At 57.3% G+C, this 115,343-nt stretch carries 102 protein-coding genes and 3 pseudogenes (1 of these 105 only partly in view); 58 read left to right on the forward strand and 47 right to left on the reverse strand.

What is annotated here, in order from left to right; genetic code table 11:
• Window positions 1-126 precede the first annotated feature (126 nt).
• The 5 genes and pseudogenes from AB7M22_RS12045 to AB7M22_RS12065 all read right to left on the reverse strand — a co-directional run bounded on the left by AB7M22_RS12045 (window position 127) and on the right by AB7M22_RS12065 (window position 3,726).
• Window positions 127-606 carry an Lrp/AsnC family transcriptional regulator gene (locus tag AB7M22_RS12045; protein WP_007900194.1) on the reverse strand — a complete coding sequence of 160 codons (480 nt, stop codon included), beginning with the start codon at window positions 604-606 and terminating at the stop codon, window positions 127-129.
• Between the two features lie 12 nt (window positions 607-618).
• A complete protein-coding gene (locus AB7M22_RS12050) occupies window positions 619-1,380 on the reverse strand; it encodes an ABC transporter ATP-binding protein (RefSeq protein WP_454186451.1) in 762 nt (253 codons plus the stop codon).
• A 56-nt stretch (window positions 1,381-1,436) separates the two neighbouring features.
• Window positions 1,437-2,147, reverse strand: coding sequence for an ABC transporter permease (locus tag AB7M22_RS12055; RefSeq protein ID WP_008008584.1), 711 nt, complete (start codon window positions 2,145-2,147; stop codon window positions 1,437-1,439).
• Window positions 2,144-2,869, reverse strand: a complete 726-nt coding sequence (locus tag AB7M22_RS12060) for an ABC transporter permease (protein WP_008008586.1) — start codon at window positions 2,867-2,869, stop codon at window positions 2,144-2,146. Before AB7M22_RS12060 ends, AB7M22_RS12055 begins: the two co-directional genes overlap by 4 nt.
• Before the next feature lie 76 nt (window positions 2,870-2,945).
• Window positions 2,946-3,726, reverse strand: a pseudogene (locus AB7M22_RS12065) (transporter substrate-binding domain-containing protein).
• A 552-nt stretch (window positions 3,727-4,278) separates the two neighbouring features.
• Between AB7M22_RS12065 and AB7M22_RS12070 the strand changes: the two are divergent.
• Window positions 4,279-5,385, forward strand: a complete 1,107-nt coding sequence (locus AB7M22_RS12070) for an enoyl-CoA hydratase/isomerase family protein (protein WP_454186452.1) — start codon at window positions 4,279-4,281, stop codon at window positions 5,383-5,385.
• A gap of 3 nt (window positions 5,386-5,388) precedes the next feature.
• Window positions 5,389-6,540 (forward strand): acyl-CoA dehydrogenase family protein, encoded by a 1,152-nt coding sequence (locus AB7M22_RS12075; protein WP_454186453.1) that lies wholly within the window; start codon window positions 5,389-5,391, stop codon window positions 6,538-6,540.
• A gap of 123 nt (window positions 6,541-6,663) precedes the next feature.
• On the opposite strand, the gene AB7M22_RS12080 is transcribed toward AB7M22_RS12075, so the two are convergent.
• The 6 genes from AB7M22_RS12080 to AB7M22_RS12105 form a co-directional block, all read right to left on the reverse strand.
• Entirely contained in the window at window positions 6,664-7,437 is a 774-nt protein-coding gene (locus tag AB7M22_RS12080; RefSeq protein WP_052966350.1) for an enoyl-CoA hydratase, read from the reverse strand.
• 14 nt (window positions 7,438-7,451) lie between these two features.
• Window positions 7,452-8,579 carry an acyl-CoA dehydrogenase gene (locus tag AB7M22_RS12085; RefSeq protein ID WP_427624632.1) on the reverse strand — a complete coding sequence of 376 codons (1,128 nt, stop codon included), beginning with the start codon at window positions 8,577-8,579 and terminating at the stop codon, window positions 7,452-7,454.
• Window positions 8,580-8,744: 165 nt separating this feature from the next.
• The gene (locus AB7M22_RS12090; protein WP_454186454.1) at window positions 8,745-9,938 is read right to left on the reverse strand and encodes an acetyl-CoA C-acyltransferase; all 1,194 of its coding nucleotides are present in this window, start codon (window positions 9,936-9,938) and stop codon (window positions 8,745-8,747) included.
• A gap of 12 nt (window positions 9,939-9,950) precedes the next feature.
• Window positions 9,951-10,712 carry an SDR family NAD(P)-dependent oxidoreductase gene (locus tag AB7M22_RS12095; protein ID WP_454186455.1) on the reverse strand — a complete coding sequence of 254 codons (762 nt, stop codon included), beginning with the start codon at window positions 10,710-10,712 and terminating at the stop codon, window positions 9,951-9,953.
• A gap of 16 nt (window positions 10,713-10,728) precedes the next feature.
• A complete protein-coding gene (locus AB7M22_RS12100) occupies window positions 10,729-12,393 on the reverse strand; it encodes an AMP-binding protein (protein ID WP_454186456.1) in 1,665 nt (554 codons plus the stop codon).
• 274 nt (window positions 12,394-12,667) lie between these two features.
• Complete coding sequence (locus AB7M22_RS12105; RefSeq protein ID WP_454186457.1) at window positions 12,668-13,684, reverse strand: AraC family transcriptional regulator; 1,017 nt, start codon at window positions 13,682-13,684, stop codon at window positions 12,668-12,670.
• 157 nt (window positions 13,685-13,841) lie between these two features.
• On the opposite strand from AB7M22_RS12105, the gene AB7M22_RS12110 reads away from it, so the two are divergent.
• The 7 genes from AB7M22_RS12110 to efeO (AB7M22_RS12140) all read left to right on the forward strand — a co-directional run bounded on the left by AB7M22_RS12110 (window position 13,842) and on the right by efeO (AB7M22_RS12140) (window position 22,584).
• Window positions 13,842-15,542, forward strand: a complete 1,701-nt coding sequence (locus AB7M22_RS12110) for a molecular chaperone HscC (protein WP_454188793.1) — start codon at window positions 13,842-13,844, stop codon at window positions 15,540-15,542.
• Window positions 15,533-17,248 carry a hypothetical protein gene (locus AB7M22_RS12115; RefSeq protein WP_454186458.1) on the forward strand — a complete coding sequence of 572 codons (1,716 nt, stop codon included), beginning with the start codon at window positions 15,533-15,535 and terminating at the stop codon, window positions 17,246-17,248. Before AB7M22_RS12110 ends, AB7M22_RS12115 begins: the two co-directional genes overlap by 10 nt.
• Window positions 17,245-18,252, forward strand: a complete 1,008-nt coding sequence (locus tag AB7M22_RS12120; protein WP_454186459.1) for a DUF3829 domain-containing protein — start codon at window positions 17,245-17,247, stop codon at window positions 18,250-18,252. The genes AB7M22_RS12115 and AB7M22_RS12120 overlap by 4 nt, the downstream gene beginning before the upstream one ends.
• A 115-nt stretch (window positions 18,253-18,367) precedes the next feature.
• A complete protein-coding gene (gene efeU / locus AB7M22_RS12125) occupies window positions 18,368-19,207 on the forward strand; it encodes an iron uptake transporter permease EfeU (protein WP_454186460.1) in 840 nt (279 codons plus the stop codon).
• Window positions 19,208-19,215: 8 nt separating this feature from the next.
• Window positions 19,216-20,415, forward strand: a complete 1,200-nt coding sequence (gene efeO / locus AB7M22_RS12130) for an iron uptake system protein EfeO (protein WP_454186461.1) — start codon at window positions 19,216-19,218, stop codon at window positions 20,413-20,415.
• Between the two features lie 18 nt (window positions 20,416-20,433).
• Window positions 20,434-21,732, forward strand: a complete 1,299-nt coding sequence (gene efeB / locus AB7M22_RS12135) for an iron uptake transporter deferrochelatase/peroxidase subunit (protein ID WP_454186462.1) — start codon at window positions 20,434-20,436, stop codon at window positions 21,730-21,732.
• A gap of 27 nt (window positions 21,733-21,759) precedes the next feature.
• Window positions 21,760-22,584 carry an iron uptake system protein EfeO gene (gene efeO, locus AB7M22_RS12140; RefSeq protein WP_454186463.1) on the forward strand — a complete coding sequence of 275 codons (825 nt, stop codon included), beginning with the start codon at window positions 21,760-21,762 and terminating at the stop codon, window positions 22,582-22,584.
• A 134-nt stretch (window positions 22,585-22,718) separates the two neighbouring features.
• Here the strand turns inward: efeO (AB7M22_RS12140) and pssA are convergent, their stop codons facing one another.
• On the reverse strand, window positions 22,719-24,062 hold the full coding sequence (gene pssA, locus AB7M22_RS12145; RefSeq protein WP_454186464.1) for a CDP-diacylglycerol--serine O-phosphatidyltransferase: 1,344 nt from the start codon (window positions 24,060-24,062) through the stop codon (window positions 22,719-22,721).
• A gap of 241 nt (window positions 24,063-24,303) precedes the next feature.
• Here pssA and AB7M22_RS12150 point away from each other — a divergent pair, with 241 nt between their 5' ends.
• Window positions 24,304-24,867, forward strand: a complete 564-nt coding sequence (locus AB7M22_RS12150) for a TetR/AcrR family transcriptional regulator (protein WP_454186465.1) — start codon at window positions 24,304-24,306, stop codon at window positions 24,865-24,867.
• Between the two features lie 56 nt (window positions 24,868-24,923).
• Entirely contained in the window at window positions 24,924-25,400 is a 477-nt protein-coding gene (locus AB7M22_RS12155; protein WP_183681829.1) for a nuclear transport factor 2 family protein, read from the forward strand.
• Window positions 25,401-25,518: 118 nt separating this feature from the next.
• Here AB7M22_RS12155 and sfnG read toward each other — a convergent pair whose 3' ends face one another.
• Window positions 25,519-26,613, reverse strand: coding sequence for a dimethylsulfone monooxygenase SfnG (gene sfnG / locus AB7M22_RS12160; RefSeq protein WP_454186466.1), 1,095 nt, complete (start codon window positions 26,611-26,613; stop codon window positions 25,519-25,521).
• Between the two features lie 346 nt (window positions 26,614-26,959).
• On the opposite strand from sfnG, the gene AB7M22_RS12165 reads away from it, so the two are divergent.
• Both AB7M22_RS12165 and AB7M22_RS12170 read left to right on the forward strand, forming a co-directional pair.
• Complete coding sequence (locus tag AB7M22_RS12165; protein ID WP_454186467.1) at window positions 26,960-28,198, forward strand: acyl-CoA dehydrogenase family protein; 1,239 nt, start codon at window positions 26,960-26,962, stop codon at window positions 28,196-28,198.
• Between the two features lie 223 nt (window positions 28,199-28,421).
• A complete protein-coding gene (locus AB7M22_RS12170; protein WP_454186468.1) occupies window positions 28,422-29,201 on the forward strand; it encodes a TSUP family transporter in 780 nt (259 codons plus the stop codon).
• On the opposite strand, the gene nudC is transcribed toward AB7M22_RS12170, so the two are convergent.
• Window positions 29,169-29,999 carry an NAD(+) diphosphatase gene (gene nudC / locus AB7M22_RS12175; protein WP_454186469.1) on the reverse strand — a complete coding sequence of 277 codons (831 nt, stop codon included), beginning with the start codon at window positions 29,997-29,999 and terminating at the stop codon, window positions 29,169-29,171. The genes AB7M22_RS12170 and nudC overlap by 33 nt on opposite strands.
• A gap of 6 nt (window positions 30,000-30,005) precedes the next feature.
• Window positions 30,006-30,818: a crotonase/enoyl-CoA hydratase family protein gene (locus AB7M22_RS12180; RefSeq protein WP_454186470.1), complete on the reverse strand. Its 813-nt coding sequence runs from the start codon at window positions 30,816-30,818 to the stop codon at window positions 30,006-30,008.
• A gap of 327 nt (window positions 30,819-31,145) precedes the next feature.
• Here AB7M22_RS12180 and pncA point away from each other — a divergent pair, with 327 nt between their 5' ends.
• Window positions 31,146-31,775, forward strand: coding sequence for a bifunctional nicotinamidase/pyrazinamidase (pncA, locus tag AB7M22_RS12185; RefSeq protein ID WP_454186471.1), 630 nt, complete (start codon window positions 31,146-31,148; stop codon window positions 31,773-31,775).
• A 183-nt stretch (window positions 31,776-31,958) separates the two neighbouring features.
• Here the strand turns inward: pncA and AB7M22_RS12190 are convergent, their stop codons facing one another.
• A complete protein-coding gene (locus AB7M22_RS12190) occupies window positions 31,959-33,260 on the reverse strand; it encodes an ATP-binding protein (RefSeq protein ID WP_454186472.1) in 1,302 nt (433 codons plus the stop codon).
• Window positions 33,261-33,264: 4 nt separating this feature from the next.
• Window positions 33,265-33,966 (reverse strand): response regulator transcription factor, encoded by a 702-nt coding sequence (locus tag AB7M22_RS12195; RefSeq protein WP_008012908.1) that lies wholly within the window; start codon window positions 33,964-33,966, stop codon window positions 33,265-33,267.
• Window positions 33,967-34,260: 294 nt separating this feature from the next.
• Here AB7M22_RS12195 and AB7M22_RS12200 point away from each other — a divergent pair, with 294 nt between their 5' ends.
• The 7 genes and pseudogenes from AB7M22_RS12200 to AB7M22_RS12230 all read left to right on the forward strand — a co-directional run bounded on the left by AB7M22_RS12200 (window position 34,261) and on the right by AB7M22_RS12230 (window position 41,126).
• A complete protein-coding gene (locus AB7M22_RS12200; protein ID WP_454186473.1) occupies window positions 34,261-35,418 on the forward strand; it encodes an efflux RND transporter periplasmic adaptor subunit in 1,158 nt (385 codons plus the stop codon).
• 15 nt (window positions 35,419-35,433) lie between these two features.
• Window positions 35,434-38,532, forward strand: coding sequence for a multidrug efflux RND transporter permease subunit (locus AB7M22_RS12205; RefSeq protein WP_454186474.1), 3,099 nt, complete (start codon window positions 35,434-35,436; stop codon window positions 38,530-38,532).
• 172 nt (window positions 38,533-38,704) lie between these two features.
• Window positions 38,705-39,346, forward strand: coding sequence for a DUF1345 domain-containing protein (locus AB7M22_RS12210; protein WP_454186475.1), 642 nt, complete (start codon window positions 38,705-38,707; stop codon window positions 39,344-39,346).
• A 139-nt stretch (window positions 39,347-39,485) separates the two neighbouring features.
• Window positions 39,486-39,629 (forward strand): hypothetical protein, encoded by a 144-nt coding sequence (locus AB7M22_RS12215; RefSeq protein ID WP_454186476.1) that lies wholly within the window; start codon window positions 39,486-39,488, stop codon window positions 39,627-39,629.
• Window positions 39,630-39,681: 52 nt separating this feature from the next.
• Complete coding sequence (locus AB7M22_RS12220; RefSeq protein ID WP_454186477.1) at window positions 39,682-39,972, forward strand: hypothetical protein; 291 nt, start codon at window positions 39,682-39,684, stop codon at window positions 39,970-39,972.
• A 144-nt stretch (window positions 39,973-40,116) separates the two neighbouring features.
• Window positions 40,117-40,353 (forward strand): annotated as a pseudogene (locus AB7M22_RS12225) (hypothetical protein); the annotation flags it as partial.
• Window positions 40,354-40,622: 269 nt separating this feature from the next.
• Window positions 40,623-41,126, forward strand: coding sequence for a hypothetical protein (locus tag AB7M22_RS12230; protein WP_454186478.1), 504 nt, complete (start codon window positions 40,623-40,625; stop codon window positions 41,124-41,126).
• A gap of 72 nt (window positions 41,127-41,198) precedes the next feature.
• Here the strand turns inward: AB7M22_RS12230 and AB7M22_RS12235 are convergent, their stop codons facing one another.
• From AB7M22_RS12235 to AB7M22_RS12245, 3 genes are all read right to left on the reverse strand, one after another.
• Entirely contained in the window at window positions 41,199-43,442 is a 2,244-nt protein-coding gene (locus tag AB7M22_RS12235; RefSeq protein WP_454186479.1) for an autotransporter outer membrane beta-barrel domain-containing protein, read from the reverse strand.
• Between the two features lie 219 nt (window positions 43,443-43,661).
• Complete coding sequence (locus tag AB7M22_RS12240) at window positions 43,662-45,665, reverse strand: hypothetical protein (protein WP_454186480.1); 2,004 nt, start codon at window positions 45,663-45,665, stop codon at window positions 43,662-43,664.
• A 102-nt stretch (window positions 45,666-45,767) separates the two neighbouring features.
• Entirely contained in the window at window positions 45,768-46,610 is an 843-nt protein-coding gene (locus AB7M22_RS12245) for a hypothetical protein (RefSeq protein ID WP_454186481.1), read from the reverse strand.
• 230 nt (window positions 46,611-46,840) lie between these two features.
• On the opposite strand from AB7M22_RS12245, the gene AB7M22_RS12250 reads away from it, so the two are divergent.
• The 5 genes from AB7M22_RS12250 to AB7M22_RS12270 all read left to right on the forward strand — a co-directional run bounded on the left by AB7M22_RS12250 (window position 46,841) and on the right by AB7M22_RS12270 (window position 52,181).
• Window positions 46,841-47,866, forward strand: coding sequence for a LacI family DNA-binding transcriptional regulator (locus AB7M22_RS12250; RefSeq protein WP_454186482.1), 1,026 nt, complete (start codon window positions 46,841-46,843; stop codon window positions 47,864-47,866).
• A gap of 166 nt (window positions 47,867-48,032) precedes the next feature.
• Entirely contained in the window at window positions 48,033-48,815 is a 783-nt protein-coding gene (locus AB7M22_RS12255) for a sugar phosphate isomerase/epimerase family protein (protein WP_454186483.1), read from the forward strand.
• Entirely contained in the window at window positions 48,808-49,794 is a 987-nt protein-coding gene (locus tag AB7M22_RS12260; protein ID WP_454186484.1) for a sugar kinase, read from the forward strand. The genes AB7M22_RS12255 and AB7M22_RS12260 overlap by 8 nt, the downstream gene beginning before the upstream one ends.
• A gap of 101 nt (window positions 49,795-49,895) precedes the next feature.
• Window positions 49,896-51,182, forward strand: a complete 1,287-nt coding sequence (locus tag AB7M22_RS12265; RefSeq protein ID WP_454186485.1) for an MFS transporter — start codon at window positions 49,896-49,898, stop codon at window positions 51,180-51,182.
• A gap of 21 nt (window positions 51,183-51,203) precedes the next feature.
• Window positions 51,204-52,181, forward strand: a complete 978-nt coding sequence (locus AB7M22_RS12270) for a 2-hydroxyacid dehydrogenase (protein ID WP_454186486.1) — start codon at window positions 51,204-51,206, stop codon at window positions 52,179-52,181.
• Between the two features lie 130 nt (window positions 52,182-52,311).
• Here AB7M22_RS12270 and AB7M22_RS12275 read toward each other — a convergent pair whose 3' ends face one another.
• The 4 genes from AB7M22_RS12275 to AB7M22_RS12290 form a co-directional block, all read right to left on the reverse strand.
• The gene (locus AB7M22_RS12275; protein WP_454186487.1) at window positions 52,312-53,499 is read right to left on the reverse strand and encodes a pyridoxal phosphate-dependent aminotransferase; all 1,188 of its coding nucleotides are present in this window, start codon (window positions 53,497-53,499) and stop codon (window positions 52,312-52,314) included.
• A 40-nt stretch (window positions 53,500-53,539) separates the two neighbouring features.
• On the reverse strand, window positions 53,540-55,165 hold the full coding sequence (locus tag AB7M22_RS12280) for a methyl-accepting chemotaxis protein (protein WP_454186488.1): 1,626 nt from the start codon (window positions 55,163-55,165) through the stop codon (window positions 53,540-53,542).
• A gap of 340 nt (window positions 55,166-55,505) precedes the next feature.
• A complete protein-coding gene (locus AB7M22_RS12285) occupies window positions 55,506-56,648 on the reverse strand; it encodes a glycerate kinase (RefSeq protein ID WP_454186489.1) in 1,143 nt (380 codons plus the stop codon).
• 257 nt (window positions 56,649-56,905) lie between these two features.
• On the reverse strand, window positions 56,906-58,027 hold the full coding sequence (locus tag AB7M22_RS12290; protein ID WP_454186490.1) for a sugar diacid recognition domain-containing protein: 1,122 nt from the start codon (window positions 58,025-58,027) through the stop codon (window positions 56,906-56,908).
• A 169-nt stretch (window positions 58,028-58,196) separates the two neighbouring features.
• Between AB7M22_RS12290 and AB7M22_RS12295 the strand changes: the two genes are divergently transcribed.
• From AB7M22_RS12295 to rarD, 3 genes are all read left to right on the forward strand, one after another.
• Window positions 58,197-59,507, forward strand: coding sequence for an MFS transporter (locus AB7M22_RS12295; protein ID WP_454186491.1), 1,311 nt, complete (start codon window positions 58,197-58,199; stop codon window positions 59,505-59,507).
• 350 nt (window positions 59,508-59,857) lie between these two features.
• On the forward strand, window positions 59,858-60,871 hold the full coding sequence (locus AB7M22_RS12300; RefSeq protein ID WP_454186492.1) for an aldo/keto reductase: 1,014 nt from the start codon (window positions 59,858-59,860) through the stop codon (window positions 60,869-60,871).
• Window positions 60,872-61,432: 561 nt separating this feature from the next.
• On the forward strand, window positions 61,433-62,320 hold the full coding sequence (gene rarD / locus AB7M22_RS12305; RefSeq protein WP_454186493.1) for an EamA family transporter RarD: 888 nt from the start codon (window positions 61,433-61,435) through the stop codon (window positions 62,318-62,320).
• A 188-nt stretch (window positions 62,321-62,508) separates the two neighbouring features.
• Here rarD and hppD read toward each other — a convergent pair whose 3' ends face one another.
• Together hppD and AB7M22_RS12315 are read right to left on the reverse strand one after the other, a co-directional pair.
• Window positions 62,509-63,585 (reverse strand): 4-hydroxyphenylpyruvate dioxygenase, encoded by a 1,077-nt coding sequence (gene hppD / locus AB7M22_RS12310; RefSeq protein WP_454186494.1) that lies wholly within the window; start codon window positions 63,583-63,585, stop codon window positions 62,509-62,511.
• Between the two features lie 246 nt (window positions 63,586-63,831).
• A complete protein-coding gene (locus AB7M22_RS12315; RefSeq protein WP_454186495.1) occupies window positions 63,832-64,779 on the reverse strand; it encodes a DMT family transporter in 948 nt (315 codons plus the stop codon).
• Between the two features lie 78 nt (window positions 64,780-64,857).
• On the opposite strand from AB7M22_RS12315, the gene AB7M22_RS12320 reads away from it, so the two are divergent.
• The 3 genes from AB7M22_RS12320 (at window position 64,858) to AB7M22_RS12330 (ending at window position 67,965) form a co-directional block, all read left to right on the forward strand.
• Window positions 64,858-65,730, forward strand: a complete 873-nt coding sequence (locus AB7M22_RS12320; protein WP_454186496.1) for a LysR family transcriptional regulator — start codon at window positions 64,858-64,860, stop codon at window positions 65,728-65,730.
• Between the two features lie 100 nt (window positions 65,731-65,830).
• The gene (locus tag AB7M22_RS12325; protein ID WP_454186497.1) at window positions 65,831-67,366 is read left to right on the forward strand and encodes an EAL domain-containing protein; all 1,536 of its coding nucleotides are present in this window, start codon (window positions 65,831-65,833) and stop codon (window positions 67,364-67,366) included.
• 233 nt (window positions 67,367-67,599) lie between these two features.
• Window positions 67,600-67,965, forward strand: a complete 366-nt coding sequence (locus AB7M22_RS12330) for a histone-like nucleoid-structuring protein, MvaT/MvaU family (RefSeq protein ID WP_007900052.1) — start codon at window positions 67,600-67,602, stop codon at window positions 67,963-67,965.
• Between the two features lie 176 nt (window positions 67,966-68,141).
• Here AB7M22_RS12330 and AB7M22_RS12335 read toward each other — a convergent pair whose 3' ends face one another.
• Window positions 68,142-68,645, reverse strand: coding sequence for a DUF4946 domain-containing protein (locus AB7M22_RS12335; RefSeq protein WP_454188794.1), 504 nt, complete (start codon window positions 68,643-68,645; stop codon window positions 68,142-68,144).
• Window positions 68,646-68,801: 156 nt separating this feature from the next.
• Here AB7M22_RS12335 and gloA point away from each other — a divergent pair, with 156 nt between their 5' ends.
• Window positions 68,802-69,323, forward strand: a complete 522-nt coding sequence (gene gloA, locus AB7M22_RS12340; protein ID WP_454186498.1) for a lactoylglutathione lyase — start codon at window positions 68,802-68,804, stop codon at window positions 69,321-69,323.
• 185 nt (window positions 69,324-69,508) lie between these two features.
• On the opposite strand, the gene ahpF is transcribed toward gloA, so the two are convergent.
• From ahpF to AB7M22_RS12355, 3 genes are all read right to left on the reverse strand, one after another.
• Window positions 69,509-71,071, reverse strand: a complete 1,563-nt coding sequence (gene ahpF, locus AB7M22_RS12345; RefSeq protein ID WP_454186499.1) for an alkyl hydroperoxide reductase subunit F — start codon at window positions 71,069-71,071, stop codon at window positions 69,509-69,511.
• A gap of 125 nt (window positions 71,072-71,196) precedes the next feature.
• Window positions 71,197-71,760 carry an alkyl hydroperoxide reductase subunit C gene (gene ahpC / locus AB7M22_RS12350; protein WP_038983195.1) on the reverse strand — a complete coding sequence of 188 codons (564 nt, stop codon included), beginning with the start codon at window positions 71,758-71,760 and terminating at the stop codon, window positions 71,197-71,199.
• A 138-nt stretch (window positions 71,761-71,898) separates the two neighbouring features.
• Window positions 71,899-72,837 (reverse strand): site-specific integrase, encoded by a 939-nt coding sequence (locus AB7M22_RS12355; protein ID WP_454186500.1) that lies wholly within the window; start codon window positions 72,835-72,837, stop codon window positions 71,899-71,901.
• Window positions 72,838-73,014: 177 nt separating this feature from the next.
• Between AB7M22_RS12355 and AB7M22_RS12360 the strand changes: the two genes are divergently transcribed.
• Window positions 73,015-74,034, forward strand: coding sequence for a DNA-binding protein (locus AB7M22_RS12360; protein WP_454186501.1), 1,020 nt, complete (start codon window positions 73,015-73,017; stop codon window positions 74,032-74,034).
• Here AB7M22_RS12360 and gorA read toward each other — a convergent pair.
• Window positions 74,031-75,389 (reverse strand): glutathione-disulfide reductase, encoded by a 1,359-nt coding sequence (gene gorA / locus AB7M22_RS12365; protein ID WP_454186502.1) that lies wholly within the window; start codon window positions 75,387-75,389, stop codon window positions 74,031-74,033. The genes AB7M22_RS12360 and gorA overlap by 4 nt on opposite strands.
• A 129-nt stretch (window positions 75,390-75,518) precedes the next feature.
• A complete protein-coding gene (galU, locus tag AB7M22_RS12370) occupies window positions 75,519-76,358 on the reverse strand; it encodes a UTP--glucose-1-phosphate uridylyltransferase GalU (protein WP_007900040.1) in 840 nt (279 codons plus the stop codon).
• A gap of 281 nt (window positions 76,359-76,639) precedes the next feature.
• Here galU and AB7M22_RS12375 point away from each other — a divergent pair, with 281 nt between their 5' ends.
• Complete coding sequence (locus tag AB7M22_RS12375; protein ID WP_008012859.1) at window positions 76,640-76,828, forward strand: hypothetical protein; 189 nt, start codon at window positions 76,640-76,642, stop codon at window positions 76,826-76,828.
• Window positions 76,829-76,967: 139 nt separating this feature from the next.
• Window positions 76,968-77,249: a hypothetical protein gene (locus AB7M22_RS12380; protein ID WP_454186503.1), complete on the forward strand. Its 282-nt coding sequence runs from the start codon at window positions 76,968-76,970 to the stop codon at window positions 77,247-77,249.
• 156 nt (window positions 77,250-77,405) lie between these two features.
• Here the strand turns inward: AB7M22_RS12380 and AB7M22_RS12385 are convergent, their stop codons facing one another.
• Window positions 77,406-77,636: a hypothetical protein gene (locus AB7M22_RS12385; RefSeq protein ID WP_007900036.1), complete on the reverse strand. Its 231-nt coding sequence runs from the start codon at window positions 77,634-77,636 to the stop codon at window positions 77,406-77,408.
• Window positions 77,637-77,708: 72 nt separating this feature from the next.
• Window positions 77,709-78,065, reverse strand: a complete 357-nt coding sequence (locus tag AB7M22_RS12390; protein WP_454186504.1) for a hypothetical protein — start codon at window positions 78,063-78,065, stop codon at window positions 77,709-77,711.
• Between the two features lie 212 nt (window positions 78,066-78,277).
• On the opposite strand from AB7M22_RS12390, the gene AB7M22_RS12395 reads away from it, so the two are divergent.
• From AB7M22_RS12395 to ada, 5 genes are all read left to right on the forward strand, one after another.
• Window positions 78,278-78,580 (forward strand): DUF1883 domain-containing protein, encoded by a 303-nt coding sequence (locus AB7M22_RS12395; protein ID WP_007900033.1) that lies wholly within the window; start codon window positions 78,278-78,280, stop codon window positions 78,578-78,580.
• Window positions 78,581-78,608: 28 nt separating this feature from the next.
• Window positions 78,609-78,779: a hypothetical protein gene (locus tag AB7M22_RS12400; RefSeq protein WP_162232616.1), complete on the forward strand. Its 171-nt coding sequence runs from the start codon at window positions 78,609-78,611 to the stop codon at window positions 78,777-78,779.
• Between the two features lie 127 nt (window positions 78,780-78,906).
• Window positions 78,907-79,617 carry a 2OG-Fe(II) oxygenase gene (locus AB7M22_RS12405; protein WP_454186505.1) on the forward strand — a complete coding sequence of 237 codons (711 nt, stop codon included), beginning with the start codon at window positions 78,907-78,909 and terminating at the stop codon, window positions 79,615-79,617.
• Complete coding sequence (gene alkB, locus AB7M22_RS12410; protein WP_454186506.1) at window positions 79,607-80,287, forward strand: DNA oxidative demethylase AlkB; 681 nt, start codon at window positions 79,607-79,609, stop codon at window positions 80,285-80,287. Before AB7M22_RS12405 ends, alkB begins: the two co-directional genes overlap by 11 nt.
• Window positions 80,288-80,374: 87 nt before the next feature.
• Window positions 80,375-81,448 (forward strand): bifunctional DNA-binding transcriptional regulator/O6-methylguanine-DNA methyltransferase Ada, encoded by a 1,074-nt coding sequence (ada, locus tag AB7M22_RS12415; RefSeq protein ID WP_454186507.1) that lies wholly within the window; start codon window positions 80,375-80,377, stop codon window positions 81,446-81,448.
• Here ada and AB7M22_RS12420 read toward each other — a convergent pair.
• Together AB7M22_RS12420 and acuI are read right to left on the reverse strand one after the other, a co-directional pair.
• Complete coding sequence (locus AB7M22_RS12420; RefSeq protein ID WP_454186508.1) at window positions 81,412-81,900, reverse strand: GyrI-like domain-containing protein; 489 nt, start codon at window positions 81,898-81,900, stop codon at window positions 81,412-81,414. The two genes, ada and AB7M22_RS12420, sit on opposite strands and share 37 nt — an antisense overlap.
• 53 nt (window positions 81,901-81,953) lie before the next feature.
• On the reverse strand, window positions 81,954-82,937 hold the full coding sequence (acuI, locus tag AB7M22_RS12425; protein WP_454186509.1) for an acrylyl-CoA reductase (NADPH): 984 nt from the start codon (window positions 82,935-82,937) through the stop codon (window positions 81,954-81,956).
• Window positions 82,938-83,097: 160 nt separating this feature from the next.
• Between acuI and AB7M22_RS12430 the strand changes: the two genes are divergently transcribed.
• From AB7M22_RS12430 to AB7M22_RS12465, 8 genes are all read left to right on the forward strand, one after another.
• Window positions 83,098-84,159, forward strand: a complete 1,062-nt coding sequence (locus AB7M22_RS12430) for an NAD(P)H-dependent flavin oxidoreductase (RefSeq protein WP_454186510.1) — start codon at window positions 83,098-83,100, stop codon at window positions 84,157-84,159.
• Between the two features lie 272 nt (window positions 84,160-84,431).
• The gene (gene modA, locus AB7M22_RS12435) at window positions 84,432-85,190 is read left to right on the forward strand and encodes a molybdate ABC transporter substrate-binding protein (RefSeq protein WP_454186511.1); all 759 of its coding nucleotides are present in this window, start codon (window positions 84,432-84,434) and stop codon (window positions 85,188-85,190) included.
• The gene (modB, locus tag AB7M22_RS12440; RefSeq protein WP_454186512.1) at window positions 85,191-85,871 is read left to right on the forward strand and encodes a molybdate ABC transporter permease subunit; all 681 of its coding nucleotides are present in this window, start codon (window positions 85,191-85,193) and stop codon (window positions 85,869-85,871) included.
• Window positions 85,872-85,874: 3 nt separating this feature from the next.
• Window positions 85,875-86,954 carry a molybdenum ABC transporter ATP-binding protein gene (modC, locus tag AB7M22_RS12445; protein WP_454186513.1) on the forward strand — a complete coding sequence of 360 codons (1,080 nt, stop codon included), beginning with the start codon at window positions 85,875-85,877 and terminating at the stop codon, window positions 86,952-86,954.
• A 75-nt stretch (window positions 86,955-87,029) separates the two neighbouring features.
• Entirely contained in the window at window positions 87,030-88,067 is a 1,038-nt protein-coding gene (locus AB7M22_RS12450; protein WP_454186514.1) for a DNA topoisomerase IB, read from the forward strand.
• 68 nt (window positions 88,068-88,135) lie between these two features.
• On the forward strand, window positions 88,136-88,393 hold the full coding sequence (locus AB7M22_RS12455) for a hypothetical protein (protein ID WP_454186515.1): 258 nt from the start codon (window positions 88,136-88,138) through the stop codon (window positions 88,391-88,393).
• 135 nt (window positions 88,394-88,528) lie between these two features.
• Window positions 88,529-88,759, forward strand: coding sequence for a hypothetical protein (locus AB7M22_RS12460; protein WP_008012835.1), 231 nt, complete (start codon window positions 88,529-88,531; stop codon window positions 88,757-88,759).
• A gap of 305 nt (window positions 88,760-89,064) precedes the next feature.
• Window positions 89,065-89,349 carry a hypothetical protein gene (locus tag AB7M22_RS12465; protein WP_008012834.1) on the forward strand — a complete coding sequence of 95 codons (285 nt, stop codon included), beginning with the start codon at window positions 89,065-89,067 and terminating at the stop codon, window positions 89,347-89,349.
• 24 nt (window positions 89,350-89,373) lie between these two features.
• Here AB7M22_RS12465 and AB7M22_RS12470 read toward each other — a convergent pair whose 3' ends face one another.
• Window positions 89,374-90,039 carry a TetR/AcrR family transcriptional regulator gene (locus AB7M22_RS12470; protein WP_454186516.1) on the reverse strand — a complete coding sequence of 222 codons (666 nt, stop codon included), beginning with the start codon at window positions 90,037-90,039 and terminating at the stop codon, window positions 89,374-89,376.
• 180 nt (window positions 90,040-90,219) lie between these two features.
• Here AB7M22_RS12470 and AB7M22_RS12475 point away from each other — a divergent pair, with 180 nt between their 5' ends.
• Window positions 90,220-91,056, forward strand: a complete 837-nt coding sequence (locus tag AB7M22_RS12475) for an NAD(P)H-binding protein (protein WP_454186517.1) — start codon at window positions 90,220-90,222, stop codon at window positions 91,054-91,056.
• Window positions 91,057-91,462: 406 nt separating this feature from the next.
• Window positions 91,463-91,744: pseudogene (locus AB7M22_RS12480) on the forward strand (integrase); the annotation flags it as partial.
• Window positions 91,745-91,847: 103 nt separating this feature from the next.
• On the opposite strand, the gene AB7M22_RS12485 reads toward AB7M22_RS12480, so the two are convergent.
• From AB7M22_RS12485 to AB7M22_RS12515, 7 genes are all read right to left on the reverse strand, one after another.
• On the reverse strand, window positions 91,848-92,111 hold the full coding sequence (locus AB7M22_RS12485) for a PAAR domain-containing protein (protein WP_454186518.1): 264 nt from the start codon (window positions 92,109-92,111) through the stop codon (window positions 91,848-91,850).
• Window positions 92,112-92,207: 96 nt separating this feature from the next.
• Window positions 92,208-92,549: an immunity protein Imm33 domain-containing protein gene (locus tag AB7M22_RS12490; RefSeq protein WP_454186519.1), complete on the reverse strand. Its 342-nt coding sequence runs from the start codon at window positions 92,547-92,549 to the stop codon at window positions 92,208-92,210.
• Between the two features lie 42 nt (window positions 92,550-92,591).
• On the reverse strand, window positions 92,592-93,074 hold the full coding sequence (locus tag AB7M22_RS12495; protein ID WP_454186520.1) for a DUF4265 domain-containing protein: 483 nt from the start codon (window positions 93,072-93,074) through the stop codon (window positions 92,592-92,594).
• A gap of 240 nt (window positions 93,075-93,314) precedes the next feature.
• Window positions 93,315-93,932: an Imm43 family immunity protein gene (locus tag AB7M22_RS12500; RefSeq protein ID WP_454186521.1), complete on the reverse strand. Its 618-nt coding sequence runs from the start codon at window positions 93,930-93,932 to the stop codon at window positions 93,315-93,317.
• A 17-nt stretch (window positions 93,933-93,949) separates the two neighbouring features.
• Window positions 93,950-98,656, reverse strand: a complete 4,707-nt coding sequence (locus AB7M22_RS12505) for an RHS repeat-associated core domain-containing protein (protein WP_454186522.1) — start codon at window positions 98,654-98,656, stop codon at window positions 93,950-93,952.
• Window positions 98,653-101,559, reverse strand: a complete 2,907-nt coding sequence (locus AB7M22_RS12510; protein WP_454186523.1) for a type VI secretion system Vgr family protein — start codon at window positions 101,557-101,559, stop codon at window positions 98,653-98,655. Before AB7M22_RS12510 ends, AB7M22_RS12505 begins: the two co-directional genes overlap by 4 nt.
• 128 nt (window positions 101,560-101,687) lie before the next feature.
• Window positions 101,688-102,203, reverse strand: a complete 516-nt coding sequence (locus AB7M22_RS12515) for an Hcp family type VI secretion system effector (RefSeq protein ID WP_454186524.1) — start codon at window positions 102,201-102,203, stop codon at window positions 101,688-101,690.
• Window positions 102,204-103,491: 1,288 nt separating this feature from the next.
• On the opposite strand from AB7M22_RS12515, the gene AB7M22_RS12520 reads away from it, so the two are divergent.
• Together AB7M22_RS12520 and AB7M22_RS12525 are read left to right on the forward strand one after the other, a co-directional pair.
• A complete protein-coding gene (locus AB7M22_RS12520) occupies window positions 103,492-103,737 on the forward strand; it encodes a hypothetical protein (RefSeq protein ID WP_454186525.1) in 246 nt (81 codons plus the stop codon).
• Between the two features lie 9 nt (window positions 103,738-103,746).
• Entirely contained in the window at window positions 103,747-104,622 is an 876-nt protein-coding gene (locus AB7M22_RS12525; protein WP_454186526.1) for an aKG-HExxH-type peptide beta-hydroxylase, read from the forward strand.
• 351 nt (window positions 104,623-104,973) lie between these two features.
• Here the strand turns inward: AB7M22_RS12525 and AB7M22_RS12530 are convergent, their stop codons facing one another.
• Complete coding sequence (locus tag AB7M22_RS12530) at window positions 104,974-105,201, reverse strand: DUF6388 family protein (RefSeq protein ID WP_454186527.1); 228 nt, start codon at window positions 105,199-105,201, stop codon at window positions 104,974-104,976.
• A gap of 270 nt (window positions 105,202-105,471) precedes the next feature.
• Between AB7M22_RS12530 and AB7M22_RS12535 the strand changes: the two genes are divergently transcribed.
• Together AB7M22_RS12535 and AB7M22_RS12540 are read left to right on the forward strand one after the other, a co-directional pair.
• Complete coding sequence (locus tag AB7M22_RS12535) at window positions 105,472-106,962, forward strand: c-type cytochrome (RefSeq protein WP_454186528.1); 1,491 nt, start codon at window positions 105,472-105,474, stop codon at window positions 106,960-106,962.
• A 213-nt stretch (window positions 106,963-107,175) separates the two neighbouring features.
• The gene (locus AB7M22_RS12540; RefSeq protein ID WP_454186529.1) at window positions 107,176-108,159 is read left to right on the forward strand and encodes a tyrosinase family protein; all 984 of its coding nucleotides are present in this window, start codon (window positions 107,176-107,178) and stop codon (window positions 108,157-108,159) included.
• Between the two features lie 611 nt (window positions 108,160-108,770).
• Here AB7M22_RS12540 and AB7M22_RS12545 read toward each other — a convergent pair.
• Entirely contained in the window at window positions 108,771-109,604 is an 834-nt protein-coding gene (locus AB7M22_RS12545; RefSeq protein WP_454186530.1) for a TIR domain-containing protein, read from the reverse strand.
• A gap of 721 nt (window positions 109,605-110,325) precedes the next feature.
• On the opposite strand from AB7M22_RS12545, the gene AB7M22_RS12550 reads away from it, so the two are divergent.
• Complete coding sequence (locus AB7M22_RS12550) at window positions 110,326-111,213, forward strand: hypothetical protein (RefSeq protein ID WP_454186531.1); 888 nt, start codon at window positions 110,326-110,328, stop codon at window positions 111,211-111,213.
• A 292-nt stretch (window positions 111,214-111,505) separates the two neighbouring features.
• On the opposite strand, the gene AB7M22_RS12555 is transcribed toward AB7M22_RS12550, so the two are convergent.
• Window positions 111,506-113,296, reverse strand: coding sequence for a reverse transcriptase domain-containing protein (locus AB7M22_RS12555; RefSeq protein ID WP_454186532.1), 1,791 nt, complete (start codon window positions 113,294-113,296; stop codon window positions 111,506-111,508).
• Window positions 113,297-113,733: 437 nt separating this feature from the next.
• Here AB7M22_RS12555 and AB7M22_RS12560 point away from each other — a divergent pair, with 437 nt between their 5' ends.
• Complete coding sequence (locus AB7M22_RS12560; RefSeq protein WP_454186533.1) at window positions 113,734-114,762, forward strand: DUF4238 domain-containing protein; 1,029 nt, start codon at window positions 113,734-113,736, stop codon at window positions 114,760-114,762.
• A gap of 236 nt (window positions 114,763-114,998) precedes the next feature.
• On the forward strand, window positions 114,999-115,343 hold the beginning of the coding sequence (locus AB7M22_RS12565; RefSeq protein ID WP_184744775.1) for a transposase. Its footprint extends 1,029 nt past the window's final position; only the first 345 of its 1,374 coding nucleotides appear in the window; it begins with the start codon at window positions 114,999-115,001; its stop codon lies off the right edge, out of view.

Below are 115,343 nucleotides of genomic sequence, written 5' to 3' on the forward strand. Positions count from 1 at the left end.
ATCGCAGCCTTCGGCAGCTTCTGCGGGGGTGGTGTTCAAACCCAAAAATTGCGGTGAACACAGTCCACGTAGGAGCTGCCGAAGGCTGCGATCTTTTGACCTTTACCTTGATCTTGCGGGTGCCGCCTATTCCATCGTGGTCTTGACCATCGCCAGTTCCGGATGGCTGACCAGTTTGTCGATGTGCAACTCCGGGTCGTCGAACCAGACTTCAGTCAGCACCCGATAATGCTCCATGTCCCGGCAGCGCATGCGCAAACTGTAGTCGAATGCGCCGCTGATCAAGCGGCATTCCAGCACCTGCGGACAACCGCGAACCTTGGCCTCAAAGGCCTTTTGCGCCGCCCGCCCGCTTTGGTTCGACAGCGCAACCAACACCAGCAGCGACAGGCCCGGCGTCAGTTTTTTTTCATCGAGAATGGCCCCGTAGCCACGGATAACCCCGAGCTGTTCGAGCTTGCGCACCCGCTCCAGGCACGGCCTGGGCGTGAGGTGCACGCGCTCGGAAAGCTTTTGATAAGTGATGCGTCCTTCGTGGCGCAGCACTTCGATAATGGCCTGATCAATGCGATCAAGCACAATCGACAGATCGCGGATATCCGCCATGTACGTCTTGCCTCACTTCAAACGACCCGATAGGAATTGCTGTAAACGTTCACTCTTTGGCTGGTCGAGGATGGTTGCATCACCTTGCTCCTCGACCCGCCCCTGATGCAAGAACAACACTTGGCTGGAGACTTGCCGGGCAAAGCCCATTTCGTGGGTCACCATCAACATGGTCCGGCCTTCTTCAGCCAGCGCCTGAATCACCTTCAGCACCTCGCCCACCAGTTCCGGATCGAGCGCCGAGGTCGGCTCGTCGAACAACAGAATCTCCGGTTCCACGGCCAACGCCCGGGCAATCGCCACGCGCTGTTGTTGCCCGCCGGACAGAAACGCCGGGTATTGATCGGCCACCCGTTGCGGCAAACCGACCTTGTCCAGATACGCCCGCGCGCTCTCTTCGGCGGCCTTGCGGCTGACACCCAACACCCGACACGGCGCCAGTATGATGTTTTCCAGTACGGTCAGATGGCTCCACAGATTGAAATGCTGGAACACCATCGCCAGGCGTGTGCGCAAACGCTGCAACTGTGCCGGGTTGGCGACTCGCATACCCCCAGCGCCCGGGCGAGTGATGACGCGCTCACCGTCCAGCACAATGGCGCCCTCGTCCGCCCGCTCCAGAAAATTGATGCAGCGCAGCATGGTGCTTTTACCCGAACCGCTGGCACCGACCATGCTCACCACATCGCCGGCCCGCGCGTTCAACGAGACGCCTTTGAGCACTTCATTGTCACCAAAACGTTTGTACAGATTTTCAACCGTGAGTTTGTACATGCATAAGTCTCCTGCAGTAGCGCCTGCTGCGACGCTGCCCTGGATGAAAAGAGGAATTAGTGCGCCGGCCCAAGGAAGCTCAACCAGCGCTTCTCCGCCAGACGAAACGCGCCGACCAGCCCGAACGACAGCGCGAGGTACAGCAGGCCGGCGATGCCGAAGGCCTGAAAGGTCATGAAGGTCGCGGCATTGGCGTCCCGGGCGACTTTGAGAATGTCGGGAATGGTCGCGGTGAACGCCACCGACGTGGCATGCAACATCAGGATCACTTCGTTGCTGTAATACGGCAGCGCCCGGCGCAACGCCGAAGGCAGGATCAGCCGCAGGTACAGGCGCCAACCGCTCAAGCCATAGGCATGGGCCGCCTCGATCTCACCGTAAGGAATGCTGCGAATCGCCCCGGCGAAGATTTCCACGGTGTAGGCGCAGGTGTTGAGCGTGAACGCCAGCAAGGTGCAATTCATCGCGTCGCGAAAGAACGCTTCGAGCAGCGGTTGCGAGCGAACCACGGCGATGCCGTAGATCCCGCTGTAGCAAATCAGCAACTGGATATACAGCGGCGTGCCACGAAACACATAGGTAAACAGCTGAACCGGCCAACGCAGCAGGCCCCAGCGCGAAGTGCGCATGATCGCCAACGGCAGCGACAGGAAGAACCCCATCACAATGCTCGCCACCAACAGCCACAAGGTCATCGCCAATCCGGTGAGGCTATAACCGTCGCTGAACAGAAAGGGTTTCCAGTATTCGGCAATCAACTCGATCATCGCGCCATCCCCCGTACACCCTGGTTATAACGCCGCTCGAGTACTCGCAGTACGTAGTTCGACGCGCTGGTGATCAGCAGGTACAGCGCCCCCGCCAACAGCAGGAAATCGAGCATGTTGAAGGTGCTTTTACCGGCTTCTTGCGCGACCTTGACCAGGTCCGACAAGCCGATGATCGACACCAGCGCCGTGGCCTTGAGCAATACCAGCCAGTTGTTGCCCAGGCTCGGCAAGGCGAAGCGCATCATTTGCGGGAACACCACGAAACGAAAGCGCTGCCAGCGGTTCAGCCCAAAGCTGGCGGCGGCTTCCTGTTGGCCACGCGGCACGCTCAGGATTGCCCCGCGAAAGGTCTCGGTGAAATACGCGCCGTAGATAAAACCGAGGGTGACGACGCCGGCCACAAACGGATCGATCTCCATGTAAGGCCAGCCCATGGCTTCGGTCAGGCTGCTCAGCCAGCCTTGCAGGCTGTAGAAAATCAACAGCATCAGCACCAGGTCCGGCACCCCACGAATCAGCGTTGTGTAGAAGGTGGCGGGCAGGTTCAACAGTTTCAGCGGCGACAGCTTGGCCGCCGCGCCGAGCAGCCCCAGCGCCATGCTGACCAGCAGCGACAGCGCCGACAATTTGAGGGTGACCCAGGTGCCATGCAGCAACAAAGGGCCATAGCCTTGCAGGGCCGAAAGATCGACCCCGATCAGATTCAGGAAGGAATTCACGCCAGTCACCTGTCTTGAGGCACTCGCTTGCAAGCGCTACGCCTGTTACCAGGACGCAGCGCTTTGGGCGCGAGGATCAGTTGTTGTAGAGGTCCAGATCGCCGAAGTGCTTCTGCTGGATCTGTGCGTAGATGCCCTTTTCATGCAGGGCCTTGATGGCGGCATTGAGCATGCCTTTGAGCTCTTCGTTGTCCTTGCGGATGCCGATGGCGATTTCCGACGGCACCAATGGGTCGCTGATGCCTTCGCTGTTCTGGAAGTCCACCCCTTGCGGCGACGTCAGAAAGCTCATCTGCGCTTGCAGCTTGTCCTGAATTGACGCATCAAGACGCCCGAAAACCAGGTCGGCGTAGACCTGATCCTGGTTCTGATAAGCACGCAGTTTCACCCCGCCCGGCCCCAGTTTGGCCTTGGCATAGGTTTCCTGAATCGTGCCCTGCATGTAACCGATGGTTTTGCCCCGCAGCGATTCGGGCGGTGGGCAACAAGCCGGAATCCTTGCGGGTGACGATGGCGGTCGGCCCGGCATACAGGCGATCGGTGAAGTCGATCTGTTTTTTGCGCGCGTCGGTGACAGTCATCGAGGATTCGATGGCGTCGAACTTGCCCGCCTTCAGGGCCGGGATCAGCCCGTCGAAGTCATTGCTGACCCACACGCATTTCAACTTCAGTTCGGCACAAATCGCATTGCCCAGGTCCACGCCAAACCCCTGCACGCCGCCATCGGCGGTGGTGGATTCAAAAGGCGGGTAACTGGGGTTGACGCCGAATCGCAACTCTTTCCATTCCTTGGCGCTGGCTCCGGTGGAGCAGCACAGCAAAGCCAATGCCGGTAAGGTCAGCCATTTGATGTTCATCTTCTAGAGTCCCGGATTATTTGGATTTATCGCGGCTTGGCGCCTGCGCCGCACCACACTTTTTGACAGGGGCAGAGAGTCGATGCGGTATTCACCGCAGCCGTATTTGTTGTTGTTTTCGACTGGGTCTAATCAGTCGTCGGGGTGCAGTCCGTTCCAGGCTCTTGATCGCAAGTGCTTGAAATGGACCGTCAGAATGCCAATTGCCTGGACGGCACGGGTGTCGTAAGCCCCTGTTCAGACAGCTCAAGTGCGCTGAACGGAGGCCTTTCACAGCCGATTCTGTCGTTGATTACCGGATGGGGATGAAAGATCAAAAGATCGCAGCCTGCGGCAGCTCCTGCGTTGACCGCATCCACCGCGATTTTTCGGTATGAACACCAATCCCGTAGGAGCTGCCGAAGGCTGCGATCTTTTGATTTTACGTTACGGTAAAAATGCAGACGGGACCTGCACATATCCCGGTTGTACATCACAAATTTGCACTGTTACGATCCAGCATCGCTCGCGCGCGAGCGTCCTATAAAGAACAATAAAAGCAGGGAGTTAGTGATGACTGCTCAGGTTTCATCCCCGGCAACACAGTCCATGGATGCCACGCAAAACGAAGTGTTGGCCGAGGTTCGCAATCACATCGGTCACCTGACCCTCAATCGCCCCGCCGGCCTTAACGCCATTACCCTGGACATGGTCCGCAGCCTGCAACAGCAACTCGACGCATGGGCTGCAGATCCGCAGATAAACGCAGTGGTGTTGCGCGGCGCTGGTGAGAAAGCGTTCTGTGCCGGCGGCGATATTCGCTCGCTATATGACAGTTTCAAAAGCGGCGACACCCTGCACGAAGACTTCTTCGTCGAGGAATACGCCCTCGACCTCGCCATCCATCACTATCGCAAACCGGTCCTGGCCTTGATGGACGGCTTTGTGCTGGGCGGTGGCATGGGGCTGGTGCAAGGCGCCGATTTGCGCGTGGTCACCGAGCGCAGCCGTCTGGCGATGCCGGAAGTGGCCATCGGTTATTTCCCGGATGTCGGTGGCAGCCATTTTCTGCCACGCGTTCCCGGTGAACTGGGTATTTACCTCGGTGTCAGCGGCGTGCAAATCCGCGCCGCCGATGCGCTCTATTGCGGCCTGGCCGACTGGTACCTGGAAAGCAACAAGCTGGGCACTCTGGACGAGCAACTCGATCAGCTCCAATGGCACGAAACTCCGTTGAAGGACCTTCAAGGCCTGCTGGCGAAACTCGCCGTGCAACAACTGCCGGCTGCACCATTAGCGGCATTGCGGCCGGCCATCGATCACTTCTTCGCCCTGCCCGATGTGCCGAGTATGGTGGAACAACTGCGTGAAGTGACCGTCGCCGATAGCCACGAGTGGGCCACGGCCACCGCCGACCTGCTGGAAAGCCGTTCACCGCTGGCCATGGGCGTGACCCTGGAAATGCTGCGGCGCGGTCGGCACCTGAGCCTGGAACAGTGCTTCGCCCTCGAACTGCACCTGGATCGCCAGTGGTTCGAACGCGGCGACCTGATCGAAGGCGTGCGCGCCTTGCTGATCGACAAAGACAAGAACCCGCGCTGGAACCCGCCGACTCTGCAGGCGCTGGACGCCGGGCACGTGGCGAGTTTTTTCACCGGGTTCGACCAGAGCGGGAGCTGAGCCATGCACGATATCGAATTGAGTGAAGAGCAAGTGATGATCCGCGACATGGCCCGGGATTTTGCCCGTGGCGAAATCGCCCCCCACGCACAGGCCTGGGAAAAGGCCGGCTGGATCGATGACGGTCTGGTGGCGAAGATGGGTGAACTGGGTCTGCTGGGCATGGTGGTGCCCGAGGAATGGGGCGGCACTTATGTCGACTACGTGGCCTACGCCTTGGCGGTGGAAGAGATTTCCGCTGGTGACGGCGCCACCGGTGCGCTGATGAGCATCCACAACTCCGTGGGCTGCGGGCCGGTGCTCAACTACGGCACCGAAGAACAGAAACAGCAATGGTTGCCAGACCTCGCCAGCGGCCAGGCCATCGGCTGCTTCTGCCTCACCGAACCCCAGGCCGGGTCCGAAGCGCATAACCTGCGCACCCGCGCCGAATTGCGCGACGGCCAGTGGGTGATCAACGGCGCCAAGCAATTCGTCAGCAATGGCAAACGGGCGAAACTGGCGATTGTCTTCGCCGTGACCGATCCGGAGCTGGGCAAGCGCGGCATCTCAGCGTTCCTGGTGCCGACCGAAACCACGGGGTTCATCGTCGACCGCAGTGAACACAAGATGGGCATCCGCGCTTCCGACACCTGCGCCGTCACGCTGAACAATTGCACCGTTCCCGAGGCCAATCTGCTGGGCGAACGCGGCAAAGGCCTGGCCATCGCCCTCTCCAACCTCGAAGGCGGCCGCATTGGCATCGCCGCGCAAGCCTTGGGCATCGCCCGGGCAGCGTTCGAAGCGGCGCTGGCTTATGCGCGGGATAGGGTGCAGTTCGACAAGCCGATCATCGAGCACCAAAGCATCGCCAATATGCTGGCCGACATGCACACCCGTCTGAATGCTGCACGTTTGTTGATCCTGCACGCCGCGCGGTTGCGCAGTGCCGACAAGCCGTGTCTGTCGGAGGCTTCACAGGCCAAGCTGTTTGCATCCGAGATGGCCGAGAAGGTCTGCTCGTCGGCGATACAGATTCATGGCGGGTATGGGTATCTGGAAGATTACCCGGTGGAGCGCTACTACCGGGATGCGCGGATCACGCAGATTTATGAAGGGTCGAGCGAGATACAGCGGATGGTGATTGCCCGGGAGTTGAAAAATTATCTGGTGTGACCTTTAAAAGCATCGCGGGCAAGCCCGCTCCCACAGGTTTCTCGAGCGTATACAAAATTTGTGAACGCCGGAAACCACTGTGGGAGCGGGCTTGCCCGCGATGACGTCCGCGAGGACGCCGCATTACTTGCCGACGAACTCTGCCTCACGCTTGGCAATAAACGCCGCCATCCCTTCCTTCTGATCCTGCGTCGCAAACGCTGCATGGAACACCCGGCGTTCAAAACGCACGCCTTCCGACAGGCTGACTTCAAAGGCGCGGTTGACGCTTTCCTTGATCATCATCGCAATCGGCAGCGACTTCTTGGCAATCAGCGCCGCGACTTTCAGCGCTTCTTCCAATAGCTCATCCGCCGGCACGATCCGCGCAACGATGCCGCAACGCTCTGCTTCCACCGCATCGATCAAACGCCCGCTCAGGCACATTTCCATGGCCTTGGCCTTGCCCACCGCGCGAGTCAGGCGCTGGGTGCCGCCCATGCCCGGCAGCACACCTAGGTTGATTTCCGGCTGACCGAATTTGGCGTTGTCGCCCGCCAGAATGAAGTCGCACATCAACGCCAGTTCACAACCACCGCCCAAGGCGAAACCGTTGACCGCGGCGATGATCGGCTTGCGGCGGTTGGCCACGCGATCACTGTCGCTGAATAGGTCATCGAGGTAGATCTGCGGGTAGGTCAGCTCGGCCATTTCCTTGATATCGGCGCCTGCGGCGAAGGCTTTTTTCGAGCCGGTCAGCACGATGCAACCGATGTTCGAATCAGCTTCCAGGCCATCGAGGGCGTGGTTCAGTTCGCTGACAATTTGCGCATTCAACGCGTTCAAGGCTTGCGGACGGTTGAGGGTAATCAGGCCGACGCGGCCGTGGGTTTCCAGCAAAATCGTTTCGTAGTTCATAGGTGGATTCCTTCTCAAAGATTGCGCGAAATGACCATGCGCTGAATGTCGCTGGTGCCTTCGTAGATCTGGCACACCCGCACGTCGCGGTAAATCCGCTCCAGCGGGAAGTCGTTCAGGTAACCGTAACCGCCGAGGGTTTGCAACGCCGAGGAGCAGACCTTCTCGGCCATCTCCGAAGCGAACAGCTTGGCCATGGACGCTTCGACCAGCGCCGGTTTACCGCTGTCGCGCAACGCTGCAGCGTAATGCACCATCTGCCGGGCGACGGCAATCTGGGTTGCCATGTCCGCCAGCCGAAAGGCCACCGCCTGGTGTTCGATGATCGGCTTGCCGAAACTCTCGCGTTCACGGGCATAGTCGCGGGCTGCTTCGAACGCGGCGCGGGCCATGCCCACCGATTGCGAGGCGATGCCGACACGGCCGCCTTCGAGGTTGGCCAGGGCGATCTTGTAGCCTTCGCCCTCCTCGCCCAGTCGATTGGCCACCGGCACTTTCACATCCTCGAAGAGGATCTGGCAGGTATCGGAGGCGTGCTGACCGAGCTTGTCTTCGACTCGCGCGACTTTATAGCCCGGCGAATCGGTGGGCACGATCAGCGCCGTAATCCCACGTTTGCCGGCACTCGGGTCAGTCACCGCAAACACGATCACCACCCCGGCGTTTTGCCCGGAGGTGATGAACTGCTTGCAACCGTTGAGCACGTAGTGATCGCCGTCGAGCCGCGCGCGGGTTTTCAGGCTGCTCGCATCGGAGCCGGCTTGCGGTTCGGTCAGGGCAAACGCACCGAGCATCGCGCCGCTGGCCAGAGGCTTGAGGAAGCGTTCTTTCTGATCGTCGTTGCCGAACTTGAGGATCGGCACGCAACCCACCGAGTTGTGCACGCTCATGATGGTCGAGCAGGCGCCATCGCCGGCAGCGATTTCTTCGAGGGCCATGGCGTAAGCCAGGTAACCGGTGTCACAACCGCCCCACTCTTCCGGCACCAGCATGCCGAAGAAGCCCAGGTCGGCCATCTCGCCGATGGCTTCCTTGGGGAAGCGATGTTCGCGATCCCATTCGGCGGCGAACGGTTTCAGCCGTTCCTGGGCAAACTGCCGGGCCGCGTCGCTGATCTGAAGTTGTTCGTCATTGGGAATCATGCCAAGTCCTTAAAAATTTGCCTTCGTACAAAATGCCTGTCAGTCGAAACACAGAACCTGTGGGAGCGGGCTTGCCCGCGATAGCGATCTGTCAGGCAACATCCTTGGCGCCTGTAAAACCGTCATCGCGGGCGAGCCCGCTCCCACAAGGATTGGCGTCAGCCCTTAATACAGGCACTCAACAGCCATCGCCGTGGCTTCGCCGCCGCCGATGCAGATCGCTGCAACACCGAGTTTCAGGCCTTTCTGGCGCAGGGCCGAGAGCAAGGTCACGAGGATCCGCGCGCCGGACGCACCGATCGGGTGGCCCAAGGCGCAGGCTCCACCGTGAACGTTGATCTTCTCGTGGGGGATTTCCAGTTTGGTCATGGTCACCAGACTCACCACCGCAAACGCTTCGTTGACTTCGAACAACTCGACTTCGTCCAGGGACCAGCCGGTTTTCTGCATCAGTTTCTTGATCGCGCCCACCGGTGCCACCGGGAACAGCCCCGGCGTATCGGCAAATGCAGCGTGTCCATGAATCACCGCCAGCGGTTTCAGGCCTTGTTTCTCGGCTTCGGAACGGCGCATCAGCACCAGTGCCGCCGCGCCGTCGGAGATCGAACTGGAGTTCGCCGCCGTCACGGTGCCGCCGTCGCGGAACGCCGGTTTCAGCGAGGCGATCTTGTCCAGTTTGGCTTTCGGCGGCTGCTCGTCGTGGCTGATCAGCACCTGCTCTTTGCCGACGGTCACGGTGAGCGGCACGATCTCGGCGTTGAAGCTGCCGTCCTTGATCGCCTGTTGGGCGCGAGTGGTCGACGCGATGGCAAAGGCGTCTTGCGCTTCGCGGGTAAAACCGTTGGTTTCGGCGCAATCCTCGGCGAAGGTGCCCATCAGGCGGCCCTTGTCGTAGGCATCTTCCAGGCCGTCGAGGAACATGTGATCGAGCACCCGGCCGTGGCCCATGCGGTAACCGCTGCGGGCGCGGTCCAGCAGGTACGGCGCGTTGGACATGCTTTCCATGCCACCGGCGACGACCACATCGGCACTGCCGGCGATCAGCATGTCGTGGGCCAGGATCGTGGCCTCCATGCCCGAGCCGCACATCTTGTTCAGTGTCGTGCAGCGAGTCGATTTATCCAGCCCGGCGCCCAGCGCCGCTTGCCGCGCCGGCGCCTGGCCGAGACCGGCGGAGAGCACGCAGCCGAACAGCACTTCTTCTACGGAATCAGGGGCGACACCGGCACGCTCAACGGCAGCACGAATCGCCGCGGCGCCCAGCTGCGGCGCGGTCAGGCTTTTCAGTTCGCCCTGGAAACCGCCCATCGGGGTGCGGACGGCGCTGACAATAACAATCGGATCGTTGGAAAGTGTCATGTCTAATCCTCCTTATTTGGCGGCCATGCGCAGGGCACCGTCGAGACGGATCACCTCGCCGTTGAGCATGCAGTTTTCTATGATATGCCTGACCAGCGCGGCGTACTCGCTCGCCTTGCCCAGGCGAGGTGGAAACGGCACGCCAGCGGCCAAGGACTCGCGCACTTCAGGGGTCATTCCGGCCATCATCGGTGTTTCGAAAATGCCTGGGGCGATGGTCATCACGCGGATACCGAAGCGTGCCAGTTCACGGGCGGCGGGCAAGGTCAGGCTGACGATCGCGCCTTTCGACGCCGAATACGCGGCCTGGCCGATCTGGCCGTCGAAGGCTGCGGCCGAAGCGGTGTTGATGATCACCCCACGCTCGCCATCTTCATTGGCTTCGGTTTCGGCGATGGCTGCCGCCGCCAGGCGCAGCATGTTGAAACTGCCGATCAGGTTGACGTTGATCACCTGGCTGAAACTGGCCAGTGCATGGGGGCCGTTCTTGCCGAGGATCTTCTCGCCACGGACGATACCGGCGCAATTGACCAGACCATTGAGGCCGCCAAACGCTTTGACTGTCGCCTGCACCGCCGCTTCTGCGGCAGTTTCATTGCTGATATCCGCCACCACGCTTTGCGCGCCCAGACGTGCAGCCTGGGCCGCGACGGCTTCGGCGTTCATGTCCACCAGCATTACCTTGGCACCGGCAGTGACCAGCATTTCAGCGGTGGCGGCACCGAGGCCGGACGCACCGCCGGTGACGAGAAAAACCTTGTTTTCGATCTGCATCATTGTTTCCTTGGATTCAAGCTGAAACGTTCTTCGCGGTGGCCTCTTGAGCCTTGGCGATTTCCTGGTTGCGCAAGATAAAGCGCTGCAATTTGCCGCTTGGGGTTTTCGGCAACTCGCTGACAAATTCAATTTCACGGGGGTACGCGTGCGCCGCCAGACGCTTGCGCACGTGTTGGCGCAGCTCTTCGGCGAGCGCAGGTTCGGCGCGGTATTGCGGGCTGAGCACAACGAAGGCTTTGACCAGCTCGGTGCGCTCCGGATCGGGCTTGCCGATCACCGCCGCTTCGACCACTGCCGGGTGTTCGATCAGCGCGCTTTCGACGTCGAACGGACCAACGCGGTAGCCGGAGGTGGTGATCACGTCGTCGCTGCGGCCGACGAAGCTGATGCTGCCGTCCGGGTTCCACTCGACGGTGTCGCCGCTCAGGTAATAGTTGCCGACGAAAGCCTTGGTCGGCGCGCCTTCGTAACCGCCGAACCAGCACATCGGCGATTGGGTCCGGTCGATGGCCAGGATGCCTGGCTGGCCGACGCCCAGTTCTTTGTATTCATCGTCGAGCACCACGATACGGTGGCCCGGCGAGGCAAAACCGGCAGCGCCGACGTGCACCGGATGATCGAGGCCGTGGTGATTGCACAACACCATGCCCAGTTCGGTCTGGCCGTAATGGTCATGAATCACCACGCCGAGGTTATCGACGAACCAGCGGATCACTTCCGGGTTCAGCGGCTCGCCGGCGCTGCTGACAATGCGCAACTTGCCCTTGATCGAGCGGGCAAACTCGTCGCCACCGGCAATCAGCAAGCGGTAGGCAGTCGGCGAACCGGTGAGGTTGGTGATCCCGTATTTGTTGATCACCCGGCAGGTGCTTTCGAGGGTGAAGGGGCCATCGTAAAAGGTGATCGGATGCCCCATCGCCATCGGCCCGGTGACGCCGAAATAGATGCCGTAGGCCCAACCCGGATCGGCGACGTTCCAGAACGCGTCTTCAGGGCGCAAATCCACGGCGTCACGGGTGTAGCTCTGGAACGCGACGATCGCCTTGAGCGGCACCGACAGCGCTTTCGACGGGCCGGTGGTGCCCGAGGTGAACATCAGCAGGAACGGATCTTCACCGCTCAGCAACACCGGTTCGCACTCGGAGGAATAATTGGCCAGTTCGGCCCAGAAACTGAAGTCGCCACGGACGATGCCCTGGCCCTTGGCGCCGCCAACGGTAACGATGGTCGGGCAGTCGGCCACTTCAGCGAGTTTCGGGCGGTTGACCGCGTCGGTCACCACCACTTTGGCGCCGGAACTGCTCAGACGGTGTTCGATGGCTTTCGGGCCGAAGGCAGTAAACAGCGGCTGATAGACCGCGCCGATGCGCCAGGTGGCGAACACGGTGATCAGTAATTCGATGTTGCGTGGCAGGAGGCCGGCGACTTTATCGCCCTTCTTCACGCCCTGGGCCAGCAGGAAATTGGCGAAGCGCGCGGCTTTGTCCTGCAAGTCGCTGAAGGTGTAGGTCGCGCTGGCGCCGTCGCGACCTTCCCAGAACAGCGCGATGCGTCCCGGCAAGGCATGCCGGTCGCAACACTCGACGCAGGCATTGAGCGCGCTCAACGACCCTGTGAGCGCGGCATCGACGGTGTGCTGATAATTGAACTGTGACGTGGCAGACAAGTAATCGCGCATTGCCAGAATCCCTGTGTGTTTTTATTAGGTAGGGGGAACCGTAAACAACAGGGAAATACTCGCTCTGCGCGGGGAGCGGGACAATGGTCAAAGCTATCAAGTTGTGTGACTGGTTTGGCCAAAGGCCGAAGGATGCGGCGCCCGGATGACCGCCATCGCGGGCAAGCCCGCTCCCACAGGTTTTGCGGCGTGTACGACATTTATGGTCACCGCATATCACTGTGGGAGCGGGCTTGCCCGCGATGACGCCAGAACAGGCAGCAGAAAATCCGGATCAGTCAGCCTCGTTAAGAATCAAACTCCGATAATGCCCAGGATTAGACCCCGACCACTTGCGAAACGCCTTGTAGAACGAGCTGGCATCGGCAAACCCCAAACGGGTGGCGATTTCGGCGAAGCTGATGGCAGGCTCAGCCAGCCAGACGATGGCCAATTCCTTGCGCACGCTGTCCTTGAGCCCCTGATACGTCTGGCCCTCTTCAGCCAAACGTCGGCGCAAGGTCGAGGCCGACATGCACAGTTGCTGCGCCAGCGCCTCGGTTTCCGGCCAATGCTCGGCAGGCAGTTGCCGCAGATCATGCTTGATCCGGCTGGCCAGGCTTTCGGGATCGCGGTACTTGACCAGAATGTTCGCCGGCGCATGAGCGAGGAATCGCTTCAATTCTTCAGCGCTGCGCTTGATCGGCAAATCCAGGCAATCGGCCGAAAAAATCATCCGTGTGCGCGGCCGGTCGAACCGCAGGTTCTCGGAGAACATCACCCGATAGTCATCACAAAAATCCGGCGCCGGGCAACGCAACTCGATGGCCAGGATCGGTATCCGCCGCCCCGCCAGCCAGCAGGCCACGCCGTGCACGATCATCCAGTAAGTGAAATAGGTGAAGGCGCGGCGCGGGTCTTCGTCGTCCTCCAGCAGAACGATTTCCGCCAGGCTTTGCTGGCGAACCAATTGCGCGGGCATGCGTTCGAGCATCAACGACAGAAAGCTCAGCCCCGCGGTCAGCCCGGCAGCCAGGCTTGGCTGAACCATCGAACAACGACAGAGAAACTCCAGGCTGCCGGACTTGAGCTTGCGCGGGTCCATGCCAAAAAACTCATCGTCCCCGCGCCGGGCCAGCAAGCGCCACAACCGCGCATAGGCGGTGGCCGGAACACGGGCGTCGGTGGTTTCCAGCAGCGCCGGATCGATGCCGACCTTGTTCAACACCTCTTCGGTGGCAGCGCCCGGGGCGCAACTTTGCAACAGCGCTTCACGCACCAGTTGAATGGAGATGGTGTCTTTTTCCGACATAAACGTCACTCGGGTGTACTGATTAATCTGTTGGCCATCTTAGGCAGCACGGAGTAAAAAGCCAGTCCTGCGCAAAAGCCTGCTCAACTACCTGGCCCTGTGGCCGATAGGCTGTTGCCGGGAATTCCCGAATTGACATGGAGTTGTAAACGTTACGATCGTCGGCATTGATTTGGGCACCACCAACAGCCTGGTTGCCGTTTGGCGCAACGGCGCGCCCGAACTGGTTCCCAACGCTCTGGAAAGTCTGCTGACCCCAAGCGTGGTGGGCCTTGACGACGAGGGTCGAGTGCTGGTCGGTCAGGCTGCCAAGGAACGTTTGCAGACTCATCCCCACCTGACGGCGGCATTGTTCAAACGACACATGGGCAGTGCTCATGAACTTCGTCTCGGCACCCGATCGTTCCGCCCGGAAGAACTGTCGGCACTGGTGCTGCGCAGCCTTAAGGAAGACGTCGAACGCAGCTACGGAGAAACGGTCACTGAAGCGGTGATCAGCGTACCCGCCTATTTCAACGACGCTCAACGCAAAGCCACGAGAATCGCTGGCGAGTTGGCCGGCCTCAAGGTCGAACGGCTGATCAACGAACCGACTGCCGCGGCGCTCGCTTACGGATTGCATCAACGCGACAGCGCCAGTTCGTTTCTGGTGTTCGACCTCGGTGGCGGCACCTTCGACGTGTCGATCCTCGAACTGTTCGACGGCGTCATGGAAGTACGCGCCAGCGCCGGCGACAACTTTCTGGGCGGTGAAGACTTTGACACCGTGCTGGTTCAGGCCTTTGTCGCCGCACACGCCAACCGTAGCGATATGCCCTCACTGACGGAGCCGAATGTCGCCCATCGCCTGCGCCGCGAAGCCGAACGCGTGCGCCATGCCCTTGGCCAGGCCGACGGCGCGACCTTCGTCCTGCGCCATGGCTCCGGCCAATGGGAGCAAACGTTCACCCAGACGCAGTTGGCCGAACTCTGCGCGCCGCTACTTGTGCGTCTGCGCACGCCGATCGAAACCGCGCTGCGCGACGCGCGTATTCGGCCATCGGAGCTGGATGAAGTCCTGCTGGTGGGCGGTACGACCCGCATGCCAATGATCCGGCGGATGGTCGCCGGATTATTCGGCCGGTTTCCTTCGATTGCGCTTAATCCGGACGAATCGATTGCGCTGGGTGCGGCGGTGCAAGCGGCCCTAAAGGCCCGGGATGCGGCACTCGAAGAGGTGGTATTAACCGACGTTTGCCCGTACACCCTCGGCATCGAAACCGCGATCACCGTCGGCGAAGGCGTGGAAGCGGGTCATTATCTGCCGATTATCGAACGTAACTGCGTCGTGCCGGTGAGCCGGGTCAAATCGGTGTACACCTTGCGCGACAATCAGCGCAAAGTGCTATTGAAGGTTTATCAGGGCGAAAATCGTTGGGTAAGAGAGAACATTCACTTGGGTGAAATGGAGATTGAAGTGCCATTGGCACCGGCCGGCGAGATTGGCATCGACGTTCGCTTCACTTACGACAACAACGGCCTGCTCGAAGCCGAGGCGCACATACCGCGGACCGGCGAGCGCCGTAGCCTGGTGATCGAAAACAATCCCGGCGTACTCGACCCCGACGAGATCCAGCAACGCCTGACCGCGTTGGCCAACCTCAAGGTTCACCCGCGTGAACAACAGGTCAACAGCCTGCTGACCGCACGACTCGAACGGTTGTATCAGGAAAGCCTCGGCGACTTGCGTCAGCGACTCGATCACATGGCTAACCGTTTCCAGCAGACGCTCGACAGCCAGGATGATCGGGTCATTCGTGAGTTGCGTGTGCAACTGATGCAACAACTCGATGAGCTAGAACAAGGCTTATGGCGTTGAACTGCTGGGTCATTCTGGGTCTAGAGGCTGACGCCGACTCACGCAGCATTAAACGCCAGTACGCGGCACTACTCAAAGTTCACCGCCCGGATGAAGACCCGAGCGGTTTTCAGCGTCTGCGCGAAGCGTACGAGCAGGCGATGGAGTGGAGCCGCCGCGTACCGGCGATGCCGTCAGCCAGTCAGCGCGAACCCACGGTTGAACTACAGTCACCTGCGCCGTCGTTTGACGCAGGGCTGAGCTTGGAACTGGAACATCTACGGTTTGAGCCGCATGCCGGAGCACAACGGGCGGAGCAGTTACTGGAGAACGTTACAGTCGACCGGCTCGATGAACGTCTGGCGCAGGCACGGGTCTCTCACTGCACTCAAGAGTTCGAAGATCAGTTGTTGATGATGTGCCTGTCACCGCGCAACGACAGGATGTTGCTGGCAGCCTGGGGACTGGAACAATTCAACTGGCTCAGTGCCTGGCAACGCCTGGATTTATCACCGCAAGCACTTGAGTTGCTGCTTCGCACTTACTGCAAACATGTGGAAAAGTGCTTGCGCGAGCTGCTTGACTCGGGTCAGGTCGACGCGTTCATCGAGCGCTTTGTGGCGCTCAAACAAGCCGACTGGTTGCAGCCGTTCGAACGCCACGACTGGTTTAATGAAACCGTGGCCCGTCTACTGGTGGATTCAAGCTTCTGGTCGGTCCACTTGTTCGAAACGCTGTGTACACATCAACACTGGCACGTCGCCGCGAACGAAGCCGAAACCGAAGGGCGTTGCCCGCCACCTTATTGGACGGCACTGTTGCAGCGCCGAGATAGCCAGGTTTTTATTGAAACCCTGGAACGCCTGGCCGACCTGAATGATCGTGAGCCCCAGAGCCGCGCAGCACGCTTGTTACTGACGCCGATGACCGACGCCGAGCGAAGCACCTTCGCCAGGCGTTTTTTTGAGGCGGACTGGAATGCCTGCCACATGCTCAGCGAGAAGCTCCAGCGCCTGGACCCGGCGCGATGCCGAAAAATGCCAAACGGCGATCCGTATTTCTGGAAGGCCCTTATGCAGCCCCTCCAGGGCTGGCCCATGTTTGCCGGGTTGTTTGGCGCGTCGCTCACCTGGGCAGCCGGCGAATACCTCAATGATCTATCCGGTATCGGCGCGAGCTTTGCCGCGATGCTGTTCTGGCTGTGCGTGTTGGCTACGCCCGGCGCGGTATTGCTGTGGGTCTGGCGCCCGATGGCGGATCGGTTCTGGTCATTGGACGTGCGTTTGAGCCGTGCTGTGTCGCCTCGACTCAGCTTTAGACGCCCTGCGCCGCTGGTGTTGCGCGAGTTGCTGCCCTGCTGGCTGATGGGGGCTCTGACATGGGCCTGCTGTGGCGCTCCGGCATTTATCAGCTACATCGTGGTGTTGCTGGCGCTAGCTGCATTGAGTCGTGTCGTCTGGCCAGAAGCGCTACACGTCAAACCTTTCAAGGTTCGGTTACCCGCCTGGGGCCCAGTACCATGTTTTGCCCTGATGATTGGGATCATTGGTCTGACGCTCCTGTTTTACACCATTGCCCGCAGTCAGTTGATGGGGCCGAATCAAGGATTGCAACCTTTTTCCGAACGCAGTTGTAGTGGGCCCCTCGACAGTCGTCAGGAATGCCGGATCGCCCCCACCCAGGAACAATGGTATGGGCAATCACGCACGCAGGAGGGGCAACGATGAACAAACGCGCTAAGGCAATCGCAATAACCGCCGTGCTGACACTCACCTTTCTCGGTATGTTGAGAGAGCATCAAAGCACCCTTCTGGCCCCGATTCAGCGCTGGATCCATCAACCCGACATCGCCGAGCGGGAAAAAGCCAGCGCCTTGCGACCGATGATTGCCTGCCTCAATTCTACCGACAGTCGTTGGCGTCACGCCTACACCCGTTACCTGAATCGAGACCGCAAACCTGATCCAACCCTGAAACAGCGCTTTCCCGAAGACTTCGAGCCAATGGTCGAAGTCAGAGAGCGACTCAATCTTCTGCGCGGTCACGATGCCTATGGCTGTCGACTGAACGAGTTGCAAAAAAATAATCTGCAGAGGTGGGCACCTCAACTGCTGCCGTTGCAAATACGCTTTGAATCGGCCCTGGCGGCAGCCAACGAGGCAGCGCAAGGGTTCGACTTTTTCAACTCCGTGCCCGCCTACTCGCTCAGTCCTGCGGAAAAAACCCAACGTGACAGCGTGTTCTTGCCGTTGGTCGATGCATACCTCAAGGCTTCAGACGAACTGCGCCGGCAATTGGACAGTGAAGATCTGAAACTTCGCCAGGTTCAGCTTGAGCAGCTCAAGCTCCGGGAGCAGCTCAAATACGCCCATATCCTGACCTATATGCTGGAAGCACGAACCCTCATGCTCAGGCTCGACAGCGCCGTTCGCGAGCAAAACCTCACCGTCAATGACCTGGGCGACGCGACAATCATGCTGCAACAGGCCTGGGATGACGGAAGCCGTTACATGCAAGCCAACCCGCCAACCAGCAACGCAGATTACCCGGAATACATCTGGAACTATGTGCGTTCGCCCGGCAGGAACTATCTGAACGCCGTCAACAAGCTGCGTGACGACTGGGCGGCCAAGGCCTCGCCGCAACAATTGAGTGATGACTTCGAGCGGATCGGCCGTTGCTATGATCAGTTGATCGAGATCTACAACGATCGGGTGAATCCGCTGTTTTGACGGACTTTGCCAATGCGTTCAGCTTACGTTCAGCTAAATGCCAATGACTGGCATATGAGAATTAGTTTCATCATGTTACAAATTAGCACCCTATCTAATTTCCCTCCGGTGCTGAATGCTCGTTCCTTTTCTGATCATGCTGCGCGAAGGCATTGAAGCCGCGCTGATCGTTGGCATCATCGCCAGTTACCTCAAACAGACCGGTCGCGGTCAATGGATGCCCGCCGTGTGGATCGGCGTATTCCTCGCCGTCGCTTTGGCCCTTTTGGTGGGTGGCGGCCTGGAACTGGTCAGCGCCGAGTTCCCGCAAAAGCAGCAAGAGCTATTTGAAGGTGTGGTCGGTCTGGTGGCGGTCGGCATCCTCAGTTCCATGGTGTTCTGGATGCGCAAGGTGGCGCGTTCAATCAAGCATTCGCTGCACGTTTCCCTTGATCACGCGTTGACCGGTTCCAAACACCAGGTCACCGCACTGATCGCCATGGTGTTCTTTGCTGTAGCCCGGGAAGGTCTGGAAACGGTGTTCTTCCTGCTCGCGGTGTTCCAGCAAAGCGAAGGCCCGGCCGCGCCGATCGGCGCCCTGCTCGGCCTGGTCCTGGCGATCATCATCGGCTTCCTGATCTACACCGGCAGCATGCGCCTGAACCTCTCGGCGTTTTTCCGTTGGACCGGGCTGTTCATCCTGGTGGTGGCCGCCGGGATTCTCGCCAATTCGGTGCAGGCGCTGCATGAAGCCGGCGTGTGGAATCACCTGCAAACCGTGCTCTTCGACTTCAGCGCCACACTGCCGATGGACGGCCCGCTGGGCTCGGTGCTGGCGGGGATGTTTGGCTATCAGGACGCGCCAACCGTCAGCACCCTCGGGGCGTATCTGATTTATCTGTTGGTGGCGCTGCTGATGTTTTTTCTGCCGGCTGCCGCCCCCGCTCAAACACCCTCTTCCGTTTCCAGTCAGTAAGGGCACCCATGCCAAATCAAGCCACTCCCCAGGCTTCCCCTCCCCGCGCCTTGCGCTGGGCGGTGGCCGGCTCGGTGATCGTGATGATCGCCGCCGCCGGCCTGTTCTACTACGCCTCGAAAATGGCCGCGGCCAAGCGCCAGACGAACCATGACGAAGTGGTCGTGACCATTCACCCGCACAGCTGCGAGCCGAATGCGCTGACGGTCCCGGCTGGTCGCGCCAGTTTCCGCATCGTCAACCGCTCGGACCGCGCCGTCGAATGGGAAATCCTCGACGGGGTGCTGGTGGTCGAAGAACGCGAGAACATCGCCCCGGGCCTGAGCCAGGTGATCAATGCCAACCTGCTGCCCGGCGACTATGCAATCACTTGTGGCCTGCTGAGCAATCCACGCGGCACCTTGCATGTCACCCCGACTGCCGCCTCCGATGCGGCTGCCAAAGCGCGCCCATCGATGGTGGCGTTTATTGGTCCGCTGTCGGAGTTCCGCGTCTACCTGAACAGCCAGAGCACGGCGCTGATCAAAGCCGTCACTGCCCTTGAGCAAGCGATCGAAGCCGGCGACCTGAGCCGGGCGCAAGCCTTGTATGTGCCGGCGCGCGCGGCCTATCAACGGCTGGCTCCAGCGGCCCAGCGCCTGGCGGAGCTGGACAATGCGATCAACGCCCGCGCCGATTACTTCGACAAGCGCGAGCAGGATCCGGGTTTCGTTGGTTTCCACCGTCTTGAGTACGCACTGTTCCAGCAACGCAACCTCGATGGCCTGACGCCTGTTGCCCAGCGCCTGATCAGCGATGTCACCACCCTCAAACAGCAACTGCTGGCCCAGTCGCTGCCGCCGGAACAATGGGTGGGCATTCTGGTGCGCAACCTCAACAGCCTCGCCGATGTCCGCGCCAGCAACGGTGAAGAAGAACGCTACAGCCACACCGACCTGAACGGCTTTGCCGCCAACCTCGACGCGACCCGCAAAGTCGTCGACCTGTTGCGGCCATTGCTGAGCAAATCCGCTGCCCAATTGCTGCCGAAAATCGACAGCGCGATTACCGCCTTCGACGCCGAACTCAACGGCTTCAAGGTCAAGGATGGCTACGCCAGTTACGACACCGTCAGCGCCGAGCAACGCAAGCACATCGCCGACAAGGCCAAGGTTCTGGCCGAAGCACTCGATGGAATCGATCCCGCCCTTGGCCTTTCCGGCCTGTAAGCAGAAGACCACTTTCACATGAACGACTCAGAACAGTTTTCAGCACAACGCCGTCGCGTCTTGATGGGCATGGGCGCCGCCGGTGTGGCATTAGCCGGTTCGGCCCTGAGCTGCCCGGCCATGGCCGCCAGCCCCGCGCAAGTCACCGAAGCGCCGAGCAGCGACAAAACCGAGGACCGCCACGCGTTCCACGGCAAGCACCAGACCGGCATTGTCACCCCGCGTCCGGCATCGGGCATGCTGGTGTCGTTCGACGTACTGGCCAGCGACCGCGAAGATCTGGAGCGGTTGTTTCGCACGCTCAACGAGCGCATCGCGTTCCTGATGCAGGGCGGCCCGGTGGCCCAGGTCGATCCGAAACTGCCGCCACTGGATTCAGGGATTCTTGGCCCGGTGGTGACGCCAGACAACCTGACCATCACCGTCTCGGTAGGCGAGTCGCTGTTCGACGAACGCTTCGGTCTGGCCGGCGCCAAGCCCAAGCGGCTGAGCCGCATGGTCGGTTTCCCCAACGATGCACTGGAAGCCGACTGCTGCCACGGCGACCTGAGCCTGCAGTTCTGCTCCAACACCACCGACACCAATATCCACGCCCTGCGCGACATCGTGAAAAACCTGCCGGACCTGTTGCTGGTGCGCTGGAAACAGGAAGGCAGCGTGCCGCCCCAGGCCCCAGCGAAACCCGGTGTACCGGCGCAAAGCGCGCGCAATTTTCTGGGATTTCGCGACGGCTCGGCTAACCCGGATTCCAACGACACCAAGGCCATGGACAGCATCGTCTGGGTCCAGCCCGGCAGCGACGAACCGGCCTGGGCAGTCAATGGCAGCTATCAGGCGGTGCGGATTATCCGCAACTTCGTCGAACGCTGGGACCGCACGCCGCTGCAAGAACAGCAAAGCATTCTCGGCCGGGTCAAGAGCACCGGCGCACCGATGGATGGCGAACACGAAACCCAAGTCCCGGACTACGCCAAAGACCCGCAAGGCAAGCTGACCAAGCTCGACGCCCACATCCGCCTGGCCAACCCGCGCACCGCCGCGACCCAGGCCAACCTGATCCTGCGCCGGCCGTTCAACTACTCCAACGGTGTGAACAAGAACGGTCAGCTGGACATGGGCTTGCTGTTCATCTGCTACCAGGCAGACCTGCAAAAAGGCTTCATCACCGTGCAAACCCGACTCAACGGTGAGCCATTGGAGGAATACCTCAAACCGGTCGGCGGCGGGTACTTCTTCACCTTGCCCGGCGTGACAGACGACAAGGATTTCATCGGTCGCTCGTTGCTCAACGCCACACACACCAAAGCCTCAGCCTGACGCTTAACCACCCCACGGAACCGTCCCATGAAAAAGTCGACCCTCGCCTTACTGCTGACCCTTGGCTTGCTCAACACCCCGCTTTCAGCGTTCGCGGCGACGGCGCCGCTGGAGTTGGTGGGGCCGATCTCGGACTACAAGATCTACGTCACCGAACAACTGGATGAACTGGCCAGCCACACCCAGCAATTCACCGACGCGGTGAAAAAAGGCGACTTGGCCACCGCGAAAAAACTCTATGCGCCAACCCGGGTTTACTACGAGTCCATCGAGCCGATTGCCGAACTGTTCAGTGACCTCGATGCGTCCATCGACTCTCGGGTCGACGACCACGAAAAAGGCGTGAAGGCTGAAGACTTCACCGGTTTCCATCGCCTCGAATATTCGCTGTTCTCGGAGAACAGCACCAAGGGCCTGGACGAGTTGGCCGACGGCTTGAACAAAGATGTGAAAGACCTGCAAACCCGCGTCGCCGGCCTGACTTTCCCACCGGAAAAAGTCGTCGGCGGTGCTGCCGCGTTGCTTGAAGAAGTAGCCGCCACCAAGATTTCCGGAGAGGAAGACCGCTACAGCCACACCGACCTTTATGACTTCCAGGGCAACATCGACGGTGCGAAGAAAATCGTCGACTTGTTCCGTCCGCAGATCGAAAAGCAGGACGCGGCGTTCATGGCCAAGGTCGACAAGAACTTCGCCACGGTGAACAAGACGTTGGCCAAGTACAAAACCACGGGGGGTGGTTTTGAGACGTATGACAAAGTGAAGGACAGTGACCGCAAGGCGCTGGTCGGGCCGGTGAATACCTTGGCTGAGGATTTGTCGATGTTGCGGGGGAAGTTGGGGCTGAACTGAGTTTTTGTAGCGTCTGAGCGGGCCTCTTCGCGGGCAAGCCTCGCTCCTACGGTTGATTGCATTCCTCTGTAGGAGCGAGGCTTGCCCGCGAAGGCGTCCTTACTGGCACCACACCCGCCCCGCCAGGTTAATCCTTACAAAATCCGATACAACAACCGCTCGATCCTTACCCGGCTCACACGCTTGAGAAACTTGGCCACTCCCGCCGGATAATCCGGCAATGCTTCCAGATCCTGATACCGCTCGATGCGGCTGGTGTGCCGGAAAATCTCCGCCAGTTCATTGCCACGCGGCTCCAGCAATTCACCTTTCGGATCATCGATCAGCAACGCGTTTTCCAGGTCGAGACGGAACGCCCGTGGATTGAGGTTGTTGCCGGTCAGCAAGGTATAGCGCTGATCGATCCACATGCCCTTCAGGTGATAGGTGTTGTCGCCATCCTTCCACAAATGCAGGTTCAGCTTGCCACTGTCGATGCTGCGCTGATGACGCTTGGCGAAGCGTCGCAGGCTGATCTCGTAAAGGTATGGCAGTGCCGCGATTACCTTGAACGGCTCGCTCGGCGGAATGTAGAAGTCGTTGGCGGTTTTGTCGCCGACGATGATGTCGATCTTCACGCCACGGGCCAGGGCACGGTTGATTTCCCGGGTCACCGCCAGCGGCAGGTTGAAGTACGGCGTGCAGATGGTCAGCTGATGCTGGGCGCTGGCGATCAGCTCACAGATCACCCGACTCAACGGGTTGTTCTTGCCCACGCCGAGCAAGGGACTGACCGATAAACCGCCCTTCGCCGTGCTACCTGCCGTGGTGTCGTACGCCGCGTGCTTGAGACGGCTGCGCAGGTCACCGATGTCGTTGCGCAGGCTGCGAGTGGTCGGCAGGTTCGGCAGGTCGAGGCGATGCACCGCTTTGGAGGCGATCAGACCGTGCTGAATCAAGTGCTGCATCGAGTCGGCCAGCGCGTGGTTATGCAGCAGGTGATAGCGGTCGAAGCGGTACTTGTCGAATTTGTGCAGATAAACGTTGTTCAGGCTCGCGCCGCTGTAGAGCACGCAATCGTCGATCACGAAGCCCTTCAAATGCAGCACGCCGAACAGCTCGCGGGTCTGCACCGGCACGCCGTACACCGGCACGACGCTTTCGTGGGTGCGGGTGGTTTCCTGATACCAGGCCGAGTTGCCCGGCTGCTTGCCGGCACCGATCAAACCGCGCTGGGCGCGCAGCCAGTCCACGACCACCACCACGTCCAGTTCCGGACGCGCCAGTTTGGCGGCGTGCAGGGCATCGAGGATTTCCTGGCCGGCCTCATCTTGTTGCAGGTACAGCGCGACGATATAGATGCGCTGGGTGGCCTGGGCGATTTTTTCCAGCAGGCAACGACGGAACTCGGCGGCGCCAGAGAGGATGGTGACGGCATCGGCGGTCAGCGGAAAACTGCGCAGTTTAGGCAGCAGAGAGCGTTTGAAAAGCGACGGCATAGGGCTCGCAAAAGGGTCGAATCCGAAGAACCCGAGAGCTTACACCATGGATCGGTTTGGGTCTTGTTAGTGTCTGTAAAGGCCTCTTCGCGGGCAAGCCTCGCTCCTACGGTTTTTCATCGTTCGGGATAATTGTGACTGCACAAATCCCGTAGGAGCGAGGCTTGCCCGCGAAGGCAATTTCACAGTCACCATAAATAATTTCTTGACCAAGGAGAACGATCATTCTACTGTTGGCCGCATGAACGAAATCACTAGCAATGACACACGCGACATTATTCTGGATGTCACCGAAAAGTTGATCTACAAAAGTGGCATCGCTGCCACCGGCATGGATCTTCTGGTGAAAACCGCCGGCGTCTCCAGAAAAAGTATTTACCGCTACTTCGCCAACAAGGAGGAGCTCACCGTCGCGGCCCTGCAACGCCGCGATGTGCGCTGGATGAATTGGTACCGAAGCGAAGTCGGCAAGGCCGAGAGTCCGGCCGACCGGCTGCTCAACCTGTTTACCGTGCTCAAGGCCTGGTTCGCCTCCGAAGGCTTTCGCGGCTGCGCATTCATTAACACCAGCGGCGAAACCGGTGATGCGCAAGACCCGGTTCGCCTGGTCGCCAAAGACCACAAACAGAAGCTGCTCGACTACGTGCGCGAGCTCTGTACCGAACATGGCGCAACAGACCCGGAGACGCTGGCCAAACAGCTGCTGATCCTGATCGACGGTGCCATTACCGTAGCGCTTGTGATGGGTGATCACAGTGCCGCCGATAATGCGCAATGCATGGCGCGAAAGTTATTGGACCTGTAACATTTTTAATAAGCCCGACAACTTGCTTGTACGTTAATTTGATAGGGAGACTTAATATGTCTACTGCCGAAGTTCGTCCGCCATTGCCTCCGTTCACCCGTGAATCGGCCATCGAAAAAGTTCGCCTGGCCGAAGACGGCTGGAACTCCCGCGATCCGGAACGGGTGTCCCTGGCCTACACCCTGGACACCCAGTGGCGTAACCGCGCCGAGTTCGCCCACAACCGAGAAGAAGCCAAAAGTTTTCTGACCCGTAAATGGGCCAAGGAACTGGACTACCGGCTGATCAAGGAACTCTGGGCCCATGGCGACAACCGCATCGCCGTGCGTTACGCCTACGAATGGCACGACGACTCGGGCAACTGGTTCCGCTCCTACGGCAACGAGAACTGGGAGTTCGACGAGAACGGCTTGATGTTCAACCGTTACGCCTGCATCAACGACATGCCGATCAAGGAAAGCGACCGCAAGTTCCACTGGCCGCTGGGCCGCCGGCCGGATGATCACCCGGGCTTGTCCGATCTGGGCCTGTAAACACTGATCCAAATGTGGGAGCGAGCCTGCTCGCGATAGCAATCTGACAGTCAACTTGTTTGTTGGATGTTCAACCGTCATCGCGAGCAGGCTCGCTCCCACAATGTTTTTTTGGTGTTCAGGCGACCGCGGCTTGCGGCGTTGCAGCCGCCTTCGCTTCCAGCTCCCGCACCAACGGCAACACCCGCTTCCCGAAATATTCCACTTCTTCCTGAAAGTGCAGAAACCCAGCCAGCACCAAATCCACGCCCACCGCTTTCAACGCGACGATCCGCTCGGCAATCTGTTGTGGTGTGCCAATCAGGTTGGTCTTGAAGCCATCGTTGTACTGCACCAGATCCTCAAAGGTCGATTTGGCCCAGTTGCCCTCGCCCTCGGGCGACGCCCTGCCCGCCTGCTTTGCCGCATCGCCAAAGGCATTCACGGCTTCGGGATCGGCCTGATCGATGATCTGCGCCAACACCGCCCGCGCCTCTTCTTCGGTGTCTCGTGCGATGACGAAGGCATTCACCCCGACTTTCACCGAATGATTATTCGCAGCCGCTTTGGTGCGGATGTCGTCGACCTGGGCCTTGATGCCTTCGGGGGTGTTGCCGTTGGTGAAGTACCAGTCCGAAACCCGCGCCGCCATGTCCCGGGCCGCACGGGAGCTACCGCCCTGGAAGACTTCCGGCTGACCCAGCGGCTTGGGTTTGAGGCTGTAGTTGTCGAAGCGGTAGAAGTCGCCGCGAAAGGTGAAGTTGTCCTGGCTCCAGATGCCCTTCAATGCGCGGATAAATTCTTCAGAGCGGCGATAACGTTCGTCGTGTTCCAACCAATGTTCACCGATGGCCTGAAACTCACCCTTGAACCAACCGCTGACAATGTTCACCGCCACCCGGCCGTTGGTGAGTTGATCAATGGTCGCCAGTTGCTTGGCCGCCAGCGCCGGTTGCCATGGCCCCGGCAGGATCGCCGCGATGACTTTCAACTGGGTCGTTGCGGCCAACAGCGCATGGCTGAAGGCAACGGATTCATGCTGGAACTCGGCACCATAACCGGCGGTGAAACGAATCTGGGTCAGGGCATATTCGAACCCCGCTTCTTCGGCCAGTTGCGCCAGTTTGCGGTTGTAGTCGATGCCCCAGTGGGTGCGCTGCTCGATTTTGCTGACCACCAGCCCACCGCTGACGTTCGGCACCCAGTAGGCAAATTTGACGGCTTGCTGACTCATTGGCGTGTCCTCGGGTTTTCAGGGAAGTCCTGAGGCCAGAGCAGCAACCGTGCCAGCGCTGTGATACGACCGCCTTAAGCCAAGTGAAATACTTGTGGGAGCGAGCCTGCTCGCGAAAGCGGTGTATCAGTCAACATCAATGTTGAGTCTGATGGCCCTTTCGCGAGCAGGCTCGCTCCCACAGGGATCCGGTTGTACCCGGGGCAATTTGCTGATGCCCTGTTGGTACGGCAACAGTTGCAGTGAGAGCTAACCCACGTACCAACCCGCAATGACTGGCCTGTGAATGTCGGCATGGTCCGTGCAATCCCCTGTGGCACTCACTGCCGTTCCAAGGAGCTGTCCCATGACCGAACATCACGTAATCAACCCGCTGTCCACCGGTACTGACTATGAAACGCTGGCCGCGCGTTTTCGGCCGATCTTCCAGCGCATCGCCGCCGGTGCCGTTGAGCGCGAGCAAACCCGCAGCCTGCCTTACGAACCGATTCAATGGCTCAAGGACGCCGGCTTCGGCGCGGTGCGGGTGCCGGTTGAATACGGCGGTGGCGGTGCTTCTCTGCCGCAGCTGTTCGAGTTGCTGATCGAACTGGCCGAAGCCGATTCCAACGTGCCCCAGGCTTTGCGCGGACATTTCGCCTTTGCCGAGGATCGTTTGAACGCGGCACCGGGGCCGGCTCGGGATGTCTGGTTCAAACGCTTCGTGGAGGGCGATATCGTCGGGTGCGCCTGGACCGAAATCGGCAGCGTAGCGATCGGTGATGTGATTACCAAGGTCTCGCCCGACGGCGATCGGTGGCGGCTCAACGGCGAGAAGTTCTACAGCACCGGCAGCATTTTCTCTGACTGGATCGATGTCTATGCCCAACGCAGCGATACCGGCGGCGATGTGATCGCTGCCGTCCGCACACGTCAACCGGCAATTGTGCAGAGCGATGACTGGGACGGTTTCGGCCAGCGCACCACGGGCAGCGGCACTTCGCGGTTTATCGAGGCTGAAGTGGACGCCGAGAACATCATCGACTTCGCCACCCGATTCAAATACCAGACGGCGTTTTATCAGTTGGTGCTGCTGGCGACCCTGGCCGGGATTGGCCGCGCCGCGTTGCGCGATGTGGCGCATCAGGTGCGCGAGCGTAAACGCATTTACAGCCACGGCAATGCACAGCGGGTCAGCGAGGATTCGCAAGTGCAACAGGTTGTCGGTGAAGTGGCAGCGTGGGTGTATGCCGCCGAAGCCAGTGCCTTGAAGGCTGCGCAACCGGCGCAACGGGCTTATCTGGCGCGGTTTTCGGGGGATGAGGCGCTGGAGCGCGCGGCGAATGTGGCAGCGGAGATCGAGTCGGCGAAGGCTCAGGTGGTGGTCTCGGAATTGATCCAGCGGGCGACCACGTCGTTGTTCAATGCCTTGGGCGCTTCGGATGTTCGCGAAGGCAAATCGCTGGATCGGCATTGGCGCAATGCGCGGACCGTGTCATCGCACAATCCGGTGATCTACAAGGCGCGGATTGTCGGGGACTGGGCGATTAACGGGACTGAACCGCCGTTTGTGTGGCAGATCGGTAATGGGCCGCAGCACAAATAATGTGTCGTCGGGGCGGGATGCCTTCGCGGGCAAGCCTCGCTCCTACAGGATCGCGTGATTTTCTGTAGGATCGAGGCTTGCCCAAGATCGGCTCACCATCGCCCCTGTAGGAGCGAGGCTTGCCCGCGAAAGGGCCAGACAGGTCGCCGCAAGAAGTGGTTATAGGTAAGATACCGGCCTTCCTCGCAGCCCTCTTCTGCGCCCTGCCGAATAAGCCCATTCCATGCCTTTCGAACTCAGCGTTGACCTCACTACCCTGGCCGTTCTGGCCCTCGTCGCTTTCATTGCCGGTTTCATCGACGCCATCGCCGGCGGTGGCGGTCTGCTGACCACTCCGGCGCTGCTGACTGCCGGCTTGCCGCCGCACCTGGTGCTGGGCACCAACAAGCTCAGTTCAACCTTCGGCTCGGCCACTGCCAGTTTCACTTTCTACCGGCGCAAGTTGTTCCATCCTCGGCAATGGACGCACGCGATCGTCGGCACGTTGGTGGGTGCGCTCACCGGCGCCGTGGTCGCTCATTACTTGCCGGCGGAATGGCTGAACAAGATGCTGCCGGTGATCGTTTTCGCTTGTGGCCTGTACCTGTTGTTCGGCGGCACACCGAAGGCGCCGCTGGACAGCGACGCACCGATCAGGAAAAAGTGGCAATCGACTCAAGGCTTCAGCCTCGGCTTCTACGACGGCGTGGCCGGTCCGGGAACGGGAGCGTTCTGGACCGTCAGCAGCCTGCTGCTCTACCCCATCGACCTGGTCAAGGCCAGCGGCGTGGCGCGCAGCATGAACTTCGTCAGCAACATCGCGGCGCTGTCGGTGTTCATATTTTCCGGCCAAGTGGACTGGATCATCGGCCTGAGCATGGGCCTGTCGGTGATGGTCGGCGCCTTCTTCGGCGCGCGCACCGCCATCAGCGGCGGTGCGAAGTTCATTCGCCCGGTGTTCATCACCGTGGTGCTCGGCTTGACCGTCCGGTTAGCCTGGCAGCACTGGTTCAGCGAGGCCTAAGCGCCGCGCCACGTAGACGTCGATCAGGTAACGGGCAATCGAGCGTGACGCCGGCAACGGCGGCAGCTCGTGCACGTTGAACCACTGGGCGTCTTCGATCTCGTCTTCCTGACAGACAATCTCGCCCCCGGCGTACTCGGCGTGAAAACCGAGCATCATCGAATGCGGGAACGGCCAGCATTGACTGCCCATGTACTGGATGTTCTTGACCTCGATCTGCACCTCTTCGCGGACCTCGCGAATCAGGCAGTCCTCGGCAGACTCACCCGGCTCGGCAAACCCCGCCAACGTGCTGTAGACCCCGGCGACAAAACGCGGCGAACGAGCTAGCAAAACCTCGTCGCCACGGGTCACCAGCACGATCATGCTCGGTGAAATGCGCGGGTAGCTGCGCAAATCGCACGGTTCGCAGTACATCGCCCGCTCACGCGGCACCTGGCTCATCACCTGCCCGCAATTGCCGCAAAAACGGTGTTCACGGGCCCAGGTACCGATTTGCGCGGCATAGCCGAGCACCTTGTAGACAGTGTGATCGTCCTCGAGCATGAACGCTCGCAGGCCTTTCCAGTTGCAGCCCGGTACGTCGCTGTGACTGCGCAGCTCCAGCAGGTAGACCGGTTCGCCATCCAGGTGACCGATGCCATGCTCGGCGAGAATCGACAGGTCCTGACGCTTGAGCCATTCCCGTGGAAACAGCGCGCCATTGTCATCGAACAAAAAGCCTTCGGGGCTGCGCGCCACGGCCCAGCCGCCGGGTTGATCGGTGTCCAGTACTGCGGTGGTCCAGCGTGAAATCATGGTTAATCAATCCAGAAATTCGGGTTTCTGTTTGCTCATATGGGCGGCCATGGCCACGCGCAGATCGGTGGATTGCAGCATGGCGGCGTTCCAGGTGGCGACGTATTCGAGGCCGTCGTCGATGCGATGGTCACGCATGTAGCTGATCATCTCTTTGGTGCCGGTGATAGCAATCGGCGACTTGCCGGCGATCTCGCGAGCAATGCCCATCACGCCTTCAATCAGGCTGGCGGCATCGCTGTAGACGCGATTGACCAGGCCGATGTTGCGCGCATCAAAGGCGCCAAAGGTGCGACCAGTGTAAGCCAGTTCACGCAGCATGCCGTCACCGATTATCCGTGGCAAGCGTTGCAAAGTGCCCACATCGGCTGCCATGCCGATGTCGATTTCCTTGATGGAAAATTGCGCGTCCTCGGCGGAGTAACGCATGTCGCAGGCCGAAATCAGGTCGATGGCGCCACCCAGGCAATAACCCTGAATCGCCGCCAGCACCGGTTTGCGGCAATTGTCGACGGCATTGAACGAGGCTTGCAGCGCGAGGATCTTGCGCCGTAGCAGGCGCGCATTGCGGCCGACATCCTTGCCCAGTTCATTGGCCACACCGGCCAGCATCATCAGGTCGATGCCCGAAGAAAAATGCTTGCCGGCACCACTGAGCACCACCACCCGGACTTCATCGGTATCATCGATCCACTGGAAAATCTCGATGATCTCGCTCCAGAACGCGGCGTTCATCGAATTGATCTTTTCCGGGCGGTTGATCTGCACATGGGCGATGTTATCGGCCAATTCGACGCTGAAGGCGGTGTATTGAGACATGGCAGTGATCCTTTACCGGGCAGAATATGAGGCCCGAACTATAACAAGGCATCCGTGCCGGCAGTAAGGCAGCGGTTCGGCCAAATGCGGGACTGCTCCGGGTTTTGTGGTGTCTGGACGGGCCTCTTCGCGGGCAAGCCTCGCTCCTACAGGGGAATGGTGTCGGATACATAACACCCGTAGGAGCGAGGCTTGCCCGCGAAGGCCACACCGCCGATCCAACTGCCTTTCACCGCCACAAACGCAGCCATTTCATGAAACCGGCTTAGCGCACCAGCAAAGTTATCACTATGCTTGCACCTGACTTTCCAAGGAGGAACCCCACCCATGCCAATCTCTTCACGTGCAGCTTTGCTGGTTATCGACGTACAAAACGACTTCATTCCCGGCGGTCAACTGCCGGTGCCGGAGGGCGACCTGATTGTGCCCCTGATTAATCGTCTGGGTCGCCAGTTCAAGCAGGTCATCATTGCCCAGGACTGGCATCCGCCCGGCCATGCCTCATTCGCTTCCAGCCACCCGGGGCGCAAACCTTACGATGTGATTCAGTTGCCTTATGGCGAGCAAACGCTCTGGCCTGAGCATTGCGTACGGGCCACACCCGGCGCCGAGTTCCACGCGGAACTGGACCTGCCCCACGCCCAACTGATCATCCGCAAGGGCTGCAATCCGGACATCGACAGTTATTCGGCATTTCTGGAAGCGGATCGAACCACGACCACAGGCTTGGCCGGATACCTTAAAGAGCGCGGCATCGACACGGTCTACATGGTCGGGCTGGCACTGGATTTCTGCGTGATGTTTTCTGCGCTGGACGCGCGGGCGGCGGGGTTCAATGCGTTTGTGGTGATGGATGCATGTCGGGCGATTGATCTGGATGGATCGCTGGCGGCAGCGATTGACCGGATGCAGGTGGCTGGGGTCGGGTTGATTCCGTCAACCGACATACTCGGCTGAACGATCATGCACAACCCCCATGGCAAATGACTCCTTGTGGCGAGGGAGCTTGCTCCCGCTCGGCTGCGAAGCAGTCGCAAAATCTTCGAATGAAGTCTCTCTGGAGAAATGTATTTGTAGGTATTGGGGGCGCTTCGCGCCCCAGCGGGAGCAAGCTCCCTCGCCACAGGTACGGTGAAAGATTCAAGTAGGTGTCGGCAACCAGAGTCGAAACCGCGCGCCACCCAGCGGCGACGGTTGCGCGGTGAGTGTGCCGCCCTGCGCTTCCAGGGCCCGGCGGCTGATCGCCAGGCCCAACCCAAACCCGCCAGTCGCCCGATCCCGACTACGATCCAGCCGATAAAACGGCTCGAAAATCCGCTCCCGCTCTTCTTCCGGAATGCCGATACCATCGTCATCCACCCAGATTTCACAGCCCTTGGGGCACACCTGCACACCGATCTGAATCCGTTTTTCGCAATAGCGCATCGCATTGCGCAGCAGGTTCTGGAGCGCCCGGGCGGTCAGTCGCGGGTCCAGCGAGAAGCGTTCGAGCTGGCCGTTGAGCAGCACATCGATAACGATCTCCGGTGACTCAAGTTCTTCATCGACGCTGCCCAAAATACTGTCGATGAATTCATCCAGCGACACGTCGACCTGTTCCGGCAGCCGCGCCGGGTTTTGCAATCGGCTGTAAGACAGCAATTCCAGCACCAGCTCATCCAGTTCGCGAATGTGCGCGACCAAGCCTTGCAGACGTTCGCGGCTGGTGGCCGGCAAGTCGTCGGACAGCGCCAGGGCCAGGCCGAAATCCAGCCGCGTCAGTGGCGTGCGCAGTTCGTGGGACACAGCGTTGAGCAGATCGCGCTGCTGGTTGAGCAGGTTTTCGATGTCGCCGGCCATGGTGTCGAACACGTTGGCCAGGCTGCCGATGTTGGAGCTGGGGGAAATCTGTGTGCGCTCGCTCAGGTGGCCCTTGCCGAAGCGTTCGGCGGTACCTTTGAGGCGTTCCAGGTCGCGCCAGTGCGGGCGCAACCACAGCAACAGACAGGCGAGCATGGTCGCGCCGATCAGCACGTTGATGCTCCAGTACAGCCAACTGACGTCCGTCGGGTCCGGCGGCACGACCATTTTCACCACCATCTGCTCGTTCAACGGTGCCACCGCCAGGGTACGCCAGCCCCAGTCGCCGATGCGCACCACGTTCTCACCGCGCTGCAAGCGTTGCCGTTCATCGAGGGTGAATTCCGCGTCGTCGTTGCGGGTCAGCACGATGTGCAGCGGCTGGAATTCCTTGTCCATCTCAGCTGCCAGCGCTGGCCACTGCTCTGAAGGCACGGCGCGAAACTGCTTGGCAATCAGCGTTTGCAAGCCTCGGGAATAATCGAGGTTATAGGTCACGAAGCGCTCATGGAAAACCTGGATCACCAGGTCCGGCACCAGGTAGATCGCTGCGCTGAACGAGACAATGGTCACCAGATAGAGGCGAAACAGAATTCTGAACATCGACTCAGCATTCCCACTCGGAGCGGCTGAACAAGTAACCCTTGCCCCACACAGTCTTGATCTTGCGAGCCTCGCCGGCGTGGTCGTCGAACTTGCGCCGCAGCTTGGAGATGGCCACGTCCACCGAGCGGTCGGTGCCGTTGAATTCGATACCGCGCAAGCGTTGCAGAATCTGGTCGCGGCTCAGCACTTCGCCGGCATGCCGGGCCAGCACCACCAGCAGGTTGTATTCACCGCTGGACAGCTCGACCAGTTGCTCGCGCCAGGTCACCGTGCGCTCAGACAGGTCGATGCACAGATTGCCCATGAGAATGCGGTCGTTGGCGGTCATCGGTTCGCTGAGGCTGCTGCGGCGCAGCAAGGTCCGCACCCGGGCCAGCAACACCCGTGGTTCGCAAGGTTTGGTGACGTAGTCATCGGCGCCCATTTCCAGGCCCAGCACCTGATCGTGGCTGTCATCGCGGGCGGTGAGCATCAGGATCGGCAAGGTCGCCGAGTCGGCTCGCAGCAAGCGGCAGACCTGCAAACCGTCGAGTCCCGGCAGCATCAGATCGAGAATCACCAGGTCCGGAGGATTGACCCGCGCCCGTTCGCGCACATGATCGCCACGGCTAATCACGCTGACGCAATAGCCGTTGCGTTCCAGGTAGCTGGCAATCAGTTCGGAGAGCGCGGTGTCGTCTTCGACCAGGAGGATGTTGGGCATGGGGTGTTTCCAGAAAGTGCAGGGGTGACTGGCGAGGCCTCATCGCGGGCAAGCCCGCTCCCACAGGGATTTGATGTGGACACAGATTTTGTGAACATCACCTACCACTGTGGGAGCGGGCTTGCCCGCGATAGCGGTACATCTGTCGCAATAAATTTCAAGTCGCCAAGGATATACGCCCTCACACGCCCATGAGCAAAACCCTTACACAATTTCACACAGCGCCTACAAAGCTTCACCGCTACCTTGATCGGCGCCCCGTAGGATGCGGGAGGTCATTATTGGGGTATTCACATGTCAAAGAACCTGCTTGCCACGCTCAGCCTGATTGCACTGACGTTGACGCTGAGCGCTTGTGACCAGTCCTCGACCGCCGAAGAACAGGCACCACTGGCCACCGTGCGGATCGAAACCATACAAGCCCGCCCTCTATCGATCAGCAGCGAACTGAGCGGGCGGATTGTCGCGCCACGCATCGCCGAAGTGCGCGCCCGTGTTGCCGGCGTGGTGTTGCAGCAGGCCTTCCGTGAAGGCAGCGATGTAAAAAAAGGCGACGTTCTCTTCCGTATCGACCCGGCACCGTTCAAGGCCGACCTGGACAGCGCCGAGGCGGCGCTGCGCAAGGCCGAGGCCAATGCGTTCCAGGCCAGACTGCAAGAGCAGCGCTACGCCCAACTGATCGAAGGCAACGCCATCAGCGGCCAGGATTATGACAACGCCCGGGCCAATGCCCGGCAGACCGCCGCCGAGGTCGCTGCCAACAAAGCCGCCGTGGAGCGAGCGAAACTGAACCTGGGTTATGCCACTGTCACGGCGCCGATTTCCGGACGCATCGGCCGCGCACTGGTGACCGAAGGCGCGCTGGTCGGGCAGAACGAAACCACCCCTTTGGCATTGATTCAGCAGTTGAACCCGATCCATGCGGACCTGACGCAATCGACCCGTGAACTCAATGACCTGCGCCGCGCGTTCCGTTCCGGCCAGTTAAAGGAAGTGGGCCAAGGTCAGGCCAAAGCCACATTGATTCAGGACGACGGCAGCCTCTACCCGCTGCCGGGCAAGTTGCTGTTCACCGACATCACCGTCGACCCGGGCACTGGTCAGATCATTCTGCGCAGCGAGTTCCCCAACCCGGACCTCGACTTGCTGCCGGGCAGCTTCGTTCGCGTGCGTCTGGAGCAAGCGTTCAATCAGCAAGGCATCAGCGTGCCACAACGGGCCATTCAGCGTGACAGCGCCGGCGTTGCCCAAGTGCTGTTGCTCGACGCCGAGCAGCGGGTCGGCCAGCAACCGGTCGAACTGGGCCCGGTGCAGAACGATCGCTGGATCGTCACCAGCGGCCTCAAGCCCGGCGACCGCATCGTCACTGAAGGCCTGCAACACGCGCGCCCCGGTGAAAAAGTCCAGATCGACAACACCCCTCTTCCACTTGCCCAGGTTTCTGGTCAGTAAGCAGGACGCTTTTTTATGCCGCAGTTCTTTATCGACCGCCCGGTGTTCGCCTGGGTGATCGCCTTGTTCATCCTGCTGGCCGGTGCGTTGGCCATTGTGCAATTGCCGGTGGCGCAGTACCCGAACGTTGCGCCGCCGAAAGTCGAAATCTACGCCACCTACCCGGGCGCTTCGGCGCAGACCGTGGACGAAAGCGTGGTCAGCCTGATCGAGGAAGAGCTCAACGGCGCTGATCATCTGCTGTATTTCGAATCCCAAAGCAGCCTCGGCAGCGCCACCATCACCGCGACGTTCCAGCCGGGCACCGACCCGGAAATGGCGCAAGTCGACGTGCAAAACCGCCTCAAGGTTGTGGAGTCGCGCTTGCCGCAAGCGGTGACTCAACAGGGCTTGCAGGTGGAGAAAGTCTCCGCCGGTTTCCTGCTGCTGATCACCCTCACCTCCAGCGACGGCAAACTCGACGACGTGGCGCTCAGCGATTACCTGGCGCGCAACGTGATGAACGAGATCAAGCGCCTGGACGGCGTCGGCAAGGCTCAGTTGTACGGTGCCGAACGGGCGATGCGGATCTGGATAGATCCGCAGAAACTGATTGGCTTCAACCTGACCCCGGCCGATGTCAACGCCGCCATCGTTGCGCAAAATGCTCAGGTTTCCGCGGGCAGCATCGGCGACTTGCCGACTCGCACCACTCAGGAAATCACCGCGACCATTCTGGTCAAAGGCCAGTTGTCGACACCCGAAGAATTCGCCGACATCGTGCTCAAGGCCAACCCTGACGGCTCGACCGTGCGCATCCGCGATGTGGCGCGGGTCGAGATCGGCAGCCAGGAATATCAGTTTTCCACACGGCTTAACGGCAAGCCGTCCACCGCCGTCAGCGTGCAACTGTCGCCGGGCGCCAACGCCCTGAGCACCGCGACGCTGGTGCGTGCGAAGATGGATGAACTGGCGCGCTACTTCCCGGCCGGCGTCGAATACAAGATTCCGTACGACACTTCGCCCTTCGTCAAAGTCTCGATCACCAAGGTGGTCTACACCCTCGGCGAGGCGATGATATTGGTGTTTGCGGTGATGTTCCTGTTCCTGCAAAACATCCGTTACACGCTGATCCCGACGCTGGTGGTGCCGGTGGCGTTGATGGGCACTTTCGCGACCATGCTCGCGCTGGGCTTCTCGATCAACGTGCTGACCATGTTCGGCATGGTGTTGGCCATCGGCATTCTGGTGGACGACGCGATTGTGGTGGTGGAGAACGTCGAGCGGATCATGGCCACCGAAGGCCTGTCGCCCAAGGACGCGACGCGCAAGGCGATGAAGCAGATCACCGGGGCGATCATCGGCATCACCCTGGTGCTGGTGGCGGTGTTCATTCCGATGGCGTTCATGCAGGGCTCGGTCGGGGTGATTTACCAGCAGTTCTCGCTATCGATGGCCACGTCGATCCTGTTCTCGGCGTTCCTCGCCCTGACCTTGACCCCGGCGCTGTGCGCGACGCTGCTCAAACCGATTGCCCAGGGCGAACATCACGCCAAGGGCGGCTTCTTCGGCTGGTTCAACCGGCGCTTCGAGCAACTGACCGAGCGTTATCAGGGCTGGGTCGCGTATGCGTTGAAACGCACCGGGCGTTACCTGTTGATCTACGGCGTTCTGCTGATCGGTCTGGGGCTGTGCTTCAGTCGCCTGCCCTCCTCGTTCCTGCCGGTGGAAGACCAGGGTTACACCATCACCGACATTCAACTGCCACCGGGTGCGAGCAAGAACCGTACGGTGCAGGTGGTCGAGCAGATCGAAGCGCACAACGCCACCGAACCGGGCGTCGGCGACAGCACGGTGATTCTCGGTTTCAGCTTCTCCGGCAGCGGGCAGAACGCCGCGCTGGCGTTCACCACGCTCAAGGATTGGTCGGATCGGGGCAGCGATGACTCAGCGAGTTCGATTGCCGACCGCGCCAACATCGCACTAAGTCAGATCAAGGACGCCATGGCCTTTGCGGTCCTGCCTCCGCCGGTCGATGGCCTCGGCACCTCCAGCGGTTTCGAGTTCCGCCTGCAGGACCGTGGCGGCCTTGGCCATGCCACGCTGATGCAGGCGCGCAGCCAATTGCTGGCCGCCGCCGAAAAAAGCCCGATCCTGATGAACGTGCGCGAAAGCGCCCTCGCCGAAGCGCCGCAGGTGCAACTGGAAGTCGACCGCAAGCAAGCCAACGCCTTGGGCATTTCGTTTGCCGACATCGGCAACGTGCTGTCCACCGCCGTAGGTTCGGCCTACATCAATGACTTCCCCAACCAGGGAAGGATGCAGCGAGTGGTGGTCCAGGCTGAAGGCGATCAGCGTAGTCAGGTCGACGACCTGCTGAAGATTCACGTACGCAACAACGCCGAGAACATGGTGCCGTTGTCGGCCTTCGTTCGGGCCAACTGGACCCAGGGCCCGGCGCAATTAACCCGTTACAACGGCTACCCGGCCATCAGCATCTCCGGCGAACCGGCGCCCGGTTACAGCACCGGCGAAGCCATGGCAGAAATCGAACGACTGGTGGCGCAGGGCCCGGCGGGGTTGGGTCAGGAATGGACCGGGCTGTCGTTGCAGGAACGCTTGTCCGGCAGCCAGGCACCGATTCTGCTCGGGCTGTCGCTGCTGATCGTGTTCCTGTGTCTGGCGGCGCTGTACGAGAGTTGGTCGATTCCAACGTCGGTGCTGCTGGTGGTGCCGCTGGGTGTACTCGGCGCGGTCTTGGCGGTGACGTTACGCGGGATGCCCAATGACGTGTTCTTCAAAGTCGGGCTGATCACCATCATTGGCCTGTCGGCGAAGAACGCGATCCTGATCATTGAATTCGCCAAAAGCCTGTACGACGAAGGCCACGACCTGATCGACGCCACCCTGCAAGCCGCGCGCCTGCGCCTTCGGCCGATTGTCATGACGTCGCTGGCGTTCATCCTTGGCGTGGTACCGCTGGCGATCGCCACCGGGGCCAGCTCGGCGAGCCAGCAAGCGATCGGCACCGGGGTGATCGGCGGAATGATCACCGCGACGCTGGCAGTGGTGTTTGTACCGGTGTTTTTTGTGGTGGTGATGAAACTGGTGCGCAAGCGCCACAAAAACATCTAACCCACAACCCATCCCCGTAGGAGCGAGGCTTGCCCGCGAAGAGGCCGTCACATTCAACATTAATGTCGACTGACACACCGCCTTCGCGGGCAAGCCTCGCTCCTACAAGGGATTATCGTTGTGGTCACAACCTGGGCTAAGGTGTTTAGACACCCAGGCCCATCGAGTTCTCATGCCCCTACTCGCCCGCACCCACCCACGCCTGTCCGCCGCTGCCACACTCGGCGTCGCGGTCGGCATTCTGGCCCCCGCAGACTCAATCATCAGCAAAATCCTCATCGGCTGGAACGCCGGGGTCTGGACCTATCTGGTGCTGATGCTCTGGCTCACCATACGTGCCAAGGCCCCGGACGTTAAACGCATAGCCGAGGTCGAGGACGAAAACGCCGGTCTGGTGTTGCTGCTGGTGAGCATCGCGGCGCTGGCCAGCCTCGCCACCATCACCTTCGAACTCGCCGGCAGCCGGGACCTGGAAACCACCCGCAAACTGCTGCGCTACGGCTTCACCGCATTGACGGTAATCGGTTCATGGCTGCTGATCGGGGTGATTTTCAGCGTGCACTACGCAAGGTTGTATTACACCTGGAGCGGCAAGGAACCGGCGCTGCGATTTGCCGAGGGGCTGACAACGCCCAATTACTGGGACTTTCTGTACTTCTCGTTCACCATCGGTGTGGCGGTGCAGACGGCCGACGTCGGCGTAGCGACGCGGGATCTGCGCAAGATCGTGCTGGCGCAATCGTTGATCGGGTTCGTGTTCAATACCGCGATTCTGGGCTTTTCGATCAACATTGCAGCGGGGCTGTTCGGTTGATTTTTCTGATTCGCGATAACAAACCTGGCTTTTATACCTGTCATTTATGACAGTAGATTTTGCATTTCCCCTGATAAATGATCGGACATGTCGCCGACACGCTATTGCCGGCCCTCTCGATGTCACCGAAGGATCGATCATGAAAAAGCTTACCCTGCCTCCGAACAATCAACCGAAAGAAACCACCGGCACGTTTTCCGCAACGCTAACCAACAGTGAATTCACCCACTTTAAAGCCATAACAGTGAGACTGTGGCTCGACGCTCCAGGTGAAGAGATCTAACCGATGGATTCTGAATGGAAGTACTGCAGAAGAGAATAAGGTCAGAACGCTGATGGTCTTGACGTTCGATGAACACTTGTCTGGAGGCGAATATGACCTGGGCGGTGCTACCGCAAAAGTTCGGCTGTCATACACACGATTGATCCGAACCAGTGAAGGCGGCGGTATTATGGAACGTTACGACGCCATCGCAGGTAAAGTGAAATTCGAATTCGACATTCAATCAGGCTCTCTCCAAGGCAAGATGATCGACTGCACGATTCAACGTGCAGGACAACCGGCCATGCAGTTTGATCTGAAGGGCGAATTTGATGTCGCGGGATTTGATGTTGTCATCCGTTGAGCCCGAAGCCCCTATCAACTAGGGGCAAAACCTTGTTATCAGGCCTCACAGGTCGTCGAGGCCTGATAACGTGCACTCGCTGTCCTCTGCGCCTGACACAGGCCTTCTAGCCGCCCCCTTCTGCGAAGCTAACCTGTATCTGTCCTAAAGATCATCCGCCAAACTGCGCTCGACGATCTGCTCGAACGCCTGACCTGTCATCTGCACCGGCGCACCCGGTATGGCGAAGACCCACGTCTACCGCGGGTAGCGCAAAAGGCCCGCGAATATCTGCATGCTCACGCTCAACTGGTGCGCAGTCACCGGCGCTGGTTTGTCCGGGCTTATGGTTTGACGCCGGTGCTGTATCGCAGGGCAGCCTTGAGAGCGGGCGCAAGCTAATTGCCAAGTTCTACTGGAGCGATGAGCTACTTCAATCGTACGATGGGATTACTACTGCTGACGTCAACAGCGGGCAATATCAGCGTTAGTCATCCATCACCGCCCAATCAAGACAAACTCATCTACAAGGCCAATAGTTAAAAACACAAAAAAAAAGCGTTGTAAACTGTCAGAGCTGACAGTTTACAACGCCATGTCTTCAGCGTTTGATAAGGCATCCCGAGCTTTAAGCGGGTGGATTGTTAATTGCCATAAATATGGAGACAGTAATGCAAACTATCACGCAAAAATCCAAACAGGAAACGGCTGCGGGAACCTGTACTGGTACCCTTGGCAATAACCAGACATTTAATGCAGGTCTCGTCGAACTGTCGGTGAAAACCTTTCTGCCACCGCATGGTGTAGCACATGTGATGTTCGCCAGGCAACGCGCTCCCGCCCCGGATTACACGACGAAAGAACTCACGCTCTCCTTTACCAAGGGGCAGCCCAATGGCCCCTATCCGGTGACAAAAGAATCGTCTACTGTGCGCCTGACCTTCGCCGATAATTCCGACCCGGACAACCCTGTGATTTACAACCAAAAACAAGGCGCCGCCGTGTTGATGTTTGATGCACAAAGTGGAATCTTCTCCGGCACATTGACCGATGTCGTCGTTGAAAACGTTGTCAATGACACGGTCAAAACACTGACTATCAATGTTGATTTTTCCGCCAGGGAAAATGCTAGCGTCAAAAAACGTGCTGCCGCATTGCGCTCGCAGGCGGCCTGATAAACATGCAAGCCAGCCCCATAGAAAAAGGAAGCGAAGGCTTCCTTTTTTTACATCGAGTTTCGACGCTACTTAAAATGCATAGCGCATACCGACATTGATACCTATAGGTTGATCAATATGACGACCGCTCATGGCATCAACATCAAGATGTAAATGAAAGTCTTTTGTCATGGACACAGCCATACCAGCACCGAGTTCAACCCGAGAACCGGAGAGATCATTGTTAAAAACGTTGTTGTTGACTTGAATTTCATTGTTTTTAGCGAATTCGTATGCCAAAGCCGCTTTCAGGTACGGTTGCAATACACGTCCCTGTTCCAGTGCGATATTACGTCCTGCTGTCACCCCGATTTTCCCTAACATGGATCGAGTCCGATCACCTTCGGCTTGCAAATCGTTATCCAGCGAAAAGTCTTTACCCTCAATGTACACAGTGGACCACTGAGTGAATGGCTCAAGATAATTGCCGCTGGCAAAAGCGATGTGCCGACCAAACTCCACGGACACACCTACTCCCGAGTTGTCAAAGTCGCCTTTGGTTCGGGTACCGTCGCTCAACCCTACCTTGGCGTCATTGCGAAAACGGTTGGCTTTGACGACCGCATCGAAGTAGTAACCGGTTCGGGCATCAAGCCAGGTGGCATAGGTACCCAGGTAGTAGCTGCTAACCGTGCCGGAAGTGCCGCCATGCAGATCCAGATCGGACTTGCTATGTCCGGCAAGTACCCCCGCCAGCCATTGGCCGTCGCCAATCGGAAGTGGCGCGTCGACCCCCAGGGTAAAACCCTGCTGGGTTTGCTGATAACCAACGCCCGATGCATCAGAAATGTTGTATTTGTTGCCATAGGCACGGCCCCATGCTCCGGCACTCCTTCCATTGAAACGCAATTCACCCATCCGGGAGCGCACTGAAGCTCCTTCACCATACCAGGCGGTCACTGGGGTGTTGAACAGCGCCAAGACCGAACGGGCTCCCGGACTGACCGTGCTTGTGCTCGGGTCAAGTATCCAGTCGTTGCCACTTTTGGCCAGCCCGTAGGAATAAGTACCCAGATCGACGTTCCTGCTTATTGTGAATTGAGCATCGCCACCTGCGGTTTGAACCACGCGAATAGGCACACCAGCTGCCGGATCCACACCGCTGCTGCTTATCAGCAGCTCATGGGTACCGCTGGCCGTTCCATTAATAACCAACAGGTCTGTTTGACCCGTAGCGAAATCAGTCCCCATGAGAAACCGGCCATTACCCGACAGGTTGGTCACCTGTAATTGGTAAAAGGCGTCGTCAGCACCAAATTTTACGGCCCCACCGTTACTCAGGATCAGATTCTCGACCTTGCTGTCTTCCACCAGCACCCATTGCGAACTGTCATTGATGGTTGCACTGGCGACGTTGACCAGGCGACCGGTCAACTCGGAATTGTTCTGCAACGTCAGTTGGGTGGTGCTGCCTTGCTCGGAAATGATGTGCCCTGTGAGGTTACTGCCATTGACCGTCATGTGGGCGTTCGCACCACCGCGGACATCCAGCAGGGTTTCATTGCCGGCCTGCAATCGAGAGTTGTCCAGGAAAATGTTCGCCGTCGACGCACCGGCATTGGCAAAATCCACCAGAATGGCCGAGTCGGTTTGACCTTGAACCGTAGAGTTTTCAAGTGCGAGGGTCACAGGCTGAATAGCGGAGTCTTCAAGGCCAAGGCTGATGCCATTCTGTCCACCGATCACGGTACTGCCTCTGAGCGTCGCTCCGGCACTTTGTAGCCGGAGCCCAAAGCTGGAAGCCCCGGTACCTTGAATCGTCGAACGGGTGATATCCAGAGTGCTGAATGCACTCGCCAATGCGCCGCCGGTCACTCCAGTGACGGTGCTGTCGGTTATCGTGACCGTTGAGCCGGTCTGGGTGTTGATGTTTCGTCCCGCTTGTAACCCAAAGCGATTGCCAGTAATGGTGCTGTCTTTGATATTGGCTTCGCTGTTGCTCAGCACCACAGCCGCCAATCCGCCGATACCGGTGACCGTCGCTCCGTTCAGGTTTACTCGGGAACCGTTGATTGCTGAAATCTGTTGGGTATTGCTGCCTGGATTGACATTGAGTGTCGACTGATCAGAGGTGATCGCCAACGTTTGTGCCGCATTGACGGTCAGCGTTGCATTCTGGCTGAGAGACCAGCTTTCCGGTGCCCCCCCATTAACGGTTTCATCACCCCCGACGACGGGTGCCGCAGCTGCAGATGAAGTGTAAATAGCCAGCAGTGGAATACACGAAAACATTAATTTTTGCGTGTTCCCCCTTCTAGTCGATGAAGTTCGCATAGTAGACACCTACTTTGATAAAACTCAGGAACTGGCAGTCCCGGCTTTTAGAAAGGTGCCAGTCAATTAAGGGTCGCTAGGCTATCTGGACACTGCGGAATACGCTGTAGGATTTATCCTATTGTCACAAAGGAAAACTCCTTCTGAGTCTCAAACATACCATTTAGATAAAAAAGCAGTGCAGCGAAGGACTGCCCTCACTGCACTGTCAGAGGGTACTTAAGGCGAAGGATGAGCTTCCTCGCAGTACTGCCCGATATGATTGACCATAAGCACTTCATGTTGCGCTGGTTTAGAAGGAGGTGTAGGAGTATTTCCTGTACGCGAAACAGTATATGTCAATCTGCCTAACCCACGGTTGGCGGGTTTGAAGTGAGTATCATAATCTCCAATCTGAATAATGACACCCTCGTCCGGAAATGTACCGACAATGGGATAAGTAGCCGTTGTTTCGACGATTGGATCCGGAGGATTTTCGTTGGTCAATGCTTCCCACTTCAAAGTAATTGTTTCACCATCAATGGTATAAGGCCCCTTGAGTATTCGCACCTGGAGATTGCGGCGAGGCGTCCCATCATTACTGGCGCCAAAGTTTAAAGTCCCACAACCGATTTGCTTTTTCGGACCCGCAAGATTCAGCACTTCCGGTGCAGCCGTTTCGATTGGAAAATCTTCCACTGTAATTGGCTGATGAGGCGAACTCTGAGGATTGACGCCGAGCGGTGTATTCAATGTCCACCAGAGATCCCTTGTTCCGCTCTGTTGTTGGAAAATGACATCCCAATCCAACTGCCGGGTGATGAGAGTATTTTCCATACCTGGCGTCAGTGCGATGGTGGCTCCTACCTGAACGTTATGGTAGAAGATTTTTATCTCCCATCCCTCTTCTGTAGGTGGGGCAGCAAAAATCATGAACGATATAGTTCCATTATCGCCGTAATCTGTCTCAAGAATTTCATTCACACTTCCTTTAGACATTGTGAGTTCTGGGGTTGACAGATTCGGGTTGATTGGCTTCGGCCTATCCGGATTTTCTGGGCCGATATAAGACATATCGACAAAAATATCAGCCGAACTTTCTGCAATTTTCCGACTGCCGCGAAACATTTCAAAATGAATATTGGTTTGTTGTGCCCCGTCGGTATTTCCATATACGCGCTCTATAAGCGCGACGTCCACATCCCAGGTTAATTCAAGGTTCGTCCCGACGAGCTGTTCACTGCCTACCTCTTCGCTGCCCCAGTACACGCGTACGGAATCTCCCGGGCCGTTGGGCGTAGGAACCGTCACCACAACTTTTACCCCCTGCTCAACATCGGCGTGATCGATTAAATCATCACCGTTTTCTCCGTTGGCCAACGGTACGACTGGAGGCAAGATAACGTTGGGGTCTTCAAGGAACACAATGCGTCGGCTACTGGGGTTGGATAATTTGCTGATGTTTCCTGCTAAATCCCGAACCCGGAAAACGAACGTATTTGCCCCTTCCTCGGCAGCCCGAAACTTTTCAACGGGCACCAACACTTCAAACGTTGATGTGAGGAATCCCTTATAGGCAGGTTCATCCCGGTCAGGATCCGGTGCGACCCCAAAAAACAGTTCGACCCAGTCAGTGTCCAGTCGAGCGGAATAGTCGGCAATCTTGATCCGTACGCCTGTCAGGTTTTTGCCAAGGAAATCCTCATCAATGGGGGCGCCAGGCGCAGGGCCGGCCGGAAATGAGGGTGCTGCCGGCGTACGATCCGACGCCGGCACTTTTACTTTGTAAGGTCGCGTCCGATCAACCGCATACTCGGCAATTTCGGCATTCGAATCGTTGATACCACCGTACCAGTAGATATATATAACTTCATACACAGTGGGTATTTCTGGAGCAATATCTTCTACTAAATACTTTATCGGAATTGTACGATGCAACGGCCATCCCCGCTCGGCGATCGGCCCCAGCTCCAGAAAAGCCTCAATATCCTCCCAGTCAGGCGCGCCTTTCTTGCGAATCTTAAACTCAATTAAATCAGCCGGATCCTCAGGTTCCGTTCCTTGAGGAATGGTGTACTCCAGTGGCGCATCCAGAAATTCGATAGGTATCCGAATATCATTTTCTAGAGTTTGCTGGGTGAAGGTAACTTTTTCGGCATCGGCGAGCACAGCGCCGGCTGTACCGTTACGTTCCTGCAAGACCATCCTTCTGGACAAATTGGCACGATCAACTTTAGCGTTCATTTTATCAGGCTCCATTCATTACTGATCAAAAGCGCAAAGATCTCATCAACCAACTAACGATTCATGCGCCTATATTTCACCGCGTACTGCCATATTATTAACTCACCCTGGACCACAGGACTCATCACCTGGAACGATTCTGTCAATGCGGACCAGTGTCACTTTTGATTTCCCTACCAATTTTTTTCCACGATACACAGCGTAAGTAACCAATGCAGACGCATTGTTTTCCATCGGCTCAATATGCGGAATATACGGCTCTACAACTTCAACAAAACCTTCACGAATATCTTCATCACTCAGCGACTGGCGAATGATCTTTTTATAGGTATTTCCGATTGGATCGCCACTACCATTTTGACTCTTGTAACCTGTCCATTCTATTTCGCACCGGTCGCCAACCCTGAAACCCGTCAGCGCTGAAACCTTGATCTGTACCCCTTCCCAAATAGGCGGGTCGGCTTTGCAATTCAAATAACCATTTTCTTTATCCGTCTGCGGAAAGTCGACTTCTGGAAGATCAGTTGGTATCTCCGTATGGTCGATGGTCAGGTAGCGCTTAGATGATAGGGATTCGTTATCCGCAGTATTAAGCAGTCCATACCAGAGTCTAGCGACGCCGTTACTTTGCAAATATTCCGGTGCGATCCGAATGACAAACTCAGGCTGTATATCTGCTGGATAATATGTCTTTTCTATGCGCAGAACTATCAACCGGCCCTGTTCAAAACAAACCGCGAGGATGTCTCGTTCTCCCTGCTCTTTTGCCGGATTGGGCCAAAGAGGAATCACCACATCAATCCCGGTCTGCAGTCTATCCAGAGGGATATGACCTTCCGGATCATCATCTTCCACGCCGATGACCTTTGGTGCGTTTAACGTCATTGAGATCACGGATCGCATGAACGAATCCTCGATAAAAAGGCGGCTTTGTTCTTGAGTCATCAGCGCCGGACATTTGGCACAGCGGTGAAGAAATTAAGCATTAATTATCGGAATCGGACTACTGTCAGATCTGACAGGTCTGACGACCGCTGGTCGTTTTTTTTGCGAATTGTCCTTAAATCTGTGACCTGGCCACGCTTGACGTACGGGATGTATTGGTGTTTTCTGAAACCGGTTTCATAGCCATATGGCCCTTCATGCGAACTATTCCAATAACAAGGTCGCCCCCCATGAATGACTTCTCCGCCGCCCAACGCAGCCGCGTGACCATGCTCGACGTCGCCGAACACGCGGGAGTCTCCAAGGCCAGCGTTTCGCGTTTCATCGGCGATGACCGCGCCCTGCTCTCCGATGCCATTGCCTTGCGCATCGAGCAAGCGATCAGCGAGTTGGGCTACCGCCCGAACCAGATGGCCCGCGGCCTGAAACGTGGACGCACGCGTCTGATCGGCATGCTGATGGCCGATATCCGTAATCCTTATTCGATTGCCGTGATGCACGGGGTGGAAACCGCCTGCCGTCAGCACGGCTACAGCCTGGTGGTGTGCAACACCGATCGCGATGATGAGCAGGAGCGTCAGCACCTGGCGTTGCTGCGCTCGTACAACATCGAAGGCTTGATCGTGAACACCCTCGGCCATCACCGCGATGAGCTGCGCGAGTTGCATCAGGAAATGCCCATGGTGCTGGTGGATCGCAAAGTCGAGCAGCTCGATAGCGATCTGGTGGGGTTGGACAATCCGGCCGCCGTCGAGATGGCGGTTGCCCATCTTGAAGAACGCGGTTATCGCGATGTGCTGTTGGTGACCGAGCCGTATGACGGCACCAGTTCGCGGATCGAGCGGGTCAGCAGTTTCAAGGCGCAGATCGAGCGGCGTCCGGCGCTCTCGGGGGCGGTGGTTGAAACTGGCGGCGATCTGACCGCTCGTTTGAAAACCTTTCTGCAAACTCCCGGCCCTGGCCCGAAGGCGCTGTTTTGCGCCAACGGTATTGCCGCGCTGGCCAGCACTCATGCGTTGCGCGAGTTGAAGTGCAATCTGTTCGAGGATGTCGGGCTGATTGCCCTGGATGATCTGGATTGGTATCCGTTGGTGGGGAGCGGGATTACCGCGCTGGCCCAGCCGACGGCGGAGATGGGTGCGAGTGCGTTTGAGTGTTTGCTCAAGCGGCTGCGCGGGGATGACGGGCCGGTGCGGACGTTGGATTTTCCGGCGCGGTTGATTGTTCGGGGGTCGACCCTGGGGGATTTTCGGTGAATGTTCGGGCCTCTTCGCGGGCAAGCCTCGCTCCTACGGGTTTTGTGAACGCCACAGATCCCTGTAGGAGCGAGGCTTGCCCGCGAAGAGGCCCAAAAGACCACCCCACAACTCACATCAATATTTTTTTGACCAAAAATGAAACCGGTTTCAGAGGTGTACAACAATGAATAAACCACCCGTTTCCATCAGCCTTTCCAGCTACGGCGCCGACCTTGTTCGTGAACGCGGCCAGGGCTCGTTTATCGGCGTGTTGGCCGCCGCCGGCGCCACGCGCATTGAATGGCGCGAAGAGTTGCTGACCCTTGAAAATCCGACGCAACTGGCCGACGCCACCCAAGCCCTGGGGCTCGAAAGCGTCTATTCCTCGCCGATGGAATTGTGGTTGGCCGGGCAGTCGGCCCCCAATCCTGAACTGCTCTCGACCCTGAAGCGCGCCGAGGCATTCGGCGCCCAATGGCTGAAAGTTTCCCTGGGCTATTTCACCGACAACAACGATCTGCAAACACTCGCGCTGCAGTTGCAACAGAGCCCGGTGCAGCTGCTGGTGGAAAACGACCAGACCTTGCAGGGCGGTCGCATCGAACCTTTCCAGCGTTTCTTCGCCGACGTCGAGCAGCACAACCTGCCGATCAAAATGACTTTCGACATCGGCAACTGGCAATGGCAAGACCAGCCCGCCGCCAGTGCTGCGCGGTTGCTCGGCCGACACGTCGGTTACGTGCACTGCAAAGCGGTGGCGCGCCGGGCCGACGGCAAATTGGTGGCGGTGCCACCGGCCGCCAGCGACCTGCATCTGTGGGAGCAATTGCTGCGGCACATGCCCCAGGGCGTGATGCGCGCGGCGGAGTATCCGCTGCAAGGCGATGACCTGGTGCAGTTGACTACCGAGCACGTCGCCACCCTCGCCCTCCTCGGTCAATCCCGCCTGGAGCCCGCTCATGCCTGAGATCGATATTCTGTCGTTCGGTGAAACCATGGCGATGTTCGTCGCCGAGCAGAACGGTGAGCTGGCTGACGTCGAGCACTTCCACAAGCGCATTGCCGGGGCCGACAGTAATGTCGCCATTGGCCTGTCGCGATTGGGGTTTAACGTCGCCTGGCTGAGCCGGGTTGGCGCTGACTCTCTGGGTCGGTTCGTCATCGATACGCTGGAAAAACAAGGCCTGGATTGCAGTCACGTCGACATCGACCCGGCGCACCCCACCGGTTTTCAACTCAAGTCCCGCAGCGATGATGGCAGCGATCCGGTTGTCGAGTACTTCCGGCGTGGGTCGGCTGCCAGTCATTTGTCGGTGCAGTCCATTGCGCCGCAACTGCTCGAGGCCAGGCATCTGCACGCCACGGGCATTCCCCCGGCGCTGTCGGCATCGGCTAGGGAAATGTCCTTCGAACTGATGACCCGTATGCGCAATGCCGGGCGTAGCGTGTCGTTCGACCCCAATCTGCGCCCGAGCCTGTGGGCCAGCGAGCAACAGATGATCAGCGAGATCAACCGCCTCGCCACTCTCGCCCATTGGGTGTTGCCGGGTTTGAGCGAAGGACGTTTGCTCACCGGTTTCGAAGACCCCGCCGACATCGCGGCGTTTTACCTCGACCAAGGCGTTGAAGCCGTGGCGATCAAACTCGGGCCGCACGGCGCGTATTACCGAACCCATCTGGATGAAGGTTTCGTTGCAGGCGTGCCGGTGGAAACGGTGGTCGATACGGTCGGTGCCGGCGATGGGTTTGCCGTCGGCCTGATCAGCGCCCTGCTGGAAAACCACAGCGTTGCCCAAGCCGTGCAGCGTGCCAACTGGATCGGCAGCCGTGCGGTGCAGAGCCGTGGGGATATGGAGGGGTTGCCCACCCGAGCCGAAATGGATGCTGAATTTGAGGCCGCCTTCGCGGGCAAGCCTCGCTCCTACAGGTCTTGCGCGATCCCGTAGGAGCGAGGCTTGCCCGCGAAGAGGTCATAACAGTCACCGCAAAAAACTGATTCAAAACCGTTACCTGCTGCGACAAAAACAACAAGCTCAGGAGCATCACTATGAAAACCGCAACACTGGCCACCCGCCGCTGGTGGTACATCATGCCGATCGTGTTCATCACCTACAGCCTGGCGTATCTGGACCGCGCCAACTATGGGTTCGCCGCCGCCTCCGGCATGGCTGCTGACCTGATGATCACTCCCGGGCTGTCGTCCCTGCTCGGCGCGCTGTTCTTCCTCGGTTATTTCTTCTTCCAGATTCCGGGCGCGATCTACGCCCAGAAGCACAGCGTCAAGAAGCTGATTTTCGTCAGCCTGATCCTCTGGGGTGGCCTGGCGACCTTGACCGGGATCGTCTCCAACGCCTATTGGCTGATCGTGATTCGCTTCATGCTCGGGGTGGTCGAAGCCGCGGTGATGCCGGCGATGCTGGTGTACCTGTGCCACTGGTTCACCCGCGCCGAACGCTCGCGCGCCAACACTTTCCTGATCCTCGGCAACCCGGTGACCATGCTCTGGATGTCGGTAGTGTCGGGCTACCTGATCCAGCATTTCAGCTGGCGCTGGATGTTCATCATCGAAGGACTGCCGGCGGTACTGTGGGCGTTTATCTGGTGGCGTCTGGCCGATGATCGTCCGGCTCAGGCCAAGTGGCTGAGCGACCAGGAAAAGCACGACCTGGAAAGCGCCCTGGCCGCCGAACAGGTCGGCATCAAAGCGGTGAAAAACTACGCCGAAGCCTTCCGCTCGCCGAAGGTGATCATCCTCGCCTTGCAGTTTTTCTGCTGGAGCATCGGCGTCTATGGTTTCGTGCTGTGGCTGCCGTCGATCCTCAAGGCTGGGGCGAAAATGGACATGATCGAAGCAGGTTGGCTGTCGGCGTTGCCGTACTTGGCGGCGGTGATCGGCATGCTGCTGGTGTCCTGGGGCTCGGACAAACTGCAAAAGCGCAAACGCTTCGTCTGGCCGCCGCTGCTGATCGCCTCGATTGCGTTCTATGGCTCCTACGCCTTGGGCGCGGAACACTTCTGGTGGTCCTACACGCTGCTGGTGATTGCCGGTGCCTGCATGTACGCGCCGTACGGGCCGTTTTTCGCCATCGTCCCGGAAATCCTCCCGGCCAACGTTGCCGGCGGGGCCATGGCGCTGATCAACAGCATGGGCGCGCTCGGTTCGTTTGGCGGCTCTTATCTGGTCGGTTACCTGAACAGCTCCACCGGATCGCCCGGTGCCTCGTATTTGCTGATGAGCGGTGCGTTGCTGCTGTCGGTGGTGCTGACGATTTTCCTCAAGCCCGGCGCCAGTGACCGGGTCGCTGTGCGCCGGCCGGTGGCGGCTCATTCTTGATTTGATGTAGAGATGACGACGATGAAAAAGCAGGTTGTGCTGTACAAGAAACTCTCGCCGCTGCTGATGGCTCGCTTGCATGAGCACACCGAGGTGACGCTGATCGACAGCCTCGACGCCGAGGGCCTGGCGCAACTGCGCCGGGCCCTGCCCCGTGCCCAAGGGTTGCTCGGCGCCAGTCTGAAACTGGACGCCGGGTTACTGGATCTGGCACCGAACCTGGAGGCCATTGCCAGCGTGTCCGTCGGCGTCGACAACTACGACATCGACTACCTGACCGAGCGGCGGATCCTGCTCAGCAACACACCGGACGTGTTGACCGAGACCACCGCCGACACCGGTTTCGCGCTGATTCTGGCCACCGCGCGGCGGGTGGTGGAACTGGCGAACATGGTGCGTGCCAGCCAGTGGAAACGTAACATCGGCCCGGCGCATTTCGGCAGCGATGTGCACGGCAAGACGCTGGGCATCATTGGCATGGGGCGGATCGGTGAGGCATTGGCGCAGCGCGGGCATTTCGGTTTTGGCATGCCGGTGCTGTATCACAGCCATTCGCCGAAACCGGCGGTGGAACAGCGATTCAACGCGCAATACCGCAGCCTGAGCGAATTGCTGAAGCAGGCCGATTTCGTTTGCCTGACGTTGCCGCTCACCGCTGAAACCGAAGGGTTGATCGGCGCCGAACAGTTCGCCCTGATGCGTCCTGAGACGATCTTCATCAACATTTCCCGAGGCAAGGTGGTGAATGAGCCAGCGCTGATCGAGGCGTTGCAGCAGAAGCGGATTCGCGCGGCGGGGCTGGATGTGTTCGAGCGTGAGCCATTGGGACATGACTCGCCGTTGTTGCAGTTGAACAACGTGGTGGCGACGCCGCATATTGGGTCGGCGACGCATGAAACGCGAGAGGCGATGGCCCGGTGTGCGGTGGAGAATTTGTTGGCGGCGTTAGCTGGGGAGCGACCGGTGAATCTGGTGAATGCCGGGGCTTGGAAAGGCTGAGGACATTTGGCGTCTGTGAGTCAGTCTTCGCGGGCAAGCCTCGCTCCTACAGGGGATTTGTGGTGTTCACAAACCCCCTGTAGGAGCGAGGCTTGCCCGCGAAGAGGCCATCAAATTCAACACAAATCGATCAGGCCCGCCGCACCTGCAGCAACTCCGCCGCACACGAGGCAATCCGCGCACACGCATCCGCCAGCCTCACCTGATCCACCACCAGGCCAATGCGAATATGCCCCGCCGCGCTAGGCCCAAAGGCTTCGCCGGCCAGCACCGACACGCCATACACTTCAAGCAGCCGCTCGGCAAAATCTTGCGCGCCGAGCCCGGTCTGGCGCACATCGACCATCACGAACATCCCGCCATCGGGTTTGATCGGCCGGATGCCCGGACAACCGCTTAGCCTCGCGCACACCAGATCGCGACGCTGGCGATATTCCTCACGCATCAGCGCCACTTCCGGCAAGTCTTTATCGAGCGCCACTTGCGCAGCGTTCTGGACGAAATCCGGAATCCCGAACAGCATGCACAGCGACAGATGCATCAAGTGTTCAGCCAATGCTTTGGGGCCGATCATCCAGCCCACCCGCCAGCCGGTCATGGCATGGGATTTAGACAGACTGTTGATCGTCGCCGTGCGCTCGGCCATACCCGGCAGACTGGCCGGGCTGATGTGCTCGCCCTCATACAACAGGTCGCTGTAGACCTCGTCGCTGATCAGCCAGAGGTCATGCCGCACACACAGCGCCGCCAGTGCCTGCCAGTTCTTCAACGACAGGCTGGCACCGGAGGGATTGTTCGGGCTGTTGAGCAGGATGACGCGGGTTTTCGGGGTGATCAGCGCCGCGACATCCGCCGGTTCAACTCGAAAGCCGTTCTCCGGACGCACCGCCACCGGCACCACGCTCGCCCCGCAGGCGCCGAACACGCCTTCATAGGTCACGTACATCGGCTCGGCGACGATCACTTCGTCACCCGGATCGAGCAGGCATTGGGCAACCGAATACACCGCGCACTGCGCACCGGGCAGCACGATCACATGGTCGGCATCCACCTCCTGACCGCTGCGCCGCTGATGACGACTGGCGATGCTGCTGCGCAGTATGCGGGTGCCGCGTACATCCGAGTAATGGGTGTCGCCGGCCAACAGGCTGTCGATCGCGGCGTGAACGATCGGCAGCGGTGTATCGAAATCAGGGTCGCCGACCGACAGCAGCAGCACGTCGACGCCCTGCTCGCGCAATTCCAGCGCTCGATCATGAATCTTCCAGGCTGCCGCTCCGTCACCATCGATTCGTTGGGTCAAGGCTGAATAGCGCATGTACTTCTCCTAACGCGCGAGTTCCAGTTTCAACCCTATCTCAAATCACGAAACGCGCCACCATCGCGTTCAAATCAACCGCCAATCGCGACAATTCATGGGTGGCGGCGCTGGTCTGGTTGGCACCGGCGGCAGACTGGGTGGCCAAGTCGCGAATGTTCACCAGATTACGGTCGACTTCACGGGACACCTGAGCCTGTTCTTCCGAGGCGCTGGCGATCACCAGGTTACGCTCGTTGATCAGGTGAATCGATGAAGTGATCTGCTCCAGGGCGACACCCGCCGCACGGGCCATTTCCAGGGTGCTTTGGGTGCGTTGATTGCTTTGTTGCATCGACGAGACCGCTTCACCGGTGCCGTTCTGGATGCCGGCGACCATCTTCTCGATTTCCTGGGTCGATTGCGCGGTGCGATGGGCCAACGCCCTGACTTCGTCCGCCACCACCGCAAAGCCACGTCCGGCCTCCCCGGCACGGGCCGCTTCGATCGCGGCGTTGAGGGCCAGCAGGTTGGTCTGCTCGGCAATGGCGCGGATCACGTCCAGCACTTTGCCGATGTCGCGGCCTTGAGCGGCCAGGCCCTCGATCATCAACGCCGTGTTCTGCACGTCATGGGTCATGGTCTGGATCGCGTCGACGGTTTCCACCACCCGGTCACGACCTTCACGAGCGGCTTGTGTCGACTGGTTCGACGCTTCGGAGGTCGATACGGCATTGCGCGCCACTTCTTCCACGGCGGCGGTCATTTCGTTGACGGCGGTGGCGGCCTGTTCGATTTCGTTATTTTGCTGTTGCAAGCCACGGGACGCTTCTTGGGTCACGGTACTGAGTTCTTCCGCGGCGGCACCCAGTTGCGTCGCGGAGCCGGCGATCTGTTCGATGGTCTTGCGCAGGTTGGTCTGCATGGCTGCCAAGGCGCCGAGCAAACGGGCCGGTTCATCGTTGCCGTCGACTTCGATGACCTTGCTCAGGTTGCCGCCGGCAATGGTTTCGGCCGCGAGCACCGCACGGTTCAGCGGCGTGAGGATGCTGCGGGTCAACAGCCAGGCCAGCAGCACGGTCAGCAACGAAGCGATCACCGCCACCGTCACGATGCCGATAAAGGCTTCACTGTAGTGCTCGCCCGCCTTGGCCGACGCGGCTTTGGCATCGGCGGTGTTGAGCGCTACCAGTTTGTTCAGTTGCTCGCCCATCTGATCGGTGCCCTCCTTGATCCGCGTGTTGATCAGGGTACGCATCTCATCGAGTTTATTCTGCCGCGACAGCTCCAGCATCTGGCTCTGGGCCTGCATGTAATTCTCGAGGGTTGTCGCGAAGGTTTTGTACAGCGCCGCTTCTTCAGGACCGGCCGGCAAGGCGGCATAACTGGCTTGGGCGCTGCGCACCTTGTCGACGAGCACACCGATGCGAGTCTGGGCTTCCTGCAATGCGGCCGGATCACGGTTGACCAGTACGCGGAACGAGAGAATCCGCAGCCGCAGGACGTTTTCCGTCACGTTACCCAGAAACCCGATGCTGGGTAACTGCGTCATTTCCATATCGACAGAGGCCTGGCGGATGATCGACATGCGGTTCACGGCAAACACACCCAGCACGATGACCAGCAAGGCTATGAAGGCGAAACCCAGGAAAGCTCGAGGCGCGATGTTCAGATTACGCAGGGACATAGGATGATCTCGGTAATTGAGGCGGCGAGCATCCTTGCCGTGATCACTGTCGGGCGGGCGATGGCGCGCACCTTTCAGCCTAGCGCCACTGTTGTAATTGGTTTGTGTGCGCCTGTTAGCTGTATCGGCCGGGCTTGAGGTTTTTTGCAGGGGTTGGCGAAATATTTTTCAAGGGCGGCAGGAGTGTTTCAGCGGTGAAACACTCGTTAGCTTAAATGCAGAACCTGTAGGAGCGGGCTTGCCCGCGAAGGCGGCGGCACAGTCAACATTGGTGGTGCCTGACACACCGCTTCGCGGGCAAGCCCGCTCCCACAAGGATTTTTTTCTGCTGACGATTGAGTCAGGCCTTACGGGCCGCCACCCGCCACACCCGCGCAATATCACGGGCGCGCTCGCGCAACAAACGCGGCGCCTCGGCGCAGGCCTGCTCCAGTGTCATCGGCCCGCTTGCCAACGCGAAGGCGGCATCGATGCCATGCTCGTACAGCGCCTGATACCCCTCGCCCAACGTACCGGCGATGACGATGACCGGCACGCCGTGCTGGCGTGCAATGCGTGCCACGCCAAACGGGGTTTTGCCGCGCAGAGTCTGGGCATCGAAACGACCTTCGCCGGTGATCACCAGATCGGCGCCTTTGACCGCCTCAGCCAGCCCCACCAATTCGGCCACCACTTCCACTCCAGCCTGGAACTGCGCACCGAGAAACGCCTTGGCGGCAAACCCCAGGCCACCCGCTGCGCCGCTGCCCGGTTCGTCGCGCACGTCTTTGTCCAGGGCTTGCGCGCAGAGTTCGGCAAAGTGCCCGAGGGCCAGGTCCAGTTGCTCGACTTGCTCGGGCGATGCACCTTTCTGCGGGCCGAAAATCGCTGAGGCGCCATGAGGGCCGCACAGCGGGTTATTGACGTCGGCGGCGATGTCGAAGCGCACCTTGGCCAGACGCGGATCGATATCACTCAGATCGAGGCGGGCCAGTTGCGCCAAGGCCAGACCACCCGGCACCAGGGTTTGGTCCTGAGCGTCCAGCAGTTTCACCCCCAAAGCTTGCATCGCCCCGGCGCCGCCGTCGTTGGTGGCGCTGCCGCCAATCGCCAGGATCACCCGTTGCGCTCCGGCATCCAGCGCAGCGCGGATCAATTCACCGGTGCCGTAGGTGCTGCTGGTGCAGGCATCGCGCAGGTTCGGCGGAACCAGTTGCAGGCCACTGGCCTCGGCCATTTCGATGATTGCGGTATGGCTCTGTGGCAACCAGCCCCAAGCGGCATCGACCGTGGCACCCAGCGGCCCACGAACATGGGTACGACGCAGTTCGCCCTGGCACGCGGCCAGAATCGACTCGACCGTACCCTCCCCGCCGTCCGCCATCGGGCACTTGAGCAAGTGTGCAGCCGGCCAGACTTCCGCCAATCCCTGCGCTATGGCCTCGGCCACACCTTGGGCACTCAGACTGTCCTTGAACGAATCGGGGGCGATGACGATTTTCATGCGAATTCTCCAGTTCCAATGCGTCCATGCTGCCAGCCGCCATGAACAATAACGCCGGTCCGCTGCACAAGCAGGTATGAGGATTATTGTTCATTTCCACAAAACCCAGCGGAAGCAGCGTCGTTCACAAATCTGTGCACCACTACAAATCACTGTGGGAGCGGGCTTGCCCGCGATGGCGGTGTGTCAGTCACCATGCATGTTGGATGTGATGGCCTCTTCGCGGGCAAGCCCGCTCCCACAGGGAATTGTGTGACTCATGGGTTGGCGTCTGCCTGGGGCAGGAGCTGGACGCCGAGGTACAGGGCGAGCATTCCGTCCAGCTTTAGCGGGTCGACGCCGCTGAGTTCAGCGATTCGTTCCATGCGATAACGCAGACTGTTGCGATGGATGCCCAAGGCATCGGCACAGGCCTGGCTCTGGCCGTCGTGTTCGCACCAACTGCGCAGGGTCGCCAGCAGTTGGCCGTTGCCATCCTTGGCGATGACTTTGCGCAGCGGCCGCAGCAGTTCATCCAGCGCATCGTCGTTGCGGTGCCGCCAGAGCATCACCGGCAGCCGATAACGGTTCAGGGTCAGCAAGCGCGAATGCGGCAATACATCACGACCATAGGCCAACAGATCACCGACCCGACGATAGCAACGGCGCAATCCCGACAATCCATCGGCCTGCCCGCCCACGGCAATGCGCAAAATATTCCAGCCGAGGCCATCGAGCTTTTCCAGCAACCGATCGTTCTCGATCGCAGGCGTCGCCGGTCGGCACCACAGCAACGAAGACTTGGCCGAGCTTACGCACCAACTGTCCGGATAACGTGACATCAACCAGGCGCTGAGCGCTTCGACGGTCTGCCCCGGGCCGTGTTCCAGGCCCAATTCGAACAGGTACGGGACCCGCGTCAACTGCGGCTTGAGCCCCAACTGCTGCGCTTCGTCGAGCAACCGCGGTGAATCCCCCGCCTCGCTGAGTAGCAGCGCCAGCAGATCGTCGCAACGCTGGCGCCGCCATTGCTGCTCGGCCTGCTGGTTGCGCTGGCCCACCAGCATCTCGGCGGTCATGCGCACCAGTTCAGCGTAAGTGCGCAATTGCTCGGGTTCGCCGGTGATGCCCAGCACCCCAATCAAACGCTGATCGAGCAACAGCGGCAGGTTGATCCCCGGTTGTACGCCTTTGAGGTGAATCGCCGTTTGCGCATCGATTTCCACCACGCGCCCGTTGGCCAGCACCAGTTGCGCGCCTTCGTGGCGGGTGTTGATGCGCTCCGGCTCGCCGCTGCCGAGAATCAGTCCCTGACTGTCCATGACGTTGACGTTATAGGGCAGGATCGCCATCGCCCGGTCGACGATGTCCTGGGCCAGGTCGTGATCGAGTTCGAACATAGCGCGATTCCTTGAAAACGTGATGGGACGGGTTGTTCACCCGCACAGGCCTTGGTAGCAAACCCTGTGCTCAAGCACAAAGACAATCACCCAAGGGGTGGCCGAGACTCACTGGGCGACCAACGTTACCCTTGCGCCGCAAAAAATCATAATAAAGAGAGAGCCCGCCATGTCACAGAGCGCCACAGCTACCCTGGCCAACGCTGACGACAAAAATGCCGTCTACAAACGCATTACCCTGCGTTTGATCCCCTTCATTTTCATCTGCTACCTGTTCAACTACCTCGACCGGGTGAACGTCGGGTTTGCCAAACTGCAGATGCTCGACGCACTGAAATTCAGCGAAACCGTGTACGGCCTCGGCGCCGGGATCTTCTTCATCGGCTACGTACTGTGCGGCGTACCGAGCAACCTGGCCCTGACCAAATTCGGCCCGCGACGCTGGATCGCGTTGATGATGATCACCTGGGGCACGCTCTCGACCTGCCTGCTGTTCGTCACCACACCGACCGAGTTCTACACTCTGCGCCTGTTTACTGGTGCGGCCGAAGCCGGGTTCTTCCCGGGCGTGGTGCTTTATCTTTCGCAGTGGTTCCCGACGTTCCGTCGTGGCCGCATCATGGCGCTGTTCATGTCGGCGATCCCGGTGTCCGGTCTGCTCGGAAGCCCGTTTTCCGGCTGGATCCTCAACCACTTCGGCGCCGGCCAGGCCGGTTTGGCCGGCTGGCAGTGGATGTTCCTGCTGCAAGGCATTCCGACGGTGATCCTCGGCGCCCTCGCCTACTTCCTGCTCAGCGACAGTTATGCCAACGCCAAGTGGCTGACCCCTTACGAGCGTTCGGTGCTTGAGGCCGATCACGCGCAAGACCTGGCCAGCAAACCGAAAACCGCGACCGATTCGCTGTTGGCGGTGTTCAAGAACCCGGCGATCTGGGCTTTCGGCCTGATTTATTTCTGCATCCAGAGTGGTGTCTACGCGATCAACTTCTGGCTGCCGTCGATCATCAAGAACCTCGGTTTCAGCGATAACCTGGTGATTGGTTGGCTCAGTGCGATTCCGTACCTGCTGGCGGCGGTGTTCATGTTGATGGTCGGCCGCTCGGCGGACCTGCGCAAAGAACGCCGCTGGCACTTGGTGGTGCCGATGCTGATGGGCGCGGCGGGCTTGCTGATCGCGGTGAACTTCGCCGCCAACCCGGCCATCGCCATTCTTGGGCTGACCCTCGCCACCATGGGCGCCCTCACCGGTTTGCCGATGTTCTGGCCAGTGCCGACCGCCATGCTTAGCGCGGGTGCGGCTGCCGGTGGGTTGGCGTTGATCAACTCCATGGGGCAGATGGCGGGCTTCCTTAGCCCGTATCTGGTGGGTTGGGTCAAGGACAGCACCGGCTCGACCGATGCGGCGCTGTATCTGCTGGCGGGTGTGATTGTTTGTGGGAGTTTGCTGGCGTTGCGCATGACGCGGACGTTGCGGGGGTAAGGTTCAGGTTCAGCGAAAACAAAAACGGCCCTTTCGGGCCGTTTCTCATTTCGCGCATGCACAGATACTTTTGTGGCGAGGGGGCTTGCCCCCCGTTGGGTTGCGAAGCGGCCCCAAAACCATTCTCCGCAGTTTGTCAGTTAATCCGCGTTTGCCGGATTACGACTGCTGCGCAGCCGAACGGGGGCAAGCCCCCTCGCCACAACAGCCCTCTAACCACAACCACCCCCTAACCACAACAGCCCCCTCGCCACAGTTCCCACAGGAAACTGAGTCGATAATTCCGATTGCTCCGCGCAGCGGTTCTTGGTATTTGATTGAAGCTTTCTCACCAGTAAAAGGATTTCGTCATGAGCTATCGCACGCTGGGTCATTCGGGTTTACAGGTGTCGACCCTCACATTGGGCACCATGATGTTCGGCGAACAGACCAGCACCGAAGATTCCTTGCGGATCATCGACAAGGCTTGGGACCAGGGCATCAATTTCATCGACACCGCGGACGTCTACACCAACGGCCGCTCCGAAGAGATCGTCGGTGAAGCGATTGCCAATCGCCGTCAGGAATGGGTACTCGCCACCAAGGTCGGTTTCGGCCCGGTGGACGGTATGCCGAACCGCAGCGGCCTGAGCCGCAAGCATCTGTTCAACGGCATCGACGCCAGCCTGACGCGATTGGGCACCGATTATCTGGACATCTATTACCTGCACCGCGAAGACCACAACACGCCGTTGGAGGTCACGGTGTCGGCCATTGGCGATTTGATCCGCCAGGGCAAGATCCGCTATTGGGGCCTGTCGAACTACCGTGGCTGGCGCATTGCTGAAGTGATTCGTGTGGCTGACAAACTCGGTGTCGATAGACCGGTCATCAGCCAGCCGCTGTACAACATCGTCAACCGTCAGGCGGAAACCGAACAGATCACTGCAGCACAAAACTATGGTCTCGGCGTGGTGCCCTACAGTCCGCTAGCGCGTGGTGTGCTCAGCGGCAAGTACGCGCCCGACGTGACACCGGACGCCAACAGCCGCGCGGGCCGTCAGGACAAACGCATTCTGGAAACCGAATGGCGGGTTGAGTCCCTGCGCATTGCCCAGCAGATCCAGGAATACACTCAGGGCCGTGGCGTGGGCATCGTCGAGTTTGCGATTGCCTGGGTGCTGAACAATCGCGCCATCACCTCGGCCATCGTAGGCCCGCGCACCGAAGAACAGTGGGACGCGTACACCAAGGCGCAGGCGGTGAAGATCACAGCCGAGGACGAGGCGTTCATTGATTCGCTGGTGACACCAGGGCACGCGTCGACGCCGGGGTTCAATGACGTGAGTCATTTTGTGCCGGGGCGTAAACCGCATACGGCTTGAGATTTATCGCAGGCAAGCCAGCTCCCACAGGGTTTGGTGTCGATCACAAGATCTATTAGCGATCACGGCCTAATGTGGGAGTGGGCTTGCTCGCGATAGCGGTGGGTCAGTCACCAGGGATGTTGGATGTACCGGCCTCTTTGCAGGCAAGCCAGCTCCCACAGGGTTTGGTGTCGATCACAAAATCTGTTGGCGATCACGATCTAATGTGGGAGTGAGCCTGCTCGCGATAGCGGTGGGTCAGTCACCAGGGATGTTGGATGTACCGGCCTCTTCGCAGGCAAGCCAGCTCCCACAGGGTTTGGTGTCGTTCACAAGATCTGTTGGCGATCACGGTCTACTGTGGGAGTGAGCCTGCTCGCGATAGCGGTGGGTCCGTCACCAGGGATGTTGGATGTACTGGCCTCTTCGCAGGCAAGCCAGCTCCCGGTGTCGGTCTGCTGACTATGCTTTGGTTGAGGATCAGCCAGGATGTTGTAAATATTGATCACTCGGCCAATATTCAGCACAAAAACCACGTATCCTGCGCGCCCCGTTTGACCTTCAACCCGCGAGGACAGTTTGTCTAAAGGTATCGCTCTATCGGTCATAGCCTCGGTGCTGTTTGCCGTCATGTATTACTACACTTCGTTGCTCTCCCCCTTGAGCGGCGTAGAAATTTTCGGTTGGCGGATGCTGCTGACCGCGCCGTGCATGACAGTGTTCATGGTGGTGTCCGGCGAATGGAAACGCGTGGTGGAGATTGTGCGACGGCTGGTCAGCAAGCCGAAATTGCTTGTCGGCCTGATCGGCTCTGCAGTGCTGCTGGGCCTGCAACTCTGGTTGTTCATGTGGGCGCCGCTCAACGGTTATAGCCTCGACGTGTCGCTGGGGTATTTCCTGTTACCGCTGTCCATGGTCCTGACCGGACGAATCGCCTATGGCGAGCGTCTTTCCTATCTGCAGAAAATAGCCGTGTTCTTCGCCAGTCTCGGCGTGCTCAACGAGTTGTATCAGGTCGGCGGTTTTTCCTGGGCGACCTTGCTGGTGGTGGTCGGTTATCCGATTTATTTCATCGTGCGCAAGCGCCTGGCCACCGACAACCTTGGCGGACTCTGGCTGGACATGGCGTTGATGCTACCAGTGGCGTTCTGGTTCGTGCAGGGCGGCGAACAAGGTTTCGGCGTGTTTGATCAACATCCGTGGCTGTCGCTGTTGATCCCGATACTCGGGGTGATCAGTGCTTCGGCGCTGGTGGTCTACATCATTGCCAGTCGGCTGCTGCCGTTCAGCCTGTTCGGGTTGTTGAGTTACGTCGAGCCGGTGCTGCTGCTCGGCGTTGCGTTGCTGCTGGGGGAAAGTATCAAGGCCGGCGAATGGCTGACCTATATTCCGATCTGGTTGGCGGTGGTGGTGTTGGTGTTTGAAGGGTTCAAGCACCTGGTCCGGCAACGACGCCGGCCGATGTAATTGTAGGAGCGAGGCTTGCCCGCGAAGCTTTTAGCGTCTTCAAGGTCCCCTTCGCGGGCAAGCCTCGCTCCTACAGTGGTTTTGTGTGATCCAGAATAATTTTGCGTGATCCGAAAATGGTTTTTCACGATCCGAAAAAAGCCCGGCCAGCATTGCTGCTGACCGGGCTTTTTCACGCCTGAAACGGGTTAATCGGTGGAGAGCACACCCCGACGAACCTGATCACGCTCGATGGATTCGAACAGCGCCTTGAAGTTGCCTTCACCGAAACCATCGTCGCCTTTACGCTGGATGAATTCGAAGAACACCGGGCCCATCAGGGTTTCCGAGAAGATCTGCAGCAGCAGACGCTTGTCGCCCGACTCGGACGAACCGTCCAGCAAAATACCCCGCGCTTGCAGTTGATCGACCGGCTCGCCGTGGTTCGGCAAACGGCCTTCGAGCATTTCGTAGTAGGTGTCCGGCGGCGGCGTCATGAAGCGCATGCCGATGCTTTTCAGGTGATCCCAGGTCTTGATCAGGTCATCGCTGAGGAAGGCCACGTGCTGGATGCCCTCACCGTTGAACTGCATCAGGAACTCTTCGATCTGCCCCGCGCCCTTGGACGACTCTTCGTTCAGCGGGATACGGATCATGCCATCCGGCGCGGTCATGGCCTTGGAAGTCAGGCCGGTGTATTCGCCTTTGATATCGAAGTAACGGATTTCGCGGAAGTTGAACAGCTTCTCGTAGAAGTTGGCCCAGTAGGCCATGCGCCCGCGATACACGTTGTGGGTCAGGTGATCGATGATCTTCAGACCGGCCCCGACCGGATTGCGGTCCACGCCTTCGATGAACACGAAGTCGATGTCGTAGATCGAGCTGCCTTCACCGAAACGGTCGATCAGGTACAGCGGCGCGCCGCCAATGCCTTTGATCGCCGGCAGATGCAGTTCCATCGGACCGGTTTCGATGTGGATCGGTTGGGCGCCGAGTTCCAAGGCACGCTTGTAGGCCTTTTGCGAATCCTTGACGCGGAACGCCATGCCGCACACCGACGGACCGTGCTCTGCCGCGAAGTACGACGCCACGCTGTTGGGTTCGTTGTTGAGGATCAGGTTGATCGCGCCCTGGCGATACAGGTGCACGTCTTTGGAACGGTGGGTCGCAACCTTGGTGAAGCCCATGATCTGGAAGATCGGCTCCAGGGTGTTCGGGGTCGGCGATGCGAATTCGATGAACTCAAAGCCCATCAGGCCCATTGGGTTTTCGTATAAATCTGCCATTTTTGCGCCTCATCAGTTCTTATCAATTAACGGATCGTTAGTTGCTAGCAATGCTGAGACCGGCGGGCGGCGCGCAGGAGATGCCCCGCACGCTGCGGGCGAGGAAGTCACCGTAGATCAATTGAAACCCAAAACTCTTCATTGTCGACCCAAGGCTCTTGCGGGCGAGGCTTCTGCTGCCAGAAGACGATTATTCTTATATGCGTAAACCGATTCTACACAGCGTAAATCAGTTTGTCCGCCTTCTTATAAAATCCCCCTTTTTGTGGCCTGCGCAAGCGGTTTGTTGCACAGAAAAATCCCCGTCAGGATCAGCACGCCACCCAGGCACATCGCCAGTGTCAATTGCTCGCCCAGCAGCAACGCGCCAAAAAGAACGGCGGTCAGCGGGTTCAAGGCGATAAACACACCCGAACGCGTTGCACCGATTTTGCGGATACCGTCGTAATAACCAATATAGGCCAATGCCGAACCCAGCACGCCCAGGTACATCAGGCTCAACCATTGTTGCGTACCAAGTTCGGCCAGCGCCGCGACACTCAGCTCACCACGCACGGCGCTAGTCACCCATAGCATCAGCGTGCCCAACAGAATCGAATACGTGACTGTCTGCACCGGCCCCAGCGTTTGATTCAGGCCTTTGGAGAACAGCGAATAAATGCCCCAGCCGAGCACGCAACCGAAGATCAACAGATCGCCGACCCAGGCATCAGTACCACCGGCCAGCAATTGCGGATTGCGACTGACGATCACCAGACTGGCTCCGGCTATGCAGATCGCAATACCGGCCACTTTCGCCCGGCTCAGTCGTTCCTTGAACAGCAGCCACGACGCCAGGCCGATCACGGCCGGGTTCAACGCCACGATCAAGGACGCCCGTGACGCGTTGATGTAGTGCAGTCCATAAAAGAAGCACAGGTTGTAGAAAAAAATTCCGAAGAATCCCAGCAGCGCCAATTGCAGCCATTGTCGAGGGCTGGGCCGCACCAAAGGCACCCGCGCCAGCAATAAAAACAGCAGCAACCCCACACTCGCCAGCAAAAACCGCAGGCTCGCGGCCAACAACGGACTGAGGCTGTCGGCCAGAAATCGCCCGGCGACGAATGTCCCGCCCCAGATCATGGTGACGGCGGCAAGCTTCAGATAAACCGGTACATCCGAAGAATTCGCCAGGGTCTGTTCACACGCAGTCATAAGTCTCCACCATCAGAAATCGGGTACATGGCGTATCATTCGACTAATGTCCCATCATCGTAAAATGAGTAAATACTCATGACCCTGACGCAACTCGAGATTTTCTCGCTGGTGGCCGAACTGCGCGGCTTCACGGCGGCGGCCCATCGTTTGGAGATTTCCCAATCCGCGGTGTCCCACGCGCTCAAATCCCTGGAACAGGAATTGGGCGTAGAACTGCTGCGTCGGCATCAGTCCCAGGTCGAGCTGAGTGACATCGGCCAGCAGCTATTGCTGCGCGCTCGGGCGATGCTCGGGCTGGCCAACACGTTGCGCCAGGAAGCGGCCGATGCTCGCGGGATGAAACGCGGCACCCTGCGCATCGGCTCGTTCGGCCCGACCTCATCGATCAAATTGCTGCCGAGGATCCTGCAACTCTACCGCGCCGCACACCCGGGCATTGAAGTTCACATCGACGAAGGGCCGGATCGCCAGGTGATCCAGTGGCTGGAAGAACGGCGTATCGATATCGGCTTCGTGGTGTTGCCCCAGGAGCGTTTCGACACTTTCAGGCTGATCGAGGACCAGATGGTCGCGCTGCTGCCGGCCGGCCATGCGCTGGCCGGTCGCGACAGTTTGAGCTTGAGCGATTTATGCCACGACCCGTTTGTACTGACCGAAGCCGGCTCTGCGGAACTGGTGTCGCGCCTGTTTAATGCAGCGCGATTGACGCCGAACATTCGGTATCGCTGTTCGCAGTTGCTCAGCACGCTAGACACCGTAGGCCGTGGTGATGCCCTGACCGTTGTCGCCGAAGGCTCATTGCCTGACGACAACGACAGCCGCTACGTGAAAAAACCGCTGTCGCCACCGATCAGTCGCCAGGTCGGGCTGGCGGTGCTCGATCAGCGTCAGTCATCACCTGCAACGCTGGCCTTTATCAAACTGGCTTCGAGCCTGAATGATCATTGAACGGCATAAGTGCTGTCGGCCAACTATCATGGCTGAACTCTTCTGGGCGGCGTGTCGTGCCAGCCTTTGAGAGCCCTCTTTTATCGCGATGGATTTGCGAATGCCACTGAACGTCAAAAGCCGCCGTAAACGTGGCACCCGGATCGTTGTGACTGTTCTGAGCGGGCTACTCCCGGTTTTGCTGGGGTTCGCCATTCTCTATCTGCAGGCTGAACGTACCCTCAAGCAAAGTACTGAACTGACTGGCGAAGAAGCCATTCGCCAGTTCGAGTTGATGCTCGACAACACCGCCCAAGCAGCGCACGAACTATTGCCGCTGGCCGGCCAAAACTGCAACGACGTCAAACTGGCCCTGCGTGAACAAGTCACCCGCCGGCCGTTCGTGCGCTCGACCAACCTTGTGTGGGACAACAACCTCTATTGCAGTTCGTTGTTCGGTGAATATCAGGAAAAGATCAATCCCGGCGACTACACCCAAGGCAAGCTATGGCTCATGAACGGCAATCCGGTCACGCCCAATACCGCGTTGTTGGTGTATCGGCTGAATGAAGGAAACCAGGGCGCATTGACCACGCTGAACGGTTATCACCTGAGTCACGTGCTGCGCCTGATTGGTCGCAAAACATTATTGTTACTGCGAGTAGGCCCTAATTGGCTGTCCGCCGACGGCAAAGTCCACAACGACGCCCTGCCCGTTTTGCCGGTGGCGCAAAACACGCTGATGTCTGCGCGATATGCCTTCACGGTGGCCGCCGGTTTCCCCGAAGGAGAAATCTGGCGTTACATGCGCAGTGAGTACCCGCCGCTGTTCAGTCTGTTGATGTTCTTCGGTGTGGTGTCAGGCTCGATCGGGCATGTCCTGCAGAAGCGTTCGACGTCGCCTAGTCGTGAAATGCAGCGGGCGCTGGAGGCAGCAGAGTTCATTCCGTATTTCCAGCCCGTAGTGCATGGCGACAATAAGCTGTGGTCCGGTGCCGAAGTATTGATGCGCTGGAAACATCCCAAGGAAGGCTTGGTACGCCCTGACCTGTTCATTCCGTTTGCCGAACATTCCGGGCTGATCGTGCCGATGACTCGCTCGTTGATGCAACAAACCGCCGCATTGCTGGGCCCCTTGTCGGCATCGTTCGAGGGGCCGCTTCACATTGGCATCAACATCACCGCCAGCCACTGCCGGGATCTGGAGCTGGTCGAGGACTGCCGTGAGTTCCTCAGCGCTTTCGCCCCGGGCAGTATCAACCTGGTGCTGGAGCTGACCGAACGCGAACTCATCGAGCCGACAGACATCACCCTGCAATTGTTCGAACAGCTTCACGGGTTGGGCGTGATGATCGCGATCGATGACTTTGGCACCGGTCACTCAAGCCTGGATTACTTGCGTCAGTTCAATGTGGACTTCCTGAAAATCGACCAGAGCTTTGTCGCCATGATCGGTATCGATGCCCTCTCCCGCCACATTCTGGACAGCATCATCGAACTCTCGGCCAAACTCGATCTGGGTATCGTCGCCGAAGGCGTGGAAACCGAGGAGCAAAGTGACTATCTGACCGCCCACGGCGTGAACTTCCTGCAAGGTTATCTGTTCGGTCGACCGATGCCCGGTGCAGACTTCATTAGTGCATTAAGTGATCATTAACTAACCACCTTAAGCACCAAGATCATGATGATACGCACCAAATTGAATCAAAAGACTACTCTTGTTACATGAAGAAAAAGTCAGGATTTACTCTTGGCCAATTAACTACTACAATTTTTCATACCTGTGCAGAACTGGCAGGTGAGTCATTATCACCGAGTCGCTTCAAGGCTCTTGGCTTATAGCTTTGTTTGCGGTTGGTATCAGCCAAACACACTATTGGAGTAAAGATATTGTCCAGACTCGCTGAATTCCGTGCAGCCGAAAAGGCCCTTCAAGAACAGCTCAAGCAGTTGGAATCGCTGAAGAACGATGCCGGGCTCAAGAAAGAAATCGAATTCGAAGAAAAGCTCCAGGGGCTGATGAAAACCTACGGCAAGAGCTTGCGCGACATCATCGCCATCCTCGATCCGAACCCGGCGAAATCCGGCCTGCAGCAGGCAACAGCGCCTAAAACCCGCCGCGCTCGCGTGGTCAAGGTCTATCAGAACCCGCACACCGGTGAACTGATTGAAACCAAGGGTGGCAACCATCGCGGCCTGAAAGCCTGGAAGGAACAATACGGTGCCGCCACCGTTGATTCCTGGCTGCGTGGCTAAGCACTCGCGGTCATAAAAAAAGCCCTGCCAATGCAGGGCTTTTTTCATGGATGGCGTCTAAATGCAACGATAGTCGCCGATCAACTCGTTACATGCTGATCAACTTTATGCTTAATCCCTTTGGCTATCTAGAAAATGCCGAACACGCAGAAACCTACTGATACGCAAACCTTAAACTAAAGTTTCAAGCTGTTTCGAGCAGCCGCTATGTCGTCCTGACTTGCCTTATAAACCTCTGCCTGCCCCGCATAGGAAAGAACATAGGCCTTATCGGTGTCTACCGCAGCAACCAATGTTTGAGACAGCACATGTCGACCGTTCTGCGTAATCGTGCAGGTAGTTTCCAGTGCCGATAGCCGGCTCAAGGTAGTCGGGTGAATCTTAGTGCAAACGCTCTGATACCCACCCTGAAAAAAGTCCTTTTGCACCGACTTGCGCATTTCCAGCAGCACGCCTTCCAGATTCACCTGGTGACCACTTTCTACCTGAGTCATGGTCAACTCCATCACCATCACCGGTGCACCGTCCTGGTCGTTTTTTACCGCGCGCTGCCGGGAAACCTGTGGGTTGGCCTCATCTTGAGAGACGACCTCGACGGTCCATCCGTTTGGCCAGGTCACGACCGGGGCTTCTGCATGAGCAGTGGTAACACCTGAAAGCAGACACATCAGGACGAGCATCGATTGACAGAATCGGGTCATTGCAAAGAACACTCACGAATAGAGCCGTAAAGTCTGAGCCTCACCCGCCTGTCAGGCAAGCCTGCGGTTTTGGTTTGGCGATGCCGGAGCCCTTGCGTATCATTGTGACCATTCTTGGATTTTCCGGAGGGCCCCATGAGCCTGCACGAACTCAATACATTTCCCGGTGTGACCGCCCAACCCGACACCGCCACCCAGAAGTTCGTCTTCAACCACACCATGCTGCGGGTCAAGGACATCACCAAGTCCCTGGATTTCTACACCCGCGTCCTGGGTTTCTCGCTGGTGGAGAAACGCGATTTCCCGGAAGCCGAGTTCAGCCTGTATTTCCTGGCGCTGGTCGATAAAAACCAGATCCCGGCCGATGCCGCGGCTCGTACCGAGTGGATGAAGTCGATCCCCGGCATTCTCGAATTGACTCACAACCACGGCACCGAGAACGACGCGAATTTCGCCTATCACAATGGCAACACCGACCCACGCGGCTTCGGCCATATCTGCATTTCGGTGCCGGACATCCGCGCCGCATGCGAGCGCTTCGAAGCACTGGGCTGCGATTTCCAGAAACGCTTGAACGACGGTCGCATGAAGAGCCTGGCCTTCATCAAGGACCCGGATGGTTACTGGGTCGAGATCATTCAGCCTGCACCGCTGTAAGCCCCACACACAGAAATGATCGTTCCCACGCTCTGCGTGGTAACGCCTCCTGTGACGCTCTGCGTCACGCTTTGGGACGCGGAGCGTCCCGGGCTGCATTCCCACGCAGAGCGTGGGAACGATCAGTGAAAGACACAAAAAACCCCATGATCGCTCATGGGGTTTTGTGTTTTCAGCGTCGGCGCTTATGCAGGCGCCGAGGTGCGGATCAAGTGATCGAATGCACTCAGGGAAGCCTTCGCGCCCTCGCCCACCGCAATCACGATCTGCTTGTACGGCACGGTGGTCACGTCACCGGCCGCGAACACGCCGGGCATCGACGTTTCACCGCGGGCATCGACGATGATCTCGCCGCGTGGTGACAGCTCGATGGTGCCTTTGAGCCAATCGGTGTTAGGCAACAGACCGATCTGCACGAAGATCCCTTCCAGCTCGACAGTGCGCAACTCGTCCGACTGACGATCCTTGTAGTGCAGGCCGTTGACCTTTTGGCCATCGCCGGTCACTTCAGTGGTTTGCGCACTGGTGATCACCGTAACGTTCGGCAGGCTGTGCAACTTGCGCTGCAACACTGCATCGGCGCGCAGTTGGACGTCGAACTCCAGCAGGGTCACGTGGGACACGATACCTGCCAGGTCGATGGCCGCTTCGACGCCGGAGTTACCGCCACCGATCACCGCCACACGCTTGCCTTTGAACAGCGGACCGTCACAGTGCGGGCAGTACGCTACGCCCTTGTTGCGGTATTGCTGCTCACCGGGAACGTTCATTTCACGCCACCGGGCACCGGTCGCCAAAATCACGGTCTTGGCTTTCAAGGAGGCGCCGCTGGCGAAATGGATTTCGTGCAGTTCGCCATTTTTACCCGGCACCAGCTTGTCGGCGCGTTGCAGGTTCATGATGTCCACGTCGTACTGCTTGACGTGTTCTTCCAGCGCCACAGCCAGTTTCGGCCCTTCAGTTTCCTGCACGGAGATGAAGTTCTCGATGGCCATGGTGTCGAGCACCTGACCACCAAAACGTTCCGCCGCCACACCGGTGCGAATGCCTTTACGAGCAGCGTAGATCGCCGCCGAAGCACCGGCCGGGCCACCGCCGACGACCAGTACGTCAAAGGCTTCTTTGGCGCTGATTTTCTCGGCCTGACGCTCGATGCCGCTGGTGTCGATCTTGGCGAGGATCTCTTCAAGGCCCATGCGGCCCTGGCCGAAGTTAACGCCGTTCAGGTAAATGCTTGGGACGGCCATGATCTGGCGCTCGTCGACTTCAGCCTGAAACAGAGCGCCATCGATGGCGACGTGGCGGATGTTCGGGTTCAGTACAGCCATCAGGTTCAATGCCTGGACCACGTCCGGGCAGTTCTGGCAGGACAGCGAGAAGTAAGTCTCGAAGTTGAACTCGCCCTTGAGCGAGCGTATCTGCTCGATCACTTCAACGCTGGCCTTCGATGGGTGGCCGCCGACTTGCAGCAGGGCCAGCACCAAGGACGTGAATTCGTGGCCCATCGGGATACCGGCGAAACGCAGGCTGATGTCGGCCCCCGGGCGGTTGATCGAGAACGATGGTTTGCGTGCATCGTCACCGTTGTCGAGCAAAGTAATCTGGGTAGAAAGACTGGCAACGTCTTTGAGTAATGCGAGCATTTCCTGGGATTTCGCACCGTCATCGAGGGATGCAATGATCTCGATCGGCTGGGTGACCCGTTCCAGGTACGATTTCAACTGGGCTTTAAGATTGGCGTCCAACATACGGGCGATTTCCTTTATTCGTGTCGAAAAAAAACGCCCGAGCGAATCTCGCCCGGGCGTTTTTGAGGGCGGTGCAGCTTACTTAGGAGGTGCGGAGTTCCGCCCTGGTGAAGCGCGTCACAGACTTAGATCTTGCCGACCAGGTCCAGGGACGGAGCCAGAGTGGCCTCGCCTTCTTTCCACTTGGCTGGGCAAACCTGGCCCGGGTGAGCAGCAACGTACTGAGCAGCCTTGATTTTGCGCAGCAGCTCTGAAGCGTCACGACCTACACCGCCGTCGTTCAGTTCAACGATTTTGATCTGGCCTTCCGGGTTGATCACGAAGGTGCCACGGTCAGCCAGGCCAGCTTCTTCGATCAGCACGTCGAAGTTGCGGGAGATGGCGTGAGTCGGGTCGCCGATCATGGTGTACTGGATTTTGCCGATGGCTGGCGAAGTGTTGTGCCAGGCAGCGTGGGCAAAGTGGGTATCGGTGGAAACGCTGTAGATCTCGACGCCCAGCTTCTGGAACTCGGCGTAGTTGTCAGCCAGGTCTTCCAGTTCGGTCGGGCAGACGAAGGTGAAGTCAGCTGGGTAGAAGAACACGACAGACCACTTGCCTTTCAGGTCAGCGTCCGACACTTTTACGAAGTCGCCATTTTTGAAGGCGTCAGCTTTGAACGGTTTAACTTGGCTGTTGATGATAGGCATCGATGACTCTCCGTCAGGGGGTTAAGAAGTTGATGGGTGAATCCTACCCAGTCGATCGCCGGCTGGCTCATTGGCAAACCTGATGCTGCTGATTGGTTTTCGCTATTAGTCGACAGTATTAATAGAAGAAAACGTGATCTACAGCGCCAATGGCTGTTCAGCGATGCGGGTCATCCCGAGAAACGGGCTGGCTTCAACATAGCGCATGGCGGACTTCATATCCTTCCAGCCCACGTAACTCATCAACGACTTCAAATCCCAACCGCTCTGATGGGCCCAAGTGGCAAAGCCACGACGCAAGGAGTGACTGGTGTAGTGCTCGGCCGCAATACCGGCCCGCTCCAGCGCCTGACGCAACAACGGGATCACGCTATTGGCGTGCAAGCCCTCCTCGCTCAAATGACCCCAGCGGTCGATACCCCGAAACACCGGCCCGCGGACCAAGGCCGCTTCAGTGATCCATTGGATGTAAGCCTGAACCGGACACAAGCGCTGCAAGGCTGGCGTCTGGTACGTCTGACCGAGGTTCTCGCGGTCGCTCTTGCTGCGAGGCAGGTAGAGGGTGATGCCTGAGCCGGCGCTGGCCCGCACATGCTCAATCTGCACCCGGCACAACTCATCGCTCCGGAAACCGCGCCAAAAGCCCAGCAGGATCAGCGCCGTGTCACGCCGGGCCCGCAGCAATCCCGGTTGATCGCCCTGCGCCTTGGCGGTTTGAGCTTCCTGCTCCAGCCAGGCCACCACTTGCTCCAGATGCTGGAGTTGCAACGGCTCGGCCTGTTTTTCCTGCGCCGGGTGCAGCGCGCGAATGCCCTTGAACACTTTGCGCACCACGGGCGCCTTGGTGGGATCGGCGAAACCCTGACTGTTGTGCCACTGCGCCAGCGCGGACAAACGTAACTTCAAAGTATTGATCGACAGCACGCCCGCATGAGCCATGAGATAGCGCGCCACGCTGTCACTGGTCGCCGGCAGGAACCCACCCCAACTGACTTCGAAGTGCTCGATGGCTGCCCGATAGCTGCGACGGGTGTTGTCGCGGGTGGCAGCTTGCAGGTAGCGATCCAGATCGGTCATGGGCTCAGTTCTCGAAAACGTACCGCTGTAGCGGATGAAACCCGGATTACAGCGCATCACACGGGGTAATACCAGTATATCCCGCATGATAGATCGCAAGATTTTAACTTTATTAGTGCTGTGGTACATTGCGCATATTAGTGGTACGTACCACAGTATGAAATCGTAGGAGAACACATGGCACGTGGCGGCGTTAACAAGGCACTGGTGCAGGCGGCACGCTTAGCAATCCTCGCCCGGGGCGAACACCCGAGCATTGACGCGGTGCGGATCGAGATGGGCAATACCGGCTCAAAAACCACGATCCACCGTTATCTGAAGGAGCTCGATGACGGTGTCGAGCCCGCGCAAGCACCTTCCGAGCCTATAGACGATGAGCTGACAAGCCTGGTGTCGCGCCTGGCGCAACGCCTGAAAGAACAGGCGCAAGAGCCCATCGACCAGGCACGCGCGCAGTTCGAGCAACAACGAAAAGGACTGGAAACCCAGCTACACGAGGCCCGTGAGGCCAATACTGAATTGCAGCAGCAATACGAAATTCAAAGCCTGGCGCTGACCCAGGAATCGGCAGAACTGCAAGACACCCGCTCCATGCTGCAGACTGAGCAAACCCGCAACGCCGGGCTGAATCAGGCGCTGGCAGATTTCGAATTACGTTTGCAGGACAAGGACGAGCAGATCCGCTCGCTGGAAGAAAAGCACCTGCACGCCCGTGAGGCGCTGGAACACTACCGCAACGCCGTCAAAGGCCAGCGCGAGCAGGAACAGCGTCGTCACGAAGGTCAGGTGCAGCAGCTTCAGATGGAGTTGCGTCAGGCGCAGCAGAGCGCATTGGTTCGTCAGGATGAAATCACCCAACTGCATCGTGACAACGAGCGCTTACTGACGGAAAACCGTGGAACACTGCGGGAGTTGAGCCTGTCGCAAGAGCAACTCAAGCACACCAATAGCCGACAGGATCAGCTGCTGGAACAGGTCAACCGTATCGACAGCGAGCGCACCCTCCTCCAGGAACGCTTGCGCATTGCCCTGCTGGAAAGCCAGTCACTCAAGCAGAACATCGACGAGCAGTCGCACATCAACAAAGCGCTGGAAATTGAACTGATCAAGTTGCAGGCAAGCCTGGATGAAAGCGTGCGCCTGGCGGCTGTCGTTGCGACAGCGCCAGACGCATCAGCTACGCGTAAGGACGATTAACTCGCGACTGGCGTGCGCATGGTGACAAACTCTTCGGCGGCCGTTGGATGCACGCCGATGGTTTCGTCAAAATCACGCTTGGTCGCGCCGGCCTTCAGCGCAATCGCCAACCCCTGAACAATTTCGCCAGCCTCCGGGCCGACCATGTGGCAACCCAAGACCTTGTCGGTCTTGGCGTCCACCACCAGCTTCATCAAGGTCCGTTCCTGGCATTCGGTCAAGGTCAGCTTCATCGGCCGGAAACGGCTTTCGAAGATCACCACATCGTGCCCGGCCTCTCGCGCTTCTTCCTCGGTCAGGCCGACAGTGCCGATGTTCGGCAAGCTGAACACCGCGGTCGGGATCATCTTGTAATCCACCGGGCGATATTGCTCGGGCTTGAACAAGCGCCGCGCCACGGCCATGCCTTCCGCCAGAGCAACCGGCGTGAGCTGTACCCGACCGATCACATCGCCAAGGGCCAGGATCGACGGCTCAGCGGTTTGATACTGCTCATCGACCTCGACAAAACCTTTCTTGTCGAGTTTGACGCCGGTGTTTTCCAGCCCCAGATTGTCGAGCATCGGACGCCGACCGGTAGCGTAGAACACGCAGTCCGCCTCCAGTACACGACCATCCTTGAGAGTGGCTTTCAGGCTGCCATCGGCTTGCTTTTCGATGCGTTCGATATCGGCATTGAATTGCAGGTCCATGCCGCGCTTGGTCAGCTCCTCCTGCAAATGTTTGCGCACCGAGCTGTCGAAGCCACGCAGGAACAGATCACCGCGATACAGCAGCGTGGTCTCGGCACCCAGTCCGTGGAAAATCCCGGCAAACTCCACCGCAATGTAACCACCGCCGACCACCAGAACGCGCTTTGGCAGCTCTTTAAGGAAGAACGCCTGGTTAGAACTGATCGCGTGCTCGTGCCCCGGAATCTCCGGGATCTGCGGCCAGCCACCGGTAGCAATCAGAATGTTCTTGGCCGTGTAACGCTCGCCATTGATCTCGACTTGATGCGGATCGACCATTTTCGCGTGGCCTTCATGCAAGGTCACGCCGCTGTTGACCAGCAGATTGCGATAGATGCCGTTCAGGCGATTGATCTCGCGATCCTTGTTGGCAATCAGCGTCGCCCAGTCGAACTTCGCCTCACCCGGGGTCCAGCCGAAGCCTTGCGACTGCTCGAAGTCTTCGGCGAAGTGTGCGCCATAGACCAGCAATTTTTTCGGCACGCAGCCGACGTTCACACACGTACCGCCTAGATAACGGCTCTCAGCCACGGCGACTTTCGCGCCAAAACCGGCCGCAAACCGCGCAGCCCGCACCCCGCCGGAACCGGCACCAATCACATATAGGTCAAAATCGTAGGCCATTTCTATCTCCTCGGCAGGCCACCAGCATACCTGCGGGCGGCCTTTGGGCAAGCTTTGCAAACTATGTGGGGCCGGAAAATGAAAAAGCCACCCGAAGGTGGCTTTTCAATACAAGCAGCTCAGGCGCTATCAGTAAGCCTTGCCAGTCTTGTAGAAGTTCTCGAAGCAGAAGTTGGTCGCATCGATGTAGCCTTCGGCGCCACCGCAGTCGAAACGCTTGCCTTTGAACTTGTAGGCCATGACGCAGCCGTTTTGTGCCTGTTTCATCAGGGCGTCGGTGATCTGGATTTCGCCGCCCTTGCCTGGCTCGGTTTGTTCGATCAGGTCGAAGATGTCCGGGGTCAGGATGTAGCGGCCGATGATCGCCAGGTTCGACGGCGCATCTTCAGGCTTTGGTTTTTCAACCATGCTGTGAACGCGGTAGATGTCGTCGCGGATCATCTCACCGGCAATCACACCGTACTTGTGAGTTTCTTGCGGGTCGACTTCCTGAATGGCTACGATCGAGCAGCGGAACTGCTTGTAGAGCTTGACCATCTGGGTCAGTACGCCGTCGCCTTCCAGGTTTACGCACAAGTCATCCGCCAGTACCACGGCGAACGGTTCGTCGCCGATCAGCGGACGACCCGTCAGAATCGCGTGGCCCAGGCCTTTCATTTCGGTCTGGCGAGTGTAGGAAAAGGAGCACTCGTCGAGCAGCTTGCGGATGCCGACCAGGTATTTCTCTTTGTCGGTGCCCTTGATCTGGTTTTCCAGCTCATAGCTGATGTCGAAGTGGTCTTCCAGAGCACGCTTGCCGCGACCGGTGACGATGGAGATTTCGGTCAACCCGGCGTCCAGTGCTTCTTCGACGCCGTACTGGATCAGTGGCTTGTTTACCACCGGCAGCATTTCTTTGGGCATGGCTTTAGTCGCTGGCAGGAAGCGAGTACCGTAACCGGCTGCTGGGAACAAGCATTTCTTGATCATATAAGTCCTTGAAAGGGCTGTGTGTTCGAGTTTCGGCGCAGTCTAATCAGGCGGCGGGCACCTTACAATGCCCTGCACTGGCTAACCGATGCCATCATAGAGAAATATTCTGATGGATAGTTCCGCAGATACATTGCACAACCTCTTATAGATAGCAGAGATCGACAGATCTGCACGACCATCAGCCGAAAGGCAATCTGCCCCACCCTACACCCATCGGCACCCGTTGAGGGCATTTGGCGCTATCATTGTGCAATTGAACCAGCCAACGAGGCAGATAGATGTCGGCAGCAAAAAGCGTTAACGGATACCTGATCAATCAGGCAAAAGACGGCCAGTGGTGGGTAGACAGCGTCGGCGGCGAGAATATTGCCGGGCCGTTCCCTACCGAAGCGTTGGCGATCGAAGTGGCATCGGTGTTGCAAGATCAACCCGCAGCCCCCAAGCGGCGTGGCAAGGACAAGCCTTGAGCTGAGCCTGGCATGACGCAGCCCTGCCTTTGCGCAGGGCTTTTTTGTGATTATCTGCAACGAAGTGGCCATTCGCTATAACCTTTCGATGCCGCCGCGGTCACAGCTTTTAGCCACCATCACTGACGACCACCACGACATGATTAAATTTTTGCCACTGATTGCGGTACTGACCCTGAGCGGCTGTGCCTCGTCCGAAACGACTTACCTGAAAAATGGCGAGCAAGGCCTGAGCATCGATTGCTCCGGGGAAGCCAACGCCTGGGCCAGTTGCTACGAAAAAGCCGATGCCTCGTGCGCCGGCACCGGCTATCGAATTGTCGGTACCGACGGCACACCTTCGACCAAGGAAAGCGACAAGACCCTGGGGGCCGACGTCGGGAACTACAAAAACCGCAGCGTGGTGGTGGTCTGCAAGTAATTCTCCCAATGTCGAGAAACTTGAGCTACAAAAATCCTGTAGGAGCGAGCGGTGCGGCGATCCGACTTGCCCGCGAAGAACGATGACGCGTCATACCTGAAAAACCGCAGTGCATTCTTCGCGGGCAAGCCTCGCTCCTACAGGGCTCACCCTGCCCTACATGTGGATTTCGGCGAATTTGATCCCGAGCCCGCGCACGGTCTCGATCAAATCGTCGAGGCGACTGAAGGACTCGACTTCATCGTTGTCATCCACCAGGAAAAAACTGCGCCCGGCGCTTTTCTTGAAAAACACGATCCACTCCCCCGGATTCGCCGGGTTCTGAATCACGTGGGTGGCAGAGATATGACCCCCTGCGTGGCGCTCTCGCACCTGCTCTCGCTTCATGCTTGACTCCAGAAATGACAATGCCGTCAAAGCGCGACTTTGACGGCATCGATGCTGACTGGGGGTAGTTTATCAGCCGGATATGCACGCGGTGGCGGCATTGCGCACATCCCATGGGCGCAATGGCACATTAGAGATGCGTTCATGCAGCTTGATGCTGCTGCCGCCGGAGCGATCTTCAATGTCAAACACCGCTGCCGGCCCCGACGAGAACTTCTGCGGCACGATAACCCGCACACCGTCCTTCTGCGGCTCGACTTGCAGGGCTCCACGGCTATCGGCCAGTTTCTCGACCAGGCATTGCGCGTACTCATGGGGTTTCTTGCCTGAAATCACGCTCATAGTGGGCAGCGACTCGTTGATGTCCGAGACAGTCGCACATCCACCCACTGCCAATGCCAACGGCACGACCAGAACACCCCACTTCATACAAAACCTCCGATAAAGACCCTCCGACAGCACAAATACTGTTTTTCTCCGAGGCTCATTGCTTTTATCGCTCATAGAATTCCGAATAACTGTTTTTAATTGTCAAAGCGGACCCCGACAGCCGGATAATAACCTGTTCGGGCTGATAAACTGCGCCAATCGCCCATGCTATCGTTTTGATTTTGTAGAAAAAGCCCTTCTGGAGGCGCCTCATGAAATTTATCCACCAGCGCGAGCACCTCAACGAAGACGACATCGTCGTCATCCAGTGCTCCCAAATGTGCAACATCCGCTTGATGAACGACGCCAACTTCCGCAGCTTCAAGAATGGCGGCCGTCATACTTACCACGGCGGCGCATTCGACACCTTCCCGGCCCGCATCACTGCGCCAAGCACCGGTTTCTGGAACATCACCATCGACACGGTCAATCGCCGGCCGATCAGCGTGACCCGCAAACCGACCCTGACGCACTCGATCAAAATCATCCGCCGCTCCAGCTCCAAACTGAGCTGAGCCCACACGAAAACAGGCAGGTATGACCGTGGCCCAGACGACCAAGTACGTCATCAAATACAAACTCAACGGCGAGCGCCGCTTTGAATTCGCACAGCTGGAAAACGGCACCGAAGAAGAAGCCAAGGCTGCACTGGACGTTATTCATGGCCAGACTGAAGATGTCATCAGTGAGATCAGCGTGAGCAAAGCGCTGTAAAGCGATCTGGAGCGACAACATGGACGTCTGCTCCCCTTTCGAATTCGACCGCAAGCGCCGGGGTGTCCACCCCCGCGACGCTCACTAAACTGGCCGCCTCGACCTTTTGGTCAAGGAGGCAGACCCCTTGTTTACCGACCCGACTCACCACGACGCCCTCGACTGGGGCGCGCTTGCGCAGCAACTCGATCAGGACGGCTGCGCAGTCATCAGGTCGTTTTTAAGCCCTGAGACTTGCGATGAAATAAGCGCCCTGTACGACCGGCCCGAACCCTTTCGCTCGAAAGTGGTGATGGCTCGCCACGGTTTTGGCCGTGGTGAGTACAAGTACTTCAGGTATTCGCTGCCGGATCCAGTGGCCCGGTTGCGTAGCGCGCTCTACCCTCGACTGGTTCCAATCGCCAATCGCTGGTACGAATGCATGGACCTGCCGACCCGTTTCCCCGAATCGCACGAAGCATTTCTGCAACGCTGTCATGCCGCCGGTCAGGAACGCCCGACACCTTTGTTGCTGCAATATGGGCCTCAGGACTACAACTGTCTGCATCAGGATCTGTACGGCGAACACGTCTTCCCGCTGCAAGTAGCGATTCTTCTGTCAGAACCGAACGAGGATTTCACCGGCGGTGAATTTGTGCTGACTGAACAACGTCCACGAATGCAGTCGCGCCCGCAAGTCATCGATCTGAAGAAAGGCGACGCGTTGATTTTTGCCGTGAATCAGCGCCCGGTAAAAGGAGTTCGCGGCTATTACCGAGTGACCATGCGTCACGGGGTAAGTCGCCTGCACAGTGGAAAACGGCATACCCTTGGAATCATCTTTCACGATGCGCTATGACCCCATGAGCCCGATCACCTTCGATCTGTTTGCCGACGCCGAACCCGAGCAACAACCCAGGCGCGAGCAAATCGGCGAACAATCCTACGTTCTCAGAGGCTTCGCCCTGCCTTGGCTCGACCGGTTGCTGCCGGCGCTGGAGGCGGTTCTGGCGGCCGCGCCCTTTCGGCAGATGGTCACGCCCGGCGGCTTTACCATGTCGGTGACCTTGAGCAGTTGCGGCACTTGGGGCTGGACCACCGACCGCAGCGGCTACAAGTACACCCGCAACGATCCGCAGACTGGCGACCTTTGGCCGGAAATACCCGAGGTGTTTTTCGAGTTGGCGCAAGCGGCGGCGCGAGAGGCTGGGTTTATGGATTTCGTACCGGATTCCTGCCTGATCAACCGCTATATTCCCGGTGCCAGGATGTCGTTGCATCAGGACAAAAACGAAGATTCCTACGCGGCGCCCATTGTGTCGGTGTCCTTGGGCTTGCCGGCGACGTTCCTGTTCGGTGGCTTCGAACGAAGTGCCAAAAGCCAGCGGGTGCCGTTGTTACATGGCGATATCGTGGTGTGGGGCGGCGTGGACCGTTTGCGTTATCACGGCGTATTGCCGATCAAGGAGGGTTATCACCCTCAGTTGGGCGAACAACGGATCAACTTCACCTTTCGTACCGCGGGATGAAACCGTTGAATTCGACCGCAAGACCCGGAGTGTGGCGTCTCTGCCGGCTGGTTAATCTGCATGAAACGGGTCAACGGAGATGAAGCCATGACAACTCAATCGACAAAAATCGCCACCGAAAACGATCCTCGCTGGGCCGCCGTAGTCGCACGCGATCCCCGCGCCGACGGGCAGTTTGTGTATGCGGTGAAAACCACCGGCATCTACTGCCGCCCCAGCAGCCTGGCGCGTTTGCCGAAGCCGCAGAATGTCGAATTCTTCGACACCGCCGAGCAAGCTCAGGCGGCAGGTTATCGTCCCAGCAAACGGGCCGCGAAGGATCAAAGCGACGTCGCCGCACAACACGCCACGACCGTGGCCGCCGCATGCCGTCACATCGAATCCGCCGAGACGCTACCGGCGTTGAATGAACTGGCGGACGCTGCCGGCCTGAGCAGTTTCCACTTCCATCGCGTGTTCAAGGCCATCACCGGCCTGACGCCCAAGGGTTACGCCACTGCCCATCGCTCACGCAAGGTTCGCGAACGCCTGGCGCACGGCGGCACGGTCACCGACGCGCTGTATGACGCCGGATTCAACTCCAACAGCCGTTTCTATGAGGCCGCCGATCAAGTGCTGGGCATGAAACCCGGCGACTACCGCGCGGCCGGGCAGAACAACGACATTCGTTTTGCCGTCGGCCAGTGCTCTCTGGGAGCCATTCTGGTGGCGCAAAGTGAGCGCGGCGTCTGCGCGATTCTGCTGGGGGACGATCCGCATCAATTGGTCTGTGATCTGCAGGACAAGTTTCGGCGCGCCAACCTGATTGGCGCCGATCATGAGTTCGAACAGTTGATTGCCAAGGTCGTCGGATTTATCGAAGCCCCGGCGCTCGGCCTGGACTTGCCGCTGGACGTACGCGGCACGGCGTTTCAGGAGCGGGTGTGGCAAGCCCTGCGGGAGATTCCCGCTGGCAGCACCGCCAGTTATGCCGATATCGCTCAGCGCATCGGCGCGCCCAAAGCCGTACGCGCCGTGGCTCAGGCCTGCGGCGCGAACAGCCTGGCGGTGGCGATCCCTTGCCATCGCGTGGTGCGCAGCGACGGCAACCTGTCGGGCTATCGCTGGGGCGTGGAGCGCAAGCGTCAGTTGCTGGAACGCGAAAACGCGGCTGAGTCCTGAATGCCGATGTAGACCGCCACGGACTCCGGACCGGTGTAGACCTCGAAGTCCGTGGCGAACTTGCGGCGAACCTGCGGGTTATCCTCGAAGTAAGCCCAGATCAGGCCCCACGTCTGAATGACGCTGTCGGGCATCGGCCCTTTGGCACTGAACACCAGGTAATCGCCGCCCTCAACCTGAATCTGCGCAAAGCCCTCGGAAGGCGCGGTGACCGCGGCACCCGCGGTTACATCAAAGTGGCCCGAAGCATCGGACTCGTAGTTGGAATAGACGCCGTACATAAAGGAATCCGGCTGTTTGTGGGCGATCTTGTCGAAAACGTCCTCAACGAAAAATTGTTCCCACATAGGGCCGATACGCGCGGTATCTGGCTGCTGTTCTGCGGCATTAAGGGTTCGCACCTGCAAACCCGAGACGCTAAAGGGCAGCACTTCACGCAGCTTTACATCCATTGTCGCTATTTCCTTGTTTCTACAGTTTGTCTGTTTGATTGGCGCCGAGACGATCAACGATTGACGTCGACCACCACCCGACCGCGCAATTGGCCGGCGAGCAAGCGCGGTGCCGCGTCGATGGCTTCGCTCAAGCCGATTTCGTGACTGATCAGCGGCAGCAAGGCGAAGTCCAGATCCTTGGCCAGGCGATTCCAGGCCAGTATCCGCCTGGCTTTGGGTTGGGTCACGCTGTTGATGCCGGCCAGGGTCACACCGCGCAAAATGAACGGCGCGACGGAGGCTGGAAAGTCCATGCCTTGTGCCAGACCGCAGGCAGCGACGGTGCCGTTGGCCCGAGTGCTTGCGCAAGCATTGGCCAGCGTGTGGCTGCCGACCGAATCGATTACCGCCGCCCAACGTTCCTTGGCCAATGGTTTGCCCGGCTCCGACAACGTGGCGCGATCGATGATTTCACTGGCACCCAATTGCTTGAGGTAGTCGTGCTCGGCGGTGCGGCCGGTGGACGCCACCACGCGATAGCCGAGTTTGCTCAGCAGCGCGATGGCGAAACTGCCGACGCCACCATTGGCGCCCGTCACCAGCACTTCGCCTTGATCGGGGGTCACGCCGTTGTGCTCCAGCGCCAGGATGCTCAGCATCGCCGTGTAACCGGCCGTGCCGATGGCCATCGCTTGCGCGGCGGTGAATGCTTTGGGCAACGGGATCAGCCAGTCGCCATTCAGGCGAGCTTTCTGCGCCAATCCGCCCCAATGTCCTTCGCCCACCCCCCAACCATTGAGCAGGACTTGATCGCCGGCCTTGTAGTCCGGATGACCGCTGACTTCGACAGTGCCCGCCAGATCGATCCCCGGCACCATCGGGAATTTGCGCACCACCGGGCTGCTGCCGGTGATCGCCAGGCCATCCTTGAAGTTCAGCGTGCTGTACGCCACACGCACCGTCACATCGCCTTCAGGCAATTGATCGTCATTGATCTCTTGCAAGGTGGCCCGGTAACCGCTGTCGTCCTTGTCGATCAAAATGCCTTTGAACATCACTGCCTCCCGATGGAATCGCTCAGTTGTCGTGCTGTTGAAATAACACATGAAAACACATCGCCGTAGCCGACTTTAAGCCAATCCTCAAACTCGACTGGCCTTGGGTCAGTCATTGCTGATACAAATTCGCTTCTACCGACGTCGGAGAACACTGCACATGAGTCAATGGCCAGATACCCGCATTCTTGACCTGCTCGGGATCGAACTGCCGATCATCCAGGGCCCCTTGGCCGGCGCGACGACGTCCGCCATGGTGATTGCGGTGAGCAACGCTGGCGGCCTAGGCTCGATGCCCGCCGCGATGCTGAGCATCGAGCAATTGCGCGAGGAGCTGAAGACGATTCGCCAACAGACCCAGCGCCCGTTCAGCGTCAATTTCTTCTGCCATCAACCTCCGGCACCCGATGAACAACGCGCCCGGGACTGGAAGCATCTGCTGGAACCGTATTACCGGGAATTGGGGGTCGATTTCGATGCACCGACGCCGGTGTCCAATCGCGCTCCGTTCGATAATGCGGCCTGCGAAGTGATCGAAGAGTTTCGTCCCGCAGTGGTGAGTTTTCACTTTGGCTTGCCGGGAAAGTCTCTGTTGGATCGGGTAAAAGCCACCGGGGCGAAAATTCTCTCTTCGGCGACTACGGTCGAAGAAGCCGTCTGGCTGGAACAACACGGTTGCGACGCGATCATCGCCATGGGTTACGAGGCTGGCGGCCACCGGGGGATGTTTCTCAGTGATGACCTGAGCAGCCAGGTGGGGACCTTTGCCCTGGTGCCACAAATCGTCGATGCTGTGAAAGTGCCGGTGATTGCGGCGGGCGGGATTGGAGATGCGCGGGGCGTCGCGGCGGCTTTTCTGCTGGGCGCTTCGGCGGTCCAGGTGGGTACGGCTTATTTGTTCACGCCGGAGGCCAAGGTCAGCGCTTCTCACCACAAGGCGTTACGCACGGCCAAGAAAAGCGAGACGGCGGTCACCAACATTTTCACTGGGCGCCCGGCACGCGGGATTCTCAATCGGGTGATGCGTGAACTGGGGCCGATGAGCGCCAAGGCGCCGGCGTTCCCCCTGGCGGGCGGTGCGTTGATGCCGTTGCGGGCCAAGGGGGAAGCGGATTTCAGCAGCCTTTGGGCTGGTCAGGCGTTCACGTTGGGGGTTGAAATGACTTCGGCAGAGCTGACCCGGCGGTTGGCGGATGAGGCGTTGGTCAAATTGACTCGCTAGGCACAAAACCTGTGGGAGCGGGCTTGCCCGCGATAGAGCCCTGTCAGTCACACTTAAAGTGTCTGACCCACCGCTATCGCGGGCAAGCCCGCTCCCACAGGGATTGTGTTTAACGGCCTACCAATACGCAGCCCAATGGGGGCAAGCCCCCTCGCCACAATCCCGTGCCAATATCGCGCTTTGCATCTTGCATCCAACAAGTTCCGTTTACAGGTAATTCGCTATATATTCCGCTATATAGCGTTTCATCTCGCCTACCACGGAGCCGTTCCATGATCATTCGTGCCTCACGTTTTGCCCCCGCGTGCCTGTTCACCGTGTTCGCTTTCGGGTCCGCCCAGGCGGACGAAGTCCAGGTCGCCGTTGCCGCCAACTTCACCGCGCCGATCCAGGCCATCGCGGCCGATTTCGAGAAAGACACCGGGCACAAACTGGTCACCTCCTTTGGTGCAACCGGCCAGTTCTACACCCAGATCAAAAACGGTGCGCCGTTCGAAGTGTTCCTCTCGGCAGACGACACCACCCCGAAAAAACTCGAAACCGAAGGCGACACGGTCAAGGGTTCGCGCTTCACCTACGCTGTCGGCACCTTGGCGCTGTGGTCGGCCAAGGACGGTTATGTCGACGCCAAGGGCAAAGTGCTGAGCGACAATCAGTATCAGCATTTGTCCATCGCCAACCCGAAAGCTGCCCCGTATGGCCTGGCCGCCACTCAGGTGCTGGCCAAGCAAGGCCTGACCGACAAGGTCAAAGACAAGATCGTTGAAGGCCAGAACATCACCCAGGCCTACCAATTCGTGTCCACCGGCAATGCCGAACTCGGTTTTGTGGCCTTGTCGCAGATCTACAAAGACGGCAAAGTCACCAGCGGTTCGGCCTGGATCGTTCCGGCCGATCTGCATGATCCAATCAAACAAGACGCGGTGATCCTCAACAAGGGCAAGGACAACCCGGCCGCCCAGGCGCTGGTTGACTACCTCAAAGGTCCGAAAGCCGCCGCCGTCATCAAGTCCTACGGTTACCAACTCTAAATGACGCTATCGAGTGCCGATTATTCCGCCATCTGGCTGACCCTGAAACTGGCGTCCCTGACCACGGCCATCCTGCTAATCATTGGCACTCCGATTGCGTTATGGCTGTCGCGCACCCGCTCCTGGCTGCGCGGCCCAATCGGGGCGATCGTCGCCCTGCCCCTGGTGCTACCGCCCACGGTGATCGGCTTTTACTTGTTGCTGGCGCTCGGCCCTAACGGGTGGGTCGGCCACTTCACCCAATCACTGGGGCTCGGCACCTTGACCTTCAGTTTTGCGGGGTTGGTGATCGGCTCGGTGCTGTACTCGATGCCGTTCGTGGTCCAACCGCTGCAAAACGCATTTTCCGCCATCGGCACTCGCCCACTGGAAGTGGCTGCAACCTTGCGCGCCAATCCTTGGGACACGTTCTTCAATGTCGTTCTGCCGCTTGCCCGCCCCGGTTTCATCACCGCGGCCATTCTCGGTTTCGCCCACACCGTCGGCGAGTTCGGCGTTGTACTGATGATCGGCGGCAACATTCCCGACAAGACCCGCGTGGTTTCGGTGCAGATCTACGATCACGTCGAAGCCATGGAATACGCCCAGGCTCATTGGCTGGCCGGGGCAATGCTGGTGTTCTCGTTTGCGGTATTGCTGGCGCTCTACTCCAGCCGTAAAACCAAAGCGGTCTGGAGCTGATCGATGATTCACACGCGCTTGAAACTGAATTATTCGGGATTCTCCCTGGATGTGGACCTGCAACTGCCCGGCCGCGGAGTGACGGCGCTTTACGGCCATTCCGGTTCGGGTAAAACCACCTGCCTGCGCTGCATCGCCGGCCTGGAACAGGCCGAGCAGGGTTTTATTCAGGTCAACGATGAAGTCTGGGAAGACAGCGACAAGGGGATTTTCGTACCGCCGCATAAACGCGCCCTGGGTTACGTTTTCCAGGAAGCCAGCCTGTTCCCACATTTATCGGTGCGGGCCAATCTGGAGTTCGGCCTCAGACGTATTCCCCGCCAACAGCGCCGGGTCGACATGGCCCATGCCACTGAGTTGCTGGGGATTGGCCATTTGCTGGGCCGTGATCCGCAGAACCTTTCCGGCGGTGAGCGCCAGCGGATCGGCATCGCTCGCGCCCTGCTCACCAGCCCGAAACTACTGCTGATGGACGAACCGTTGGCGGCACTCGATACCCAGCGTAAAAACGAAATCCTGCCGTATCTGCAACGGCTGCACGATGAGCTGGACATCCCGGTGCTGTACGTCAGCCATTCTCAGGATGAAGTCGCGCGGCTCGCCGACCACCTTGTTCTGCTCAGCAACGGCAAGGCTTTGGCCAGCGGCCCCATTGGCGAAACCCTGGCCCGGCTCGATCTGCCGCTGGCGCTGGGCGACGACGCCGGGGTGGTGATCGAAGGGCACGTCAGCGCCTATGACGCCGACTATCAGTTGTTGACCTTGCAACTGCCCAACACAGACTTGAGCATTCGAGTCGCCCATTCGCCGATGGCTGAAGGCCAGGCACTGCGCTGCAAGGTCCAGGCGCGGGATGTCAGCCTGAGCCTGCAAGGCGTCGAACAAAGCAGCATTCTCAATCGTCTGCCGGTCACGGTGATCAGTGAAATCGGTGCCGATAACGCCGCTCACGTACTGATCCGCCTGAACGCGGCCGGTACACCGCTACTGGCGCGGATCACCCGTTATTCCCGGGATCAATTGGGCGTGCACCCCGGACAGCAACTCTGGGCGCAAATCAAAGCGGTGGCGGTGCTGGCCTGAATCCGTCGGCACCCCGACGATGGCGCGCGGTCAATGGCTTAACGCCCCATGATTTGCTGCCCAGGATGAGCCGCCATGCCAGACACTGCATTGCCCGACGGATTGCCGCCCGACCTGCATTACGTCGATGACAGCCAGCCCGGCATCACCCGCAAACTCCTGCGCGGCAAGTTTTGCTACTTCGACGCGGCGGGCCAGCGCATTACCGATCCGGATGAAATCAAACGCATCAACGCACTCGCGGTGCCGCCCGCCTATACCGATGTGTGGATTTGCACCGACCCGCGCGGCCATCTGCAAGCCACCGGCCGCGACGCTCGCGGCCGCAAGCAATACCGTTATCACCCGCGTTGGCGGGAAGTGCGCGATGCCGACAAATATTCGCGCTTGCGGGACTTCGGCCTGGCCCTGCCGAAACTGCGCAAACAACTGGAAACGCTGCTGGCCGCGCCCGGTTTCAGCCGCGACAAGGTCATGGCCACGGTGATTACCTTGCTCGATGCGACGCTGATCCGGGTCGGCAACCCGCAATACGCCCGGGACAACCGCTCCTACGGCCTGACGACGCTGCGCAGTCGTCACGTCGAGATCAACGGCAGCGCGATCCTGTTCCAGTTTCGCGGCAAGAGCGGCATCGAGCACCAGATCACCGTAAAAGACCGGCGCCTGGCGCGGATCATCAAGCGTTGCCTGGAAATACCCGGGCAAAACCTCTTTCAGTATCTGGACGAAAACGGCGAGCGGCACACCATCAGTTCCTCCGACGTCAACGCCTACTTGCAGACGCTGACCGGTGCCGATTTCACCGCCAAGGATTACCGCACCTGGGCCGGCAGTGCACTGGCATTGGCGGTGTTGCGCGAGTTGCAGTGGGAATCGGAAGCCGATGCGAAGCGGCATGTGGTGGAAATGGTCAAGAATGTCGCCCGGCAGTTGGGCAATACCCCGGCGGTTTGCCGCAAGTGCTACATCCACCCGGCCGTCGTCGATGGTTTCATGCAGGGGGCGTTGGCCAAACTGCCGCGATCGAGGGGACGTAAAAGGCTCAGGGCCGAAGAAGTCGCGCTGGCTGTGCTTCTCGAAAAGCTTATCGAGACGGCCGAAACACCGTAGGACCTCTTCGAGGCGAACTAACCGACGAACTGACCTGCCCTTTTTTGGCGTGATTGCAAAGGGCTTCTATGCTTGATCTGAATACGAATAGCTTCGGTGCCGCCATGGAAGACATTTTCGTTGTGAAACGCTGCAACAAGATCATCATTCATGGCCGCCGGGCCGGAGAAGCCGATCATCCACCACCCGATGCTGCCATCTGGTATCGCATTACCGATACCCGCACCCGTGGCTTCATCGGTGACGGCTTCGATCTTGAAGAGGACGCCGCGCGCGAATGTCGGCGGCTTAACGCGGTCAGCTCGCCGAAGTCCCGGCAAGCCTGAAGCTGACCTGACCTGTTTTAGTTCCGGGTCTATACTCAAAGGGGCTGAAGGATCAGCGACCCATCGGCAGAAAGCTCGCTCCCCGCGGGCTTTTTGTTGCCCTTTACCCGATTTCTTTGAACGGAGGTGTATGTCATGTCCGAGAAAGAGTCCATCACCACCCTGCTCACCCTGCTTGACTCCCGTCAGGCGCGTCTTGCCGCTGCCTGCAAGGAAATCGCCGATTGGGTTGATAATCAAGGAGGGCATCCGACAGCCCTCAGGATTCGCGATCGTCTGAACGACATCGAGAAAGACACGCCGCAGATTCGCAGCGCGCTCTCTTCACTCAAACCTGTCGAGCCGCCGCTGCCTCGCTTCAGATGAGTCGACCACGGTACTCAAACCAGGGACAGAGCCTGAGTCAGGACGCCTGATCGGTGACATCATCGTCATCAGGCTTATCCCTGTCTGCGCTACACACCAACCCGGCCAAGTTTGCCGGGCTTTTTTGTTTAAGCCCTTTCCCATTTCACACCGCCTTCACAACTCCCCCCCTACAGTGCATCCACTCCTTTTCAAGAATGCCCATTGGCCCGCCCGCATGCGGGCCTTTTTTTGCCTGCTATATATAGCGAACGAACGCCCTCACCCGTCTGTCGAACGATTACACATCACGAAGGAGATACCCCATGGTCACTCACTTCAAAGTCGGCGGGCACCTGGCCTGCGGACACAAAGGCAGCAACCTGACCTCAAGCAGCATACTGACCCGCGTGAAATGCAGAAGCTGCCGCAACACCGATGCGTTCAAAGAAGCGCGCAAAGCCGAACGCAACGCTGCACGTCGGGCCGCACGCAAGGCCAAAGCCACCCACACCGCCAATGACTGGCGCGCAGCCTGGACCCAACGGCTGATCGAAATGCCCGGGTTGCAAAGACTGCCACGAGGTTTTACCGGCCAGCCATTCGTGTAGCTGACACGCTTGGCCCCGCCCGGTTTATGACTCGAACGTACTCATGGTCGCCGGTGCCATGATTTCACCCAGCGACATGCGCTTGAACGCCTCGACCAGGCGCCGGCCCTCGTCGGGCGCGCAAGAGATGGCCAATCGCATGGTCGCCTCACCCAGATGCCAGATCAAAAAGGCTGCATCGGTTACTTGCTGCGCATCGCTGCCGGGAAACACTCGCAGCATCGCATCGGCCAACAAACCGCCGGCGACACGACTCTCCTCCAGCTCCAGCGCCAGAAGCTGCTTGTCCGCCTGCATGCCGGACCAGATATCCCGCATCGCAGGCGTAGCCAGGACGATCTCGTAATACTGATCGAGCAAGTCCGAATAGGCTTCGCGCAATCCTTGCGCATCCTCGACCGCAGCCAGTGCCCCTTCGATACAGCGACGACTCTCGGCGTTATAGCGCTCGGCCAGCGTGCGGATGATCGAACTCTTATCGGGAAAATATTGATACAGAGAGCCGATCGAAATCTCCGAACGTTCGGCGATTTCGCTCATCTTCACCTGATCGCTGCCCTTGGTCGCGATCAGTTGAGTCGCCACGCCCAGGATTCGCTCCTGACGCTCGCGGCTGCGTTGCTGCGTGGGGTTGCGTCGGGTCGGCTCTGAAACAGATTGTTCGAGCCCAGCGGCTGCTTTCTTTTGCACTGGCGGATTTCCCGATTAATAAACATGACAAGGACTCACCTTAGCACCGCCTACCACCGCGCCCAATAGGCAGTAGCCATACGTCGGCTTCTTCGATGTTGTCGGTTGACGGCAGAACATGAGCGTTTATCATCTTTTAAACATGAGCATCACTCACATTAACCGATGGAGATGAGCGCGATGACGACTGCCCAAGACACAATCCTGATCCTCGGCGCCACCGGCAAAACCGGGCGGCGGATCACCCAACGACTAAAAGCCGCTGGACACCCCGTGCGCGAGGGATCACGCGCGGCGAATCCACCTTTCGACTGGGAGGATCGAACCACGTGGGATGCCGCGCTGGATGGAATCCACGCCGTTTACATCGCCTATCAACCAGACCTCGCCGTTCCCGGCGCCCTTGAAACCGTTCAGGCGTTCACCGATCTGGCGGTCAAAAGCGGCGTCAGCAAACTGGTCCTGCTGTCCGGGCGCGGTGAAGTCGAAGCGGCACAAGCGGAGCGTGTCATACAAAACAGCGGCGTCGACTGGACCATCCTGCGTGCCAGCTGGTTCAGCCAGAACTTCAGCGAGGCGCACTTTCTGGAGCCGATTCTTCAGGGCGAACTGGTACTGCCCGTCGGCAATATCGCAGAGCCCTTCGTCGACGCAGAAGACATCGCCGAAATCGCCGTCGAGGCGCTGACCAAATCCGGCCATTCAGGCCAGCTCTATGAACTGACAGGGCCGCGAGCGCTGACGTTTGCCGAAGCCGTCAATGAAATCGCCCGCGAGACCCAACGCGATATCCAGTTCATCGCCGTACCGCCGCAAGCCTATCGCGAGGCGCTGGAACAGGCGCAATTGCCCGCTCAGCTGATCGACCTGGTGCTGTATCTCTTCACAACGGTGCTCGATGGTCGCAATACACCGATTACCGACGGTGTACAGCGCGCACTGGGCCGGTCCGCGCGGGATTTCACAGACTATGTTCGGCGCACGGCGGCTACGGGTGTTTGGGGCGGTGAGGGTTGAGCGGGATTTGTAGCAGCTGCCGAAGGTTGCGTTCGGCTGCGCAGCAGTCGTGAATCTGGCTGACGCGGTCTGCCTCACGCACCGCAATTTCTGATTCTACGACTGCTTCGCAGCCGAACACAGCCTGCTACAAAGCGTGCGTCGCGACTGAAATTTCTTAACTGACTGGACTTAAGGATAGAGCTGTCAAAAATTGCGAGATTGAAACGACAAAGGCCTGCATGAGAAAGCTCGTCAGAGGAATTCTCAAGCTCGTCGAGCATGCGCTGGGTCAAGTCGGGGGCACGCTCCTCCATGATCCACGCCGCCGGCTTCGGTAGCGGCTGGCACTCCCCAACCACTGGCAGAATCCGCTGCCGTATATCGGAAGTAGCAAGGCGATCGTGCAGGCGAGCCTGATCTTTTTGATGTCCGCGACGGCCAAATATGGATACTTCAGCGGAAAACAAAGGCTAAGCGACGAATCGAGTTAACCAGTGAACTGAAGGTTTTGATTGATCAAATCATGACCCGAAAGTCGGGGCACAAGGTCCGCTCGACGCGGCTGATCGTGTCAGAGGATGGCGCACCGATGACAGTGACAATGTTGCGCAAGAGGTCTGATGTGGCGAGGGAAGCCGCTGGAGTTTCTAAACCAGAGTTCCAAATGCGTGATTTGCACGCAAAGTCCGGTACGGACAAGGCTGAAATCTGTTTTCCCCGTCTGCAATAGACGAAGGCACATGCTCCCCACCAAGCGCACGACTGAATGCCGCGCTCGGGAGTAATAAAGCTAAATAAAAGTCAAAGATTCAGCTGATAACGGCGCCTTTAGGGCCGCTGGCAATCAGTGCCGCCCCGCAGGCGGTTTTCATCCCGTCCAGAGCGATGGGGGTTCCATCAACAGTGTAGGTGCTGCTGCCCTCGGCAATCGGGAAAACCCCTTTGCACAATGGGCAGCTTACCTTGTGACCGACACCTGCAATCGGCTTGCCGTTGAGGTTGGTTTGGGAGAAGGCTTCGAGCACCTTACCGCCGTGCGTGGTGGCGTCGCCCAAGCGAATTGCGTCTTTCATGTTGTCACTCCTTTGAGTAGAGAGCTGGTTGCCTGCACCGATCTGAAGTTGGGCGAGCACCTGAAAGCCAAGGGTTACCAACTCCCCTTTTCAATGTTACTCAGCCATCCAAACATCTTCGTATCCATCGGTATCGATGATGAATTTCGAGCCTGTTGGCAGGCATAGATAATTCATGACTTTCGGTAGCATTTCGCTCAAATGATGAACGCAAACCGGCTGGTAAAAATCAATCGCTGCTGAATGCTTGCCGCAGTGAATGAACCAGCTGACATTTCCCCCTTCCGGCAGCTCGACTCTGCTGCCGTAGATTGGAGCTTGACCAAGCGTCTGTACCGCAATGGCGACTATTTTCTCTGGGGGAAGCACAGGCATCCCATACTTTTCACAGATGATCTTTTGCATCGCATCCGGAAAAACCAAATCACCTTCGTTCACAACAGCTCCCTGGATGCCAATTCGATTGATGGTTCAGTTGTTTCAATCTTCGAGCCACCAATTCAAAAGCGTCTCGTCATCATCGTCATCCAGATTTTGATAGATGTTCGCGTAGTACCATTGAACCCCGGTTCTATCGCAGAACCGATTAAAAAACGCGTTGATCTTGTCCATCCCGTTACTCGCAGGAACGGCGAGCGAGAGATTTCCCTCGAACACACCATCCAGCGTTCCACCCAACTCACGACCGACATAGCTCTCAAGCCCGGCGATATCCTCAGCAGGGATATAGTCGGCATAGATATTGATGCAGAAGTTGCCACCTCGCTCAAGAACCACCGCATGGGTGTTTCTGTTTTCGATAGAGATGACATCTCCACGGGCCATATTCAGCGCCAGGCCAAGTGAGGACAGCAGCTCATAGGTTGCCGCCCCCACCTGACGAGCCGGAAGCTCCTCGAATACAGAATCATCGCTGTCGCCTGCAAATACCTGAATCAGAACAGGGATGACTTTCTCGTCCATTCGGAACTCCAGGTTCGTACCTTTCAAATTCGTCAAATTGGTCTGATAGCCGACCAGAGCACGCTTTCCAAAGGAGTAAATTCCACCCCCTTGATCCCTTTCACAAACTCTTTGAATGCGTACTTTTTGAAGAGCTGGATGCATGCTCGGAAACTGATCCGGCTTCAACTTTCATAGAAGAGTTCCCCCACCTTACATGGCTAATTTTTTCATCCAATTGGCAACCCGGATTTGTACCTTTCAAATTCGTCGAATCCCAGACCAGACTACTGTTTCCAAGGGGGTAAATTCAATGCCCTTGAAATCGGTCGCCAAATCCTTGAACGACTGAGAGCAGATCAGGCTATCACTACCTGAAACAAGTCTCTTGTATTTGAAAACATCTAGTCTCCAATCATCAGGGAGAATTAATTTCTTGAATCTGATGGGCCTACCATTTTCTTCGACAAACGTAGAGGCCGGATCGCAATTTGCCCGAACATCCATCTCATCGAACAATACAGCGTTGTAATTTTTTGAAGAGATACGCTTGCCCGCCTCGGAAACGACTTCAATTGCAACACTGTCAACCATTTTCACATTGAGGCTATTACAAGCAGCCAAAAACTCATCACTTACTACATAAAAAAACCGGGAAATACTACGAATATCAAAATCATAGTACTTATCCTTGGAGATCAAAACCATGCCTTCGGGGAACGGTGTACGTGGCCCGGGCTTCCCTTTTTGCGCATACCATGGAAAAAACCCAAACTCAACGCCCGTTGTATTGGGATAAAACTTATCAAAAAGATCGGCATAGATAATACCTATAGGACAGCCAGAGTCTTCCTTTTGAGAAAGAACATAATAATTCATGACGTACAACTCCTTATTCATCGAACTCGACGTTGTTTTGTTCCAGGCACAGACAAACTCGCTCTTAGTCTGGATTGGATTGCTGAAATCTGGGAGCGAGCCTGTGCCTTATCGATATCGCCAGAATCATAGTCATCACGAACTTTTTCAACCATATTTTCAACCATTGGCGTATAGACCTTACCATGCGACCCACAATGGTAAAAAACACGCTTGGTTTTCTTGGCCTGATCAGCACTGTCAGGCATCAACAGACCGTTTTCCTTTTTATCGCGTTCTCCACCCATCCCGATATCCGAGAAGAAGCTGGCTTGCCGTCCCCACACTTCCTCGGGGATGAGGTGATGCGCCTGCATTTTGTCATGGGCTTTGCCACCCAATGCCCGATTGAGCGTGCTACTGCATAGTCCATTCGGATCGACCCACTGGGTCGGGCTGATCACATACTGATAGAAGTTGATACCGCCGGAGTATCCGATTGGATCGCGAGACACGAAGCGACCAACGCCAGGGTCGTAGTACCGATGGCGGTTGTAATGCAGTCCCGTCTCATGATCGTGATACTGGCCCTGGAAGCGGATCGGGTTATTCAACCCTTGTCGCTGGGCCGAGGATGAGCGTTGTTCAATCGCTTGTCCCCACACCCTGTACTGCGCGCTCCATGCCATTTCACCCTGCTGGTCGGTAAGCTCTTGTGGCGTGCCGAGGTGATTGCACTGATACCACGCAATCGCATCAAACGGTTGAGGAACAGGCGAGTGATTCCACAGTGGATCCTCGTCCGGTGTGTAAACATCACCGTAAATGGGTTGAGGCACCAAACGAATAGGCTGGTGACTTAGCGCCTGTACCACTGGATTGAATGTACCGGGCTCAAATACGTAATGAACAGTGCGTCCGGTATCACCATCCAGCTGAGCGGGACTGCTCTCCCACGCCAGATTGTCACCGTCCCAACCGAACATCGTGAAGCCGCAACCATACTCACGTTGTTTGCGTGCATGTTCATTGCGATTCCACAGAGATCCGGCCTCTGGACGATGCTTATAGTGCGCTCGGGAGTTTTTGTGCAGGCGGCGACCGAGTGGGTCGTAGGCATAATCCACTGCCAGACGGTCATCTTCGAAATGCACCAGGCGATCGAACAGATCCCATCGCATCTCGCACACACGGCCATTACTCCAACGCTTGACCTGATTTCCGCGTTCGTCGTACTCATAGTGCGTGCCTGCGTACTCACGCAACAAGTTATCGAGAAGTTTGCTGCGCACGGGCTCCTGATCCAGGGGCCTGCGGATATCAAAGGCTTTTTCATCCAGAAGGTTGCCGGCTGGATCGAAAGCAAAGGTTTCGACCCCAAGCCGCGTGACGGCACTGATTAAACGACCTACAGGATCATAGCGATAGGACAGTGGGCCTCGACGACTATCATTGATATCCGTCAGTTGACCGGCAGCATCGTATTTGTAGTCGCGCTTGAGCAGCACGGACTTGTCATCACCACGTTCCAGCATCTGCTCTTGCAGTCGTCCGGTGGGATCCCATTTCTGCGTTTGCAGCAGGCGGTTCCCTTGGTGACGGGCGACTTCGCGATGTAAGTCATCGCGCTCGAAACCGGCCAACTCATGATCGTCCAGACGCAAGCCCAGCAAGTGTCCGCTACCGTAAGTCAGCCAGCTGACACGATGTCCATCGGGGCGAATGGTGGCAACCCTTTGATTGAGTGCATCGTACTCGTGCTGCCATACGGCGACCATCGGACTTTCCAGGCCCAGATAATGTTGGTGTTCACGCAGTATGTTGCCCGCCGGATCATGAAACCACTGCAGGCGGCTGTCGGCATTGCAAGCCATGATCAGTTTGCTATTGCCGTCGTAATTGAAAGTTTCGCTCTGCTGCTGTTCACCCAAAATGGCTCGACGTTCAACCAAACGATTCATTGAGTCAAAACGAACCTCGACGCAATGCTCTCCCTTGTAGATTTTCGCAAGTCGCCCGGTTTCGGGTTCATACAAGTACCGGGTTGAGTGCCCATCAAAGGCTGTTTCTTCCAGCAAGCGGCCGACCGGATCATAGTTGAAATGGGCGCGCCGCTCATTCTCGTTTTCCAGCGCAACCAGACGACCGAGTTTGTCCCAGCGATAACGAACGGCATGCTCCAGCGCATCGACCCGTTCGGCAATCAATCCTGCCGCGCTGTACTTCCATGTCGTGCAACGATCTAGACCATCGACATGAGCCAGCAAACGGCCTTCCGCATCGCGCTCAAAACGATCTTCGGTCTTGTCCGGATGCTTGATCAGTATCAGTTGCCCGGCTTTGTACTCGTACTCGGTGCTCTGACCGGAGGCATCTGTGAAGCAAACCATTTGCCCGCGATCGTTGTACTCCCAGGCACTGGTCTTGCCTGAACAGTCGACGTACTCCACCAGTTGCCCGGAAGTGTTATAGGACAGTTTCTTTTCATTGCCGTTGGCATCTTTGACTGCGGTTGGCATCCCGGCCGGGTTGTAAGCGTATTCAGTCTTGTTACCCAGTGGATCGACGCTCTCAACAAGATTGCCTGAGTCGTCATAGGCTCTTGTCCACTGCCCCCCCTCGGCATCGCTGATCTTGATCAGTTGATCGTGATCGTCGTAGGCAAAGTGCACTACCGTGTCATCTGTGCGGATATGTTCGAGGAGGTTGCTTCGTTCGTCATAGCTGTAACGATCCGAGCGACCATCGGCGCGGACGTGACGGATCACGTTCTTGGCGTCATCACGGAAAAACCAATCGGAGCGATCATCTGCGTGCCGGATGCGGTAGGTATAACCAAGGCTGTCAAAGTAGTGCCAAGTTTCGTGACCGAGCGCGTCAGTGACATACACCAGCCGAATGTTTTCATCCCATTCCAGACGCGTATCGAAACTGCCGTCGTCAGCCCACTCGCGAACAGCCTTGGCGTCGGCACCGTAGCCTTGCCATTGCAAATTCATACCCCGACCAGTGCGATCGGTGTAACGGGTGATCAGGTGATGTTGATACTGATAACGCCAAGCAGCGCCATTTTCATCTTGTGCCTGTACCAGATCGCCCGCCGAATCGTAGACATAGGAACACAGCTGACGCAGAGGCTCCCCGTCACGAATTTCCCAGAGACCGGTCAAACGTCCTTGTTCATCAATCATTGTCCCGAGATGCAGATGTACCTTGCTCAGATCCCCCTCATAGGTAATCAGGTCGGACAGAACCGTCCGATTACCGTGGCGGTGTTCGTAATGCAACATGATGCCGGCGCCGCTTCGCAACTCCACACCGGCCAGCAAAAACTGCTGGCCATGACGTACGTAGGTTTCCTTGCGTTCAAAACCACGGCAGAGCAACAGTTTGTCGTCGCTTACCCGGACAACAGTGAGATTTTCAATGGCGTCATAGTGAAACAGGTCGACTTTGGGTAACGGAAAGTCATGGCTGCGACCATCTGCATCATGGAACTGCAAGGCACCGTCGATGAGGTCGAATCGTGTTGTGAATGAAGTGATCCATCGTGCACCCAAGTCGCCTTGGTCATAAGCACCCAGATCCGAGCTGTAGATACGCGTCCACTCGATCGGGAACGGGCCGGCCAGATTGAAATCCGTGTGCGCGACACTCTCCGATCCCATTGCAAAGCTGATGCTGTCGCAAGTACCTGGACAGGTACCATTCTTTTCTGCATTAGGTTTCTTTTTCGCAGGCTCTTCGGTCTTTCTGACTTCCGTCCTGCCCTCCCCCAATCGATGCTTGGCCTGGCTGGTTCCTCCAACCTTGACGTGACCGGCAATCCCACGTCCGTTGCGCAAATTCCACGCCTCGACGGCCTTGGCCAATACAGCCAGGAGGGCGCCGATGGAAAATGGCATACTCGGATCGCTAAGCTTTTTTAGTTGAGTGCGCAGCTCGGGGCCCATAGCCGTAAGCAGTCGAGTCTGGTCATGCACCAACTTCTTGGCGTCTTTGGGCAGCAAATATTTCGCGGCGCTGTTGATCACTCCCTTGCCAGCCGCCTTATAGACATCACAAAGGGCGCCATAGATATTGCTGATCCCCTTCGTCGGGTCATGCAGCAACTGCCCTCCGACTCCACTTATCTTTTTCTCGGCCTGATTGAGACTCTCCGTCGCATTGAGATCAGCATCGACTACCGCGTTCAAACCCATGGCGATGTCGTTAAGAATCTCTTCGCCCTTTTGCGCGGATTTTTCGAGAATATCGGGCAGTGTGGCTTTGGCCGTTCTGACAAAATCGTCGATGTCGCCGACAATGGTCGCGTTCAAGTGCCCGACAATTACATTAATCAAGGCATCGCCCAGCAACGTCTTTCCGGCAACCTTCATCTCCTGCCGCACCAGATAGAGAGTTGGACGCAAACTCATTCGAGCAGCAGCCATATTCGCAGGTACGGGGATCACGCCAATCAGGTCGATGCCCAGACTCACCCAGTCGAGCGGATCGCGCTTCTCGCTCTTGGATAGAACGGCAATGTCATTCAGGACATCCACCAACGCCATGATATTGCCGACCACCGGCAAGGCCCCGGCGACATTCTTGATCCGGTCGAGGGTTACATAGCCGCCACTGATCTCCTGCAACCAGGCATCGAATTTGGCAGCGTCGCGCCCGACATCCGCGATGCTAATCTCATTGAGCGGGACAACAGTGGCCACGGATTCACGTTTTACAACAGCAGTTTCAATGGTCATGAAAGCATCTCACCCGCCAGCAGGCCTGGGGTTTTAAAGGAAGTTTTTGGTAGGGCCGGAATAGGAAGCGTCGGCAACTTGCCACTCTTGCTCGATGCACCCAGGATGCCCGACGCACTCGGCATCGCTGCACTTGCCAGTTTCGGTAACCCGGCCACCCCGCCCTGCACTGCGCCTTTCACCTGCTGAGCCGTTTGCATTGCACCCTGCGCGGTCTGTACAGCACTCATCCCGCTCTGAGCCAATTCCTTTCCCTTCTCCAGCACGTCCCAGTTCTTGCTTGGCAGAACTTTCGCAACCATGGCTTGCACCTGTGCGGGAACTTCATCGGCACCCGGCGGGTTCAATGGCCACTCAGGCTTGCCGATGTAGCTGCCGTCGCTCCAGGTGTCCGCCGAATCTTTGCCGAACAACACGCGGGCAGGCCCCGGTGCGGCACCGGAAACGCTGGCAAAGCCCTTGGCATCGAGCTTGCCCTTGATGCTCTTGCCCAAGGCGTCGATGACTTCGTAATCGCCTTCCTTGATGCCCTGGCGCCCGGCGTACTGGTTGAACAGTTCGAGGTTGCCCTTACCCGGTTTCGGCGGTTCCGGGAATACGCCAGCCAGGCTCTTGGCGCCGGTGTAGGCGAAGTTCGCCGCGTGGGCGGTGTAAGGCCCGCTGGTGGCGTGGGTGATGCCGCCGGCGTTGTAGGTCGTGGCGCTGCCGCCACCCTGGATCACCAGCTCAGTCTTGGCGGTAATGGTGATGCGATCGGCATTGGCGGTAATGTTGAGTTTGGCCAGCAGATTGATGCTGTCCTTCAGTGCCCGCACATCAATGTCGCCGGACGCCGCCACCAGACGCCAACCCATGCTCTGCACGAACAGGCGCATGCCCCGACTGGCACTGGCCAGCAGGCGTTTGCCGATCGACAGACTGGTGTGACCAGTGCTGCTCAGGGCCAGGTGTTCGCCGGTGGCGATGTGGCTGGAGCGCGGCGTGGTCAGGGCGATGCCGGCCGGGCTGGCGAGCACCAGATGCGGTTCAGTGAACTCCGGAAACTCGTTGGCGGTCATGTTCGCCGGGCCGCTTCCGAGGATGCCCTGGTGCTGACTGTGCAGTGCCTTGGCCACGTCATCCTGGTCGCCGGGTTCCTGGGCTTGCAGCTCTTTGGCCTGCTGGGCGAAGCCGTCCTGCTGATCGCTGGCGGTGGCTAGGCGCTCAGCGGTTTCCGGCAGATCCTTATGGTGTTTGGATTCGTTCGGGCGTGGCTCGGTGGTGATCAGCAAACCGGCACCGGCACGCACCGCACCATGGCGATCCGTGCGCAACTCGAAACCTTCACCGCGCGGCTGACCACCGGAAGGACGCGGATGAGTCAGGTAACCAAGGTTGATCGCACTCGCACCGTGATCGCTGCGCAGAGCAATGCTGATCTCGCTGGTGGTGTCGTCGATACGCAGTTCGTTGGCACGACTGCCCTTGTATTCCTTGCTCTTGACCGTGGCCAGCGTCTTGAAATCCGGAAGCTTGTACGGCGGCAGGTTCGCGCCGTGGTAAAGGCAACCGGTGATCAGCGGCTGATCGGGATCCCCTTCGAGGAAGGTGATCAGCACTTCCATGCCAACGCGCGGAATGTTGATCGAACCAAAGGTCTCGGCAGCCCAACTGGAGGCCACGCGCATCCAGCAGGTGGTCTTGTCGTCGCGCTGGCCTTCGCGATCCCAGAAGAACTGCACCTTCACCCGACCGTACTGGTCGCAGAAGATCTCCTCGCCTTCCGGGCCGGTGACCACGGCGCTTTGCGAACCAAGAACTTTGGGTTTCGGGTGATCCAGTGGCGGACGGTACGGCACGTCCCACGGGATCCCGCTGAAACGGTTGCGATAGCCCTGGTGGAAATCGTCCTTCAGGTCGGTGGTGTCGCTGGTCACCGATTCTTCCAGCACTTGCGGCTGCTTGCCTTCGTGGAAGATTTCGGTGAGCAGCCACAGGTCGTTCCACGTCGGATTGGCGTGGTCGGTCAGGGCGAGAAAGTGGCCGCTGACCAGGATCGGTTGGTCGCTGTTGCCCTCGGCCAGGCGGTAGTCGCTGCGGTGGCGTTCCAGCGCACGATTGGCCAGATGCCGGCCACGGTCGCGATCCACGAAACGGCCCGGGTAATCGTAATCTTCCAGATCCGGTTTAGCGCTGCTCTTGGCATCGCTTTCCAGCTCGATCTTCGGTTTGACGAAATCGTAATCACGCCGCGTGGCACGGCTGGTTCGCGTGGCTAGGCGCAGGCCGAAACGCTTGACCACCGGTTTGTCCGCCACCAGGCCCGAGTCCTGCTGATAGGCTACGGGCGCCAGTTTCGGGAACACCGTCTGGTCATCACCGAAGGTCAGTTTGTGGCCGCTGGCGGTGTGCTGGAAGTGGTAATGGATACCCTCCTCCTCGCACAGGCGCTGGACGAAGTGCAGATCCGTCTCGTCGTACTGCACGCAGTAGATGCGTTCCGGATACACCGCGCTCAGTTGAAAGTGGTAATCACTGGCCAGGATGCCGTGTTCTTCGAGCACTTGGCTGATGATTTGCTGCACGGTCATCTGCTGGAAAATGCGCTGATTGACCCGATGCGCCAGGTACGCCAGTTGCGGGCGCAAGGAGATCCTGTAACGGGTCAGACGCTTGCCCGCCTCGCCTTGGGCGATGCTGTAGACCAGTCCGTGAATGCCCGTTCCGCTCGGCGAGAGCTGAAGGAACGCGAGTTTGTGCAGCACGCCTTCGAGGTTGATCGAGGCCTTTTCACTGACCAGTTCCAACTCGAATTCAAAGGGGGTGTTGAGTGCCTCCCGACCGGTGAACGACAGCACCTGGAAATCGCTGTCGACGCCATCGATGGTCAGATTGAAATGAGGCTGGTTGGCCGGTGAGAACATCCCTTGTTCCTCGCGCAGTGCTGCGGCGCACGCCGATCCCGTCAGGTACGGCGCACGCAGAAAATTCGTTGGGTGAACGCCGCCCCGGTCAGCCGCGCTGGCCGGGGCGATACAACCATCAGTCGCGATTAAACGACTGGAACACGCCAATCATCGGAGCCCGAAGTACCGGATACTTCGTGGGTCCAGGTGATTTTGCGGTAGGTGAATTGCACTTCTTCCAGGTGCGTGAAGTGCGAGTTCGACGGATCCTGGCAGTTGTGCATTTTGTTGTTGATGGCGACGATGATCGCGTCTTCCAGTTTGGTGGTGTAGTAGTGCTCTTGGGTACCTTGAGCCGAAGTGCGGTACCACTGGATAACGATTTCGCTCATGCGCTCGCCGGAGGTCAGTGCCGCTTGCAGCAGTGGCGAGGACTTGTCGTAGACCTTGGTGATCACGACTGGCTTGTGTACACGCTGACCGGTCGGTTGGCCGGACTGTGGGTCACGCGGGATGATCACGTCGTGGCTGAAAGCCTGAACCATGACCTGGTCTTCGTGACCTTCCTGGTAGGTGTTGCCCACGGAGTCGGCGGTGAACGCGCCGGCGGTGATCAGGCCTTGTTTCTCGCCAGTGACGGACATGTACGCGGGTGTTGCCATGGGATGCTCTCCTTGCTCAAAAGACAGGACCGGACGGCATGATTGCCTGCCCAGGTGTTGGCGGAGAGATCAAAAGTCGTGCCAGCCAGCATCTAGCCATTACGCCGCAAGGGCTTGCGGCCCATGCGTGGGGGCCTTTTTCGAGTTTGGCAGTAGGAAAAGGAGTCAACGTGCGCAAGAAGTTGCGCAGTACTGCGCAACTTCTTGCGCACTTGGCTGCAAGCCTTTAACGGCGTGGCTTACAGCGATTTTTCAGCCTGATTTCGCCAATTCACTGCGCAACTTCTTGCGCAACTCGGCAATAGAATTCACTCGAGGCTGACTCAGTTTGCGAAACACAGAGCTCATGACAAACAGTGGTCAATAGCTACCGTGGAAGTCGTGGGGTGTCAGTTCGCTGACACGTCGCGCTGGAGCCGCTCTTGATGGTGACGGGCAAGCATGCTCAGGAATAGGTTTGATAACGCTAGGGAGGCGGCGGGCAGTGGCAGCGGATTGCGGAGCAGGGATTGGTTTTTGCGGAGCAAAGAAATAAGGGCTTGCATGAGGTATCTCACGCAAGCCCTTGATATTCATGGTGCCCGAAGCCGGAATCGAACCGGCACGCCCTTACGAGCGGGGGATTTTAAGTCCACAAATATTTCTTTATAAATCATTTGCTTATGATTTTATTTTTCCGCAAGGTCAGAAAATCAACATTGCTGGAGCCGAATAAAATCAAGAGCTCCAAAAAAATTGCGGAATGAAATTTGCCGTCGTTTCCACGATCAGATATGACTATCGCCTCACCGCTACCTATCCCTAATCAGATGCTAACGAGTACGAGCTGCTCGACGCCTAGTCAATTGCAACTGACCAGGTCTGAGGGACGAGTAGGAGCTACTTTGACAGCAGACCGCAATCGGCCAAAACCGGTCATTCGTGACAAGCAAAAAACGATCGAAAGCAGTCATTTAGTACCTACCAGACAGAGGGGCGATTTGGTTCATATCGGTCGCTCCATATGACTTTGAGTAAGGTTCTGATGTAAATAATAGGTACAACTGGCGGAAACTGAAAAAAGCAGCTATTACCATTGAGAGGAGTTGCAGCGTGATAGCTGATGTTGTGGAGGAGCTTGCTTTAGGCAGATAGCTTAGGAAGCTAGTTTAATTATATCCTTCTCACATCGCGTTGTGCATGCGGTGCTATCCTTGGGTTTGTTCGCAGAGTTGTTTTTTGCAATCGTGATAATAGATGTGATCTATATCCCCCTTCGTCTAGATGCCACCATAGCAGGAGCAAAGTGATGACGACCAAGAAAGAGTTGGATGAAAAACTCGAAATTGCAAGGGTAGCCGCCCATGCATCGGAGCTGGCAGCACATAATATTAAGCGCTACCTCGAGATTCACGCTGAAACGGCAGCATTTGTAAAGCCGGTAAATCGAGTAATGAAAATTGCAGATGAACTTACTGAAGATATGGAGAGGTTGATATCAGACTCAGCAGAGCTAGCAGCAAAAAGTCTTAGAAAATTCACAGGAAAAGAGTAGGAGAGTTGTATGGCTTCTCTATCTCGCCTGAGCTTTATGAGTCCTATACATATTGAAAGTAATATCGCGTTAGTTCAGGAATTTGCTGCTCAACCATACAGCGCTCCTCCATACGAAGCATTCCAGTTGTTACAGCAGTTCCCTAAAGCAGTATTTGAAGCGCCGGAGCGACATCAGCGAGTAAAAGAATGTCAAACTCTACAGCTGAGGGGACTGTTGACACAGATTATGGGGGGGGAGTTCCCTACCTCCTTTGCCGTATTAGATCCAGATAAATACTCGAAATTCCAAGCTCTGGCGCTATCTGGTGAACTGATATGGAGGGAGTATTTCCCTAGAGACTTTGCATGCTACGAGCTACTTATAAATCATGTTATATATGCATATAGAGATAACTATTCAGGCGGTAGCGTCTCGAATGCTCTTGGGTGGATATGGCTTTCTCCGGAAAATCATTGGACTGCAAGCGACTATGCACAAAATTTGATTCATGAGTACACGCATAATGCTTTGTTTTTAGAAGAAATGGTTCATACGCTGTTCTCAGTATCCGCAGAGGTTATGGCTATGCCAGAAAATCGTGTTGTAAGCTCTATCAGACGACAGCCTAGGTATTTCGACCAAACATTTCATGCTGCGGCAGTTGCCATAGTTTTGGCTGAGTATGCATTACATGAGCGATGCTATAAAACAGCCAGACTATTTATAAATGGGTTACTTCCTTCCCTTGACGCAATGAAAGAAAAAAAGCCATTGATGTCGAAGCATGGCTTTACCATTCTGGAGGAAATGATCTCTGTTGGACTCACTATGTACGCAGAGCTAGCGAGTGATACGCATCTTTCAAGATCCAATGAGTCAACACATACAAGTATGTCAAGATAAATAAAATAAGATTGAGTTAGCCCGACTAGGTAGTAAAATCCAGATCGCAAACTATCTAGCGGGCTTTTACGTGTCGAGCAGGACTTATCCTCAGGCTGTTCATAGATCGCGGCCGTTAAAACCGCCAGTGATCCAGACAATACAATAAGATGCAAGACTCCAGCCAAAGCAACAGAAGACACAGCCTTTCAGATAGATGAACTAACCGTGCCCATGTGCCGCGAAGCAGTCCAAGTAAACAACAGAACACGAGTCAAAGCCAATGCCCCCAATTCAAATGCTTAATGGTGAAACTCCTGGTGCTTTTCCTGAAGAATCTTGTATAGATAACTCATTGTCACTTAATCCGGTTCAGCTCTCTGAATTCCCCCAGTCCATGCCGCAGCTATCTGCGGCCTGAAGATGTCTCTCAAGACGCCACTCCTGCTCCTGCTCAGGTGAGTCGGCCATTAGACGAATGACAAATTCGTGTATTTCCAAGCCTCGAGCTTTGGCCTCGGCGGCAAAAGCCTTAATTTGCCGCAGCTCACGGAATTCTTCGACCGTGCTGCCCACTGCCTGATCCCAGGCAGCCGGCATCTATGTCCAGAGAAACTGCTGGGCTTTGCGCAAGTATTTGGATCTACCTGCGTTGTGCCGATTATCAATATTCATTGGGCTTTTCCGTGCTTAACGCACCAGCGTGAACCGGTGGGTCGAGTGCCACACCTGAACAGCCTCATTCGTCAACGGTGTCACCATCGGATCATGCAGGTGCTGGACGAACGAAAAAAATGAGCTTTACTAATAAATATCGTGCATTGGCTGTCGCGGTGGTTAGGTTATTTTAGATATGACCGGAGACGCGACATGAGCACAAAAAACTCGCTGAATACTTGTTTAACATTAACAGCCTGTTTTTTTCCTGTGTTAGTGTTTGGAGGCAACGTTGAGCAAGATAGTCTTCCTATCACAGCGGGGCCAACACCAGTAAACTGTCCAAAAGATTTCAACGAATGGGTAGTATGGCGTGATGCTATAATCCCCAGACTGCTTGAGCCTCGCTTCAAGAATGGAACTTCCTTCATTGATCCAAATCAAGTTATGGCGCAGTCACATTCAATTTCCAATTTTATTGATGATTGCGGCAAGTATTTCGCAGACCAAAACAAGTTAACGGAAGCTATTGGAAACCTACGAGCCTTTACGGGCGTACTTAAAAACAACCTAAGCATCCCAAACTACAACCATCAATTCGGCTACACAATCGATGATTTTGAGTTTCTAGAGAAAGTAAAGGAGAACATTGAGCTGCCACCACTATTACGGAGCAGTAAATTTCTAAAACTCATCAGTGACCGCGAAAGCTATAAAAATGCTTATGACATGATAATCGATCATAACAAAACTTCCACCCCTGGAAAAGAGTGGAAAATTTTGATCTACAAATCAAGATTTTTAACGACACCAGACGAAGCGAACACATTTGGACGCTTCTTCATTCTAGTGCCTGAAGATAAATATGACAAATGGATCCAGTTTGGAATTAAAACCCCAAATGACACAAGCTCAACACCGATCAACAATTTATCAATTGTTTCAGTTTCGAAACCAGATGCCCAAGGTAGACAACTGAACGCCATTGTGGATTGGTGGAGAACTTACCAGTCGGGCTGGAACGTAGAGCTAAAAACCCGCAGAGAGAGTCAAGGAGTAACTGAAAATTGCGTGATGTGCCACAAGACATCTCCTCTTGGCATACACCCAGCTGAAGAATACGAGTTCGACAGTGCGGGCAAGCTAGTAATTAACACAACTACTAATGGGCAAATTCCTGCCGTGCTCAACAAACTAATCGCAGGCTACGGCCGAAAAGGACCACCCTATTTCGGCGATGGGGTTAATACCTGGGCGGACCTGTCGAGCTATGGCCCGGAACTCGGCCCACTGATTCAGAGGACCGACGGGTTTATGCAATCTTGCGCAGCTGATGTAAATTTAAACTCTAACTCAATCAACAATGTTCGTGACAACATGGATTGTAGTGAATGTCACTCTTTGGACGGGCTGGGGGCATTAAATTTCCCCACTGCCACCAACGTCACAAACTCTCCAGGAAATCAAATTCTTGAGTATATATCACAGGGTTGGATGCCCCCAGGAAACAAATTATCCGCTGACGAGAGGAAAGCTTTATTTAAATGTTTAACCAAGGAGTACCATGACATAAGCGCTAACCAAGGCTTGTTTGTAGATTGGCTAAAGCAGTCTACTTCTTCTCAAGTAACAAGTGAAGAAATGCGGAAGGAGCGCGCCAAAAACACACAATTTCTTCTAATGGAGCAAGAGTTGAAACAGTAGGGCCTATTGCTTTATCTAAATAATTCCGCACCTTTTGTAAGCGTTATGGGTGGACGAAATCCAAGGGATGGCAAATGCAGTGCTTTCTTTTCGTGTCTCTCTCTGGCGATGTAGCGTTTGCCGCAACCAGGTCTAAACAGGGACTTATAAGGCGACGAGGAACGCCATAAGAAAAGCCATCACGATTGGCATGTCGCCTAATAGGAGATTGCAATGAGATTGAGAAAAAACGTGAGGTCCCTTAGTCAGGGAGAGATCGATGCGCTGGTCAACGGACTACTTGAGCTAAAGCGAAACGGTCAATATGACGAGTATGTACATTGGCATCATCATGTCATGGTTCCGAGCATTATGTCCTGGGAGCCTAATGATCCTGAATACCGCAACGGAGCACATCGCGGGCCATCGTTCTTGCCTTGGCATCGTGAATTTCTTCTTCAGGTAGAGAATGATCTTCAAGCGATAGATGCCTCTATCACCATCCCATATTGGGACTGGACACAGGACGCAGCCGATCCAACTATGGCTCCAATTTGGGCAGATTCATTTTTGGGTGGCAATGGTGTCGAAGGTGATTCTTGGCGAGTGGCAGATGGTCCATTCGCACTCAGCAAGGGCAATTGGCCGGTTCCAAAATATGCAGAAGAACTCTACCCAGTGCCAGGGCTAAAGAGGCAGTTCGGAGTCTACGCAAACTCCCTTCCAACAAAGGATGACTTGACGCTCGCAATGGCCGAGAGACTCTACGACACACCTCCCTATAATTCCGGCCCATTCACCTTAGGATTCAGAAATCGTCTGGAAGGATGGATTACCCAGCGCGGTGACTCTCGCGTAACGACACCCGGAACTCAGTTGCACAATCGAGTTCATGCATGGGTTGGTGGAAGCATGATTTTGATGACATCCCCAGATGATCCGGTCTTTTTTCTGCACCATTGCTTCGTCGACAAAGTGTGGGCTGATTGGCAGACAGCAACAGCAAAAAAAAACCCAGACTGGGCACCATACTATGCGCCCCTCAGAGACGGTCCATCTGGGCACAACCTCGATGATGTACTTAGGCCTTGGAGTCGCAAGATAAAAGATACATTCGCCATCACCACGCTGGGCTATGAGTACGAGCAACCAGTACAGATCATGGAGGCCGCGCTTGAACCAACTCGTGGGGCTATCCAGTCTCCATTCATGGAGTAGATGCCGAACAACAGGTTCCGCCACCATGAGTACAGCCATCCCGCCTACGCCGCAAGAGAGAACGGGAGCTGCGCTCGAAAACTACTTCGCACTGTCCGATATCCTGAGAAAGGATCTGCTCGCATCGAGCGGACATGCAACGGCGGGCTTAGCCCACCTACGTATGCCGCTCATGTCGAATGTGAATGTCTGCATAGGGTTGTTTTCTGCCTGTCGCGACCGGCTGAAACCGACCCTAAGCTGCCCTTCGCGGTGGTCAGCAATCGGCCATTACCGGTCAGTCGTGACAGGTATCGGATTAACATCCCTCCATCTCAATGCCACATTTGTCGCATGTCATGTCGCATGATAATCGAGTACCTGCGACAGAATCACGCGACATCGTAAAGCCATTACCATCAGGCCCGAATGTGTCGTCGCATAACTCAGGACTTAGCTACTGCGTTGATCTTCTTGTTTGCATAACGATTAAGCTAAGAGACGGGCTTCAGCCCGTCCAAGTTAGCGCGCGAACGATTTGAACCAGTTGTTTACATGCACTCCACTACAACACGATCGCTTTTTACGTAACCGTAGAAGCAGTCCGTAATAGCGAATTTTGGCGTACAAATCTAAAACGGAATATCTGCATCGAAATCAACTGCATCTACCTTTTTATTTGCTTTGTGAAGCAACTCCTCATTTTCCAGCAGATAATCTATCCCGTCGGCAGTTATTGAGAATGCATAATATTCAGAGCCATTATACTCGTCATCTATAGCGATACTCTTATCTAGAAACCCGACCCTTTCCAATTTGATCGCCGCTAAACTCAGTATTCCTTGCTCAACCCCTTTCAGATCGTTGAATGTACTCCATACGGATACACCATCCGGTGAGCGAGCGTAGCTTTCAAGAACTTTTGCCAATAGACGATGCTCAACGTCGCCAAGTTTGTAATTGTATCCAGCCTTCCTGCGCGGTTTTGTCTGAATATTTAAATCCTGTGAAAGCAAGCCTAAATTTGCCACTTCCTTTTTGATTAGTACACATGGGTGATTTACAGCAGCCTCTAAATTTCCATCAGACCTTCCACCATTGTAATCTGCGGGTGTAAGACCCAAAAGATCAGTCGGAAAATGCAGCTCGGTGTCTCGAGGTTTAACTATGAAGCATCGCTCTTTACCTAAAGTACCGACAAACAGGCCAAGCTCAAAAAGCACATTATCTCGGACAATGTGCTTTTGTTGGTCTCTGATTTCTGCAATATCATCTGGTGTAAAAATGAAAATTGCGAAGTCCACTGATTCCGCCATTTTTACCAGAGAGTCAATCGTGTTCTGAGAGAGGTTAAACCCATGCTTCCAAACCGTTACCTCAGCCTGATGATCTAGGTTTACGTTGAATGCATCAGCCACATCCAAGCTTTCTACCGCTGAAGCTATAAATATTCTAGGTTTTCTCATATGACTTCCTCAAAAACTCGACTCAGGCTGACCGCTAACGTGAAGCTAACGGGCGGACAAAAGCGCAGCTTTTGGACGTCCAGCGAGCGAAGTGAGCGATGGTCAAGCGCATTGTTATACGTTGAACTGGCCAAGAATAAACGTAAGCGCTCCATGAAGTACACCTACCGCTAGGTGCGGTTCTCGTTTGCGCATGGCCCTCCCACCCTTGGGGCTCCGAGCGACCTGGCTAGTCAGGACGGGGAACTGACTTTTTGTCAGGCACTTAAAGCTACTGGCTACTATTGCCATTAATTCGGGAGTAAGCGAGAGCCGCTCCCTCACGGCTCATCCTAACGGTAAATACCATAAATCCCGTTATGCGCAGCCCCTCGCTAGCTTACCTTAGCTCGGTTTAGCGACCGCTTTAGGTGGTTTTTTGAATGTCGTCACCGTCAGCTTTGAGTCGATTTCTCCCATCGTGACAGGCAACAATCGGCCAAAGCAACGGGGCTTGCAATGAGGAGGAGTCCATATACGGACATCCACCAGGGACGACTACCGGCTATGAACAGACGATCGCCAATATTATTTTCGGACGATGGCGCAGGTGGTGGGATGACGGTTCGCGAACGTTCGTTGCAGGGAGTTACGAGTGAATTACAGTCTGACTAGCAATCTTGACATTGATGTCGCCAAACCGACTAAAATCGCCACTTCGCCTTTTCTATGATGCTGATCTATGACTGTTGAACGCACGAGCAGAACCAAAGTACGTGAGATAGTCACTGCACTAAACCGTGCCGACCTGACTGCTATCGATTACGAATATCTCCTGACTCAAGTGGGGGCCTTGATCAAGGGCATTCCCATGAAGGCGCAATCTTTGCCTGTAGGAACCACGCTGTATCGGGGGGTAATTTACCCCGAGAGGCCAAGTAAAGTGAGTTATCTAGGTAGTCCACCCGCCGAGTTGGTGACCAATTTTCAACGTTGCAATGGTCCAGGCAAACCAATGTTCTATGCAAGTGTCGATATCGCTGCAGTATTTTCCGAACTGAATGCGAATATTGGCAATATAGTTTATCTATCAAGCTGGACTGTTGAACGAGAATTTTTTTACTTCCGAATTCCACCCGGAGCAGGCGAGGGAATGGAGGAGGATGCCGCTTTCTCAAAAATCGAGACATTTTTTGAGACGCGGTTCGCTCAACCTATTCATGAGACGTTTTCAGCACAGTACAAACTGACTTCCGCTATAACCGAGAAGTTATCCACTGGTAGCGTCTCCGGCCCTCCTGAATGGTTGAAAGGGCGGGCCCTAGGAGCTGTTGTATACCCATCGGTTGCACACACCACACGCTCCGATAATATTGCAATTCAAACGGTGGTAGCACAGTCATGTCTGCGGCTTTCCAATGTCCGTGCAATTGAGCTTACGGAACGGCAAGCTGAGTCACTAACCGTGCGAGAGATCGATTTCAGCACCACCTTTGATGATGAACATATAAAATGGCTGGGCCGCCCGATGCAATGGACTTTTAATGCCGAAGAGACTCTCAATTTCACCGTTGAGAACAACATGTGGGTAGCGCGCTCTGCGGACGGCACTATCATAAATCCATCGTAGAAAACAAACGCAGCGTAGGCAGTCTTCGGTACTTCGTTGAGCGGGGTACGTAACTATGAACACCCGAGCGGACGTTGACGCATAGTTGTCGGAGTGAGGGAAGAGTGAGCGCTCAGGCATGAACTCGGGACGTTCAGCTTTGTCGTCCTGTATGACCGCAACGGGTCGAATGCAGCCCTTCATGACAGGCAGAAAACGGCCAATAGTTGCCTTTCGCTAGGACTGCAAAAGGCAAAGAACAGTCTATTATTATCGATGTCGGTTTTGGAGTTGCAGAACAGTCAACACCGCCCTACACCGGCAGCCGAGCCGTTACTCGCTCAGTTCTCTGATGATGAATCTCACTGAAAACTCCGTTGCCACTACGTTTTGGTAAAGGCTTAAGCAGGCGGCCGCCTAATAAGTCATGTAATTTTTTATAAAAAACAAAATCTTTTCTAGCAATGAATGTATTTAGGCTTTCCAATGGAATGAAGCCAAATAGCGCTGATTCGATATTGTTTTTAGCTCCCCTTGCTGCAACGCCAATAACTTCCATAGAGTCGTTAAAGAAGGGGCCGCCACTATTCCCTTCAAAGAGAGTAAAGTCTACTAGCCAAAGATCTAGATCAACTTGTCTGCGGCGCTGAGTTGTATGCCCTCTAGCGATATAGTGTGCAGCTCCATCTCTATGCCTAGGAAAGCCAATTGATAGAACTGGCTCCATTGGTCGTATTATTGATCTCTCGGCTTTCCGTAGAGAAGGGATGCTACGAAATTCCGCGCTCGGCTGAAATATAGCCAAGTCTGCTTTTTTATCAGAAAGGATAAGTTCTGCGGTATATTCTTTCTCTTCGTTAGCTCGCTGGAAGGAAATCATATGAGGCGCCATGGATTTTGATACGCCGCATACAACGTGCTCGTTGGTAACGATTCCAACCCCATCCAGCAGGAATGCGGTTCCTTGGCTGTCATCAGTCATATTATTAACTACGAATATCGAGTTCCCCAAAATTTCTTCAGGAGTCTTTTTGAACTCTGGGTTTGCTTTGCCAATAGCGACGGTAAAGTCGTAGGCTAGCCGGCGATAAACCTTGTCTCCTCGCCCGCGGATCATTTGAATGTAATTAAGACGGCCTTTCACAACTTTGATGAAAAAATCGCCGGCATTATCTTTTGTTCTAATAATCTGCCGTGGCTGTAAGAGATGGCTTTCCCCCTTCAAAAGCTCCAAGTATTTGGCTTCTGCCAACTCACATCCATGTCGCTTGAGAGCATTAATCATTGAGCTTGTAAGGCGAACGAATTCTCTAGTAACGTTCGGCCTTTCATTCACGATAAGGCCAGTCACCATTTGGCGTTGAGATCGATGTTGGAGTCGTGTTTTTTCAGGATTGATCATGAAGCCATTGGCTTTTATGATTTCCTCCAATAATCGCCCTGGAAGAGCCCTACGGTCTTCAGAAACCTCGATTATATCTTTTGGCAGGTATTTTAACGGGGTAGTAAAAGAAAATGTTATATCGTCTGCATAGCGTGTGAAATGGCATTTTCCTGTTTTCGCTAAAGCTTGAAGCTGCGCATCAAGTTTGCGGCAGATCATATTGGATATTAGTGGAGAGGTTGGCGATCCTTGCGCTAGCCGACCATCACTACAACAGATATGTGCAATCACCGTTGCTACGTTCCGTGGTGCATTGAACGGTTGGGCCATGAATAAATTTCGTACCCGGCCAAAGTGAATACTTCCAAAGAAATCTTTTAAGTCGATATTGAATACGTACTTTTTCCCCGAGTGGATTTGAGCATTGGTTTTAATGCTTCGACCTTTAACAAATCCATGGCTGGAGGATTTTGGTGTGTAAAATTTTTCGAGATACTCTAAGAGCTCGCGCTGAAGTCTCTTCAATACGCGCTTAGGAGCCACGATAGTCCGCGGCGTGCCATTTCTCTTCGGGATGGAAAAACTTACATAGTGACTTGAATTTTTTTTGTACAAGAAACTGAGTAGTTTCTTTTGGTCAACTTTTAGAAGCCGGCACAGGTTGTCAAGGTCGCTGAATCCCGGACGAAATAAATTTTTAAAAATCTCATCGATATTCATGGTGATAACCGGGTCTCGGGGTCATTTTCTCTTTTACACATCGCCAACGTTAACAACATCGTTAAGCGCGAATAGGCAAAGCTACCCTTGCATTGGCCACCGCATATAGTCAGTGGAAAGTTAAATCGTGCCCCGAGCCCGGAGGCAAATTGATATCATATGGCTATCGCGCAGTCAAGGCCGTTTTATAGCTAGCTAAAACGTTCATAATGTTAGACACGTCCCAACGGTGACCTCTAAAAAAGCGAACCTGCCGTTTGTGTACTGCTTGCTCTGACTCGTGCACCTGTTCCCACCGCTGTCCCTCCTTGGCAGCTACCGCTATTCTGCGAGTTTTCGATCACACCTGAGTGGTTCATTAGGAATCGAACAGCGGATATCTGACACACCCTGTATAGGGCTGTCCCAGGACAGATTAATGAGGATGAAGCGCCACGATGGAAGGCATCAAAAAAGATAACCACTATGTGCCTCAGGCATACCTGAGGCAATGGGTGATCAATGGCAAAATCCTCACTTACAGGCTCCTGGTGCCGCATGAGAAGTGCGAGGATTGGAAGCCTCATTCCCCCAAAGGTATTGCTAAACACCAGCATCTTTATACCTATTTCTCGGGCTCTAAAGACAGCGATGAGATTGAGCGCTGGCTTGATCGTGAATTTGAGCGGCCTGCATCGGTGTCGATAGCAAAGGTAGTGAATGAGACTCAATTGAGTGTCAAGGATTGGAACAACTTGTTCCGCTTCGCCGTAGCGCAATCGATTAGGACGCCTACAGGCATGCAGAGCTTCATGAAGCGCCAGAACGAAACGCTTGAGGCTCTTTTGTCAGAGTCGATGGAGGGGTCGGTTGCCAAAGTTGAAGCGGCGTTGGCTTCTGGTATCAAACTTGAGCCCGCACCAGCTGTAGACGCATACAGCAAGCTGCCCCTTAAGCTCCATCGCGTGAAAAATGAAGATGGCTCAGAAGGTATCGAAGCACGGGTACTGAACGGGCGGAAGTTTTGGATTTGGCAACTCGAACACACCCTCAAAAACACAATCCATCGTATGCCAACTCTTCGATGGACCATCCTGCACGCCCCCACTGGAGTCACTTGGCCAACAACTGATAATCCATTCACAAGGCTGGGAGTGGGGGCGAACGGAGAGCTGAGCCTTGAAGGCGGCTGGGGGGTACAAGGAACAAGACTTTTCCTTCCTCTTAGCCCCAAGCACCTCCTATTCGCTTGTGTCGGCCAGCGCCCCCCTCCACGAGGCAGTACGGTAAGCCTCTCCGACGCGGCATTTTTTCGTACGGTGATCATCAATGGCGCCAGTCGCTACATATTTGCGACGGATACACAGGATATCGTTGAATTCAGGCCACGCACTGTCTCGCGTGAGCTATTTGATGCAGAGGCTAAGCTGTGGGCGGATTGGCACTCAAGCCAATCAGAAGAGGAAGCACAGTACCCCAACCTTTAACCTATTTTGCCCCCGAGGCGGTTGATAGCGGGGAGTGAGTTGCCGTGTTGGTTCGCAGGATTGCCCTTCGCCAACGGTAGCTATGGGTGTGGATTGCGGCCCTTCGTGGCAGGCAGCAATTGGCCGATGTCTGCCTGTTCACGACTGACCGAATCCGACCGATTCTGTTGAAAAAGTAGCTCCCCTGTCTGGCCTGCGGCAAAATCTCTGCATTGGCCAGCAGGGAAGCACACAGCATGATGGGACAGTTATCGAGTGGGCAGGATCGACTGTTTTACTCGTTCAACCTTGAAGATCACATCCCAGCCAATCACCTTCTGCGAAGCATTGATCAGTGTCTCGATCTGAACGACCTGCGCCATTACCTCGCCGATTTTTATAGCCCGATCGGGCGTCCGTCGATTGATCCTGAACTGATGATCCGCATGCTGATCGTGGGCTATTGCTACGGCATTCGCTCCGAACGGCGGTTGTGCGAAGAGGCCCATTTGAACCTGGCGTATCGCTGGTTCTGCCGGTTGAGCCTTGAGGATGAAGTCCCCAATCACTCGACCTTTTCCAAAAATCGACACGGCCGTTTT

It is taken from the genome of Pseudomonas sp. ADAK2 TE3594, assembly GCF_053628675.1.

What these genes read in the sequence shown, in the direction of transcription:
- efeO (WP_454186461.1), top strand. Translation starts at nt 19,216, where the DNA reads ATGCCAAATCAAGCCACTCCCCAGGCTTCCCCTCCCCGCGCCTTGCGC.
- AB7M22_RS12075 (WP_454186453.1), top strand. Translation starts at nt 5,389, where the DNA reads ATGCACGATATCGAATTGAGTGAAGAGCAAGTGATGATCCGCGACATG.
- efeB (WP_454186462.1), top strand. Translation starts at nt 20,434, where the DNA reads ATGAACGACTCAGAACAGTTTTCAGCACAACGCCGTCGCGTCTTGATG.
- AB7M22_RS12115 (WP_454186458.1), top strand. Translation starts at nt 15,533, where the DNA reads ATGGCGTTGAACTGCTGGGTCATTCTGGGTCTAGAGGCTGACGCCGAC.
- AB7M22_RS12295 (WP_454186491.1), top strand. Translation starts at nt 58,197, where the DNA reads ATGTCACAGAGCGCCACAGCTACCCTGGCCAACGCTGACGACAAAAAT.
- alkB (WP_454186506.1), top strand. Translation starts at nt 79,607, where the DNA reads ATGCGCTATGACCCCATGAGCCCGATCACCTTCGATCTGTTTGCCGAC.
- AB7M22_RS12530 (WP_454186527.1), bottom strand. Translation starts at nt 105,201, where the DNA reads ATGCCGGCTGCCTGGGATCAGGCAGTGGGCAGCACGGTCGAAGAATTC.
- AB7M22_RS12045 (WP_007900194.1), bottom strand. Translation starts at nt 606, where the DNA reads ATGGCGGATATCCGCGATCTGTCGATTGTGCTTGATCGCATTGATCAG.
- AB7M22_RS12260 (WP_454186484.1), top strand. Translation starts at nt 48,808, where the DNA reads ATGCCTGAGATCGATATTCTGTCGTTCGGTGAAACCATGGCGATGTTC.
- gorA (WP_454186502.1), bottom strand. Translation starts at nt 75,389, where the DNA reads ATGGCCTACGATTTTGACCTATATGTGATTGGTGCCGGTTCCGGCGGG.
- ada (WP_454186507.1), top strand. Translation starts at nt 80,375, where the DNA reads ATGACAACTCAATCGACAAAAATCGCCACCGAAAACGATCCTCGCTGG.
- nudC (WP_454186469.1), bottom strand. Translation starts at nt 29,999, where the DNA reads ATGATTTCACGCTGGACCACCGCAGTACTGGACACCGATCAACCCGGC.
- AB7M22_RS12475 (WP_454186517.1), top strand. Translation starts at nt 90,220, where the DNA reads ATGACGACTGCCCAAGACACAATCCTGATCCTCGGCGCCACCGGCAAA.
- acuI (WP_454186509.1), bottom strand. Translation starts at nt 82,937, where the DNA reads ATGTTCAAAGGCATTTTGATCGACAAGGACGACAGCGGTTACCGGGCC.
- AB7M22_RS12375 (WP_008012859.1), top strand. Translation starts at nt 76,640, where the DNA reads ATGTCGGCAGCAAAAAGCGTTAACGGATACCTGATCAATCAGGCAAAA.
- AB7M22_RS12155 (WP_183681829.1), top strand. Translation starts at nt 24,924, where the DNA reads ATGTCTACTGCCGAAGTTCGTCCGCCATTGCCTCCGTTCACCCGTGAA.
- AB7M22_RS12535 (WP_454186528.1), top strand. Translation starts at nt 105,472, where the DNA reads ATGAGCACAAAAAACTCGCTGAATACTTGTTTAACATTAACAGCCTGT.
- AB7M22_RS12250 (WP_454186482.1), top strand. Translation starts at nt 46,841, where the DNA reads ATGAATGACTTCTCCGCCGCCCAACGCAGCCGCGTGACCATGCTCGAC.
- AB7M22_RS12245 (WP_454186481.1), bottom strand. Translation starts at nt 46,610, where the DNA reads ATGACTCAAGAACAAAGCCGCCTTTTTATCGAGGATTCGTTCATGCGA.
- AB7M22_RS12095 (WP_454186455.1), bottom strand. Translation starts at nt 10,712, where the DNA reads ATGCAGATCGAAAACAAGGTTTTTCTCGTCACCGGCGGTGCGTCCGGC.
- AB7M22_RS12545 (WP_454186530.1), bottom strand. Translation starts at nt 109,604, where the DNA reads ATGAGAAAACCTAGAATATTTATAGCTTCAGCGGTAGAAAGCTTGGAT.
- AB7M22_RS12385 (WP_007900036.1), bottom strand. Translation starts at nt 77,636, where the DNA reads ATGAAGCGAGAGCAGGTGCGAGAGCGCCACGCAGGGGGTCATATCTCT.
- AB7M22_RS12430 (WP_454186510.1), top strand. Translation starts at nt 83,098, where the DNA reads ATGAGTCAATGGCCAGATACCCGCATTCTTGACCTGCTCGGGATCGAA.
- AB7M22_RS12390 (WP_454186504.1), bottom strand. Translation starts at nt 78,065, where the DNA reads ATGAAGTGGGGTGTTCTGGTCGTGCCGTTGGCATTGGCAGTGGGTGGA.
- efeU (WP_454186460.1), top strand. Translation starts at nt 18,368, where the DNA reads ATGCTCGTTCCTTTTCTGATCATGCTGCGCGAAGGCATTGAAGCCGCG.
- AB7M22_RS12395 (WP_007900033.1), top strand. Translation starts at nt 78,278, where the DNA reads ATGAAATTTATCCACCAGCGCGAGCACCTCAACGAAGACGACATCGTC.
- AB7M22_RS12460 (WP_008012835.1), top strand. Translation starts at nt 88,529, where the DNA reads ATGTCCGAGAAAGAGTCCATCACCACCCTGCTCACCCTGCTTGACTCC.
- modC (WP_454186513.1), top strand. Translation starts at nt 85,875, where the DNA reads ATGATTCACACGCGCTTGAAACTGAATTATTCGGGATTCTCCCTGGAT.
- AB7M22_RS12485 (WP_454186518.1), bottom strand. Translation starts at nt 92,111, where the DNA reads ATGAAAGACGCAATTCGCTTGGGCGACGCCACCACGCACGGCGGTAAG.
- AB7M22_RS12230 (WP_454186478.1), top strand. Translation starts at nt 40,623, where the DNA reads ATGCAAACTATCACGCAAAAATCCAAACAGGAAACGGCTGCGGGAACC.
- AB7M22_RS12315 (WP_454186495.1), bottom strand. Translation starts at nt 64,779, where the DNA reads ATGACTGCGTGTGAACAGACCCTGGCGAATTCTTCGGATGTACCGGTT.
- AB7M22_RS12210 (WP_454186475.1), top strand. Translation starts at nt 38,705, where the DNA reads ATGCCCCTACTCGCCCGCACCCACCCACGCCTGTCCGCCGCTGCCACA.
- AB7M22_RS12380 (WP_454186503.1), top strand. Translation starts at nt 76,968, where the DNA reads ATGATTAAATTTTTGCCACTGATTGCGGTACTGACCCTGAGCGGCTGT.
- AB7M22_RS12195 (WP_008012908.1), bottom strand. Translation starts at nt 33,966, where the DNA reads ATGCCCAACATCCTCCTGGTCGAAGACGACACCGCGCTCTCCGAACTG.
- AB7M22_RS12240 (WP_454186480.1), bottom strand. Translation starts at nt 45,665, where the DNA reads ATGAACGCTAAAGTTGATCGTGCCAATTTGTCCAGAAGGATGGTCTTG.
- AB7M22_RS12325 (WP_454186497.1), top strand. Translation starts at nt 65,831, where the DNA reads ATGCCACTGAACGTCAAAAGCCGCCGTAAACGTGGCACCCGGATCGTT.
- AB7M22_RS12560 (WP_454186533.1), top strand. Translation starts at nt 113,734, where the DNA reads ATGGAAGGCATCAAAAAAGATAACCACTATGTGCCTCAGGCATACCTG.
- AB7M22_RS12355 (WP_454186500.1), bottom strand. Translation starts at nt 72,837, where the DNA reads ATGACCGATCTGGATCGCTACCTGCAAGCTGCCACCCGCGACAACACC.
- AB7M22_RS12120 (WP_454186459.1), top strand. Translation starts at nt 17,245, where the DNA reads ATGAACAAACGCGCTAAGGCAATCGCAATAACCGCCGTGCTGACACTC.
- AB7M22_RS12070 (WP_454186452.1), top strand. Translation starts at nt 4,279, where the DNA reads ATGACTGCTCAGGTTTCATCCCCGGCAACACAGTCCATGGATGCCACG.
- AB7M22_RS12180 (WP_454186470.1), bottom strand. Translation starts at nt 30,818, where the DNA reads ATGTCTCAATACACCGCCTTCAGCGTCGAATTGGCCGATAACATCGCC.
- AB7M22_RS12540 (WP_454186529.1), top strand. Translation starts at nt 107,176, where the DNA reads ATGAGATTGAGAAAAAACGTGAGGTCCCTTAGTCAGGGAGAGATCGAT.
- AB7M22_RS12285 (WP_454186489.1), bottom strand. Translation starts at nt 56,648, where the DNA reads ATGAAAATCGTCATCGCCCCCGATTCGTTCAAGGACAGTCTGAGTGCC.
- AB7M22_RS12525 (WP_454186526.1), top strand. Translation starts at nt 103,747, where the DNA reads ATGGCTTCTCTATCTCGCCTGAGCTTTATGAGTCCTATACATATTGAA.
- AB7M22_RS12050 (WP_454186451.1), bottom strand. Translation starts at nt 1,380, where the DNA reads ATGTACAAACTCACGGTTGAAAATCTGTACAAACGTTTTGGTGACAAT.
- AB7M22_RS12270 (WP_454186486.1), top strand. Translation starts at nt 51,204, where the DNA reads ATGAAAAAGCAGGTTGTGCTGTACAAGAAACTCTCGCCGCTGCTGATG.
- AB7M22_RS12360 (WP_454186501.1), top strand. Translation starts at nt 73,015, where the DNA reads ATGGCACGTGGCGGCGTTAACAAGGCACTGGTGCAGGCGGCACGCTTA.
- AB7M22_RS12170 (WP_454186468.1), top strand. Translation starts at nt 28,422, where the DNA reads ATGCCTTTCGAACTCAGCGTTGACCTCACTACCCTGGCCGTTCTGGCC.
- AB7M22_RS12215 (WP_454186476.1), top strand. Translation starts at nt 39,486, where the DNA reads ATGAAAAAGCTTACCCTGCCTCCGAACAATCAACCGAAAGAAACCACC.
- AB7M22_RS12235 (WP_454186479.1), bottom strand. Translation starts at nt 43,442, where the DNA reads ATGCGAACTTCATCGACTAGAAGGGGGAACACGCAAAAATTAATGTTT.
- AB7M22_RS12090 (WP_454186454.1), bottom strand. Translation starts at nt 9,938, where the DNA reads ATGACACTTTCCAACGATCCGATTGTTATTGTCAGCGCCGTCCGCACC.
- AB7M22_RS12515 (WP_454186524.1), bottom strand. Translation starts at nt 102,203, where the DNA reads ATGGCAACACCCGCGTACATGTCCGTCACTGGCGAGAAACAAGGCCTG.
- AB7M22_RS12105 (WP_454186457.1), bottom strand. Translation starts at nt 13,684, where the DNA reads ATGTCGGAAAAAGACACCATCTCCATTCAACTGGTGCGTGAAGCGCTG.
- AB7M22_RS12255 (WP_454186483.1), top strand. Translation starts at nt 48,033, where the DNA reads ATGAATAAACCACCCGTTTCCATCAGCCTTTCCAGCTACGGCGCCGAC.
- AB7M22_RS12450 (WP_454186514.1), top strand. Translation starts at nt 87,030, where the DNA reads ATGCCAGACACTGCATTGCCCGACGGATTGCCGCCCGACCTGCATTAC.
- AB7M22_RS12080 (WP_052966350.1), bottom strand. Translation starts at nt 7,437, where the DNA reads ATGAACTACGAAACGATTTTGCTGGAAACCCACGGCCGCGTCGGCCTG.
- AB7M22_RS12165 (WP_454186467.1), top strand. Translation starts at nt 26,960, where the DNA reads ATGACCGAACATCACGTAATCAACCCGCTGTCCACCGGTACTGACTAT.
- sfnG (WP_454186466.1), bottom strand. Translation starts at nt 26,613, where the DNA reads ATGAGTCAGCAAGCCGTCAAATTTGCCTACTGGGTGCCGAACGTCAGC.
- modB (WP_454186512.1), top strand. Translation starts at nt 85,191, where the DNA reads ATGACGCTATCGAGTGCCGATTATTCCGCCATCTGGCTGACCCTGAAA.
- AB7M22_RS12205 (WP_454186474.1), top strand. Translation starts at nt 35,434, where the DNA reads ATGCCGCAGTTCTTTATCGACCGCCCGGTGTTCGCCTGGGTGATCGCC.
- modA (WP_454186511.1), top strand. Translation starts at nt 84,432, where the DNA reads ATGATCATTCGTGCCTCACGTTTTGCCCCCGCGTGCCTGTTCACCGTG.
- AB7M22_RS12510 (WP_454186523.1), bottom strand. Translation starts at nt 101,559, where the DNA reads ATGTTCTCACCGGCCAACCAGCCTCATTTCAATCTGACCATCGATGGC.
- ahpC (WP_038983195.1), bottom strand. Translation starts at nt 71,760, where the DNA reads ATGCCTATCATCAACAGCCAAGTTAAACCGTTCAAAGCTGACGCCTTC.
- AB7M22_RS12100 (WP_454186456.1), bottom strand. Translation starts at nt 12,393, where the DNA reads ATGCGCGATTACTTGTCTGCCACGTCACAGTTCAATTATCAGCACACC.
- pssA (WP_454186464.1), bottom strand. Translation starts at nt 24,062, where the DNA reads ATGCCGTCGCTTTTCAAACGCTCTCTGCTGCCTAAACTGCGCAGTTTT.
- AB7M22_RS12420 (WP_454186508.1), bottom strand. Translation starts at nt 81,900, where the DNA reads ATGGATGTAAAGCTGCGTGAAGTGCTGCCCTTTAGCGTCTCGGGTTTG.
- AB7M22_RS12320 (WP_454186496.1), top strand. Translation starts at nt 64,858, where the DNA reads ATGACCCTGACGCAACTCGAGATTTTCTCGCTGGTGGCCGAACTGCGC.
- AB7M22_RS12550 (WP_454186531.1), top strand. Translation starts at nt 110,326, where the DNA reads ATGACTGTTGAACGCACGAGCAGAACCAAAGTACGTGAGATAGTCACT.
- galU (WP_007900040.1), bottom strand. Translation starts at nt 76,358, where the DNA reads ATGATCAAGAAATGCTTGTTCCCAGCAGCCGGTTACGGTACTCGCTTC.
- AB7M22_RS12300 (WP_454186492.1), top strand. Translation starts at nt 59,858, where the DNA reads ATGAGCTATCGCACGCTGGGTCATTCGGGTTTACAGGTGTCGACCCTC.
- AB7M22_RS12500 (WP_454186521.1), bottom strand. Translation starts at nt 93,932, where the DNA reads ATGAATTATTATGTTCTTTCTCAAAAGGAAGACTCTGGCTGTCCTATA.
- AB7M22_RS12455 (WP_454186515.1), top strand. Translation starts at nt 88,136, where the DNA reads ATGCTTGATCTGAATACGAATAGCTTCGGTGCCGCCATGGAAGACATT.
- AB7M22_RS12335 (WP_454188794.1), bottom strand. Translation starts at nt 68,645, where the DNA reads ATGCTCGTCCTGATGTGTCTGCTTTCAGGTGTTACCACTGCTCATGCA.
- gloA (WP_454186498.1), top strand. Translation starts at nt 68,802, where the DNA reads ATGAGCCTGCACGAACTCAATACATTTCCCGGTGTGACCGCCCAACCC.
- AB7M22_RS12150 (WP_454186465.1), top strand. Translation starts at nt 24,304, where the DNA reads ATGAACGAAATCACTAGCAATGACACACGCGACATTATTCTGGATGTC.
- ahpF (WP_454186499.1), bottom strand. Translation starts at nt 71,071, where the DNA reads ATGTTGGACGCCAATCTTAAAGCCCAGTTGAAATCGTACCTGGAACGG.
- AB7M22_RS12555 (WP_454186532.1), bottom strand. Translation starts at nt 113,296, where the DNA reads ATGAATATCGATGAGATTTTTAAAAATTTATTTCGTCCGGGATTCAGC.
- AB7M22_RS12520 (WP_454186525.1), top strand. Translation starts at nt 103,492, where the DNA reads ATGACGACCAAGAAAGAGTTGGATGAAAAACTCGAAATTGCAAGGGTA.
- AB7M22_RS12465 (WP_008012834.1), top strand. Translation starts at nt 89,065, where the DNA reads ATGGTCACTCACTTCAAAGTCGGCGGGCACCTGGCCTGCGGACACAAA.
- efeO (WP_454186463.1), top strand. Translation starts at nt 21,760, where the DNA reads ATGAAAAAGTCGACCCTCGCCTTACTGCTGACCCTTGGCTTGCTCAAC.
- AB7M22_RS12505 (WP_454186522.1), bottom strand. Translation starts at nt 98,656, where the DNA reads ATGACCATTGAAACTGCTGTTGTAAAACGTGAATCCGTGGCCACTGTT.
- AB7M22_RS12055 (WP_008008584.1), bottom strand. Translation starts at nt 2,147, where the DNA reads ATGATCGAGTTGATTGCCGAATACTGGAAACCCTTTCTGTTCAGCGAC.
- AB7M22_RS12495 (WP_454186520.1), bottom strand. Translation starts at nt 93,074, where the DNA reads ATGGACGAGAAAGTCATCCCTGTTCTGATTCAGGTATTTGCAGGCGAC.
- AB7M22_RS12265 (WP_454186485.1), top strand. Translation starts at nt 49,896, where the DNA reads ATGAAAACCGCAACACTGGCCACCCGCCGCTGGTGGTACATCATGCCG.
- AB7M22_RS12220 (WP_454186477.1), top strand. Translation starts at nt 39,682, where the DNA reads ATGGTCTTGACGTTCGATGAACACTTGTCTGGAGGCGAATATGACCTG.
- AB7M22_RS12085 (WP_427624632.1), bottom strand. Translation starts at nt 8,579, where the DNA reads ATGATTCCCAATGACGAACAACTTCAGATCAGCGACGCGGCCCGGCAG.
- AB7M22_RS12280 (WP_454186488.1), bottom strand. Translation starts at nt 55,165, where the DNA reads ATGTCCCTGCGTAATCTGAACATCGCGCCTCGAGCTTTCCTGGGTTTC.
- AB7M22_RS12290 (WP_454186490.1), bottom strand. Translation starts at nt 58,027, where the DNA reads ATGTTCGAACTCGATCACGACCTGGCCCAGGACATCGTCGACCGGGCG.
- AB7M22_RS12190 (WP_454186472.1), bottom strand. Translation starts at nt 33,260, where the DNA reads ATGTTCAGAATTCTGTTTCGCCTCTATCTGGTGACCATTGTCTCGTTC.
- hppD (WP_454186494.1), bottom strand. Translation starts at nt 63,585, where the DNA reads ATGGCAGATTTATACGAAAACCCAATGGGCCTGATGGGCTTTGAGTTC.
- AB7M22_RS12275 (WP_454186487.1), bottom strand. Translation starts at nt 53,499, where the DNA reads ATGCGCTATTCAGCCTTGACCCAACGAATCGATGGTGACGGAGCGGCA.
- pncA (WP_454186471.1), top strand. Translation starts at nt 31,146, where the DNA reads ATGCCAATCTCTTCACGTGCAGCTTTGCTGGTTATCGACGTACAAAAC.
- AB7M22_RS12200 (WP_454186473.1), top strand. Translation starts at nt 34,261, where the DNA reads ATGTCAAAGAACCTGCTTGCCACGCTCAGCCTGATTGCACTGACGTTG.